This window comes from Shewanella marinintestina (assembly GCF_023283845.1).
Lineage (GTDB): Bacteria > Pseudomonadota > Gammaproteobacteria > Enterobacterales > Shewanellaceae > Shewanella > Shewanella marinintestina.
In genome coordinates this window covers 115,343-230,685 of record NZ_JAKILC010000004.1, presented here as the reverse complement: position 1 = coordinate 230,685, position 115,343 = coordinate 115,343, and the positions used below count along the sequence as shown (strand labels likewise).

Genomic DNA, 115,343 nt, shown 5'->3' with positions numbered 1-115,343 from the left:
ATAAGGCGCGGGGCCAATTAACACGCCATCTTCCATGATATTAATCTTTTTACTACGCTCTGGCGTTGCGCCGCGAAAGCCGATGTTAGGACGCAGGCCATAACCGTCTTCTTCACGAATATTAACCCCTGGTACACTGTATAACACCCGGTTAATATCATCGAATTTGAACTGCTCAAGTTCCAGTTCATCAATCAAGGTCGCTGAACCCGTTTGCTTACTTAAGCGCGCATCGTGGCCAATGATCTGCATCTTCTCTATGTAGCTGTCATTGACGCTTGTTTTGTCTGTTGTCACGTCAGTTTTAGCATCGCTATCTGCTGCAGAAACTTGGCTAACCAATGCAAACTGGATGGCGATAACAAGGCTAAGCTTTTTGCTAATGGCAAGATTATTCATTAGTCGTTATCTCCAGCTGAAGTTTGTGGCAGCTCTAATGCAAGTGAGTTAATAAACTCATTTTTAAGCTTATCGGTTACCGCTTTTACATCAGAATGAGTCGCAGTCACTTTGGCTTCATCACTGACTAGAGCATCGGATAAACTAGTTTGATAACTACGGCTATTAGCAAGAGCAGTTGCTATACGCTCACGTAACTCAGTTGCGGTATCGGCATCGTTTTCATCAATCAAATAGTCGTCAAAACCTAGACCCTCTTTACCAGAAAACAAGGCATCTAGCGCTTCAAGATTGCGAGTGATGTTTTCAATTGAATGCTTGGCAATTGGTGATTCAACATCTTCAACACAAACACTAGTGCCACAGCTATTGGCGAATAGCCCCAGTGGCGTGGCAAGCTTGCCGTCTTTAGTCACACTGTCGATATAAAACAGTGCGTCAGATAGCTTGTTCACCGCTTCGTGCACAGTTGCAAAGCTACTGCCTGTCTCACCTGCTTGTTTAAGGCTAGTGCCATAGCCATCATCGCCGCTCCACTGAATAAGTAATTGTTGGGCGTTGTGGTTGATATCTTTAGCAGCTTCGGCGGCAAATTCACAACGCGCTACGCGGCGGTCATCATCGGTGCGGTTATCCCAGCCAGCTGGAGTCACTGTGCCTGTGCAGCTATGTTCAAAGCTTGGGTTAAATAATAGGTACTCTAGCGCTACTAGCCCCTTGCGTGCAGGGGTTCGCGAAGTGATATCGTAAGGTACGCCGTTAATATCGTTATTTTCAAAAGACACCACATCCAAATCGACTCCGCAACGGCTAGTCACTGGCCATGAATAGATTTTATTGCGTAGTGCACCATCATCATTAAGTAATGGACCAAGCTGCATCATTTCAACTTGCTGCCAAACAGAAATAGTATTGCGCCAACTTTGCTGAGCGGTATCGCTTGCTTGGGTTAGTGAAGTGTTATCACTTGAGTCTTGTTCAAAAGCGATGGCCGCGGTGCAGTACGCATTAATGTCGCTAACCTGTTGGTTACTGACACTAACAAATTGCTCAAAGGTAGGGGTGATGACACCATCGACAAGATTAGCAATCAGTGCCTTTTGGTCAAAGTCAGAAGTGGTATTGTCTTGATTGCCGTAATCGGCACCAGCATCACTGCTAGTACTCTCATTACAGCCGCTAAGCAATGCAGCCGTTAGGGCGATACTTAGCAGTGAATAGCGAGGTTGGCTTAACATTATTTTCCCTTAGTACGAAATAACCGTACAAAAACAACAAAAGCTCGGCACCTTACGATGCCAAGCTTTTTGCCTTAAAAGACTTGTTTAAACGCTGGAGGATTACCAGTTAGCGACATTGTCTGCGTCTAGATCGTAGCTCGCTTGCAAGATGTCGCGGGCTTTACCCAAATCTGTAATGTATCCGTCAACATCGCCTGTCAATTCTGGCTCAACGCCCATTAGGTCGTGTAGCATTTCAAAGTCTGCATCACTAATACCTGCGTATTCACTAAATTGCAGACCCAGTGCAAAACCTTTCATCTCAGAGTAGTGCTTAGCTAGGTCGTCATAATCGAAATCTGCACTGTTACCACCTGTCGCTAATGGAGCAAGATCAGCAGTAACATCATTAATGTAATGCACAACAGTTGCGACAATTGCACGTTCCCAAGCATCAAGGCCGTCGGTTGCATGACCTTTCAGTGTCTCAAGTTGCGCATCAGATAGTGCAGCACCTACGTTGTCGTTAATCAGTTTACGGCCAGCAATAAATGCTGTTAGTGCTTGAGTTGTATAATCGGTTGCAGCAGCATTATCAGCGGTTCCCATATCACGCTTAGCAGCGTTCACTGACTGGCCAAAGTTGTACTCGCTACGCAGGTCAATTTTGCCATCGCCGTCAGTGTCGTGTGAACCATTCCAGTCGCTACGACCATTACCGTCTGATACCTTACCCGCAATCTCAACATCGCTATATTCCAGGTAGTTACGTGCAGCGCCAAAGTAACCAAAACCTTCGTCAAACTGATGCTCAAGGTTGGTGTAAGCCGCACCAGCTTTAGCTGGGTTAATGTTGTCTGTTGTTAAACCTTTACCCGGAGTATCTACGCCAAAGTAATCATCTGCCGCTTGAGCATAAGTAATAGACATCAATAGGAACTTTTGAACCATCTGCACTAAATCTACACCGTTTTCATCAACGTAAACTTTAGTGATGTCGTTACCTAATACATCTTTACGTATAGTGCCGTTAATCTTTGCAACTGCATTATCGGCTAAACGGTCAAACAGGTCTGCAATTAAGCCTGTAGGTGTGATTGAGCCTTTTGCCCCCCAACCAGCAAATGCACCATTATTCCAATCTTCATGTTGCCCGCCAGAGTCATTACCAGCAACTTTACCGTCTAAATTCTTATAACCGGTTAGATCTGAAATCAAACCGTCTTTAGAGTTATCAATAAAGGTAATCGCGATATCATCGTATTCCGTTGTTTCATCCGGATTGTAAAAATAGTTCAGCTTAGCCAGTACAGCAGCCTTATCGGCAAGCTCGTTGGCATCAATATCAGCTTCAAGTTGGTTTTTAATATAATTGTTAAGCTCTGCAATCAGGATGTGACGTGCATTTTGACCGGTGTAAGATACACTCGACTTATCATCGACTAGCTTGCTATCAAATGCGTAACGGTCCATTAGGTCATTAATGGTTACGGTCACTGTTTTAGTAAAGCTTGCGTCACTGCTATCTGTCACAATTAGCTCAACTTCAAGTTCTAAAGAGTCTACGCCATCAGCGTTTAAGATAACGCCATCAGCTAGCTTTAATGTGTTGCCATCAATCACAAACTGATCGCCAGCAACACTAAATGTATGCGTATCACCACTATCCGCGTCAACTGCCGATAACGTACCCACAACTGCATTAACTGTATTCTCATCAACTGTAACATCAGATAAAACAACATCTGTTGGTGCATTGTTTGCAGGAACAGGAGGGGGAGTAGACGAGTTATCTGAGTCTGAACCACCACAGGCTGTTAATAGCCCCATTGAAAGTGCGATTGTGGTTGCCAAGATCGTTTTCTTCAGTTGCATACAAGTACCTTTAATATTGCTAAAAACTTAGCGACTATAAATGTGAACAATTATGATTTACATTTATGTTACACGAACACAAATGATAATACATCCCATTTACAAACTTAATGGTAAGTTACTCATAGATGCCTCTTAGGCAAATGTAAATAATGTGGTCGCTCTGTGAGGTGAGAAATCGATGCTTAGCTAGCTTTGTGAACAGCTTAATTAGTAAATTCGTAATTAATTAAGCTAATAATTGAAGATTTATTAATTGTTCCTGCGCTGTTTACGCTCATATAAAGCGTATTAATCAGACAAAAAACCTTGTAAATAATCTGTAAATCAGTCGATAGTGAACCTTGTATTTGGGTAAAAACATCATCAAGTGATTAATTATCAACCGAATACTAACTGAAGAATAAAACCAACAATCACTGCCGTTTTTGCAAAAAACTGTCAAGTGGCTGAGTTGAAATTTACATTCACCTAGAGTCTTTGCCCAGCCACTCCACTTTGAGACTTGCAAAGGTGAACCTCGGTAAAATAAGTTTAGAGTCACTGATAGGTTATGATTTGTCCTAAAGTTATTAGCTGAATCTTTTGCAAGCTAAAGCAAACCGACAGAATAGAGACTGAACTTTGACTTGGCAGGCATATAAATAGAACCTCCCTCAATTCTCTTTATATTTTCAATCTTGCGAATTACTGCTCATTATTAAAGCAAAGCCTGCGTTATGGTATAAAGCTTATGTATAAAAAAATCGCTATTATCACCAACGAAAACAATGGTAAATTGGCGCTAAAGTCTGTTTTATCTCACTCAGAGTCATCGATTTATGAATACTAAACTCAAAATAATAACTATCAGTTTGTTATGCCTTAATCTTAGTGGCTGTGAATATATCGATAATATATTGCACCCTGACGACGATAATGATGAAGTGATTGTCGATGACAATTTCAGAAGCGCAGCGCAGCAATTAGGTTTATCAGACACCATTATTACCCGTTTATGCACTGCCACAGACAAGATTAGTGTTAAATGTATCAGCAAGCTAAATGACGAAACCAATCAACAAGAGGTTAGAGTTGAGTACGCATACAACAACGTGCTTCACAAAAATGATTACGCCAAAAGTACTGCTACAACTCGGGTGATCTTCAATCTACCGGCAGATGGCGCAACCGCAAGCTTAGCATTTGAGAATCGTCGAAACTTTGAGTTCAATAATGGTTACAACTACACCTGGCAAGAGCCCACTAATTTTGCTACGGCAGAGCTAGTCAATAACCAAAATAAACCTCTAGCAAGTCTGACTAATGACTCAGTGACAACGAGAGTGTCAGATTCCAAGCTATCAAATACGTCAATGGCATCAATTAGTAATGCTGATTACTCCTTAACCGAGTCACAAGACTTAGTTAATGCTGCAAGTACAATATTCTTCCCAGAGTTAATTGTCAGTGTGACGAGCAGCTCTGTCACTGTTCCAGTTGATGCATCATTTAAGGTATTTACAGCCGGCCACAGTGCAATTTTATCGAACTATTCCGTTACACTTTCAACCGCAATAGAGCAAAGTTGGTTCTAGCAACAAGACTAACATGCAAATTTTCCACTCGCGTTAAAATGAAAATAACCGTCACGGATGATGACAACACAGAAAACGTTAATGCGCTAATTGCTGGGGTGCGCCAGTTCAATGTTGAGCACATGGAAGCAGAAACCTCTCAGCCATTATCTGTGATCGCCCATGATGAAAGCGGTAAGTTAATTGCTGGAGTCGCCGGATGCACTATCTATGACAACTTTTTGATTAATGTTTTGTGGGTCGATGAGCAACAAAGAGCTTCTACTTCGGCGAGAGCTGATGCAACACGCCGAAGTAGAAGCTAAAAACCGTGGTTGCATCATGGCGCAGGTCGATACTTTATCATTTCAAGCACCGCTGTTTTACCAAAAGCTGGGCCTTGAGATCATAGCGACTGTGCCTAATACAGCCAAAAGCCCTGAGCGTTATTTTTTATTGAAGAAGTATTAATTCAGTTAGACATTACACGAACAGCCTAAACGTCCATCTGAATCCAGCCATTCATCATATTGGCCATGAGTACATTTAGCTTGCACTCCTCGGCAGCGAGCACTACCGTAGCCTACATCAGAGTCTGACGCCTTTGATAAAACATTACTTGCGACATCATTATAGATAGCTTGTTTCATGTTAGATGCAGAGCAAGCAGATAATAACAATAATGGGATAATGTACTTCATTCGGATCCTTCCGGTAAGCTTTCAAGTCAGCGGGTTAACAAAATCTAGTTCTTAAATAGTTCTAACACACCCCTAGTTCATTAGCGACATCTAATTCAACTGCTCTATCGAACACATCTAGAGCAGCCTTAACCATTTTCCAACTCTCTAGCAAATCAAAAGTTAACCCCGTTCACAAATCGCACATAATATAGACGCAGCTATCGCCTCAATTCGTAATTGGGCGTAGACTTGCCGCCCTTTCAATTTTGGATGTTCGATGCAATGAAACAACGCCTTACCACTTGGGCACCAGTATGGCTGTTAGCACTTACCGCCTTTGTCTTTGTTTCTACTGAATTTGTGCCAGTGGGTATTTTAGCTGCTCTTGGGCAAAGCTTTAATATGAGTGCCGTTGCAGTTGGTCCTATGCTTACCGTGTATGCCGCCGTTGTTGCACTGGCATCCTTACCTGCTGTGCTGCTATTTGCGCGTTTTGAACGTAAAAAACTGCTACTAGGGTTAATGTCAGTATTTATTATTAGCCATGGCCTATGTGTGTGGGCACCTAGCTACGACATCTTGCTATCTGGCCGTGTTGGTATTGCCTTAACTCATGCACTTTTCTGGGCGATCGCCCCTGCCCTAGTGGTACGCCTAGCACCTGAAGGTCAGGGAGCAAAAGCGTTAAGCATCTTTGCCACAGGCTGTGTACTGGCCTTGGTGTTAGGTATTCCCTTAGGTCGAGTCATAGGCCAATTAGTTGGCTGGCGTAGCATTTTTGGCTTAATCGCCGTGCTTACACTGATTATGATGTTATTGCTGTGGCGTGGATTACCAAACTTACCAGCGACTCATGGCGGTAGTTGGCGCAGCTTACCGGCATTAGCTCGTAATAAAGCCTTACTCTGGCTGTACGTATTAACCATGGTTTTAGTAACTGCGCATTACAGCGTGTACACCTATTTAGAGCCACTGTTGCAAGAATACTTTGGTTATACCGCCAATATTACCACTATCATTTTATTAGTATTTGGTGCTGCGGGTTTGATAGGTAGCGCACTCTTTAGCCGCTATCAAGGTAAGTACGCACAACAGCTTTTAGTCATAGCCATCGCGATTATGGGCAGCTGCATGGCAATTTTGCCTTTTATCGCAAACCATATTTGGTTGCTGTTACCTTTATGTATTTTATGGGGCACAGGCATGATGCTAATGTGCCTATCGCTGCAATCTAAAGGTCTAAAGCTAGCGCCAGATGCAACCGATGTTGCCATGGCAATTTACTCCGGTTTATTTAATGTGGGCATAGGCAGCGGCGCACTGCTTGGCAGTATTGTCGCTGCAAAATATGGCGTAATTCAAAACGGTAACTGGGCAGCGCTACTTATCGTTATCGCTATTTTACCGTTACTTTTCTTATTAAAAGCCCGGCGTGCCGAGCTATCTACTCAGCCAATCGTAAGCTAGCTAATAGATGACTAATTAACCTGAATTGAACAACACTAAGGCGACGCTCAAAAGAGGTCGCCTTTTTCATATCAGTCACACATCACATACGTAAGCTTAAGCGTTAACCACAGCAAGAGCTCGATGCACAATTGCTAGTCGATGCAACGGCTTCTGTACCGTTCATTAGGCTCGCCAAATAGGTATTTTTTAAATAAAAGTTGCTGAAGGTCTGCACAAAATCAGTTGGTACCGTTTTATCTGTAAGACCTGTTCCAATCAAGGCTGCTTGCCATTTTTGCACTTTAGGAAAACCTGCCAACATATCAAATCCAGAGCAATTACGGATCACCGCTGCGCGATGTAAAAGTGGCAACCAAGCAATATCAACATTAGAGATATAATCTCCCTTAAAGAAAGCACTTTCCCCAAGCTTATTTTCAGCTTTGGCAAACGCTTTAGCTAAGTTTGCTAAACGCGTTTCAAATGTCTGTTGGTCTTTACTGCCCATTGCACCACACTGTGGCATATAGTGTTTGCTCGCTTGATATGACCAAGCACGATCTAGAGCCTTTTGCTCAGCTGAAACTTGCTCTATCGGCGCGTATTTATCATCTAGGTATTCAACAATTGCATCTGACTCAAATAATACCGTCTTATCCTCTGTTACCAATACTGGTACTTGGCCGTTAGGTGAAATATCTAAAAACCACTGCGGTTTATTACTGAGTTCAATGTACTCAATTTCAAATGGAATGTTTTTCATCACTAGCGCTCCCATAACACGTTGTACAAATGGGCAGTTTTTAAAGCTAATTAATTTGATCATCTATGCTCTCCGAATGAGTCATCAGTATTTTTGATTACACCCATAAGACGAGGCACTTTTTAAAAAGACGAAAAAAAACTGAAGCTTTTACCATTTAAATCGAAAAGCAGTTAAAAATAATTACTTGAAGCAATAAAAAAGCCATCAATCACAGGATTAATGGCCAGATTATTTAGGCTTTAAAGTGGCTTTTATTCATAAAGGTCAGCCACCAATTAACTTCTTCCACCAAGGTAAAGGATCACCACAATTGGCAATAGGTTGATAACTCTCTCTAAGCGCAGGTACTTTTACCATTCCGCCACAGTCAGCTTCTTTCGCTATACCGGTATCACGCTCAAAATAGCCTTGCACCACACCATCTACTGGCGCCATGCGCAGGCTTAGCGGTGCACGGTTATTTAAAAAAGCTTGATAGACGGCCATGGCGCCACTACTGCCATAAAGACCTGTTTTGCCATTATCATCACGGCCAACCCAAATTGCTGCGACGTTACGTTCATCGAAGCCAGCAAACCACGAGTCACGAGAATCATTACTGGTACCGGTTTTACCCGCTAATGTCACATAAGGGAAAGCATTTCCTAAACGCTTAGCCGTACCCGACTCAACCACTTGGGTCATGGCGTATTTGGTCAAATAGTTACTCGCAGCAGGGATAGCTTGCGTGGCCAGGGGCCTCGATGCTGCTAGCGGCTGGTTTTGCGCATTCAACACCGTTGTTACTGAGTTTAAATGACGATATCGACCATCATCAGCAATCGTCTGGAACACCTGTGCAACCATCAATGGCGAGCCATTGACCGCCCCCAATAACATCGATGGGTATTCAGGAATTTTTTCGCGCCAACCCGCTTTATCAAGCGTGGTGGCTACATCGCTAACACCAATCGCCATGCCTAGGTTTACTGTAGGGACGTTCATTGACTTCTTAAAGGCCGTCAATAATGGCACTTGACCACGGAACTTTTTGTCAACGTTTTGCGGAGACCAAGTTTTACCTTGACCATTTTTAAGCGTAATAGGCTCGTCTTTTAGCGGCGATGCTAGATTGTACTTTTTACCTTGATTAAGCGCAGTGGTATAAACAAAAGGCTTAATCAAGGAGCCTATTGGGCGACGAATTTCTACCGCTCGGTTAAAGCCTCGATAGCTTGGTACCTTGTCACCGACCATAGCGGCAATACCTGCCGAGTATTTATCGGTGAGTACCATACCTACTTGCAAAGTTTCATCGTTCTTGCCTAGCTGTTTAAGAGTTTGTACCACAGCCTTTTCAGCCGCCTCTTGTGCAATAGGATCAAGCGTGGTGTATACCTTTATGCCTGACTGTTGCAATAAAGCATCGCCAAAACGGTTAGCTAGTTCATGCTTAACCACTGAGAAGAAGGCAGGCAGTTTTTGATGTACTGACTTATTTGCTTTTCGAAGCCCTAAAGGCGACTCAACTGCGGCCTGATACTGAGCGACATTTAAGTCTCCCGCTTCCATCAATAGACGCAATACTAAATCACGACGCTCTTGTGCGCGCTCAGGATAACGCCATGGATTGTAATAAGATGGGCCTTTAATAACCGCTACCAAAAATGCTTGCTGCGGTACAGTTAATTCAGCGATCGGACGTCCAAAATAAAACTGGGAGGCTAGCCCCATACCATGTACACCACGGGCTTTATCTTGACCCATGTACACTTCGTTTAGGTAAGCTTCTAAAATCTCGTCTTTTTCATAACGAAAATCGATAATTATTGCCATTAAGGCTTCGCGTAATTTACGCGTGATAGAGCGTTCACTAGACAAGAAGAAGTTCTTTGCTAACTGCTGAGTCAACGTAGAGCCACCTTGCACCGTACGTCCCGCGCTAATATTAACCATAGCAGCACGTAAAATGGCAAATGGATTAACGCCATGATGCTCATAAAAACTGCGGTCTTCCACTAAGATAAGCGCATTAACAATCGGCTTGGGGATATCTTTTGTCGCCACAAAAAGCCTGTCCTCAGCATCGCCGGTAATAATTCTATCTAGCAATACCGGTTCTAAATGGAACACGGCTAACTGACGTTTATCGCTATTACGAGCAACTGACACCACACCGTTACTATCAAAAGTGATCATCACCCGTTGTGCAGCTTGATCGCCTTGAGGATGTAAAAATGGTCGACGCCATAAATCTATTTTAGTTTTCGATGCGGAAAATTCGCCAACTTGGCGCGGATTAGCCACCTTGCGATAACCCAATAATTTAAGCTCTGCCATTAACTGACCATGACTAACGGCAGCTCCAGGGTATAACGCCATTGAACGACTAAATACTTGCGCAGGAAGGTGCCACTTTTGCCCTTCAAATTTGCGTGCAATGATTTGGTCTAAATAGATCCCGTATGATGCAATCATCACCGCGAGGATTAAGCCAAGTTTCCAGCAAATAGACCACAGCTTTTTTCCCCAACCTTTATTGCCACTTTGAGTCGCTGCTTTTTTGCTTGCCCGCGTTTTTTTAGCCGTAGGCCTTTTCTTCGCTGGTGCTTTCTTTGCGGCCGCTTTTGGTGTTGCTTTATCTGTCATTATACTTCCGTGACGTTTCCTCGCTTATTGCGAGCTAAATGTCTTTTTTTTAGTAAATTTGGTTGGTTGGGTATTGGCGGGATCATCTGGCCATAAATGCCTTGGGTAGCGTCCCTTCATCTCTTTTTTTACGTGCTCATATGGCCCTTGCCAAAAACTAGCCAGATCGGCGGTTAATGCGAGCGGTCGGTGAGCTGGAGATAATAGTTCCATCGTCACCACTAACTTTCCCTGAGCCAATAAAGGGCTTTGTTGCATTCCCAATGCTTCTTGCAACCGTACGCTTAAAAGTGCGCGACCAACAGCATCATAATCAATTTTTACGCTAGTGCCAGTTGCCATAGGCCATTTCTTAGGTAACAAGGCTTCTAATTGTTGCTGTAAATCCCAAGGCAGTAAATTTAGTAGCAGAGTATAACAATCTAATTGCTGTAATTGTGCAAGACTGCGTACCTCATCTAAATAAGGTGCTAACCAGTTATCAAGTTCATTTAACAAGGATCCGTCGTCTAAGGCTGGCCAGGCGTGCTCGGGACAATACTGTATCGCCAGCGCAACACGGCGTTGTAGCTGCATACAAGCATCATTAAAGTTGATTAATGACAATCCTTTTAGCTTAATTTGCTCCATCAAAGCCAGCTTGATAAGCCGCTTATCTACCTTAGCGATAGCCGATTTAGCAAACAAAATTTCACCAATCTTTTGCTGCTTTTCAGCAAAGAAACGCCCTCTAGCTTCATCCCATCCAGCATGTTCTTGGGTCAGCACCAACTTAGCTAATTCGTTATCAAAAAGCGCTGGATTTAGCGCTGTCGCTAAATAGACCTTACCTTGGCTTCGGCCTTCAGTTTCTTGAAAGTCAGCGACCACTAACCAAGCAGAGCCAGCTAAAGCATCCTCATTAGCCAGCTCAACACCGCTGCCGTTGGCCAGTTGATAACCACTCACTCCACGAGCTTTCGCGATTCGGTCTGGGTAAGCAAAAGCCAGCAAAGTGGCAATATCATCCTGACTGGCTTCGCGCACAGCTAACTGTAAATCAATTTTATCTAAGGACGCTAAACTTAGGTTCTTAACCCAATTGCGGATCTGCTTTTGTGGCTCCCCTTGCAGCGCCTCATTGAGATAGCGGCTAATATCCGCGCTTTGCCGGCTACGACTACGAGCTTCTAATGTTCCAGCTAACACACATGCCAATAAGCCAAAATTAATATCATTATTTTGCTGTGCATGCTGTTTTGCCATTAACAACATATGCGCAAGCCTAGGGTTACAACCTAACTTATGGGCATCGCGGCCATGGGCGGTTATTACTCTCGTTTCAGTTACCATGCCCATCGTTTGCAGTAAGTGCCAGCTAACCAGCTCATTTGCCGCTGACGGAGCGTTGAGTAACGGTAACTCATTTAGAGATTTTACCCCCCAAAATGCACCATCAAGCACCATAGATAGCAGATCAGTATGCAAAATTTCTGGCTCATCGGCTTGGGTTAAGCGACCATGCTCCTCTTGGCTCCATAGCCGAGTACAAAAGCCCGCACTTAAACGACCCGCACGCCCTGCGCGCTGAGCAGCAGAAGCCTGACTAATCCGCTTTAGCGATAAACGAGTAACACCTGTTTTAGGGTTAAAACGGGCTTGGCGCTTATAGCCTGAATCAACCACCTGAGTGATCCCCTCAATAGTCAAACTCGACTCCGCCACGTTGGTAGCCAGTACCACTTTGCGCAAGTGCTTAGGAGCAGGAGCAATGGCTTGATCTTGTGCCTTAGCGCTTAAGCTTCCAAATAACGGACAAATCATAAACTCAGTGGGATCCAAACGCGCACTTAGGATTTGCTGTAGTTTATTGATTTCACCCTGCCCCGGCAAAAATGCCAGCAAAGCACCATCAGCATGCTCATTTAGGCTGCTAACAATCACTTTTGCCATATGCTCAAGCCAGCGGCCTTGGCTAGGCACAGCACTGTATTGATGTTCAACCGGAAAACTGCGCCCTTCGCTATTAAGTAAAACAGCTTCGGGCATTAAATTTGATAATGGCAAGCCAGACAGGGTCGCTGACATAGCTAAAATCTTTAAATCTTCTCGAAAGCTTGCTTGGATCTCTAATGCCAATGCCAAGCCTAGATCCGTTGTTAGATGACGCTCATGGATCTCATCAAAAATCACCATATCAACCCCAGTTAGCTCTGGGTCTTGCTGGATCATTCGCGTTAAAATCCCTTCAGTAACGATTTCGAGTCGAGTATTTGTCGATACCCGCGAATCACCTTTAACTCGATAACCGACCTCTGTCCCTAATTCGCAGCCACGCTGCTTAGCAATAAACTGGGCCACATTGCGCGCCGCAACACGGCGAGGTTCTAACATCAGGATTTTGCCACTAAACTCGGACCAGTCCAGCATATCAAGTGGCAAAGCGGTGGACTTACCCGCGCCCGTTGGCGCTTCTAGGATAACTTGCTCCCCCCGCTTAAAGGCATCGCGAAGCGGTTGTAATAAGGCGTGTATTGGTAGAGATGTCACGAGTGGGTCTATTACCGTAGTTATCGATTCCATGTGCTTTGACATTAGCCAGAGCAAGGCAATAGCTAAGGCTTTTATATCTGTGTCTTAATAGAGCGACAGGAATATACTGGTTCTGAATATCGACTAGTGTACTCTAAAAGCTAGGGCAGACTAAACAGCTTGAATGAGCACTGCAGTAAAAGAGTAGGACTAGGTTAATGACAACTGAAATTAAACGTATTTTTTTAGGTTTTTCGCTTAATAACTCACAAACACAAACCATCATTAACATTCAAAACCAACTACCTAAGCAACTTAGATTAGTGCCCAGCGCTAATTTACATATGACTTTGGCATTTTTGGGTAGGGCGACCACGAATCAAATAGCCGATTTAATCACGCAAGTAAGTGCGCTGCACAAACCTAAATTCAGCGTACATTTAAATACGATATCCCACTGGCAAAAACCGAAGATTCTCTGTTTAAATGGTCAGGCAAAAGATCAAGGCTTGCAGCAATTAGCCGCCGACGCCCAAGAGATTGCAGCCCTGCTAAACCTACATTGCAGCGAGCATAATTACACGCCTCATATCACCCTCACTCGCAAGGCAAAAGAACAGGTGAGTGGCATTGAATATCAAGCCATTGAGCTTAGCCCTGTTGAGCTACAGCTATTTGAGTCATATCCGGGTATCAATGGGGTGGAATATCCAACACTTCATCGCTGGCCGCTCGGTTAATGGTTTGCCGAGCCACTATTCTAAGCTACTCTATAGCCAATAAGTTTGCTCAATGAAATAGTCATGGATACTGTCATGGAAATCACCGAAATTACCAAAACTCAACTAATTGCCTTACTGTCTTCTTGGAAGCAAGGTGAAATCGACGCAGAAGCATTACAAAACTGGATGGTAACTCATTACGATCCGCCAGAAGTTAAGATTGGCACAGGCGAGCCTGAATGGACTCAGGAAGCAATGAATATCGTAATGAATGAATATGAGATAGCAAAGATAGCCAAGTTCAGATTAGACAACGCGCAATACGCTATCGATTTTGTTAATTGCAGCGAAGCAAATTTCAACCAGACTAAGCATCTATTTATCCAAGATGGCTTTAACGATTAACCGAAAAAGTAGGTTGTAATTGCGCTAAAAAACGCAAAAAAAGGCCACCTATTCTTAGGTGGCTAATCGAAGAAATCGTCAACACTTAATCACTTCTCGCTCCAACTTTCACTCTCGCAGGGATTAAACCTTCTCGCTCCATGAACACACTTGTCATTTTGCTCACAGGCTTCACCACAACTTGATAATCTATAGTTACCATAGGCTGATGTGATCAGTTATTGATAAATATTGAAATGATTTGAAAAGATTTGAAATTCTGAGACTTAGTCCAAAAATACTTAAGACTCATCACTGACGAAGTGGCTTAAGACTAGTTGGTACAAGGACTCAGAATCGACAATCACAGCTTGTCCACCGCTTTCATAGATCGCATCGACCAGCCCTGCAGATTCAACGTAGGTATAAAGGTAAAAAGGTGTTGGATGACCATTTTCTCGCATTGATTGTAGTAACTTAAGCCCTGCTAAGGGGTCTCCGTGCCGACCCATATCGGAAATCACCGCTTGGTAGTTATACATGGTCAATAACATCAAGGCTTCTTCCGAAGTAACGGTATTGTAAACACCAATATTTCTTTGCTCAAAATACGCTTTTTCAACCAAATTATTTTCTGGATGATCATCGATCCATAAAATACGACCAATAGCTCCCTGCGGCTCACTATATGTCAGTTGTCGTTGAGGCTCGACATTAAGGCTTCCCCCTTGCCAAAGCTGGAACATCAACCCCAAAACCAGCACTAGAGCGATTAACACCTTAGCAAAAATCTCCCACCAAGAAGGTTGTCGAGTGACACTCATCGACCTTGCCGACTGTAGGTTATCACCCTGGTTTAATTGGTTTTCCCCTGATCTCGATGGACTATTCAATAGTTGTGATGATGTGCTCTGCGGTACACCTTGTTGCGGTGTATAAGGCGTATGAGTTGAGTGCTCAATATGAGTTTCAAACTGGTTAGCCTTCACAGCATCATATGCCTGCAACTGCTTACCTAATGCATGATCTAAACGATAACCACGGCCATGCACTGTTTGGATTAAAGGCCCACTGTAACCAGCTTGATTAAACAACTTACGAGTATCAGAAACCAACTTCGATAATGACATATCGGACACTATGGTTTCTGGCCAAATTAACGCTAAACACTCTTGTTTACTGCAATGCTCAGGATAGTGTTGTGCAAGGGTTTGCAACAAGGCTATATTGCGCTCATCAATCGCAACAACATGGTCTGCAACCTGCAATTCTAATGCTTCAGTATTTATGGAAAATTCATTAAAACTAAGCGTCATAATTGCGAGCCTTTTATGCTACCAATTGCACCTAGTAACAATAATGCAACACACTTCGACTTTTGGCAAAGGCAAATTCAGTAACACTCCCTTCCATTATTAGCAAAGATCCTATCCTAGAGTTAGTGATAATCATCTCTGAGAAGCGCAACAAATCTTGAGGTTTAAACAAAAAGCCCCGCTAATGCGAGGCCTTTTGCGTATAGTTTGCAATATTAATCTTCAAGCAAACCTGCAACGGTCAATACACCGTGAGTGGTTGCACCAGCAGACCAGAGGTGATCACCCGTATCTGAGAACGCTGAAGCTAAATCGATGTGCAGCCAGTTTGCTTCTGGCGATACAAAACGCCAAAGAAAGCCAGCAGCATTTGATGCACCACCAGCTCCACCGCCTTTCATTGGGCGACTGTTAGCAGTATCAGCATAAGGGCTTGGGCAGTTATCTTTATGCCATGGATCTAATGGTAATGGCCATACACGCTCACCAACCGCTAAGGCTTTTTGCTGAGCGAGTGCTAACACTTCTGCTTTTGGTGAGAAGATAGCATTATAATTGCTGCCGACGGCCATCACTGCCGCGCCAGTTAGCGTAGCTGCATCAATAATTAACGGCGCCCCCGTTTCAGATGCAGCTTGCAAACCATCAGCCAACACTAAACGGCCTTCGGCATCAGTGTTTACCACTTCTACCGTCACACCATTTTTGTATTTTAAGATGTCACCCAATTTATAAGCGTGACCACTAATTAAATTTTCTGCGCAGCATAAAAAGAGTTTTACTCGCTTATTAAGCCCTGATTTCATCGCCAGACCAAGCGCAGCAGTCACAGTTGCAGCACCGCCCATATCACATTTCATACCTAGCATGCCTTCAGAGCCTTTGATGCTATAACCACCAGAATCAAAAGTAATGCCTTTACCCACAAGTGCCACCGACACTTCTGCGTCGCTAGCTAACGGATTGAAATCAAGTTCTAACATAGCTGGTGGACGTTCACTACCACGGCCCACAGCGTGAATACCGATCCACTTCTCTTCCAGTAATTGTTCGCCTTCAATAATGCGGTAAGTCACTTTATCACCACCAATATTACTCAACCACTTTGCAGCTTGGGTTGCTAACACCATTGGCGAAAGGTTCTCAGGAGTTTCATTAATGAGTTGGCGAGCAAATGTGGCACTTTCTAGGCGGCTAGTTAACAATGTTTGCGCCTCAGTATCGCCGGTCCAATGAATAACAGGAGCAGTTTGCGCCGTTGCAAAACCTTGAGCAAACGCCCATTGTAAATCAACACTCCACAGCTCACCGATAAGGGCCACTTGGGTCACGCCTTGTAGTTCTAGTTTGCGCGCAGCTTGTTGTACCTGCAACAAAGTGTCGCCAGCTTGTAGGTGTATAGAGGCCACAGTCGCCTCGAAAGTAACATCAGCCTTGCCCCAATGGGCGGCGGGGGCTTCGTGAGTCAGGGTTACTTGCATCAAATCCGTCATTTTAGGTCCTTATTATATGAATCGATATGTTGATAACCTCGGCTATTCGCCGCAATTCTCAACAACCAGCCTATTTTTAATGCAGGCAGTCTACTGCATCCTCGAAGATATCTAAAGTCACTCACGCAATCGGTACGCTGTGATAGTGGCACTTTTTTGCCACAGTAAACTCTCGATGAATAATCCCGTAATTTGCACAGACAATCAGAGACTAAATAGCAAAAATTCGGACCCCAATTACGATGCTAATCTGTTACCCTAAAAGGAAAATAATATCTTTGAGTGCGGTAATGAAATTTGATCCTAGTTTTGAAAGTGGCGTATTGATTAAGCGATATAAACGCTTTTTAACCGATATAACATTGCCAAGCGGCGAAGTGGTTACCATTCATTGTCCCAATACCGGCTCGATGAAAAACTGCCTATTCGAAGGCCAGAAAGTCTGGTTCTCGGTGTCAGACAACCCTAAACGAAAATACAGTCGTACCTGGGAGTTAGCCCAAAGCGATAAAGGGCATATCATTGGTATCAATACCGGCCGTGCAAATGCTCTTGCTGAAGAGGCTATTAATAATGGCATTATTAGCGAGTTACAAGGGTATTCATCTCTGCGCAGAGAAGTTAAATATGGCAGTGAAAACAGCCGCATCGATATTCTTCTGCAAGATGAAAAAAAGCCTAATTGTTATATCGAAGTCAAAAGCTGTACCTTATTAGAAAACGGTCACGGCTACTTTCCAGATGCTGTGACCACTCGCGGCCAGAAACATTTACGAGAGTTAATGGAAATGGTCGAACAAGGGCAACGCGCAGTATTACTATTTGTTGTTCAGCATTCGGGCATAAACAGTGTCCAAGCTGCAGCACATATTGATCCTGATTACGCGCTTTTGCTAACTGAAGCACATAGTAAAGGTGTAGAGATTATCGCCTATAGTGCCAACTCATCGCCGATAGAGACACATTTGGTTAAATCCTGTCCGGTTAACCTATAAATCTGCAGATAGAGTTGAAATTGTTCTGAATAGCGGACATAGTCAAAGAATAGAGCCCAATTAACATAAATTATTTGCCTAGTGAAAAGCTTTCTGGTATAGATAGCGGCCGTTATTTAAGACGCCCAACAACGCAAATGATTAACAGGAGATGCGTTATGCCTCAAGGCACTAGAAAACTTGGCGTGCTCGCTATCGCAGGTGTAGATCCTTACCAGGAAAAACCAGGTGAGGAGTACATGAACGAGGCTCAATTGGGTCACTTTAAGAAGATTCTTGAAGCGTGGCGTAACCAATTGCGCGAAGAAGTTGATCGTACTCTTAATCACATGCAAGACGAAGCAGCAAACTTCCCAGATCCTGTCGACCGTGCAGCTCAAGAAGAAGAGTTTAGCTTAGAACTACGCGCTCGCGACAGAGAACGTAAGCTTATTAAGAAGATCGAAAAGACAATGCAGAAGATTGAAGAAGATGATTTTGGCTTCTGTGAATCTTGTGGCATCGAAATCGGTATTCGCCGATTAGAAGCGCGTCCAACAGCCGATCAGTGTATCGATTGTAAAACGCTTGCTGAGATCAAAGAAAAGCAAATGGCAGGTTAACTTCTGTCTTAAGTGCGGAGCCTAGGCTCCGCTCTTTTGTTTTGCTAGTCCTAATGATTAATACGACTTCTTATATAGGTCGCTTTGCGCCCTCCCCATCTGGTCCACTTCACTTTGGTTCACTAATCGCTGCCCTTGGCAGTTTTTTGCGTGCCCGAAAAATGGGTGGTAAGTGGTTGGTTCGTATCGAAGATATTGACCCTCCTCGTGAAGTTGCAGGCGCAAGCACTGCCATCCTCAAAACCCTCGAAGCCTATGGTTTAGAGTGGGATGACACTGTGCTCTATCAGAGCCAACGTCTTGAGGTCTATCAAGCAAAAATTGAACAGTTGTTGATTGATGATCAAGCCTATTACTGCCAATGCACTCGTAAGCAAATTCAAGCTATGGCTGGCAGTTATGATGGACGCTGTGGACAATTGGTTTCAGGTTTAACAAGCGGAGCCATTCGAGTACGTAACCCATTTGCGATAGACACATTTAACGACCTGCATATGGGTCCTGTTAGTGTTGATAAAATCTTTGCTGCTGAGGACTTTATAATTAAGCGCAGCGATGGCTTATATGCCTATCAGCTAGCGGTGGTACTTGATGATATTCACCAACAGATAACCGAAGTGGTTAGAGGTTGCGATCTACTTGAGCCGACTTGTCGACAACAAAGTCTATACCAAATTTTACAAGCACCTGCACCAGATTGGCTGCATTTGCCCTTGGCTTGTGCTGAAAAAGGCAGAAAACTATCGAAGCAAAATCATGCGCCTGCAATTGATAATTGTCAGCCTCAAGCCAGTATTAATGCAGCTTTAGCCTTTTTAGGCCAAGCTGCGGTAACCCCAGAATCTCAAGTGTCTAAGATGATTGAACAAGCGGTTGAGCAATTTGATTTGGCTAAGGTGCCAAAGCAATCGGAAATACTGCTTGATACGTGAGATCAATCGTATACTCATTAAGCTTTAATTGAGTTATCATAGCTCACTTGTTTTTACCCAAATTAAGATCCGAATCAGAGGTGTCCCATTTTTCGCCGTATTAGTCAATTCTGTAAACAGCTTTTTGAAGATACTCCAAAAGTTGAAGAAAACACGCAGACCGGTCTTAGCCTAGAAGTTGTGCCTAGAAATGCGCATGCAATTTCTCGCAGACAAATCAGCGACAATGCGATCAAAGTACTCTATAGACTGCACAAGTCAGGCTTTAAAGCTTACTTGGTTGGCGGCGGCGTACGCGATATTTTATTGGGACTGCAACCGAAAGACTTCGATGTTGTTACCAATGCTACTCCTGAAGAGATCAAACGATTATTCCGTAACTGTCGCCTAGTTGGTCGTAGATTCCGTCTTGCGCATATCGTATTTGGGCGTGATGTTATTGAAGTAGCAACGCTACGTGGCCACCACGTAGATAGTGGTGAAAAGATCTCTAAGACTAATGAGTCAGGTCGACTACTGCGCGACAACGTTTATGGCAGTATTGACGAAGATGCTGAACGCCGCGATTTTACTATCAACGCACTGTATTACGACATTAGTGATTTCTCTATTCACAGCTATGGCGGTGGATTACAAGATCTAGAAAATCGTACCATTCGTTTAATTGGCGATCCGCAAACCCGCTACCGAGAAGACCCGGTGCGTATGCTGCGTGCAGTACGTTTTGCCACTAAACTTGATATGACGATTGAAGCGAAAGCCGCTGAACCCATTAAAAACTTAGCTCGTTTACTCAAAGACATTCCTGCAGCACGTATGTACGAAGAAGTATTGAAGCTATTTTTTGCAGGAAAAGCCCTACAAAACTACGAAATGATGCGTGAGTTTGGCTTGTTTGAACCACTATTCCCGTTGGTTGAAGCACTGCTAAAAGAATATCCAAACGGCGAAACTTCTAAGCTGATGCTAGAGATGATGGCCAATACCGATGAGCGCGTAGCACAAGATAAGCCGGTAACGCCTGCTTTCTTCTATGCAGCACTGCTTTGGTATCCGCTGAGTCAGCGCGCTGATGATATCGCCTTAGAAAGCGGCCTTTCATCTTACGATGCTTACAATGCAGCTATGGGCGATGTAATGGAGCAACAATGCCGCACCATTAGCATCCCACGTCGCTTTAGCACTGTGACTAAAGATATCTGGCAACTACAGCTTAGGTTCGAACGTAATAAAGGTACTAAAGCCTTTAGATTTATCGAACATCCTAAGTTTAGAGCTGCTTACGATTTACTATTATTACGTGGCCACGCAGAAGGCGGCTTGGTCGCTAAAAACGCTGCATGGTGGAAGAGCTTTGTTGAAGGTAACGAAGATCAACGTAATGTGATTGCTCGCTCAGCCAATAAAGGCGGCCGCAACCGCAATACTAATCAACGCCGACGCCGCAAGCCTAGCGCGAAATCGGCGCCAAAACCTGCTGAATAATGGCACAGGTTTATGTCGCACTCGGTGCTAACTTGGCCGACCCGATTAGCCAGCTCGATAATGCTTGTAAAGCCTTATTGAGCCTGGCCGCTGCCGACTCATTTAGCGTTTCCCCTTATTATCGTTCAGCCCCCATGGGCGATGTTGAGCAACCAGACTATGTTAATGCCGTCGCAGGGTTTAAGACTTCACTTAGTCCCATCGACTTATTAGATGCATTACAAAGTATTGAAAACCAACAGGGCCGCCTTCGTGAGCTACGTTGGGGACCAAGAACTCTCGACTTAGATTTACTCCTTTATGATGACCAATGCATTGATAGCCCACGCTTAGTCGTACCGCATTACGGTATGCGCGAACGTAGCTTTGTGCTTGTGCCTCTAAGTGATATTGCAGCCGATCTTATCTTACCTGACGGCACTGCGCTCTCGAGCTTACTCAACGACGCATTAAGAGCTGAATTAGTCATAGCCCAAACACCATAGGCTAGCGATATCGACTTGGCAAATAACCCGTTTCTGCTTTAAAAAATTCGACATTTAAATCATTGAAGTCACGCCTTAATTGGCCTATAACGACTTTTACAAATTGGATTTTAAAATTACCATTATGTCTAAAATTACAAGTTCAACACTGCGTACCTTTAAGCAAGAAGGTAAAAAATTCACCGCATTAACCGCTTACGATGCCAGCTTCGCCGGTGCATTCGACAGCGAAGGCGTTGATGTACTCTTAGTAGGTGACTCAATGGGTATGGTCTTACAAGGTCATAGCGATACCCTGCCTGTAACTGTTGATGATATTGCATATCACACCCATTGCGTACGTCGTGGAGTAGAGCGTGCTTTGCTTATCGCCGATATGCCATTTATGAGCTATGCCACGCCAGAGCAAACCATGACTAACGCGACAACGCTAATGCAAGCTGGCGCGAACATGGTTAAAGTGGAAGGTGGTAAGTGGTTACTAGAAAGTGTCGCTATGCTAACCGAGCGCGGCATTCCAGTATGTGCGCACTTAGGCTTAACACCACAGTCAGTACACGTGTTTGGTGGCTTTAAAGTACAAGGTCGCGATGCTGATAATGCTCAGCGAATTCTAGAAGAAGCCCTTGCGCTTGAAGCTGCGGGCGCGCAGTTACTTGTGGTTGAATGTATTCCTGCAACGCTAGCCAAAGCGATTACACAAGCACTGACTATTCCTGTTATCGGCATTGGTGCAGGTAAAGATACCGACGGTCAGATCTTAGTCATGCATGACGTACTTGGGATCTCTAGCGGCTACATTCCGCGTTTTTCTAAGAACTATCTCAAGCAAACTGGCGAGATCCGTGCTGCTGTCCGCGCTTATATTGACGAAGTTGCACAAGGTATTTTCCCTGGCGACGAGCACACATTTAACTAATCAGTTGCTCTCAGCTTAACGGTTGAGAGCACTATTTCTTATCGTTCCCTGAGCAGCAAAAATCATGATCACGACTCAATCAATTGCAGATATTCGCGCCCAAGTTAACGCATGGCGCCTTAAAGGCGAAACTGTTGCCTTTGTTCCAACAATGGGTAATCTCCACTTAGGCCATATCACCTTAGTGAAGGAAGCAAAACGACGTGCAGACCATGTAGTGGCTTCTATCTTTGTTAACCCGATGCAATTTGGCCAAAATGAAGATCTCGATGCTTACCCTAGAACTTTAGCCGACGACCAAGCAGCACTTGTAGCCGCAGGTGCTGAGCTACTATTCACCCCAACGCCTGAAATTATTTATCCTAAAGGCATGGATGCGCAGACATTTGTTGAAGTGCCTAGCATTTCAGACGAGCTTTGTGGCGCAAGCCGTCCAGGACATTTTAGAGGCGTTGCTACTGTCGTATGCAAGCTATTCAACATCGTTCAGCCTGACATAGCGGTATTTGGTCAAAAAGACTTTCAACAGTTATTGGTTATTAGAACTATGGTTGAAGACTTATCCATGCCGATTGAAATCGTTGGCGTTGAAACCATACGTGAAAACTCAGGTCTTGCTATGAGTTCACGCAATGGCTATCTAACAGCAGAGCAAAAAAATCAAGCATCACAAATTAAGCGCAGCTTAGATAAGATGGCAGCATCATTGCAGACAGGGTTAGCCATTGATGCAGTGGTAACACAAGCAGAAGCAGAACTTGCTGATGCAGGATTTAAGCATGACTACCTTGATGTACGTGATGCCAAAACTTTTGCCATTGCTAACGGCCAAGAAACTGAACTCGTTATTTTAGTCGCGGCTTACATGGGCAACACTCGACTAATCGATAACTTAGTTGTCAACTTGATCACCACTTTAGCCGAGTAAGATTCTAGCGAAGCCTTAGCGAAATCATTAACGGCTCTAAACCTAGTTTAGGGCCGTTTTTTATAAGTAAAATGGAACCTCTGCATTCTTTTGCTGACGAATTTAAACCCATCTCGGCCAATATTAACCAAATAAGAAGTTGCGTCAAAATATTGAATTTACGCAACTAAATTAGTGTTTATTAGCCTATATTTGCGGGCTGCCCTCGATTTTATTGGTTAATTAATAAGTGTCAAAAAACTGGAGTTATGCGTCAAGTTACGCCATAGTATGAACTATTGTTAATTTTTTAGCGTTCTTGTTAATTCTAGCTGTAATTAGCTGTTAAACATCGCTTGAAGATATATCGAATGATATTTAGAAATTAACATTAAAATTAAGCATTTAGGTCAATAAGGATAGTTAGCCGGATGGCGAAAGTTATACTCACAATTATTTGCATTGCGCTTGCAGGATCTGCTCAGGCGGCAAATAGTATTTTTAAGTGCACTAAAGATGAAAAAATAGTCTTTAGTCAGCAATCTTGTCCGGAAGAATTTCGCCAGCATAAAATTGAATATCAGTTAGGGATCACAACTGAAACTGATTCAGATAAGAAAATCAAAACTCAAGATCCTCTGCAAGCATTGCTCAATAAAAAAACCATTTCTAAAAAACGTTTACTACAGCTACTCGATAGCGAAGTGTATCGACTTCGTCAAGAAAACAGCTATTACGAAATACTCAGAGCAAGTGAATTACAAAAGCTTGAGCGCAATCGCTATTGGCAAAAGAAAGAACCTACAGATCCTGAATACATAGAATCTATCAACGAAATGAATCAACATTTCGACCAACTTGTTAATGTTAACGCCAGCGCGATTAACTTACTCATCGACAGAAAGCTGCTGATCGAGAAAGAAACCACAGTGACGAACTAAGCCATAACAAATAAGCTGTTGCCCCTCCTCCAAGCCAGCCGTATATTGAATCATTAGTTGATTGACGGAGCTCACCTTTTGTCTAACGCATTACTCCATTGGCCTGTATTCATTAAGCAATTGCAACAAGACGAACTCCTGTACTTGAACCAATTTGAAGAACTGCATGAGCAACTACCAATGTTAGGCGATCTTACTCAAGTAATGGTTATAGACGCTCGAGGATGCAGTTATCAAATCTCTGACGATAATGCGTCAGTTAGCTTTAGTTTATCCGCACCACAAGTGTTAATGCCTACCCTTATCGATTGGGTACGCTTACACGCCAGCCAAGCAGGTCAGTGTTGCACCAGCAAATTAATGGCAACCGATATTAGCCAGCTATTTAGTGTGTTGGAGTTTATCGAACAAAACTAGCGTCCGGTCTGCTCTAATGGTGCAAACAAAAAAGCCAACAGTCGTCTGTTGACTTTTTATGATTAGCATACTCTGTAATTAGCTTCTTAAACCAATACCTCGAGAGATAAGGTAGTAAGCCACAGCCCAAAGGCCTGCACAGAAACCAACCATCACGCCAATAGATAGCGGTACACTCATATCGGCATAGCCTAAAAAGCCATAGCGAAATACGTTAATCATATACACGATAGGGTTTAGGGCCGACACGCCTTGCCAAAATTCAGGTAATAGCGATAACGAGTAAAACACGCCGCCTAAATAGGTCAACGGCGTTAACACAAACGTCGGTACGATACTAATATCATCGTAGCTTTTAGCAAATACTGCATTAATTAAACCACCAAGCGAGAACAAAATCGCCGTCAGCAATACCGTAATCGCAACAAGCCCCAGATGATGAATACTGATGTCGACAAAGAACATAGCGACTAAGGTCACAATCGTACCCACACATAGGCCACGAGCTACACCGCCGCCAACATAGCCAGCAATAATCACATAATGTGGAACTGGTGCGACAATCAACTCTTCAAGATTGCGTTGAAACTTAGCGCTGAAGAACGACGACACCACGTTAGAGTATGAACTCGTGATCACCGCCATCATGATAAGGCCTGGTGCGATAAACTCCATATACGATACGCCACCCATATCACCAATACGCTTGCCGACTAAGTTACCGAAAATCAAAAAGTACAGTGTCATACTAATTGCTGGCGGCACTAAGGTTTGCACCCAAATACGGGTAAAGCGATTTACTTCTTTGGTTAAAATACTTTTAAAAGCTGTGAAATACAGCGCTTTCATGTTCATTTCACATCTCCATTATTTTTACCTTTCTCGACCAAACCAACAAACAGTTCTTCAAGGCGGTTGGCTTTGTTACGCATAGACAATACCTGAATGCCTTGATCGTTAAGCTGCACAAACACACTATTTAGCCCCTGTTCTTTGGCGACATCCACCTCTAGAGTGTGACCGTCTAGTAAACGAGACTCTACTCCCTTAAGCTCTGGTGCTTGGGCTAAGTCATCTTTTAAGTCGAGTACGAAGGTTTCCATGTTCAGGCGGCTCAATAAAGACTTCATACTGGTGCATTCCACCAGCACGCCTTTATCGATAATGCCGATATTACGGCACAGCATTTCAGCTTCTTCTAGATAGTGGGTGGTGAGAATAATCGTCACCCCTTGCTCATTGAGATCGGTAAGGAAAGTCCACATCGAGCGACGCAGCTCAATATCAACGCCTGCTGTAGGCTCATCCAAAATTAATAGCTTTGGCTCATGCATTAATGCACGGGCAATCATTAGACGGCGCTTCATACCACCAGAAAGCTCTCTTGCAGGGCTATTGCGCTTTTCCCACAAATCTAACTGAGATAAATACTTTTCCGCTCTAGCAAGCGCTACATCGCGCTTAACACCATAATAACCAGCTTGGTTAATCACAATTTGCTGCACGGTTTCAAATTGATTGAAGTTAAACTCTTGTGGCACTAACCCAATACACAGCTTTGCCAGCTCTAACTCAGTATCAATATCATGCTCAAACACCGAGACTTTGCCTGAACTTTTTTGTACCAGTGAACTGATCACCCCTATCGTGGTTGATTTACCTGCGCCATTTGGGCCTAAAAGTGCAAAAAAATCACCTTTATTAACCGTTAAGCTAATACCTTTTACCGCTTCAACTCCGCCTTTATAGGTTTTTTTTAAAGAGTCAATAACGAGGGCCGCTTGTGAATTTGCCATGGTTATTCCAATCCATTTGAAAATATATAAAAACTCCCGCAATAGCGGGAGTCATTGTATTAGGTTAGGTACCATGCAACTAGGGTAACTTGACCCTTGGTATGGCGCCATAACTTAACTTTTGCTTAGTCTTCTAACGGCACAACTTTAGCGATGTAAGGCAGGTTACGATACTGCTCCGCATAGTCGATACCATAACCAACGATAAACTCGTCAGGGATAGTGAAGCCAATAAAGTCCACAGGTACGTCAACTTCACGGCGTTCAGGCTTATCCAGTAAAGTACAAAGCGCCAAACTCTTTGGCTCACGTAGCAACAACATATCGCGAACTTTGTACAAGGTATTGCCTGAATCAATGAGATCTTCAACGATCAGTACATCACGCCCCTGAATATCAGACTGTACGTCTTTAAGGATTTTTACATCGCGGCTGCTGCTCATTGCATTGCCATAGCTTGAAACCGACATAAAATCGATCTCAACGTGACCTTTAATACGTCTGCAAAGATCTGCCATAAAAACAACAGAACCTTTTAACAGACCTACCATTAGTAGGCGGTCGCTATCGGCATAATGTGCATTAATCTGCTCAGCCAAAATATCCAATTTTTGATCGATCTCTTCAGCAGTGATCATCACTTCAGTGGTGTGTTTCATATAACTCTCAGTTGTCGAAATCGCTTACGTTATGCTTGTCATAACCCCAGCGATTCGTTAGTGCATGGTTAACGCCCAGATGGTCAAGAATTCGAGCGACCATGAAGTCTACCAGATCTTCAACCGATTTGGGATTATGATAAAAGCCTGGTGCCGCCGGCATAATGGTCGCACCTAGCTTAGAAAGTGACAACATATGCTCTAAGTGTATGGCGCTAAAAGGAGTTTCTCGCGGAACCAAGATTAATTGGCCGCGTTCTTTTATTACGACATCTGCCGCTCTTTCTAACAAATTATTACTCATACCCGTGGCAACCGCAGCTAAAGTGCCGGTACTGCACGGACAAATCACCATTTGCTTCGGCGCAGCGGAGCCCGACGCAGGTGGTGAAAACCACTCTTCTTTGCCTAAAACGATAAGCTCACCAGCAACCTCACCAAATTGGGCGAGTAATTGCTGTTTAGCCTTGTCGGTATTAGCGCTCAGTTGTAGGCCCTGCTCAGTGGCTAACACCACGCGAGCAGCCGATGAGATCATCAGAAATACCTGATAATCACTTTTCAATAAAATCTCTAGCAATCTCAAGCCGTACGGCGCACCAGACGCACCGGTCCAAGCTAAGCTTATCGACTTTTCTGCTTTACGATATTTAACGCTCATGGCCTATTATTTACCTATGTTAATACGAAGCTCAGCGAGCAGCTTTTGGTGTAATCCACCAAAACCACCATTACTCATTACAATAATAGTCTCTCCCGGCTCAGCTTGAGCTGCGACCTTAGCCACAATCTCATCGATATCATATAAGACTTCAACCGGAACTGATGCCGATGCCATCGCTTCGCTGATATCCCAATCGATGTTACCCGCTTGATATAAAAAGGCGTTAGTCGCCAAACTCAAAGAGTTGGCTAAGGTATCTTTGTGCACGCCGCTTTTCATCGTGTTAGAACGAGGCTCTAAAATCACGGTAATTTTGCTCTTCCCAACCCGAGCACGCATGCCGCTTAACGAAGTTGTAATCGCCGTAGGGTGATGGGCAAAATCGTCATACACTTCAATACCATTTACAGTGTCCAGTAACTCCATACGGCGCTTTGGTGGTGCAAACTGAGTTAGCGCATTAATTGCCGCCTCAGGTTTAACCCCTACATGGCGCGCAGCGGCAATCGCCATTACTGCATTTTCAATATTGTGTTGGCCAATTAATTGCCAGTCTAAAGTACCTTGAGACTCTCCATCGAAGAAGACCTCAAACTTATGACCATCTTCCGCCAAGTTCACCGCATACCAACCTTGCTTATTTGCCGCTAGGTGATAGGTCTCTTGTTCGCTCCAGCAGCCCATATCAATCACTTGCTGAACACTGCTCGCATCCGCAGGCCAAATGATCTTGCCTTCACCGGGTACGGTACGTATTACGTGGTTAAACTGACGTTGGATCGCTTTTAAATCATCAAAAATATCAGCGTGATCAAATTCTAAGTTGTTAATCACTAATGTGCGCGGCTGATAATGGACGAACTTAGAACGCTTATCGAAAAATGCACTGTCGTATTCGTCCGCTTCAACCACAAAGAAAGGTGAGCCACCTAGGCGTGCAGATACGCCAAAGTTCTGTGGTACACCGCCAATCAAAAAGCCAGGCTCATAGCCACAGTCTTCTAAAATCCATGCAAGCATACTTGAGGTTGAGGTTTTGCCGTGAGTGCCCGATACAGCCAGTACCCAGCGCTGTGGCAAAATGTGCTCGGCTAAAAATTGTGGCCCTGAAGTGTATTTAATTCCACGATTCAATACCGCTTCAACACAAGGGTTACCGCGACTCATGGCATTACCAATCACCACTAAATCTGGCGCATCATCTTCATTGATGCCTAATTGTGACGGATCGAAGCCTTGAATAAGCTCGATACCCTGCTCTTCGAGTTGCGTACTCATTGGCGGATAAACATTGGCATCGCTGCCGGTGACTTTGTGCCCTTCCGCTCTAGCCAATAATGCTAAGCCACCCATAAAGGTGCCACAAATCCCTAATATATGTACGTGCATGCCAGCCACTCTAGTGAATAAAAAATCTGCCTCATTCTACCCAATTGCGACCAGCTTTGTCAGTTAACTCTTCTTTAAATACTCACTTAAAATTACCAAGCCTGAACCTGATATTGCTTGCTTGAATAACTTAGCCATGCCCCCTTTGGCACATGGCTAATAACATCATCAAGGCGTGTAGTTAACGTATGATCAATAAAGGAACTATACTTTTGGCTAGCACTTGAGTTGTGTTGCTCCCCACAAAATACTGCCGCAATCTAGTATGGCTGTAGGCTCCCATCACTATCATATCGAGCTGCTGTTGCTGTTGATAACTTAATAATGCTTCATCGACAGCGCCAGTTAACACGCTCTGAGTGATAAATAGACCTGCTTGTTTCAGTCGCTCTGCCGCGCCCTCAAAAGCTAAGCTTTTATCACCTTGATTACTGACCATCACTAAATGACACTCCAAGCTGGCCAGCAGAGGAGATTTGATGACTTTTTCAATTAACAATTCGCTGGCGTCACTAGCATCAAAAGCAATCATGTAGGCATTTGGCGGATTAAAGTATTCACTGACCACGAAGATATCTGACTTAATCGAGCGAACTACGCTTTCTAGCTGCGAGCCAATCGTACTGCTGGCACTATGCTCTTCACCTGATTTCCCCATCACCAATAAGCTCAAGTCAGCGTCAAAATCTGCTAAGGTCTCGATAAAGTTGCCATGACGCTGTAATTGGGCCACCTCATCAACCCCTCTAACCAAGGCGAGTTCTTTAGCATCTGCTAACAACTGCTTGCCATGTTTTAAGGCGACTTTACTACGCAGCTCATCCAGCTCAACTAACTCATTAAGCAGCTCTTCTTGGCTACCTAAGCCAATTTGGCCCGACAGTTCACTCACCACAGGCCGAGTTGTTTTTTCAAGTACATGCAGCAAGGTTAACGGTTGCTGAATTTTTTGAGCTGCCCAAGCACTGGCTTCACAGGTCGCTAAGGTCAATTTTGAACCATCAATACATGCAACGATATTATTCATTCTTGTCATCCTCTTAGTGTCCAGCCAGTAATTTTTCGACTTCTTCAGGTTTATCATGTACACCAAACTTATCAACAATAGTCTGCGTGGCTTGATTCATACCAATTAAACTCACATTAGTGCCTTCACGGCGAAACTTAATCACCACTTTATCTAACGCTGACACAGCTGTTACATCCCAAAAGTGCGCATCACAAAGGTTGATAGTGACCGACTCTGATACCTCTTTGAAATTAAAAGACTGTATAAACTTGTCTGCGGAGGCGAAGAATACTTGACCAATGACACGGTATTCACTGGTCCCCGTTACAACATCAAGTTGTTTAACGACCATCATGCGGCTAATCTTATTCGCAAAAAATAGTGATGCCAGTAACACACCAACAAACACACCAAGAGCAAGGTTATGTGTCAGTACAACCACCACCACCGTGGCTAACATTACGATATTGGTCGACAATGGGTGTTGCTTCATATCGGTAATCGAGCGCCAAGAGAAGGTGCCAATGGCCACCATAATCATTACAGCCACTAGCGCTGCCATTGGGATCTGTTGTAACCAAGGCCCTAGAAACACCACCATAACCAGCAGATATATACCAGCGGCAAAACTTGATAACCGGCCTCGTCCCCCGGATTTGATATTAATCATCGACTGACCAATCATGGCGCAGCCAGCCATGCCGCCAAGTAAACCACTAGAGATATTCGCTAAGCCCTGACCTTTACACTCGTGGTTTTTATCACTTTTTGTACCAGTTAGGTCGTCGACAATAGTTGCTGTCATCATCGACTCCAACAAGCCGACAATCGCCAGTGCAGCAGAATATGGCAATACGATAAATAGAGTTGCGATATTTATAGGTACGTCTGGCCAAAGGAAGATAGGTAGGGTGTCTGGCAGTTCCCCCATGTCGCCAACCGTACGCACATCAAGGTTAAATATCACCGCCACAATAGTAAGCACTAATATGCAAATTAATGGTGAAGGGATCAGTTTACCGACAAAAGGGATAAGCGGGAAAAGGTAGATAATGGCGAGACCAGCAGCGGTCATAGCATAGACATGCCAAGTTACATCGGTAAGCTCAGGCAACTGCGCCATAAAAATCAATATTGCCAACGCATTAACAAAACCTGTTACCACTGAACGCGATACAAAACGCATTAAGTTACCCAGCTTAAGGTATCCCGCTAGTACTTGCAGCACACCGGTTAAGACTGTGGCTGCAAGCAAGTATTCTAAACCGTGCTCTTTTACCAATGTCACCATTAATAAGGCCATCGCCCCTGTTGCAGCAGAGATCATACCGGGACGAGCTCCTGTAAACGCAATGACGACAGAAATACAAAACGAAGCGTACAACCCCACTTTAGGGTCAACTCCAGCAATAATAGAAAATGCGATTGCCTCAGGGATCAGAGCTAACGCAACAACCAAGCCCGCAAGCAGATCGCCACGAATATTAGACAACCAATCGTTTTTGAAATTTTTAAACATTGAACATCTCAGTTTTTTCGCACGGCAGTACGCACCAGAGATTAGGCTGGCGTATTAAGCGTGCTTTTTTGATAAAATTTGGCGCAGAAAACAGTTGTAAGAATTCGACAACGAATTGACGTACGCAAAGGATTAAGTGTGATACTTAAGTTAGCAATGAAAGCTATAAGGGGGGCAAAACGTTAGGGTGGCGTCATTAACACAGTGAGTAATATCCTCTTAGCTAAAGATTAGGTAGCGCCATTGTACACAGAAAATCCAGTCCATAAAACAACCAAGGTCACGCCAAGCAACATATACCACTACAAAATAGCTTTTCATTAAGTGTAAATCACTAACTAGTACTTTTATCTGTAAAAAGTTGCCATTATTTCAGAATCATTCCAGTTCACAGTTTTAGCAAAAAGTTGATCAAATCAATGCGCCCCATCACCTTGCTGCTTCCTCGCTATTTAAGCAATTAATGACATACGGTATAACAAGGCTATTGCTGACAATCACTGCTACACCACGACTCTTTATTTCGCCTGAACTATAAAGGAACCCCCAATGTTCTTCGTACACATGCTCTTGCTGTTAACTGTTATCTTTGTGGGGATCCGCCACGGTGGGGTAGCCTTTGGTCTACTCGGTGGTTTAGGTGTCTCGGTGTTAGCATTTGTATTTGGTATCGCACCGGGTAGCCCGCCTATCAACGTGATGCTGATTATTCTTGCTGTAGTAGCGGCGTCAGCAACCCTTGAAGCGACTGGAGGTTTAAAACTGCTAGTACGCTACGCAGAAAAACTACTGCGTAAACACCCAAGCCAGATTGTATTTCTAGGCCCCTTGTGTACGTATTCTTTAACAGTATTGGTGGGCACTGGACACTCGGTTTACCCGCTATTACCGGTTATTTACGATGTCGCCTACAAGAAAGGCATTCGTCCAGAACGCCCGCTTGCCATTGCCACCGTGGCGTCGCAAATGGGTATTACAGCTAGCCCAATAGCAGCGGCAGCAGCAGTCGTTATTGCTACCTCAATGGAAAACAACTTAGATATCAGTTTGATTGATGTGCTACTAGTGACTATCCCATCGACATTGATTGGTGTGCTTGTTGCATCAGCTTGGAGCCTTAATCGCGGTAAAGATCTCGATAAAGATCCAGAATTTCAAGCACGTCTGCAAGATGAAGACTTTAGAAACAGCTTAATTGATACCGAATCAGATACTACTGATTCGGCTAAAAATGACAACACAGCAAAGAAAGGCTTAAGCATCTTTTTACTCGGTATTTTGTCGGTCATAGCCCTAGCTATGTTCAGTGACCAATTACTGCCAGAAGGCGTTAAAATGTCGGTAGCCATTCAGTTTATGATGCTATCGGTAGGCGCGATTATTCTGCTCGCGACCAAAATTGACCCGAAGAAAATCGTGCACAGCAATGTGTTTATTGCAGGCATGACCGCGGTGATTATTATTTTTGGTATTGCATGGTTAAGTGACACCATTATTGGTCATCACAAAAGCTATTTAATCGAGTCAGTTAGCGATATTGTCCACGCTCACCCTTGGTCATTTGCCATTGCTATGTTCACCGCTTCGGTATTCTTAAAGAGTCAGGCAGCCACTTTAACTATTATGTTGCCATTGGGCTTCTCGCTAGGTATTCCTGCGCCGGTGCTTATCGGCGTGCTACCAGCTTGTTATGCGTACTTCTTCTTCCCGTTCTACCCGAGTGACTTAGCAGCCATTAGCTTTGATAGAACTGGCACCACCCATATAGGTAAATACATCGTTAATCACAGCTTTATCATGCCAGGCTTTATTGGTGTGATAACAGCAACCGTTGTAGGCTATGCGATATCGATGCTAATTAACTAACGCATATAAGTTAGCTGCGTTACCTGTAAATTACAGTTAAGCTCTAGGCGCCCGTTGAGGCGCCTTTTTATTGCTTATTGAGAGAGCCTTATGAGCCAGTCATTTTCGTTAAACGATAGCCACCTACTTATGGACATCATGCGCCTTCGCCGTGATGTACGCGGCAATCACTTTTTACCTACCCCAGTTGATGACAGTGTTTTAGATAAACTGCTTGCGGCCGCACTGCACGCACCATCGGTTGGTTACTCGCAGCCCTGGCAGTTTGTGGTGATCCGCTCAGATAAAGTAAAACAACAAGTGCAGCAATCGTTTTTACAGGCCAATATTGCCGGGCAAGCGCAATTTACTGGCGATAAAAATGCTCAGTACAGCAAGCTCAAACTAGAAGGCATATTAGAAGCCCCGGTTAACCTTGCGGTATTTTATCAACCACAATCGACTCCAGTGCTTGGGCAAACCAGTATGCCTGATATGGGGCGTTTCAGTGTGGTATGTGCCATTCAAAACCTATGGTTAATGGCTCGCTCACTAAATATCGGTGTAGGTTGGGTCAGTATTATTGACCCTAATGCAGTAAAACAAATCCTAAATGCCCCAGAGCAAAGCGAACTAATTGGCTATTTATGTATTGGCTATGTGGATGAGTTTCTTGATGAGCCAGAACTAAAAACCGCCGGTTGGGAGCAACAAAAAGTAATTGATGATGTACTGTTTAAAGACAGTTTTTAGCTAACTCTAAACTGTCGATAAAAATACTTTTAAAAACAGTTACCAAAAAAAGTTTAAAAATAAAACCCTTTTTCAAAATGGCTACGTTTATAGCTAACAAGACAAGTCATTCATACTTGAATCAGTTACTATTTTTGGAGCCATTATGAAATCATCAATTATCGCCGCCGTCGTTTCTGCAGTTATCGCTTCAAGCAGCATGATTACCACAGCTCATGCTGCTGATGTGGACTTCCCTCATTTAAATACCATAGGCAGCAGTGAAATCGCCGTCAAAGCCGATATGGCTGAAGTAAACGTTGAAGTGGTCATTAAAGCTAAAACCGCTCAAGACGCTAAAAGCGGATCAGACAAAGCTGTGGCAAGCTTCCTAGCCCGCCTTGAAAAAGCCGGCATAGATAAAGCGCTTATTCAGAGCGCCAATATCAATTTGCAGCCGCAATATCACTATGAAAAAAATAAGCCTAACCAGCTTATTGGTTACAACGCCAATCGCCGCATCAAGGTAACGGTAATGGATCTTGCCAAGCTCAATGACATCCTCGACTCAGCACTTGAGCAAGGTATTAACCGCATCAATAACATTGCGCTTAAGTCGAGTAAAGAAGCTGAGTATGTCGAGCAAGCCAGAATGGCTGCGATTAAAGATGCCCAACAAAAAGCCAAAACCTTAGCCGCGGGCTTTGGTGAAGAAATCGATGGCGTATGGGAGATCAGCTACTTCGAGCAGCGCCCAATTCAACCTGTCATGCTACGTATGAACTCAGAAGCTAAAAGCTTCGATGCAGGCCAAAGCTACCAGCAAGGGCAAGTGATGATCCAAGATAGAGTTGAAGTGACCTATCGTTTAAAAGATTAGTCGTTTGAGGAGCAAGTCACGACTAAAATTCGTGCAGCTTAAAAACAACAAAGGCTTACCCGTTAAAGGCAAGCCTTTTTGCTTACTGAACCCACGCTGTTGGTGCCATTCAACAGGCTAAATAACGGACACGCTATAAAATATAGCGAATACCAATGGCGACACCGTCATCTTCGGTAAGCTGCTGCGCCGCCTCTTTATCTGGATCGCGGCTAGAGAAATCACTAAAGTCCTTACGCGCTTCTAGATACATAACCAAGCTATTATCCCAGTAATAGTGTACGCCAGCAAAAGCAAACTGGCGCTTAAACACATCGCCTGGGTGAACTCTTTCATACTCATCGCCAGCCTCTAAAATATTGTAAGAGGCCAAAATCTTAATATTATTATCGAAGTAGTAAGACACCAAAGACTCTAACCCGACTGCATCTTGTAAAAAGCGGCCCAAATTATCTGTGTCATGGTACTCGTTAGCATTCACATTCGCAGCGGCATAAAAACCAAATTGATCCCAGCCGCCCCAACTCGCGCCAACACCATAGATATAATCTGTTTCAGAAATTACTCGGCCACTGGCTGTTATGCCCTCTGGCTCACCAATATTTCCGCCTGCTGTTAAGGTAAACATTGAAGTAACGTTATAAGTTAAGCCCACACCGTAAGTGTTATCGTATTCAGTCATCACCAAACGGTTTGGGTTACCAGAATTGTCATCAGGGATATCCGATACGCTGTTTTTCAGCTGCATCTGCACCGCCATACTAAAATCACCAAAGCTATTACGGTACTGAATGATTTTATCACCACGACCGACACCATTAATGGCACCGTCAGACTTGTTATAAGTGTAAGTTCCCGAGGCATTACCATCCCAAACCATGCCATAGTTGGTGTTGTATACGACATCGTACCAAGCACCCCATTGCTTACCAATAGAAACAGAACCGTAATCATCGTGACTCAGACCGACATAACCGAGACGATTATTGAGAAAGTCACCGCTTTTAGTTTCAAAATTACTTTCACTGCTATAAGAAATCGTGCTGTTACCGAATGGATTTACCCCCCACTCCAGTTTGACGTAGCTCTTCCAGTCATTCGACATATTGCGAGTAAAGGCGAAGTTAATCCGCGAGCTACCGTTGACCACTTCAGTGACGCCCTGAGTATCAATCACTCGAGCATCAACATAACCACCAATCTCAAATACATTCTTGTCATCTTTATAGACTTCAACGGCAAAGCAATTCGGCACAAAGGCCAAAGCCGCAAAAGGACATAGTGCTAGCACTTTTTTCATGGGATCTCCAACCTTGGGTATCAATTCATCAATCCGTTTTTCTGATTTTGCTTAAGCGTTTTAAGCAAAATAAATATTCTGTGAATTGAATGATTAAATTCAGGATTCACTAAATAAAAACATAGCAAATAAATGACTTAATACAAGTTGAAGCCAAAAGTGATAAAGGTTTTAAATGCAGGCATATGGCGCGACAAACTAGAACAAAACAGCTAACCAAATTTAGATTACAAGTTCGCTAGCCGTTTTCGAAGATATGATATCAAACAGTATTGAGGTAAGTATTAGATCTGTTCTAGCATTGTAGGTTCAAATTGCTCAACACTAATACTCAAACCTAAAGAGGCTATTTTATCGTTAAGCTGATTTAAATCTTGCTCAACGGTTGCAAGAGTTAAGGTATTGTCATCTAGGGTGTATACCTGTTTTAAGCTGACAAAATAGAAGCTTAAAATAATAAATGCGTTTGGCTCATTATTTTCGGCAGCTTGCTTTATCTTAGCGAGCTTGCGGTAAATTTGATTATGTAACTGCTTTAAACGCCACACATAATAAACTTCTTGAAAAAATGGCTTCTGCTTTTGGCTGTTTAATACCGCGCTGCAAACCGCTAATGCTAACACCACGCCAATAACATTAAGATGAAAGTTACCTGTTGATTCGCCACTTACCGCAGCTGGCGCACCAAAAAAGTGAATAAGTATTGCGCCAAATACCAAAGCTAATATCGCCAAGCTAGCGACAAAGCTCATGATCACCTTATTAGTGTTCTTACGGTAAGTTGTTTTATCAATATCCATCAATTGCATGTTATTTCTCTTTTTATCAAGTCGGTATTTACGCTGATTACATATGCCATGGTTTAGCCCAAGACTTAAACCACTCAAGCTTACCACTTATCGATAAACTCTAGATGAAATATCACTCATCAGATCCACAGAACTTTACTTAAATTGATTTGTATTTTACCCACAAACTTGGCAACTTAAGCCAAACCTTAAATAGCGACAGCTAAGCCAACCGAGTTCACAATTTTTGGCAAACCAGCTATTAGCAGTAAAAACATCTAGACGTCTAAATTGACAGACGTCTTTCAATCTCATATCCTCTCACCTATTGAGATGTACCATTCTATGATTTAGCGATAACTAATGAATAGTTTGTTCCAGCTAGGAGGGCAATGGGAACAATGGTTCAAAGACTGATAGAAGATAAGAGAGATAACATTGACGACTTCCAGTAATGCCCCAGAAGCCCAAACCGCAAAAACGGCTCCATCGTTTTTAGCCCTGACGCCACTATTTTTATTTTTAGCGCTATTTATTGGTGCTGGCGTTTACTTTCAAAGCCAAGGTGTAGACTTTGCCTTTTATCAATTACCAAGTGTAGTGGCAATTTTACCCGCCATTATCTTTGCTATTTTGATTTCAAAGCAAAAGCTTAACCAATCAATAGAAACCTTCTTAAACGGCATTGGCCACTCAAATATCATCGCAATGTGTATGATTTATTTACTGGCGGGTGCATTTGCTTCAGTAGCCAAAGCGACTGGTGGTGTTGACGCTACTGTTGCCCTAGGTTTGTCTTTAGTGCCATCAAGTTTACTACTACCTGGGTTCTTCGTGATTGCCGCGTTTATCGCAACCGCAATGGGCACCTCTATGGGTACCATCGCAGCTGTAGCACCAATTGCACTAGGCGTTGCCAACGAAGCGCAAATCGACTTGGCCATTATGGCGGGTGCGGTAATTTCAGGTGCACTTTTTGGTGATAACTTATCAATTATTTCTGACACGACCATTGCAGCCACCCGCACCCAAGGTTGTGAAATGAAAGACAAGTTCCGAGAGAACCTGATTTTCGCTATCCCAGCTTCAATCATTACCTTGGTAATTTTTACTTTAGCTGGCCAAGGTCAAGCACAAGTGGCAGCTCAGGAAATTGATTTTGTTAAAGTCATTCCTTACTTAACGATTTTGTTCTTAGCCGTTGCCGGCCTTAACGTATTTGTTGTACTGACTATCGGCATTCTGCTTGCAGGTATTACTGGCATCGCCACCATGGATTACGGTGTAATCCAATTCGGTCAAGATATCTATGCTGGTTTCGGTAGCATGCAAGAGATCTTCATCCTTTCTATGCTAGTCGGTGGTTTAGCTGCGCTAATGCAGCAACAAGGTGGTCTAGCATTTGTAAGCCAACAGATTGAAAAGCTAATTAGTCGTTTCTCTAAAGCCAAAGGCGAAGCATCGTGCCGTGCATCAGAGCTAGGTATGGCCGCTATTGTGGCAGCAACCAACACTTGTGTAGCAAATAACACAGTATCGATTGTGGTTACTGGTGACATCGCTAAAGATCTTGCTCAAAAGCATGGTGTAACACCTAAGCGCGCAGCAAGTATCTTAGATATTTTCTCTTGTATCATTCAAGGCCTTATCCCTTACGGTGCACAAGCTCTGCTGGTTGCTTCAACCTTCAGTTTATCGCCATTAACAGTTGTTACTCACGCTTGGTACTGCATGATCTTAGCGGTTGTTGCTGTTGCCATCGTTATCTTGCGTAAACGTAATTAATCAGGCAGGTTGTAGCTTTTAGGTACTAAAATCTGTTCATAAAGAACTGATTAATCCCATCAAGGAGTACATGAAAATGTACTCCTTTTTGCTGTTTATTACGCCGTGAAATCACAGCAGGATAGCTATGAGCAACACATTAGAACATCAATCTATGCAGTATGATCTGCACCGCCTAGTGGTGGTGATGATTTTTATGGGAGCATTAATTGCGGCGATAGGCGTGTCGCTATCAGTTTGGTTTGAATACCAAAATATTGGCTCAGAAGTGCTTAATCAACGCGCTGATTTTTTAGGCGACTATACCTATACCCGCTACGCATTTATCTACAACATCTCTTTGATGATAGCCGGCTTATGTATTGTGTTGTCTATGGTGGCCTTGTTTCTATTAAAGCTGGGCTACTTCAGTAATTACCTATCTTTGATTGGCGCTTGGGTTGGCTTTTGCGTGATCTTGATGGGCATTTTTCCTATCAACTATTTAGAAACCCATAGACTCGTTTCAACCTGTTTTTTAGTGGGTACAGTACTTATGTACTTTCTGTGTATTACCGATAAATTTAACCACAATTCAGCCTGCAGTTGGCCAGTATTTTTTATTAGTGTTTTGGGCTTTATTGCCGCATCAGGACTGGTTTTTCAGTTAAACTGGCACACCTTAGATTTTACTCCCTGTGACAAGCCCCATACTCAAAGCCATTACTGCTGGGTGCCTATCACTATGTGGGCACAAACCAATATAGTAATGATCTGGTGTCTAGCCCACGCATGGGGAATTCGTAAAGTGGCAATAATAAACCAGCAGTCACTGGCGCAGCATTATTTGGCTCCTGAGTAGTCCTGTTATTTACAAAGTATTGAAAGACAGTGCTAACGATGGAGCACTAACACTACAATTAACTCTACGCTCACAGTTCTATACGCTGAGCATTAAGTATTAATAAAGAGCACCAATCTCCAATGAGACTCGCAAAATACCTCGCATTAACCGGCTGCTGTTCACGCCGTGCTGCCACCCGTTTTATCAGAGATGGCTTGGTACGCATTGGTGAACGTCAAGCAAACCATGTTGATACAGTCACTATTATCGACACTGCAGACGGCCAACAATGCTTAGAGCTGATTTACGTTAACGATGAGCTCGTTGCTAATGTTGAAGCGAAGGCTTATTGGTTATTTAACAAAGCTGTAGGCACTGACAGCCGCCTACTACCAGACTTACCAAACAGTTTATTGCATCTATTGCCGACCTCTCCAAGGCTTTATCCAGTTGGCCGTCTTGATAAAGACAGTCGTGGTCTACTGATTTTAACCAACGATGGTGAGCTGACGCACAAGCTGATGCATCCAGATTTTGGTCATGCTAAGACTTACCATGTGCAAGTTGACCGTGCTTTTGATGATGCTTTTCTGTCGAGCATGGCCGCAGGGGTCAGCTATAAAGATGTCGTCACTTTACCTTGTGTGATGAGCCGTTTAGGCTCTGATAAATATCAGATAACCTTAACCCAAGGTTTAAACCGCCAGATTAGGCGTATGTCGCAAGCCTTGGGATTTAAGGTTATCGACCTTAAACGAGTGTCGATTCAGAGTTTGCAGTTGGGGGATTTGCCTGAGGGTGAGATGAGACCTTTAAGTTCCGATGAACTAAAGAAATTGTTAGCTTCTGTTGCTTAAGATTTAGGTTCGAGTTAACCATTAAACTTTGTCTTACCAATATGGCAAAACGACAACTCAACAAATCACCAAAAATCAAAAAAGCCGAAACACTTTCATGTTTCGGCTTTGGCATCCAAAAGACCTATCTAACCTTGGTCTATCAAGGTCGAAAATTAATGAACAATTTCCATTTCTTCTAGTAGGTTATCGGCATTATCAAGGTACTTCATTACCCAAAGCATATAACGGCTATCCACTTGGATAGAACGGTTAGTCTGTGGATCGTAACCCCAATCACCAATGATACTCTCGTATACACCATCAAACAGTAAGCCAACAAGCTCTGCACGGCCATTTAACGTTGGTGAACCTGAATTACCACCTGTGGTATCAAGCGTTGATAGGAAGTTAACTGGCACAGAATCCAGTGATTTCACGTAGTAATCACCATATTGCTTATTCGCAATAAGTTCTAACTGCTTAACTGGCGCGTTAAACGGCTCAACACCTGTGTCTTTGGCTAAAATACCTTCTAGGCGAGTAAACGGCACAGCTTTAAGACCATCTTCAGGTGAGTAACCTTTCACGTGACCCACTGTAACACGTAGGCTTGAGTTAGCGTCTGCGTAAACAGGCTTACCTTGCTCACGGTTATAGGCAATGATGGCATCCATGTATTGTGGACGTACCTTCATTAAATCACCCGCTAACTGCTTTTCCGCTTTTTCACGCTTCATGCGCTCGTCATAAGTCGCAATAGCATATTGAATAAATGGATCTTTCGACTTTTTAAACTCAGCGACAGATTTGTCCATCCAAGCCAGACGTGTGTCTTTGTCAGACAGCTTAGTGTTGGCGTACATCTTATCTAACGTCTTGTTAAACTTAGCCATGTCAAACTTGTTGCCAATCCCAAAGGCTTTATCAAACGCTGGTAAACGCTGATCTTTTGGTAATGCGGCATAACGGCTGATTAGATCTGCAAGTATCGCTTTATCTACACTAGCCGCATAACGGCGCTCAATACGCTCCATACCAGAGGTAAAGCGAGTCATATCGCGATCTTGATAACCAGGCTCACGTTGCATATCAGGTAACGCTTTTTCATTAGCTAGACGGTACAGGCTATTTGCCGTGCTCATCATAGTACTATAGCCCATGTAACTTAGCAGTAAATCGCGCTCTTGGCCTTGCTGCCCCTTGGCAATTAACTTATCAAGTTGCGCTAACACCTCGCCGTATTTAGCCTGGCGCTTTTTATCAGCTTTAATCCAGTTTGCTAGGTCTTGCTCTAGGCCTTTACGATCATCAAGCATGGTTGATTTACCGTAAAACTCGATCATTGAAGTGAAGTTTTTCGCGTAGTTTGCTAGACCAGCAATCGAGCTTTCATACTTAATACGCTCATCGCTGCCTTCTGGCGCAGTCTCTTTGATAATATCAATAATGCGCTCACGTAGAATTTTACCTTCTGGGTAAGCCCACTCAAATTGGTTCTCAACTTCGTTAGCGGTGCGGTAGCGATTAGTACGGCCTGGATAACCTGCGACCATCACGAAATCGCCTTCACTGACGCCTTTAGCTGAGACTTTCAAGAAGCTCTTTGGCTCAAAAGGTACGTTGTCTTTACTAAAGTCTGCTGGCTTACCATCTTTAGATACATAAGCACGATAGAAAGAGTAATCGCCTGTATGGCGTGGCCACATCCAGTTATCAACATCGCCGCCGTACTTACCCACGCTAGCTGCTGGGTTATACACTAAACGTACGTCGCGAATTTCTAGCTGCTTAACGAGGTAATATTCTAAGCCACCGTGGAAGCTATAAACTTTACAGCGGTAACCATCTTCTTTTTCACACTCAGCGACTAAGCTCTTTTCTTGTTGCTCAATGCCTTTATAAAATGCGTTACCCGTTTCACCTTCAAGGCCATTTTTCACTTTATCGGTTACATCGACTACGCTTTCGGTCACGTACACACGTGAGCCCGGAGTAGCAGGAAGCTCGTCAGCAAAGGTCTTGGCTAAAAAGCCATCGCGTAGTAAGTTATTTTCTGGAGTAGAGTTATATTGGATAGAGCCATAAGCACAGTGATGGTTAGTCACAACCAGGCCCTTTGGTGATACAAATGACGCCGTACATCCACCTAAGCTTATTACTGCGTTCATTGGGAATTCGGTCAATTTAGAAATCGAGTTAACATCGATTTCTAAGCCCTTTGCTTTCAGTTCATCAGCCATTGCTGGAAGCTGGTAAGGCTGCCACATACCTTCGTCAGCTAGAGCGCCAAAAGAGGTCGCGATAGCTGCTGTCAAAAGCCATTTTTTCATTTTTATAAGTCCATTTTTTTATTTATTAAAAATATTATTTTGATTTTTTCTGTTGATTGCTTGTTCGTCACCACAGCTTTAAGCTTGGTTTTTACTTCTCTATTATTTAAAAGTATTTAGGCCCAAAAACAAAAAAGCCGAGCCAATATTTTCATATTAGTGCTCGACTTTATCACATGATGCGCGGGTAACAACAGCCTATGAATTACTCTCTTACAAAGCAGTGTTCCTAACCATAAGCGTTATTTTCTCGCTATAAATTCAATTATAGCGCAACCCAAAGCTGGGCCAAGATAATAGTTAAACCCGCTAAGCCCGCTAAGGCTAATGCGCCATTACCACCACTCACTTGGTAACCACCTAGGTTCTGCTTACGCTGACGAATCGCCATAGCAATCGGTAGGAAGATAATCATCACTACCAATGGAATTGCTGCATAACCCAAGACCTTATAGAAACCATCTGGGTAGTACAGTGCGCACAATAGCGGTGGTATAAAAGTAAGTAACCAAGTTTGTGCGCGACCTAAAGCGTTTTCTTTAGCGCGAGTCAGTTCAGCAATGTAGTCAAATAAACTCATGGTCACACCAAGGAAAGATGTTACCAAGGCTAAGTTTGCAAACAGATCGATAAACTGCTGTAAAATTGATGACTCAGCCACACCTTGTAGCGCTGACACTAACTGAGGTAAAGAGCCATCAAAAGCATAAACGGTTTTACCACCTAAAGTGCCTAAGGTCACCATTAACCACAGGATATAGCACACGAGTGGAATGGTTGAACCGATAATCAAGACTTTACGCAGTGACATGGCGTCGCCATCTAAGTAACGCACGATTGTCGCGATACAGACATGGAAACCAAATGAGGTAAATACAATGGGGATCGCCGCTAACCAAAGGTTAGTTAGGTCTTGCCCAGCCACTAAGCCTTCTGTTGAGTCTTTCATCATTAGACTCATATCGACTTCTGGTAGTAAATACGCCACCACAATCACTAACAGCGCTATCATCGAAGTGAATAAAACCCGCGACACTTTATCAATCCAGCGTACTCCAACGGCAATCAAACCACCAAAAATGGCCGTAAAGATTAACACGGCGATTTGGTTATCCATCTCCATGCCAACAAGATCCATCTTTGATTCAAGCAGCGACGAGCCACCCATCAGATACACCATGGTTAATGCAAATAATAAACTTAAGAAAGACGCACCTTGAAAGAGTTGTCCTACACGGCCTAAAGTCTTGCCGGTAATCGAGTGCATATTAAGCCCTACACCGGTGCGCAAATTGATTTCAAGCATCAATAGCGAGGTGTAAATTGATACGCCCCAAATAGCGATAAGTAATAGCAGTGCGGGAATTGTGCCTAACGATGCGGTTGCCAATGGCAACGCCAACATACCGCCACCAATTGCCGTTCCGGCAACAATGGCAATCGAGCCAAGTATTTTTGAGTTCACAAAATTGTCCTGTTAAATTTTATAATTTATTTTTGTAGGTCAGATTTAGAACGACTTTGAGGGAGAGAATTTTGCAAGTTAACAATATCAATAACTGCCCCCAATCGAATCTGGTCATCATCGACCTTGAAGATTCCAATTGGCCCCAACGGCTAGTTAAATAAAACGTGTATTCACCTTATCAACTTAGCCACTGAGGCTGGATAAATCGTGGAAAATACAGAGTGAATTGCTTCATTACGGCTCTTTCTCTAAAAAATGACTGACACGACATTAACAGCAGTATTCCCTGTGGGCAAGCCCTCTAGGGCACTTAAAATCAACTTGGCACGACTCGTTAACATGAGCGTAAAGATTAAGCGACAGCTACGTTACTTAGTCCTAAATTACCGATTAATTTATTGCTCGCTTTCGCTTTAGCGTTGAAAAAAACAGCGCAGTCGCTATAATGCCGCCTCCGCTTCAGGGGAGTAGCTATCAGTAAACTGATGCAACTGCATGCAATGGCAGTCCGCGCCGGTTATTGAGTGTGTATCAACATAATTGGCCATATGCCATGGTACATACAGCAGTTCAAAACGTCGGTTTTGAGTCTGCCCAGCAAGACCTGAGCACCGCACCTCTTAAATTTGGGGAAGAGCTGCCGTGCTTAGTTATTGCTAATAAGTCCCCATTACAGGATCAACTCTTGGAAGCACTGCTCGCCTCAACCTTTACTGTTGCTATCGCTGAAATCGGTGATAAAACTCAGCTACTCGCGCTAATTTTAGCTGCACGCTTTAAAAATAAAACTGCAATTGTACTCGGCATTTTTCTCTCAACCTTAATCAATCACTTTGCCGCCGCTTGGCTAGGCCAATGGGCTATCTCATGGATAAGCCCTGATGTTGGCCGCTACTTAGTTGCCGCTTCATTTTTTGCTATTGCTCTGTGGGTACTTATTCCGGATAAAGTTGATGCTGAAGAAAGCCGCTTTTATGCAATGGGACCATTCTTAGCCACTTTTGTTTTGTTCTTTATTGCGGAGATGGGTGATAAAACCCAGATAGCGACTATGGTGTTATCGGCGAAATACGATGCTTTGGCTATGGTGGTGCTGGGGACAACCTTGGGGATGTTAATAGCCAATGTGCCAGTGGTTATTGCTGGTCACTTTAGTGCAGAAAAGCTACCGATGAGCTGGATCCACCGCGGCTGTGCCGTGTTATTTGCACTACTCGGTGTGGCAACCTTAATTTTTTAGATAAAACAAAGAGTTTACTCTTAAATAACTCGCCCTCTGCAACATAGAAGAAACAGCTTTATAGATCGGCATTTATGCCGTCAAATTTAGCTATGAAACCATGAACCTGATGGGCTAAAGCCCAACCTATAAAAGAAAAGGCAAAACAGTATAACTGTTTTGCCTTTTTTGTTGCTGACTGATGGCTAACGCTTACTAAAGCAAAGTTAGCGGAATCGCGTTACATGCCGATTGCGCTTTTAACACGCTGACCGTAGTCACTGTCAGCTGCAGTAAAGTGCTCTACCATCTTCAGTTTAGTCGCTTCGCTTACTACACTTAATGTACCAGCGATGTTAGCAATCAAGCGCGCTTTTTCATCTTCTGGCAGTAAACGATATAAGTCACCTGCTTGACTGAAATCATCTTGGTCGTAACGACTGTAGCGGTCAGCTTCGCCATCTAAACGCAGTGGTGGCTCAGCAAATTGCGCTTGGTCTTGCAAGCCATCAAAACTGTTTGGTCCGTAGTTTCTGCTTGCATCACCACCTGTTTGGCTACCAGAGAATGGACACTGTGTACCCGCCATTGCTCCGCCACGCTGATGATGATTAGCCGTTGTTGCATGTGGGCAGTTAACAGCTAACTGGTTGTAGTTGGCACCAATACGGTAGCGCTGAGCGTCAGCATAAGCGAACAAACGTGCTTGCAGCATCTTATCTGGCGATGCCCCTACACCTGGTACCAAGTTGCTTGGCGCTAATGCCACTTGCTCAACTTCTGCAAAGTAGTTTTGCGGTAAACGGTTTAGCTCTAGCTCACCAATTTCAATCAGCGGGTAATCAGCGTGTGGCCATACTTTAGTTAGATCAAATGGGTTGATCTTGTAAGTATTTGCCTCAGATTCTGGCATGATTTGCACTTTAACAGCCCATTTAGGGAAGTTACCATCGGTGATCGCTGCAACCATATCGCGCTGTGATGAATCAGGGTCAATACCTTTAAGAATATCAGCCTGTTCAGCCGTTAAGTTAGCGATGCCTTGCTTAGTCTTGAAGTGGAACTTCACCCAGAAACGCTCACCTTCTGCATTCCAGAAAGAGAATGTGTGTGAACCAAAGCCGTGCATTTGACGGTAGTTAGCAGGAATACCACGATCTGACATCAACACGGTAACTTGATGCATAGCTTCAGGGTTTAGTGCCCAGAAGTCCCACATTGCGTGTGGATCTTTAAGGTTAGTTTGTGGGTTACGCTTTTGCGTATGAATAAAATCAGGGAACTTAATACCGTCACGCAAGAAGAATGTTGGCGTATTATTACCTACAATATCGTGGTTACCACGAGTAGTGTAAAAACGTAGGCCAAAGCCACGTGGGTCACGCTCTGCATCTGCAGAACCCATTTCGCCACCGACTGTCGAGAAGCGAACAAAAGTTTCAGTCTCTTTACCGACACCGTTAAAGTGGTCAGCTATTGTGTATTCACTCATATCACGAGTCAGAGTGAACTTACCATAAACGCCAGTACCTTTAGCGTGCACGATACGCTCAGGAATTCGCTCACGGTTAAAATGCGCCAGCTTCTCAATAAGGTGCCAATCTTGAAGTAATAACGGGCCACGCTCACCTGCTGATAATGAGTTTTGGTCATCACTAATTGGTGCGCCGTTTTGTGCAGTAAGAACTCGATTTTGCTGACTCATAAATTACTCCTGATCTTGGCTATCTTCGAGCCAAGTTTCGATTAAATCAAATAGTGTGGCCATGGTTTATCCTCTATATGCGATACGCTATGGCGATATGGCATCAATGCCGTATGTCGATGAACTGATAATAGGCCCACAACCGAAAATAAGAAAACGATTAAAATAGATAACGCTAAACTGAATTGCAGATTAATATTTTTTTGGAAGTGGCTCTAAAAATAAAAACTAATTTAATTAGGGAGCTGGAGAATAGTCCGCAAGCACGATTCTAATCTTGATGTTAATCAATCAATGAATTGTTCAGATTTTTACACTGGTTCGGTATCGCAATTAAGGGGAGGAATGCTAAAAAAATGCTACATCTTGATGTAAGTGCGGGATTTTATTGGAAAGGAAACGTTTTAAATTCTATTTACATTTGTTAAATAGAGGCGAAATGAGCGAGTTTCGCCTCGTTAGTTACGATTTTTACACTTAAATAGCCATTGATATAGATTGTCACTTGTTAGCTGTCGTCTTTTAATTTAGCGTTAACTTGATAAAGTTTAACCAGATAATAAGCATCAATCAGTACAATGAAGAAATTGACTAGCGCTACAGGAATAGCATCAATGGCTAATCCATAGGCCACAAATAGCGCTGCACCAACAAGGTTCCACCAGCGTAACTTCTTGATATTAGACATCATCAATGAGATTGCGACGACAACTGACGCTAAGTATCCCACCCACTCCCATATTGTTGCGTTATCCATTACGCTATCCTCATATTATCAGTACTGATCTGAATAAAAGTCTGAGTTAATTTTAGGTCATATCAATAGGCTTTAGCTAAATAAAGCTGTTGTTTAACGCTTAACGACCGCTGCTGTCATTCGAGAAATACAGCAAAGTTCACCCGCACTATTATGAATAAGCACTTCCCAAACCGAACTGCGCTTCCCTAAATGAACTGGCTTAGCTGTAGCCGTTAACGTACCATTACGTGACGCTTTAAGATGGTTAGCATTAATCTCTTGTCCCACACAGTAATAGTTTTCAAAATCGACCGCGAAATTTGCTGCATAGCTCGCGACAGTTTCAGCTAGAGCCACGTTTGCACCGCCATGAACAATGCCCAGCGGATTGTGAATAGCGGGCGATGCAGGCATAGTTGCAACCATATAGTCTTCACCAATTTCGGTAATGGTGATCCCCATGGTTTGCATCAAGGTGCCTTTACCATGCATACCTGCATCCATTTTTGCACAGACTTCAAGCGTTACTGGCTTAAACCAAATCGACATCTTCTATTTCCAAAAATACTATTAGTGCAACTAGTCTACTTTGTCTGCAAAGATCTTTAAACCTATCAAAATTTTCTGGGTGGTTTTAACTGGTGAATCGATAATTTGATTCGCTGGCAGGAATGGCTGAAACCAACGACAGAATGAAAGTTTGAAGTCAGTATAAAAAAGCCCAAACAGCGGATTTGCTATTTGGGCTGAATTGGCGCGCGACTAGGCTTAATATTTTTTGTCGATGACGCAAATGCGTCCAACTTAATGTGCCTAGCCGCGGCCATAGGGTAAAGCATTGCAGTCAAACTAATTGTTACTGAGTAGCATTAATAACGCACAAAATACTCAAGTAAACTTAAGCGACCATTAATCGCGATTAAAGAAGCTCTTCCACTGCGTCTAGTGTGAGCTTAATCATGTCATTTAGCGTTTGCTGACGCTCTTCTGCAGTTAAATGCAGACCTTGGCGAATGTGGTCAGTTACCGTCATCATGGCTAATGCGTTAGCACCAAATTCAGTTGCTACGCCATAAAGGCCAGCCGCTTCCATTTCGACGCCTAAGATACCGTACTTTTCCATCAAGTCGTAACGCTCTTCATCAGCGCAGTAGAACAGATCAGACGTATATAGGTTACCTACATGGTAGCTAGCACCTAGCTTTTCAGCAGAATCGGCAGCACGCTTAAGTAAGTTAAAGTCTGCAATCATCGCAAAATCAGTGTTAGCAAAACGAGTTCTGTTTACACCTGAATCAGTGCTTGCACCCATAGCAATAACGACGTCCATCAGCTTGATTTTATCGCTGATTGCACCACATGAGCCAATACGAATGATGTTTTCAACACCGTAATCTGTGATTAACTCTTTTGCGTAAATAGAGATTGACGGCACGCCCATGCCAGACCCCATTACAGAGATCTTCTTGCCTTTGTATTCACCTGTGTAGCCCAACATATTGCGCACGTCTGTAATCAATACAGCGTTTTCTAAGAAGTTGTCGGCAATGTATTTAGCACGTAGTGGGTCACCAGGCATTAATACTGTTTTAGCGAATGCACCGTTTTCGGCATTGATATGTGGAGTCATGATACTTCCTTAAAAATTGAGCAGTTGTTTGCGCTAGTAAACGACTGCTCTATATAAAAAATATAAACATTTCAAACTAAACTTAGAGGCGTATTAACCTGCTAAGCTGTAGAGCAAACCAGCAATAGTACCGCTCATTAAGTTAGCTAGAGCTGCAGCGATTAACGCCTTCATACCTAGTGCACTTAAATCGTGACGACGTTCAGGGCATAGTGCCGCTAAGCCACCAATCACCATGGCTAATGAACCAATGTTAGCGAAACCACACAGAGCAAAACTGATAATGATTTGCGTTTTTTCAGATAGCTGATCAGCCACCTTCAAAAAATCGATATAGGCAACAAACTCGTTAATCACCATCTTTTGGCCAATAAACGATGCCGCTTGTGTCGCTTCGCTCCAAGGTACTCCCATCACCCAAGCAAGCGGTGCCAGTAGGTAACCCAAAATAGCTTGCATGGTTAGGTCTTCAATACCAAACCAGCCACCGATACCACCAAGCATGCCGTTAACCATGGCGATAAGTGCAACGAATGCTAAAAGCAATGCAGACACAGACAAAACTTGTTGCATACCCATTGCAGCGCCACCAGCGGCTGCATCGAGTACGTTTGCAGGCTTGTCATCTACATCATCCATCACTTTTTTGATGTCGTTAGTTGGCGTTTCAGTTTCTGGCCACATTAATTTAGCAAACAGCAAACCTGCAGGCGCGGTCATAAATGCAGCGGTCAGTACGTATTTAACGTCAACCCCCATCTGGATATAACCAATCATGGTGCCACCAGCAACTGACGCTAACCCCCCCGTCATTACCGCAAATAGTTCAGAGCGAGTCATGTGCTTTACGAATGGGCGCACCATTGATGGCGCTTCAATTGGGCCAACAAAGATATTAGCCGTTGCAGATAACGATTCCGCGCGGCTAGAACCGAGTAACTTAGATAAGCCGCCACCAATCAGGCCAATAACTAACTGCATAATGCCTAGGTAATAAAGTACAGCAATCAATGCGCTAATAAATACCACTACAAATAACACATTAATCACAAAGATAAAGCCAACACCAAACTTAGCTAGGTCGCCAAACAGGAAGGTTAAACCTTCGTTAGCGTAGCCAATAACGTGCATTACGCCATTTGATGCGCCATCAAGCACCACTTGCCCCATTGGCACGTACATAACAAAGGCACCAAAAGCCACTTGGAATGCGAGAGCCCCTAATACTGTTCTAAGGTTAATTGCTTTTCTATTTTCTGATAAGGCCACTGCTAGTCCCATAAGACAAAGCATACCGAACAAACTGACGAAAACTTCCATAACTTTATTACCATTTAAATCTTGATGTGTCCGCAGTGTATACAGCCGGCAATTTGCTGCAAGGATATAGCGACAATTTAGCTTAGATAAATATGATTTTTAGCGGTTAATGGCGAGAATTGATAGCTAATAAAAATGATAGAACCTAATGGCAATACTAACCAAACATCAACCAAACAAGGTGGCAACCATCCCCAAACAAAAAGCCACCTAAAGCAACATTTGAAAGAGCTAATTAAGATTTAACGAAAGGGGTTGTTGCGAGTAAAACAGAACAAAAACAGATCAACTAACAACAAAACTGAAAGTTTATAACTGGAAAAATAAACTCTAAATAATAATTTTACTGCTAAAGCCACATTTTCAGCACTTACCATGAGATACGCTATTATTCATTGCATTCAATTAAACCAAGATTAAATTCCGCTAAAACAGTCATTAATCTCTGTATCATAAATTCATCAACCTAGACGCTACATAGATAACTAGCGAATAAATAGAGCTAAGCGCCGGCGTTTTTAAAAATAGCTGGAGCTTTTAGCAAGTATAAGCCGATAAAGTGTCTTTATATGATGGTAGATAACGCCTACCGCAATTCAGCGGCAGGCCATAGGCTTATAGCAAGAACAGCACTATATAATCACTACGTTGTGATTAATGACTCAAAGCGAACAGATCTAGATGACTCTGGAACGACTGCGCCCAGCGTAATAATTCGACTCGGTTTCTGGCTTGAGTTTTGCGAAAAATAGAAGATATATGCGCTTTAACGGTATGCTCACTGATACTAAGTTTAGTAGCAATCTCTTTGTTGCGTGCACCACTCGAAACCAGTTGAATAATCGTTTTCTCACGATTTGTCAGCACTTCTAAAGTTTCAGAGCTTTCATTTGCTAGGTTGCTCGACACATCAACCTTACTCACCAGGTGCTTAAAGACCTTACTAAGCAAAGGTCTATCAAACCACAGTTCATCATCGAGCATTTTTTTCAACCCGGTTAACAGCAGATCCATACGCTCATCTAAAAATAGTAAACCGCTAATACCACTTAGCAATGCCGCCTCACCATTTAACCTATCTCGGTCCACTTGATAAAGTGCCACTGGAACATGTTTAACCAACTGAGTGGCGACTAATGGAATACCGTTGCTGTCGAGGGCTGCACCTTGCTGTGAAACCAGGTAAAAGCAGCTTTTATTACTGTTATGTTCGAGTTGCTCAACGTCTGATACTACTCGCGTTTTCAATCCGATTGAGTCTGCAAGTATGGCCAAATGACAAGGGGACGCCATTTGATGAAGGAAGACTATCTCGTCAATTTTGTTCATCACTTTTCTCCCTGAAAAGTTTTGCCTGTCCGCTAAATAGAACAAGCTCTGTGGAAGTTCTGAATAACTCAGAACCGCTAAGAGCTTGCCGACTTGAAACAGAAATGACTAAGGCATTATTTTAAACATTTACGCCGATCACATCATGTGTTCGGCTAAAAGCAACAGAAGTATACAGAGTTTACGACCCTGATGCTGCGCTAGAGTGGTTTAACCTCTTACGATTTAGACTCTGCTAGTTTTGCACTCAATTGCTTATCATGCAAACGACTTAGCAATACCATAGCAGCAATCGCCCCAATAAGTGCCATTGCCATATCTGATTGCGTGTCCCAAACATAACCTTGAGTACCTAAAAACGCTTCGGCATCTTCACCGGTAAGCTCGGCAACCCACCACTCAATTAGCTCATAAAAAGCAGAAAATGCTAATGCGAAACAGATAGCTAAGAAATTACACCAAGCGCCAACCTTAACCACACTTAGGCGAATAAACACTTCACGAGCTAACAGCGCAGGGATAAAGCCTTGAGCAAAGTGACCAACCTTATCGTAGTTATTACGATCCCCCCCCGTCCAATCGGCAATCCAGTCAAATAGAGGGACTTCGGCATAGGTATAATGCCCGCCCACCATCAGAATCACGCAATGAATTAAAATCAATACGTAGGCTAAACTGGTTAACGTAAAGCTTTTACGAGTAAAGATTAAAATCGGCAAGGCAACGATTGCCGGTGCCACTTCTAAAAACCAGGTAAATTGATCTTTCGGGTTAATCCCTGACCAAATCAATACAGCGAAGAATATCACTAGCCACACAGTGCTTTTATGCAAAATAATGCCCTCATATACCATATTGTTCTAATTTAAGAATAAACACTTTAGCCATCTAGCCCTCCACAGCACCAAAAAAAAGTGCTACTTTGTTACCTCTGTTACGCTTTTGACGTAAATATCTATTGTCGAAGCTTTGCAGTCCTTAGTACATTGATAGTCTATACCCAAACCACTCCTACAACGTAGAGTTTAGTCGTCTCTGCGGTGGCATTAAGTATACATAATACATATAAACTAAAAGGGTACATAAATCATGGCGAAACATTCGCTGGACAAGGATAAAATTAAGATCCTGCTGTTGGAAGGCGTCCACCAATCTGCGGTAGATGTATTTGAACGTGCCGGTTACACCAATATCGAATATCACAAAGCATCACTTGCTGAAGACGAGCTTCATGCTGCCGTTAAAGATGCACATTTCATTGGTATTCGATCCCGTACCCAATTGACTGAAGATGTATTATCCCGCGCTGAAAAATTAGTTGGCATTGGTTGTTTCTGTATTGGCACCAATCAAGTCAGCCTTAAGGCGGCTGAAAAACTGGGTGTACCTGTGTTTAACGCCCCGTTCTCTAACACTCGCAGCGTAGCCGAATTAGTATTAGGCGAAATAATCATGCTGCTACGTGGGATCCCTGAACGTAACGCGCTAGCTCACCGCGGCGGCTGGCTAAAAAGCGCTTCAGGCAGCTATGAAGCTCGTGGCAAAACTTTAGGTGTTATCGGTTACGGTCATATTGGTACTCAGCTAGGTATTCTGGCTGAAACCTTAGGTATGCGAGTGATTTTCTTCGATATTGAAGACAAGCTACCACTAGGAAACGCTCAACAAGTGCATTCATTACAGCAACTATTGTCTATTTCTGATGTAGTAAGTTTGCACGTACCTGAGACACCACAAACTAAAAACATGATTGGCTTTGAAGAGTTAGCCAATATGCGTAAAGGCAGTATTTTAATTAATGCTTCTCGCGGCACAGTAGTCGATATTGATGCTTTAGCTGCATCGCTAAAAGAAAATCATCTTGCTGGCGCGGCTATCGACGTATTCCCAGTTGAACCTAAGTCAAATGATGATGAGTTTATCAGTCCATTACGTGGCCTAGATAACGTGTTACTAACGCCTCATGTAGGTGGCAGCACAGCAGAAGCACAAGAAAACATCGGTATTGAAGTTGCTGGTAAACTGGCTAAGTACTCTGATAATGGCTCTACCATGACAGCAGTTAACTTCCCTGAGGTGTCTCTTGCGCAGCATACTGGTACGTCACGCTTACTGCACATTCACCACAACCGCCCAGGTATTCTAATCAAGATTAACTCGGCGTTTGCAGAGAAAGGTATCAACATTGCTGCTCAGTATCTACAAACTACCGCTGAAATTGGTTATGTAGTGATGGAAGTAGACTCAGATCAAGCTGATGAAGCCTTAGTTGAGTTGCAAGCAATTGAAGGCACGATTAGAACCCGTTTACTTCACTGATTGAAGCAGTAAACCAAATGCGTTAGCACAAACCTAATAGCGCAACATTAGGCCGTATAAATCACTTTATACGGCCTTTATTTTTATCAACCTAAGCACAAAGAGTTTGAGCTACTGCGCTTGCAGAGTAAAAAATTAGCGGTACAATCATTGTCCTTATTGGTTTACTTCTTGGACTCTCGCATGACGCTGTCAACTTCTCAGCCAACTTGGCCTCTTAACGAACAACAGCCTGTTCTCCTTTTTTCAGAGTTAACCCACCTAGGCTTAATGTCAGTAACAGGTGAGCAAGGTCGCAGCTTTATTCACGGCCAAGTCACTACCGATATTAGCTCGCTAGAAAGTGACCAATGGCGCTGGGGCGCACACTGCGACCCTAAAGGTAAAATGCTAGCGACCTTTAGAACCTTTGCTAAAGACGACACGCTATTTTTGCTGATGCCAAAAGACACCTTAGCTTTAGACTTGCCGCAACTGCAAAAGTACGCAGTATTTAGCAAAGCTGATTTAGCCGACGTCACTGACTCTTGGTTACTGCTAGGTGTTGCGGGCGAACAAGCTAAAGCTTGGTTAACCACACAGTTTGGTGAGCTTAATGCTGAACTAACCTTGATTGATAATGGCATGATTATTCATGATAACGGCCGTTATATCCTAGCTATCGATAGAACTGATAGCGATGCACTAATCGCCAAAATCGAGCAGCCAATCTTTGATGCTAGCGCATGGCAAACACTGGAAGTATTAGCTGGCTACCCAAATATTGCCGCAGCCCACCAAGGCCAGTTTGTACCGCAAATGTGTAATGTGCAGGCGGTTAATGGTATTAGCTTTAAGAAAGGCTGCTACATGGGACAAGAAACGGTAGCACGTATGAAGTATCGCGGCGGTAATAAGCGCGCACTCTATATTGTAAGCGGCAACGTATCTACGCCATTAACAAGTGACAGCCAACTTGAAATCGCCTTAGAAGATGGCGAAGGCTTCCGCCGTGCAGGTAACATTATTGAAAGCGTACAACGTGATGGCCAAATATTGCTAACAGCTGTATTGGCTAACGACACTGAACTTGATGCGAAATTAAGAATTGCTGGTGATGAAGCTTCAGAACTTAGCCTTATCGCATTGCCATACTCGCTAGAAGAACAAGACTAAGCTGCAGTTAATACCTGACTTCTGTTAGTTAATAAAAAAGGCGCTTAATGCGCCTTTTTGCTAACTCATACAAAGTTATGCCGATTCAGTAATGCCACTACGTATTTTCGCCATAGCTATCGCGGATTTTTATCGCCTCATCCACAACTTGCTTAAAATGCTCTACCAACTCGGGATCAAAATGCTTGCCTGATTCATTCTCAATTAGCGTAACGGTTTCTTCTACAGACCAGGCTTTTTTATAAGGGCGAATTGATGTTAGCGCATCAAATACATCCGCTATTGCGATAATGCGCCCCTCTATCGGAATATCGGTGCCAGCTAAACCATGTGGGTAACCACTGCCATCCCATTTTTCATGGTGACTAATTGCAATTCTACGTGCCATTTCTAGTAATGGGTCACTATGTTCACCAATGATTTCAGCGCCAATTTCTGCATGGCGTTGCATCTCTTGCCACTCTTCTTCATTAAGCTTGTCGGGCTTTTTTAAAATAGAGTCTGGCGTACCAATTTTACCTATATCATGCATAGGTGCGGCGTTATAAATCAACTCACAATATTGAGCGGGTAAGCCCGATTCAATTGCCAGTAAGCGAGCATAATGGCTCATTCTTACTACGTGTAAGCCAGTTTCATTATCTTTATATTCTGCTGCGCGACCAAGGCGACGAATAATCTCAAAGCGGGTTTCTTCCAGCTCCTTGGTACGTGCTTTAACTTCTTGCTCAAGTAATCGTTTTTGATCATACAAGGCTAAATGAGTTTTCACTCGCGCTTTTACTACAGGAGCACTCACAGGCTTAGTGATATAGTCCACCGCACCAAGCTCAAAACCTTGGGTTTCATCGGCAACATCACTAAGGGCGGTGACAAAAATCACCGGTATATGACTGGTTAATGGCTCAAGCTTAAGCCGTTTACACACTTCATAACCATTCATGCCAGGCATCATCACATCTAAAAGAATAATATCAGGCAGTGTTTTGACCGCTAATGCTAATGCCTTGGGACCATCAATCGCCACTTTCACTTTATAGTTGGGCGCTAGGATCCCTACCAAGATATCTATGTTCTCTGGTGTGTCGTCCACAACTAAAATGGTTGCTTTGTCCATTAAGCCTTATCTCCTTTAGACTTGAAGCACTATCATAAGCAAAATAAAAACATCATCTATTTAGGTCTATTGCATCCCCCTCTCGGGCGCAATGGTGTCCACCAAGTATAGCCAAGCAAATATCCTCAGTAGGTAAACCTCAAACCAGAAAGTATCGCAATCAATGTCTCAAAATGAGTCATTAAGGCGTAAGTTGCTCCCTAAAAAGGGCTTCAATTAATTCAGCAGCCTCATCAAACTGATAGCTATTAACCATACTGACTGCTGGGCTCATTTTCTGCCACAAGGACTCGGATACGTGGGCACGAATGGTGTGCATTTTATCCACAGCATCGGCATCCGCATCTTCTAACATCTGCAGTAAACTCGCTACAGCCTCAGCAAGTTCAGACTCCGACATGAGCGCTTCACTCGAAGCACTCACTGCTACGCCCATATCTTGATTTAACAAGGCACTCCAGTCTTCAATCGCTTTACAAACCGATTCAATTAGCGCTGATAACTCTGTCAGTTCGGCGCTGACATCCGCGGTTGCAGACTCTATCAATTTGCTCTCAATCTGCCTTGCAAGCTCCGCCAATTGAGCCGAGTACAAATTGCCTGACACGCCTTTTAAGGTATGCGCATAACGAATAGCATCGTCTACCTGTTCTTGACTTAAAGCGTGCTTAATTTGAGCAACAATATCTTGTTGACCTGAGTGAAAACGCTCAAAGATCCGCCTATAAAGGCGCACTGAGTTTTGCACCAGTTGCAAACCTTTATCGACATCAATTGCTTGGTGAGTTGGCCAAAAGTTAACGTCTTCAGTTGGTTCCTGCTCTGCGATTTCAAGGGTGGTTTCAGCACTCTTATCGTCTGACAAATAGTGCAATAATGTAGTATAGAGCAGCGATATCTCTATCGGCTTGGCAATATGGTCATTCATGCCTGCGCGCAAACACATCTCGCGATCGCCTGCCATGGCATTAGCCGTCATAGCGATTACCGGTAAGTCTGACAAATTAGGGATTTTTCTAAGTGCTTGTGTTGCTTGATAACCATCCATTACTGGCATTTGGCAATCCATTAATACTAGGTCGAAACTTTGTAGCGCCAGTTTTTCAAGCGCCACTTGACCATTTTCGGCAATCGACAGCACTATACCAACTTGCTCTAAAAACTCGCTGGCGACCTCTTGGTTCATGTCATTGTCCTCGACCAACAACACACGTTTACCCTTTAATTGCGCTAGCAGTTCTTGACTCACCGCCACTCCGCTACGCCTGACTGGCATAGCCCCGTTTTTACCCAAGGACGACATAATGCCGTCAAGTAATCGCGAGGCGCTAATAGGTTTAGTGATAAAGCCTGCGATATCACTATTGGCGATTTGCTCGGTAAACTCGCTATTAGCATGAGCCGAAACAATAAGAATTTTAGGCGGGTTACTGTGGTCGGATAAGATCTTTTGCGCGGCTTCAAGCCCGTCCATCTCGGGCATAAGCCAATCGATAAGTGCAACCGGATAGTCCTGAGTTTGGCAGCGTTCAACCGCTTCAAGACCACTTTTGACGACATCGACCTTAAAGCCCATGTTATCTAAAGTAGTGCGCAATATGTCTCGTGCAGTGGCATTATCATCGGCCACTAAAATACGCATGCCTTCAACTTCTTGCTTAACCTTTAATAGCTTCTTATCTGCAACCTTAAGCCCTACGGTAAAGTAAAAAGTACTGCCGTAACCAAACTGGCTCTCGACTCCGATCTCCCCCCCCATAAGCTCGACTAACTGCTTGCTTATCGCCAGCCCGAGTCCAGTACCGCCATAGCGACGTGTGGTAGATGTGTCGGCTTGGCTAAATGACTTAAACAGTTTATTACGCTGCTCCTCCATTAACCCAATACCACTATCACGCACACTAAACTTGAGCATAATATGGTTATCGACTTGCTCCAATTGGCTAATCGACAGCAAGACTTCACCTTGCTCAGTAAACTTAATCGCGTTATTCATTAAATTGATAAGCACTTGGCTTAAGCGCAGAGGATCGCCCTCGAGGTGTCTTGGGATATTCGGGGCAACAGCAAACATCAACTCTAGTTGCTTATCAGCAGCTTTGGTTGAGAACATATCGCTCAAATCTTCGAGCATGGTATCGAGTTGGAACGGCACAGACTCAATATCAAGCTTGCCTGCTTCAATCTTAGAAAAATCGAGAATATCATTAATGATCCCAAGCAGAGACTTAGAGGCGCGGTCAATTTTTTGTACGTAATTTTGCTGCTTAGAGTCCAAATCAGTCTGCAAACAAAGCTGTGACATACCAATAATGGCATTCATTGGCGTGCGGATCTCGTGGGACATATTAGCTAAGAAGTCGCTCTTAGCTTGGCTGGCAGCGTCAGCGCTATCTTTGGCTTGAGTTAACTCTTGAGAAAGGTGCTTTAATGAGGTGATGTTAGCCATGGATAACACTACCGAATTGAGTTCGCCTTGTGAATTTTGTAATCGCGTTAAGGTCAAATCCATCCAAATACACTTGGATGCATGGTTAACCAAACGCACTTCGCAAGTTAAACAATCATTACCGTTAACAGTCAGCTCTTTAAACAAGGTTCTTGTGGCATCACGGTCGGCATCAAATTGATAGTCAAAGAAAGAGCGGCCTTTTATCTCATCAGTTGTACATTGCATATATTGACTAAATTGCTCGTTGCAATCTAATACCACGCCATTCTCATCGACATTTACAATGCCGATACCTGCATTATCAAATAGCGCTCTAAAATGGGCTTCCCGTTCCTCTAAGTCCTTATCAATTTGTTTACGGTCGCTAATATCCATAAGGTAACCGTTCCAGATAATACAGCCGTCATTCTGTAGCTCACCATGAGCGCCAGCTTGTAGCCAACGAATATCCCCTATTGGGTGGCGATACCTAAACTCTTCAGTCCATTGCAGCCCTTTACTGCTTTTACCTGATAGCGCCTCTATAATATGGGATCGCTCTTCACTAACAATACACTCTGCCACTCGGTCAAAGTTATTCAGCACTTCATCACGGTGAAAGCCTAAAGTGGCAATACAGGCGCTTGATAAAAAGGTAAAAGTACGCTCTGTATCACTGCACCAATGCATTTGATACACAGTACTTGGAATGGATTCGGTAATCGTTTCGAGTTGCTGCTGAGACTGCGCGATCTCCTCTTGCGCAATTTTACTGCTGGTGATGTCATTAATACTGCCATCAAACCAAAGCGCAACGGCGTTATCATCGTAAATCGCTTTGCCTTTTTCATGCACCCAATGAATGCTGCCATCACGATGCTTTATACGATATTGCACTTCAAAACTCTTTTGCTCTAAAAGGGCTTCTTCAATAGTCTGTCGCGCGAAATCTCTATCTTGCTCCAGTATTAAGTTGGCATAGCTACGGCCGGTATTTTCGATAAAGTCAGAAGCGGGAAAACCGGTAATATCGCTAATATTATCGCTGACATATTCCATCAGCCAAGACTCATCAATTCGCGTGCGATACACCGCCCCCGGAATATTGGTCACTAGACCGCGAAAACGGTTTTCACTGTCTTTAATTCGTTGTGCTGTGGCTAGCTCTAACGTCATGTCGCGCACTGTTGCAGCAACCTGACGCTTGCCCTCTTCATCTTCTGGCAATAACCCAAGACTAATTTCTACAGGAAACTCACTGCCATCAGCCTTAATAGCCATTAAGGTTGCGCCCATACCTAGGCCCATTTTGCGGTCACGACCTTCTGCCACAAACTTGGCTCGCTGCGCTGCATGCCCGCTACGATTAGCTTCTGGCACCAATTTATCCACGGTCATGGTTTTCATCTGCGCTTCATCGTAACCAAACAGCAGCTGACAACGGCTATTAGTAAAGATTAACTGACCAGACTCATCGACAATTAACATCGCCTCTGGTGCGGATTCTAATACCGCATTTGACCAAGCAGCTGCAGAGAACTGCTCACTGACATCATTAAACAGCATCTCCACCGACAATAACTCTTGCCTGTCAGAAAGCAGTGGCTGCATAAACACATCAAGATGACGAGTAGCTCCACTGGCATCAATCATTTCTATTTGGTGAGGCGGCACATTTTCACCTTTTAGCGCCTTATCCATATATTGCCAGTTTTGCTCGTTAATTGGGTTATCAGAAAACATGCGCTGATATTTGCGCTTTAGTAGGTCAGGCGATACGCCTAGAACCTTTTCCACCCCTTCGCTAACTCGAACAATTTCACCAGAGGGCCCTAGTGAACAATAAAATGATTTATCGCTCATGCCATCAATCAACTTGGCAAAACGGTTACCGCGAGAGTCAAGCAACGCCGCTTCTCGCTCCGCCAGCACCTCAGCCATATCATTAAACTTATCGGTTAAGGTAACGATTTCACTCGCAGCCCCTTTGGGCTTTTCAATACGTTTAGCGTCACCAGCACCAAACGCCATAATCCCTGATTCAAGCTCTTCAATAGGACGAGTCAACCTGCTTGCGGTAACGTAGCCGGTTAAAAATAAAATAATCGAGAACAACAGTAAGTTAAGTACTAACGTAATAAACCCTTTTAAAAACTCATTATGCAGCTCTTCCTCAGGCGTCATTAAAATCACCCGCCAATTAAGCACTGGTACCACTGCCACGCTCGCAAGGAAGCGTTCCCCCAAACTATCTTCTATATGAGTAAAACCTGATTTACCTTGATTGGCTAGATCGAGAAAACTTTGATTATCTTTAGAGGGAGACAGCCACTTTTCACTGCTATTTTGTAATAATAAACTGCGGTTATGGTGGTAAATCAGCTGACCCCTGTCATTAATAATCACGAGGCGTTTAGCAGAAGTTTCTACCATCTTCGGCAGGTTATTTAGGCCTAAATCGACGGTCACAACGCCGTCAAAAGAGGGACTTTGACCAAAGGGCAATGAATAACTGATCATCATTACATCGCTTGCGCCCTCATCAAGGTAAGGCTCTGACCAAAAACCATTTTGGTTCACGATGGCCTTGCTCCACCAATCCCAATCTCCATTGGTGTAGTCATAACTATCGACACCGATATCGAGTAACTCTATCTGGCCATCGTTACGGTATACATAAGGAGCATAGAGCTCACGGTTTTCAATAAAAAATCGTTGGAAAGCAATAGCACTGCCGTAATAGTCTGGATGCCTGTCTAAGCGTCGAGTCAGTATGTCGTGCAGCTTGTTCTTATCAGCAAGTAATTCCTGTTTATCGGCTTGAGCCAAAAAATCAGCTATCGAGGCGGTATTGGTTTCTGCTCCTTGTAAAAAATGTTGAATACGCAAGGCAACGTTTTGTGCTTTTTGGCCGAGGTGAGCATAAATATCACGCTCTTCTGCTTGATAATTAAACCAAGCATTTACACTGAAAACTACAGCCATTATCGCAATCAATGGCAAGGCCATTTGCGCTAAAATTCGGCTACGAAAGGTACGAAGTCTGCTCATATCCATTTTCCACAGGGCTAAGTTTATTTGGGTTACTGTTGCTATTCGAGTTATATATCCACCAGCTAACCACCGGGACTCAATAGCTGTTGAAGTGTGTAAATACTGGCAAGCTTATAGCGTTATAGTTACGACCTCACTCCAATAAGAATGTGATTTCTTTTTCCAGAGCATTTTTAGTTACCTACACCTAATTGTTACCACTTAAGCTCGATTACCACAACAAAAAAACGCTTAATTATCCAGCACGAATTGAGTGTTCCACTTAGGCTAAAACCTGCTTTACCTTTTTAAGGTTAGTTCAACAAATACGCTTTAACCCTATAAAAGATCTTATTGTGAAACAGATACGTATAAGCTCAAAAGCATGATAAATTAATCTAAACCTTTTAGGGAATGCCAACGACAGGAGTTGTAATGAGCAGTGAGATTGTTAGGCTAAAGAAAGTCTCGAAAGGCTTTGATGACGGGGATAAATATCACCAAGTACTTGATGATATCTGTCTTACTATTCACCGAGCAGACACTGTGGCGCTCACCGGGCCAAGCGGCAGTGGCAAGAGCACCCTATTAAATATTATTGGTGGGTTTGAATTTATCAAACAAGGCCAGTTACTGCTCAATTCGAGTGACACAACTCATTGGCAAGATAAACAATGGAGCCAATTTCGGCGTCAACACTTAGGCGTTGTATTCCAACAATTTAATCTACTTACTCCACTCAATGTCCGCGATAATATCGCCTTTTCGCTGCGTTTAAATCAACAAAGCTGGAGCCCTTGGTGTGACTACCTTTTGAGCCAACTTGGGCTAGAGGAAGTTAAAACCCGCAACGTCGAGACCCTTTCTGGCGGTCAGCAGCAACGCGTCGCGATTGCTCGCGCACTCGCCCACAAGCCAAGTCTGTTATTAGCTGATGAACCAACCGGTAACTTGGATGAAAAAGCCGGTCAGCAGGTCATGGCGTTGTTAACTCAGCTAGCCCATGAATCACAAACTAGCATTCTAATGGTGACTCACAGTAATGAGTGTGCCGGCTTTATGCAGCGGCGCTGGCATCTTGAGCAAGGTAAGATCCATGAGTAGCCAAGCGATTGGAGATAATGGCTTAACCATACGTTTAAGCTTAGGAGTGTTCGCTCGGCACTATTTAAAGTCGCCTTTGCAAGCGGGCGCTATTTTATTAGGGATTATTCTTGCGGTTACTTTACTTATTGGTGTGCGTGCAACCAACGCCAATGCTGTTCGCAGTTACTCAGAAGCGACTGAACTATTAAGCCAACGAGCCCAATTAGTGCTCGCACCTATCACTGGTAGCAAGACTGTCGATGAATCTGTTTACTTCACGCTTAGGCAAGCAGGTGTCACTCAAGCATTAGCGGTAATAGCTGGTACAGCAATCGACGAACAAGGTCAGCATTGGGATATTCAAGCGAGCGATTTAGTTGCGGCGTTATCCATTCAGAGTCAACAAGCTAGCAGTAATGACAAAGCAGATAATAGCGATGAAGCACAGAGCTTGTCATTGTTATCAGCAGATCTACCTCTTGCTAAACTGTTGGCAGGCGCTCCGTCAATTCTACTCAGCCAAAGCTTTGCCAATCAGGTTGCTCCTAAGGGTAAAATGCTGTTAAACGGCATTAACCTAGATGTTATTGAGTTAGATGATAGCTTGGGTCTAGGCAACGCGATACTAATGGATATTTCTCTAGGGCAGCAGCTGCTCAATAAACCTAATCAACTTAGTTATATCGCCCTTTTTGGCCAGGCCGAAGCCCTTACCCAACAAGTAAATGAAGCCTTTAATCAACAAACTAGCAGTCACTTTAATTTGGCAGTTCAAGATGACGGTGAAGCCCTTACCGACTTAACTCGTAGCTTTCATTTAAATCTTACTGCCATGAGCTTGCTCGCCTTTGTGGTCGGGCTGTTTATTGCCTATAACGGCGTGCGTTATAGCTTACTCAAACGCCAAAAATTGTTAGTACAACTGCAGCAGCAAGGTGTACCGCAGCGCTGCTTATTACTGGCACTATTGATAGAGCTGTTTAGTTTGGTATTAATTGGCTCTCTAGCTGGTTTTGTTCTTGGTTTACAGCTGAGCCATTGGCTGCAGCCTATGATAGCCCTGACGCTTGAACAGCTTTATGGAGCAAGGTTAATGCCGGGGATCTGGCAGTGGAGCTGGCTGTACCAAGCGATAGCGCTAACCTTTGCAGCAGCACTGCTGGCTTGCTACCCACTGTTTAATACCTTGGCTAAGCAACCGCTAGCACGCAGTGCAAGCCGGTTTGAGCAGCAAAGCAATGCAAACAAGCAACACCGAAAACTATTCACTATCGCGGTATTGCTGCTCGCAGCGGCAATGGCTTTATTTCCATTTACTCAAAATTATCAGCAAAGCCTCGCTTTGCTTGGTGTGGTAACCATAGCAATTCCATTGCTCTTACCGCTAGTATTGCAGGTTGGATTGTCTTTAGTACAGCGCCTAACCAAAAACGGTCTTTGGCAATATGCGGTCGCAGAAAGCAAGGAGCTAATTGCACCTTTGTCACTTGCAATGATGGCGATGTTGTTAGCTTTAACAGCGAATATTTCGATGAATACTTTGGTTGGCAGCTTTGAAATCACTTTAAAACATTGGCTCGACGATCGGCTTTATGCTGATCTTTATATTCGTCCACCTAGTGACAAAGTGGAACCGACTCAAAAGTTACTCGCATCTCTGCCAAAAGTAACCGCGATTTACGGCCAGTGGCTACACAGCACTCACTACCAAAAAGCGCCTGTAAGCTTAATGACCCGGGATGATCATTCCCTTAGAAACAGTAACCAAATAAAGTCACAATCAGACAATCATTGGCAAACTTTTTTTACCGGTAGTAGCTTAATGATTAGCGAGCCGATGGCGATTAAATACCAGCTAAATATTGGGGATGCGGTAACTGTGCCTGAGTTTGACAAAGCGGTACTAGCCCCGCTGCCTGTCAGTGCTATTTTTTATGATTATGGCAATCCACTAGGCCAAATAATTGTGAGTCAACAAACCTGGCAACAACTCAACCTGTCCGTCCCCCCAACCAGCATTGCAGCGAGTTATGCCGACAACATTGAAGAACTAGAAGCCATACTGCAACAACAAGTGCCTTTATCAGCTGCGCAGATGTATAACCAAACCAAAATAAAACAGCGCGCACTGAAGATTTTTAAGCGAACTTTCTCAATTACTTTAGTGTTAAACAGCTTAACCTTACTGGTTGCCGCCATAGGCTTATTCAGCGCCTGCTTAATGCTGACTCAAGCGCGGCAAGCCCCGCTAGCTAGGCTTTATGCATTAGGAGTAAGCCGCAATCAACTACGCGCTTTAGTGTCAGGGCAGATGTTACTAATCGTGCTGTTTACCTGTTTATTGGCCTTGCCAACGGGAGCACTACTGGGTTACTTGCTGATCAATAAAGTGACCTTACAAGCCTTTGGCTGGAGTATCGCCATGGTGTGGGATTGGCAGGCTTATTTTAGAGTACTGGTTATCGCAATCATTGCCAGTGCTGTTGCTGTGATTCTGCCTTTATTGTGGCAGACCCGAAAACCACTGATAAGCAGTTTGCAGCAGGAGGCATTATGAAGCTAAAGAGCCACTATCTAGGCAAAGTAAAGCTAACACTTATCACTCGCAGCATAGCTCCCTGTATAGTACGCAGCTTTGCAGTACTCAGTTTCAGCCTGCTATTAACTGCTTGCTTCTATGAGTCTGCAGATAATAAAAATTCTAGCCATGCATCAAGTGGCATGGGGCAGCTATTAGATGGTAACACTCAAGGTTATTCGCCGGTGCTGCCAGGTAAGCAACTTAGCTTCCCAGCCGATCACCAAGCTCACGATGGCTTTCGTCAAGAGTGGTGGTATTTAACTGCTAACTTAACCACCGAAAGTGGTGAGCCGCTGGGGCTACAATGGACTCAGTTCCGCATTGCCCTTGCTCCACCATCACCGACTCAAACACAATTGACATCGGATTGGCAGACTAAGCAGCTGTATATGTCGCACACAGCTATGACCAGTAAACAGCAACATCTTGCCGCAGAAAAATGGACCCGAGGTAATGCCCATTTTGCCGGCACACAGGTGTCGCCACTGCGGATCCAACAAGACGACTGGCAGTGGCAAAGCCATAACGAGCAGTTGTTCCCTGCCACGCTGTCTGCCAACACCACAGAATTTAGCTATCAACTGCAACTCGACAGTCAGGCGCCATTTCAACTACAGGGCGACAATGGTTATAGCCGCAAAAATGCCGCAGGAACGGTAGCAAGCTATTACTACAGCCAGCCTTTTATCGAAGTCAGTGGCACTATCGAACGAGATGGCAAAACCATAAACGTCAGCGGTGATGCCTGGCTTGATAGAGAGTGGAGTTCACAGTTTTTATCGAAAACTCAACAAGGCTGGGACTGGTTTGCTTTTAGACTCGATGATGGCTCTGCATTAATGCTATTTCAGCTGCGAGATAATAGTGGTGAACAACAAGACTTTTATAGTGGTAGACGTATGTACCCTGACGGCAGTGGTCAACAGATCAATAGTGAGCAGATCTCGATGACTGCTACTGCTTGGCAACAAACAGATTCAGGTCGATACCCGATAGCTTGGGATATATCTATTCCCTCACAAACCATTGAGCTCTCAACTCAAGCGCTTAACGCTAATGCCAGCATGCCATTGTCCATTCCCTATTGGGAGGGACCGGTTAGCATAAGCGGCAGCCATAGTGGTTTAGGCTATATGGAACTGACTGGTTATTAAAATCAGCTTATTCGTGGCAATCTATTAGGTGCTGCACTCTCTATTCCTTAATTAGCAGTCGACTGTTTTTTTCGCGTTAACGATCGAGATTAACGCTTAGCTAAAGTACTGTTTATATTTCGACAAACTGCGTCACTTTCCCCAGTGATAAATATAAAAAACGCCTGAAACCAACCAGAATAAACCCGGTAAATAAGAATGGTTATCATTAACCAAGCTTTTGAATATATTTAGTTTTTAATGTAGCGCAAGCTAACATTCTGGATGGACAAAATTCCAACAACCCCCTAATATTTATTGGTCAATTTGAGAACTAGATCACCCTCAAAAAGTTGATCTTGGTCTACAAAAACTCCCAATACCCCTTGTGAGGTATACCCACAATTTTCATGAGGTCTAGACTCGATATAAACCTTGGTAAGTAACCGCAACACTATTCCAAAATGAGTGTTATTTGCCAAATCACAGAAGGTAAACAGATGAGCCAAGAATTTCATATTACCAGCCTAGTTGTGCACGCCGCACCACATGCTGTAGCTGAGATTAACAACAGGATCTCAGCACTGTCAGGCACCGAAATCCATGCCGTTACTGACGAAGGTAAGTTTGTTGTCACCGTTGAAGGTGACACCCAACGCGCCATCCTCGATAGCGTAGAAGCAATTAACGCCCTTGAAGGCGTGCTTAATAGCAGTCTTATTTATCATCAAGTCGATCCAGTAGAAAAAAAGAGTGAGGAACACCATGAGCATTAGCCGTCGCGAGTTTCTAAAAGCCAACGCCGCCGTTGCCGCTGCAACAGCCGTAGGCGCGACTCTGCCAGTTAAGATAGTTGAAGCTGCAGAGCAAAAAGATAGCATCAAGTGGGACAAAGCACCTTGTCGTTTTTGTGGCGTAGGTTGTAGTGTTCTAGTGGGCACTGACAATGGCAAAGTGGTTGCCACTAAAGGTGACCCAGAAAGCCCAGTGAACAAAGGTCTTAACTGTATTAAAGGCTACTTCCTTTCTAAAATCATGTACGGTAAAGATCGCCTCACTACACCGCTTCTACGTATGAAAGACGGTCAATATGATAAAGAAGGCGAGTTCACCCCAATCAGCTGGGATAGCGCTTTCGACATCATGGCTGACAAGTGGAAAAACACCCTTAAAACCAAAGGCCCAACAGCCGTTGGTATGTTTGGTTCTGGTCAGTGGACAGTTTGGGAAGGCTACGCTGCTTCTAAACTGCACAAAGCCGGTTTCTTAACTAACAACATCGACCCGAATGCGCGCCATTGTATGGCTTCTGCGGTTGTTGGCTTTATGCGTACCTTTGGTATTGATGAGCCAATGGGTTGTTACGATGACTTAGAAGCGGCAGACCAATTCGTGCTTTGGGGCGCCAACATGGCTGAGATGCACCCAATCCTTTGGGCACGTCTATCAGATCGCCGTCTAAGCAGCCCAACAAGCCGCGTACATGTACTTTCGACTTTCGAAAACCGTAGCTTCGACTTAGCTGACAACGCGATGGTATTCCGTCCACAGTCTGACTTGGTGATCCTTAACTACATTGCTAACTACATCATTCAAAACGATGCAGTAAACAAAGACTTCGTTAACAAGCACACCACCTTTGCATTGGGTACTGACGATATCGGTTACGGTCTGCGTCCAGACCATCCGCTTGAAAAGAAAGCCAAGAACCCTGGTAACGGTAAGTTCGCACCAATCAGCTTTGACGAGTACGCTAAATTCGTAAGCACTTACACGCTTGAATACGCTGCAGAAATGAGTGGTGTTGAACCAGAAAAGCTAGAGCTTATGGCGAAAGCGTATGCTGATCCAAACGTTAAGATGATGAGCTTGTGGACCATGGGCATTAACCAACACACCCGTGGTGTGTGGGCCAACAACATGCTTTACAACATCCACTTGCTAACCGGTAAGATCGCGACTCCAGGTAACAGCCCATTCTCGCTAACAGGTCAGCCTTCAGCTTGTGGTACTGCACGTGAAGTGGGTACATTCGCCCACCGTCTGCCAGCAGACATGGTGGTGATGAATCCTAAGCACCGTGAAATTACTGAGAAGCTATGGCAAGTACCACAAGGCACGATTCCGCCAAAGCCTGGTTTCCACGCGGTACTTCAGAGCCGCATGCTTAAAGATGGCAAGCTGAACTGTTACTGGACTATGTGTACCAACAACATGCAAGCCGGCCCGAACATTAACGACGAAATGTACCCAGGTTTCCGTAACCCAGAAAACTTCATCGTAGTGTCTGATCCATACCCAACAGTGACTGCAATGGCTGCCGACTTGATTCTACCAACCGCTATGTGGGTAGAAAAAGAAGGGGCTTACGGTAACGCAGAGCGTCGTACCCATATGTGGCACCAGCAAGTTAAAGCACCAGAAGGCGCTAAGTCTGACTTGTGGCAGCTAATGGAGTTCTCTAAGCGCTTTAAAGTGTCTGAAGTATGGCCTGCTGAGCTGATTGCTAAGCAACCTGAACTGGCTGATAAAACTCTATTTGACGTGCTTTATGCCAACGGCGTCGTCAACAAGTTCCCAGCAAGCGAATGTAAAGGCGAGTACAACGACGAGTCTGAAGCATTTGGTTTCTACGTGCAAAAAGGCCTATTCGAAGAATATGCCCAGTTTGGTCGCGGCCACGCTCACGATTTAGCTAACTTCGATGCTTACCATGAGTCTCGCGGTCTACGCTGGCCAGTAGTTGATGGTAAAGAAACCTTACGCCGCTTCTCTAAGGGTGATCCTTATGTGAAAGGCGACAAGGAGTTCGACTTCTACGGTAAGCCAGACGGTAAAGCGGTTATTTTCGCCCTACCATATGAGCCTGCAGCTGAAGAGCCAAACGAAGAATACGATATCTGGTTATCAACTGGCCGTGTTCTTGAACATTGGCACACTGGCTCAATGACAGCACGTGTACCAGAGCTTTATCGCGCCTACCCAGATGCACAGATCTTTATGCACCCAGAAGACGCTAAAGCACGTGGTCTAAAACGTGGTGATGAAGTCATCGTAGCTTCACCTCGCGGTGAAGTGAAAACCCGTGTTGAAACTAAAGGCCGTAACAAGCCGCCAAGAGGCGTGGCGTTTATGCCATTCTTCGATGCGCGCCAGCTGGTCAACAAGTTAATACTTGATGCAACTGATCCTCTGTCAAAAGAGACAGACTTCAAGAAGTGTCCAGTTAAAGTGATGAAAGCGTAAGCTTTTCACTAATAAATTTAACTTTAATCGCTTGAGCAAAAGCGGAGAAAACTAACGCAAATGAGTACGGTCAATCACAGTAAGTTCGCATCTAAAGGCGTCAATCGCCGCCAGTTTTTAGCCACATCGGCAAAAGCAGGCTGTGCGATGGGCTTGCTAGGAATGGGATTAACGGCAGTTGCTAAGCAATCTAGTCAGTTAGACCCGCTCGCGATTCGACCGCCAGGCGCATTAAGTGAAAACGATTTTCTCTCGGCCTGTGTACGTTGTGGTTTATGTGTAGATGCTTGCCCTTACGACACCCTAAAACTGGCTCGCTGGTTTGAAGGTGTTCCAACGGGCACCCCCTACTTTACTGCGCGCACTATCCCTTGTGAGATGTGCGAAGATATCCCTTGTGTTAAAGCCTGCCCATCGGGCTCGCTTAACCATGAACTAACGGATATCGAAGACTCAAAGATGGGTGTTGCGGTATTAATAGACGAGAAAAATTGCCTTAACTTTAAAGGGCTACGTTGCGATGTTTGTTACCGGGTTTGCCCGCTAATCGACGACGCTATCACCCTTGAAATGCAGCACAATGAACGCAGTGGTCATCATGCTATGTTTTTACCCACAGTCAACAGCGATAGCTGCACGGGCTGCGGTAAATGTGAACATGCTTGCGTGCTTGAACAAGCTGCGATCAAAGTGCTACAGCCTCATATTGCTGTTGGTAAAGCTGCTGCACACGATACTTATATCAACACCGAAGAGACCACGCTTGAGATGTTAAACAAGGGGCTTGAGCTATGAGCCAAACACTAAAGCAAAAACCGACAACACATGGCTTTGCTAATGCGGCAGTGAAAGAACTAGGCTGGTGGCGCGCCCACAAGTTCTTGTTCTTACGCCGTGTAAGCCAAGTCAGTGTCTTTGCCATGTTTGCCCTTAGCCCCTTCATCGCAACGTGGGCTGGCGTTTGGTTACTTAAAGGTAATCTTTCTGCCAGCGAACTCTTCGGCGTTGTGCCTTTGTCAGATCCTCTTGCCACATTGCAAGTGTTGATGACAGGCCATTTACCCGAGTTAAGCCTAATACTAGGTGCCGTTATTATTGCGCTGTTTTACGCAGTATTAGGTGGCCGAGTATTTTGTAGCTGGGTCTGCCCCGTGAACATGGTGACAGACTTAGCGAGTTGGTTACGCCGTAAGATGAACTTGCCTCGCACCTCAGAGATGCCAAGAAACTTACGTTATTACCTACTTGCGCTCGTACTGCTATTGCCTGTAGTTACCGGCCTAACGGTATGGGAGTGGGTTAACCCCGTTCCTGTACTGTACCGCGCGGCACTATTTGGCGCTGGCAGCGGTTTATGGATTTTGGCCGCTATCTTCTTACTGGACTTATTTATCAGTGAGCGAGCATGGTGTGGGCATTTATGCCCAACAGGTGCACTCTTTGGCCTACTCGGCAAAGTGAGTCCGGTAAAAGTATCTGCTGTAAACGCAAAAGATTGCGACAACTGTATGGATTGCTTTGTTGTATGCCCTGAAAGACAGGTATTAAAGCCTGCACTCAAAGGTAAGCAGCCTATGATCACCAACAGTGATTGCACTCAATGCGGCCGTTGTATCGACGTTTGCGCCCAACGCGTTTTCCAGTTTCAGAATCGAAAGAATCAAAATCGAATTGCCCTAAAGGCGGAGAACAACCAATGAAAAAAGTACTCACCTTAGCTGCGCTAGTAATGGCGCTTAGTGCTTGCTCTGGTCAGCAAGCAAATACTCAAGCCGAGCCAGTGAACATTAGCTCACTGGGTAAGTCTGAGATCACCGATATTCGCGCTGCCGATCCGGCGCCGCTTTATCCTAAACGTGGTAAATCTATTGAACGTACTTTTGTACATCAACCACCGATGATCCCGCACAAAGCAGACTACCCAATTACGCTTAAGCGTAATGGTTGTATCAGCTGTCACAGCCCAGCAAAAGCAAAGCGTATGAAGGCAACTGCGGTTGATCCATCGCATATGTTGGCCGACGGCAAGTTAAACAACGAGTACTACAACTGTACTCAGTGCCACACGCCTCAAGCTGAAAATAAGCAAGAATTAGTCGAGAACGACTTTTCAGCTCAGTAAGCGCTAGCGGGTTTTAAAGCACAAAAAACCACCTCATTTGAGGTGGTTTTTTGTTTGTTATCTGATTGGCTGCTCACTCTATCGGTAGCAGTTGCCCTTCTCTTGCTGGCACGATTAATACATTGCTGCGAGTGCGGCTCAAAATAGACTCTGCCATATTACCCACCACATAAGCATAAACGCCTTGACGTTGCACAGCACCAAGCACCAGATATTGCACTTTATGCTCGCAAGCTAACTGATACAAACATAAGTCTGCCTCGCCGACCGTAATATGCACACAGTCATCAGTTAAGTTAAGCTCATCGAATAATGGCTGATGCCTTTGCTTAGCTTCTCGCACTAATGCATGGGTATCGACAATTTCCATATCATGGATAATCTGTGGCAAGCGGATCACGTAGGCCAAATGCAATTGGCTGCCTGTAGCTTGTGCCAGCGCGGTTGCTTGGCGGATCACCGCTTGGTTAAGCTGTTGCTTTAAGGTTTTTTTACTGTCTAGATCCAGCGCCATCATCACAGTGTTGTTCTGTTTGAGCGGATTATCTGTTAGCAACATCAATGGCACACGAGTGTGGCGAATAAGACTCCAGTCTACAGGCAGATAATGGTCGGCGTGATGTATCGCTTTCACGATAAGATCAAAGCCATGACGCTTTGAATGATGACAAGCATGTTCAAATAAATCTTTACTCCACACGCTGTGGATCGGTGTGTCTTGTTCATCAATATCCTGCAGCATTTGCTCTATTTTTGCCTCACGCTGCTTCATCACGTGCTTTTGTGCTACCGCGACAAACTTAGGATTATAAAACTCTGCATCGCCAAAGTATTCAAAACTATATGCAAATACCTCGGCGCGTTTACCAAGTAACTTAGCTAATTCAACGCCTTTTACCACGGCATTAATATGTGCTTCTTGCCGCTGCGAAATCACTAACACTTTACCCATGAAGTCACCTCTGCTGATTATCCTTATCCTAATTTTAGCTTAGCTAAAACGCGTCTTTAAGGAAGCTAAACTGAGAACAATCATGATCAGGATCAAACTAAATTTTGCACAAAAAAACCGCCTTGCGGCGGCCTTTTAGCAATTATAGCAACCGCAGGATTAGATGTTACAGCCCAAAGACTCAAAGTCTGCACGACTCATATATTCAGTTGTTGGCAAATACTCCCCCATAATCACGTACTCATCACCTGGAGTGCTGGTATTTTGAATCGCTTGCGCAAACCCTTCTTGTGGAAGCATATTACGTACGATTAGCATTGCTTCATTGAGCTTATTATTGCCACCTTCAACAGCTCGACCAAAGCCATCGCCTTGCTCGGTCCAAGGTAAAAAGTTGTAACCGCAATCAGGATTAGCATTATTCGGTTTAAAAGAGTCTCGACTCGTTACCACAGTGTAATAACCCTCTTCATCGGTAACGAGTTGTTCATCAAACAGACAATCGGTTACCACTTGCGAATAGTACTCGTTCTGGCAAATTGACCAATACCTTATCTGCGAGTCCGATTCATCAAACACGGTATTGCCTTTAAAGGTTTGCGGCACACGCGGTAATTTCCCTCGAGTCACAGCCACTTCACCAAAATTTGAGTCTAAGAAAGTACTGATATATTGGTTATCTGCATTAGCGTAAAAGTTCACGCTACGCTCAGGCTCTCCAGCACATTGCCCTAGAAAGTTACATTGAAACCCATACGTACCATTATAAGCTGCACGCCAAATAGCGGGGGTTTTAGCTGGGTCAAAAGCGGGATTTGAACGAACTTTAGCATAGGTTTCTTTAGGCACTAGTGGGATGGCAAGATCTTCAGTATCTGCTTGCAGAATATCACAAGCTTGCTGGCCATAAAGTTGCTCCCCCGTAGCTAGCGTTAACTCTAGCGCTGGCAGCTCAAAACCTGCTTGCTCATCTTGCCCCTCATCACCGACATATATCCGATAGATCAATACCGCTTTATCTCCCTGTTTAGCATAATCAAACAAGGTATTAGCGGGTAAATCGCCAGAGGGCTCTCCTTGAGCAACTGTTAAGGTAAATTCTCGTCGTTGCTTTTGTCGCTCAGCATCTTGAATAAAGGGATTATAAGACCCGTCATCTGCCACTATTTGATTATCAGTAATCGCTGTCGCTGGCGTAGTATCGGCACGATAGCTATTAAGTGAAATATAACGTGCATAAGGATATTCACCGTGAAGAGTCAAGCTTGCCCCTTCAGGTAAAGTGTACCCAGCATGCCAATAATTAGCCCCTGTGTCAGGGTAGGCAAAGTTACGCTCAGGATGGTCAATGTTATACGGGCCAACCCAAAAGCAAGCACTAGACTCAATTTGCTTACCTTGAGACCCGCCATCCGAGTCACTGTCGCAACCCGCTATTATGAACGATAAGCAAGCAGCCAATATTGCAGAGCCTTTTTTCAAACCTGATTTAGATATAAACGAGTAATGATTCATTATTATTCCTTATAGTTACTCGGCAAAAGTGCCACTCCCTCAATGCGTTGCAGCAAGCCTTATCCTACGTGTCACCTCCTCTGAATAAAGATTGAGCTTAAGCCGCTTTATTTGTAACCTAAACCATGATGCAGTGGATTAATGGTCGGCGAGAGACAGGTTTATGACTTTGAAGGACAAGAATATAACTAAAGTTGAATCTACAACTATCGCATCTTGGGCGTTAGCAGTGTGTCGCACCATTGATGCCTCTGGCGCTAGCAGTCAAAAAATTCTAGATGAACTTGCCATTGACCCCTCTGTATTAATTGATCCTAATGCCCGCTTACCAGTAAGCCAAATGACACTGTTATGGCGTAAAGCAGTGACGCTAACAGGGGATGAAGCAATAGGTTTAAAGGTCGCTAATTTTGTGCAGCCTACTAGCTTTAATGCATTGAGTTTCTCATTGCTAGTAAGTGAATCCCTCAACGATGCCTGGGTAAGAGTAAAGCGCTATTACAGCATTATTAGTAATGTATTAGAGATGGATATAGAGCATGGCGAACATGAATCCGCATTATGTTTTAATAAAATAGCCGGAAGGCATTATGCAGATGAAGCCATAGATGCATTTATGGCCACTAGTTATTTAATGGCATTTCAGGTCAGCCACGGACAAATAATTCCCTATCGATTAGAACTGGAACGTCGACAGCCTTTCGACTCGAAACCCTTTAATGATCTGTTTAATTGTCCGATCAAATATGCGGCCAACAGCAATAAAATTTACTACTCAAACACTGCTTTACAACGACCTTTTCCGTCTGCAAATAGACAACTAGCATTGAGTAACGATGAAGCTATTCAGGCTTATTTTCAAACGATTAGCCAGCAAGCCTTCAGTAAAAAAGTGACAGAAGCAATTACTTTCTCTATGACGTTAGGCAATCCTTTACGGGATACGGTAGCCCAGTCATTTCATATGAGCAGCCGCAACCTACAACGTAAGTTACGCCAAGAAGGTACAAGTTTCAGTGAGTTAGTTGAAAACGTTCGTAAAGAATTAGCTATCAAATACTTAGCCAATAATCAGTTGGCAGTGATTGATATTTCATTTCGTTTAGGCTTTAAAGATCCCAGTAACTTTACTCGCGCATTTAAACGCTGGCATGGACTTTCACCACTTCAATACAAGCAGCGACATAAAGTTAAATAATAGGCTGTATCTAAGTGGGATTTTAACGATTTTATAAACATAATCTCACTTGCTATCATTTGATATTCAGGTAACGTTAGGGCTACATCAATCGACATAAGAAGCGTCTATATGAAGTCAGGTAAGCACGATGCACAACTACTGAAGCTCGCGTTAGAAATTGGTGTTGGCTACGCCAAAAAAAGAGGCTTTGCTGATTTTGGCCAAGGGATCTCTCCCAAAGATAAAGTCGAATGTATTTACCGCTTATTAGTACAAGACAACCTAATTCAAGCACTACCAAAAGACAAAGAAGATGGTCCCAATATGAAGCACAAATTAGTACTTTGGATAAGCCGCCAGTTACCACCTGAACATGAGCTACTGAACTAAACATCGAGGAACCCAATTGGCTAATGAACATAGCAATATTCATTAGCCAAGTTTATTTTCACTCACATTTTAGCCATACAAACTAGCTGCTATAGAGGTTTATACCAACACTAGTCGCCACAATACAATCCAAACCACTTTGCTTCATGCTAGTACACGCTGACAATGCTTGTTGACGCTGAGTAAACTCGCCAACTTTAATTCGGTAATATGTTTTTCCGTTAACTAAAACACGCTCATACCTCGGCACATAACGAGCTAACTGAGTGCCAAAACGACTATTTAACTCAAACCAAGTAGGCTCGATACGAGAGAATTTATCCACTGATGATAACTGCAATGCAAAACCACTTTTCTTCCGAGCGGCTTTAGCTTCTGCTTGCGTCTTATTTGCATAGTTCAAAACCTTTGGATTAGACTCGATAGGTTGCTCAGGCCCACCCGGATATGCTGATGCGTAACTTCTAATAGCTAAAGCTTCTGGCACATTAACTTCTGTTTTCGTGCTCTCAGCTGCAGCCATGTGGTCAACTTGTACTCCGTCAACTTTATTGTCACTGCTTTGGCTCGAAATTTGGTGTTTAACCTCCATCGTTGAACTTGCTACTGCTATTGAATCTGACGAAACGGACGTTGGCATTTGTTTAGTCGCTTTAGGCGTTATTGGAGCTGGCCTAACAGGTGCTTGGCCTCCTGCCGCCAACATAGTGAGTTGCTCAACCAATAACTTCAAGTCGCCCTCAATAACAATCAAACGGGATAGACCAGCCTTCATTTGATGCCACTCAGCAAGCTCTTGCTCTAATTGTTCTATTTTGTCTTTTAGTTGCTTTTGCTCTGCAACTCGTTGCTTTTCAAGCGCGATATCAGCCTGATTAGCACAGCCAGTTAAGCTCATTATGGCAACAAGCAAAGCCGCTGCTTTACGGCAAGCTCGATAGTTCACTAGATTCATTCTAAAACTCATTTCCACAAGACTGTCTCTGAAAAGTAATATGATTTAAATAGAAAAAGCCTAAATTTATTATGATTCAAATTCGAACTCAAAAGGCTCGACACTGCACTTTAGACCTTGTTTTGTAATTTGAGAGCAACCGTTTTCAGCTTGTTGTTTACGAGCCAAAAAGGCTACATTTAACGCATAACGCTTGGTTTGTTTATCTTCGATATAAAATACTTGTTGGCTCATGGCATCGTCATAATTATGCTTCACCAACTGCCAGTAGGTTTTGAGCATGGCGAGTGAATTAAATTTACCGAGGTTCATTACATAGCCTTTGCTCGTCATGATCTCTGCAAACGTAAAGTCAGCACCATTCATTACATCGCCATTATTTTGCAAGGTAATCGCCATTTGTGACTCACCACGTAACTTCTTACGTTCAAGGTAATTAGCATCAATAGATAATTGGTAATCGCCCGGAATTAAATCAGTAAACAAGTAATATCCATCAAATTCTGTTTCTGTAGTGGCGACAATATCACCTGCCGCATTGACTAAGTTGACTGTGGCATAAGGTGCGATAGATTCAGTACCATCGACTTCGCGCACATACACAGTACCTTCAACTTCTGCTGCGTTAACGACAGGAAAATCTAAAGTCTGTATATGACCACGCCTTGGGGTGATAGAGACCCCAGGAATAGCGGGAATTAAGAAAGGATCACCTAGGCTTTTTTGATCAAGCACAATATCGGTTTTCTTCTGGCTAGACATTGAGGTTAACATCGCCACGCCATCTTGATTACTAGTGCCATAGCGGTACTGTTGCACGCCTTTTACTCTTGCGCCTTCAATAACAGCCTCACCAGCATCAAACCGTCCATTAAGGTTATCATCCTCGAACACCCGCACCATTAAGGCTCCCGCACCAGATAAGCTACGCGATGACATAAACACTTGCTCAGTTTCTGGCTCATAACCAAAGCTAAAGCGGCCATACAAACCTAATGACCAGTCGCCTGTATTATCATAAGAAACAGTAGAATTAAGACTAAATGCATTATGCTGCCAGCTTAAGCTAGCACTACTACTTAACAGATCAGTTATAGGGTAGTAATCAAGCTCAAGTTCAGATTGTAGATGAGTGTTAATTGGGATGGATAGCTCGGTAGAAAATCGAGAAATTTCAGCTTCTGGCTGAATAAAATAATCTAGTTTCACCCTGCTAAAAGCCCAACCAAAACTCTTTTGTAGCTGTAATTGGCCTGTAAGCGAGTCATCTAAAGCTGCGTCACTTGAAGAGTGGCCCGTATACCAAGTTAATTGGTTATTAATGTTTGCCCAACCAGTACTTATCGCGAGCAAGTTGCCGAACTCATCGTGCTTTGCGCCATTACTCGTTTGAGTTTGTCGCCAATGATTTCGATAATTTAAACGATAGGGAGAGCCTTGAAAAATATATCCACTGTGGTCAAAATTATATTCTGTATGTTGTTGCTGACTTAAATCTTCTAAGGTCTTTTCTGATGCCTGATAACGCAAGCTTAAAGATTGGTTACCAATTTGGGTTCGCCCAGAAACAGCAAATGTGCTGTCTTGATGACCTTTAATTTGATAATCAGCATCAACAAGAAAACGTTCAAACAGATTAAAATTACCACCAATGGCATAAGTATCGACAGAAGTGCCCTGTTCTGATAACTGCTCTTGCACACCTAAATTAATCGATGCCCAATCAGTTAAACCGCGCTCATAGGTCGAGCTTAGCACCCAACCCGTTTCATTATCGTCAGGTGTACTAGAGATACCAGATAAACCTTTACCAATTTCAGCAAGCGAAACACTATAGCTGCTCTCGTTAGCTTTGAGTTTATTACTATCAACATAAACTTGTTTAGTTTCGGTTTTAACCTGTCCTTGCGGGCCATAAGCGATCATCTCAAATTGGTTATCACCATACAGCAATTCGATGTCGTTAAACTCATAGCGACCATTTTGCAAACTAAGTGCCTGCCTGATCAGTAAACCGTTTTGATATAGCTCGATATCCCAGCCAGGTTGAATATCACCACTGAGATTGATGGTTCTATTGTTGGCTGATACACCTGTTTTATCATTAGTTACTGAAATACCGCGACTTTGACCGAGCGTGCCATCAACTCCAACGCTCACAGGAGTAATATCACCCAATCTAAATTCTGTCGCCTTTAATGGGCCTAGTAAGTCCCCAGCAGCCGATTCTTTTGATAAGGTTAAACGTAAGTCCGTCAATGCATCGTTACTATTGCCGCTGGCATAAAACTCACTACTTAAGAATGCGAAATCATGACCGCCAATTATCGAGTAACTTTGATAATTGTTGTGTTCTGTCACTGCAGCGTTAACCTGCACATCGACTAAAGGAGAGGATATCGCTTGATAATTAGATTCTTTCCAAGGCAACACAGCCTCTCTATTGCGACTTACAGCTTGATTTAGTTGACGCTTTTTTCGTGCTAACCTTTGTTGTACAGGTAACGGCGAGGAGCTGCTAATATCTACCTTTAAATCTGAAAAACTATAGTCAAAAGTGATACCAAACCACTGTTCAATCTCATCGCCGGCAATATAAATATCATCAGCCATAAGGGTGTAATGACTAGGTTCTAATTCGAAATCCTGCTGGTTAACCGAGACATTAACGACTTCCTCTCCCGCTTCAGGTAGGCGCATTAAAAATTGACGAGTCTCATCTAAATACCAGCCTTTAACCATGCGATTATCAAAGTCGCCTTCAATTGGAAAATCAATTAACTCAAATAGCCCAATTAAACTAAATTGCGCATTTTGCTTACTTTTGATAGCAAACACATCTGACAAATAATGATTATCGACATAAAGAGATAGCAGTAATTCCTCCCCTTCGGGAATACCCAACTGCTCAGTAGAGAGTTCTACGTTTACACTAGCGTCATCAGTTGTAGATGCTAAAACTGCAGCTTGGGATTGTAGCTCCTGCAATGACAAGCTGTAACTTTGCTTCAGCCTCGCTAAAGTGCGCGCAACGTCGGCATTATTTAAACTTGCAAGCTGAACGTTTTGCTCTGATTGAATAACTACAGGTAAGGCGTGTTGAGACGATATAAAAGCAATAAAAGCAGGCTGCGCACTTGCGGAGCCTGCATAGCTGAGAAGTAGAGATAAAAGTAATGCGTAACTTAGACGATAGCGCACTACTTTCCCTTAAATTCGAATAACAGCAAAGTATTCACCAACTCTGGTCAACATCCACCACAAAAATAGCTAGTTGTTAGTAAATGCTTCTGCGGTTACAGCAAACTCTTTCTCTGCAAAAACTTGCCCGTTAAATTCTTGCTGTCCTTCATAAACAATACGCAGCTTGCCGTTAGACGGCGTGAAATCTTTGGCAATCCAAGCCATAGACTTAATAGCTTGATTGACCTCTGGATATATATTGACGTTATTTAAGCGCGCAACAACTTGCTCATCCCCTTGTTCACCTAGCCAATACGCAACTAAATTCCCAGCAGTAGAATATTCACCAGTTCGAGTTAAATTAACGTTCAACATGGTTTTGCCACTATGTTGATCAAAGCGTAACACCTTTGACGTAATCTCAACTTTAGGGTTAGCTTTTCCTTGCCTAACGATTACTGGCAGGCTGTAACTTAACAAAACGTCCAAATTAATCGACATTTCACCATCTGACTTTTTAGCTCGTTTTGGCGGTAACGCTTCTAACTTTAAATGCGAGCGATACTCTCCATCAGCAAGATCTTTAGGGCGCCTTAGACCCAACCTAACAATCTGACGCTCATTAGGTTTCAAAGTCACCTGCCTCGGACTAAAGCGCAGCATTTTGCTAGCTGAGGGATAGCCAATTGCCTCTTCTGATGTTAGGTCTTTATAGCCACCACTTGGTAAAGCTAACTTTTCTTGCCACGCAAGACGGTATGTTTTGACTTCAGAGCTGCTGTTTATAAGTACAATCTCATGGGATCTTTCGCGTCCCTCAAAAGCAACCCGGATAGGAGACACCAATAAGCTAGCTTGAGCTGAATTGATAAATGAAAATAAGCATATTGACCCAAAAAATGTAGCTTTTAATAAGCGCTTAAACATAGAAAATACTCAAAACAAATGGAATATAATTCACTCTAGTGATGGGATCTAGGCCCTATAAAATTACAGAGTTACTCTGTAGTTGTTGACTGAACTAATAACTAATATCTAAATAAAAAACGGCTTGATAGGAAGTATTCAGATAATGCTTACCATTACCTGAGGTCATCAGCTTGCCACCCATTTGAGCGATAGCCATACCTGCACTGTCTGTACGAATACTCTGCTCAATATAGATCTCACTTAAGGTGAATTGTTCAGTATCTCCTGATGCAACAGTCGTTATAACAGGCAACATGGGAGTAATTGAAAGATCGACATAAGGTGGGTAATCAGTAATGACCATTTCAGCTGCTTCTCCGGGCTTAATGATCAACAGCTGTCCTGAAGAAGTGCTATGGCCAAAGGTAGGCACTATCACACTGCTTTGAATGCTGTTATCACGTATCACTATAGTGCCAAACGATAGCGGCTGTTCAAAATACACATCTGCACTTACGTCAAAAATGACCGTTGTTAAAACCAAAAATAAAATGGATTTCAAAGCTAGCCTTTTATATAAGGTGGCTAAACATATGTTTCGCCACCTAAGTCTATTTTTACTTAGTAGCTAACAGTAATTGGAAAAGTACCGGTAAACTCACCATCTTGATATTGTCTATCAATAACATTGGAATCAGCAACGTACACATCTGTCGTTAACGTGCCACCAAAGTTAAAGCTCGCATTACCTTGACCGTCTGCAGTCAACTTATTTGTATCATTAACATAAAGCGTGCCGTCATTATCGCCTGATGTAATAAATGCCGTAATAGTACTTAATACAAACTTAGGTGATCCTGGAGGTGCTGAAGCTGCTACAACATTGGTTGGAGTTGTCGGTAAAGTCACACTTAACTCTGAATATGGTGCAACACCAGCAACGGTAACTTCACCAGGTTCACCCGGTACTAGTGATCTAATAGTTGCCGCATTTCCAGCACCATTAACTACAGTTGCCTGCTCAGTTGGGTTTGGCGACATTGTAATACTGGCACTTACGCCATCAGTATCTGTCAGGTCGACTACTGCAGTGATTTCACCAAAGTTTAATGGCTTAGCCACAACCATTTCAAAAGCATTTTTAACAGTAACAGATGCTGTAGCATTCTCTGTTTCAGCAGCCATAACTGGTGCAGATACAACCATAACTAATGCTAAGCCAACAGCTTTTGCCACCATAGAAATATTTTTCATTTAAAACTCCATTTTACACATTATTGTATTTAATAAATAACGCCAAGACACACTTTGATTAAATAAAAACCAAAGGTGACAACAAACCAAGTTAAACTTAGGCTAAAAATAGAAAAGATAAAGCTAGATAACTAATCGGCATTATAAAATTTAACTTTAATTAAATTTACAACTAAGTTCTTTTTCCATAATACTTCATAAAATCCTTTTATATTCTCTCACCCTTATATTCAACTACGGCACAGTACTGCCCTTCGACTTTTAATAGGCGGCATATTGATAATGCCGATTTTTTACTCGAGTATGGCCCATAGACCAACCGAGAGAAACTCTTACCTTTACTAACAAAATCGACCTGCATTGGTTGACCATCAACCAATAAATCATGAAACCTTTTTTTATAACTAACCCAACCTGCCTTTAGGTTATTACTATTAGAGTAGGAAGATAGATGAATGCCATAAGCATTATGACCATTTTTTATTTCGGTCACCTTATTATTGTTTGCAGTATTTTCTACTTTATTAATAACTGGTGATGGCAATACCACTTCTTGAGGCGTTACGACTTTCAAAGGTTTATGCTGCAACATTGATATTTTACTTAACTCAGAGATCAGCAGTGCTAAGTCCTCCTCATTATGAACCAGTCTTTCAATAGCAGGCTTAAGCTTATCCCAGTCTGCTAGTTGTTGCTTTATTTCTAATAGCTCTGCAGCGAGTTCAAAAGGTATGACTTGTTCTTGCTCATTAGCGAAAGTTATCGATGAAAAAAAATAAGACAAACCAATTAATGAAAATATGATATTCCGCCGATAAAATATACACATGGCTCTAACTCTATTTTCACTTAAACTCATTAATAGTATTCACTTATCTAAAACCCGCATTAATCCGAAATAGCTTAACTAATAGTTCATCGCTAAAGGACCTATATATCACCAAATTAAGCAGAGTGACAAAATAAAAACACCTAATAATCGTTATAGCCAGAAACGAGCCAATAATTGCAAACTAAAAAATAAATTGTTATTTAAAACTTAATGTGTGACACATATCACCAACCAGCGATTACCACCTATCGGTTGCAAAAACTAAAACCGCAGCAAAAGACGACATTAACATTCAGAACGATATACATTTAAGATTTTAATCTCTACCAATTAAATTTACTTAGTTAAAAATATAGAAGCCCGAACACCATTATTTAAAAATTAATATTCACGGGAATAAAAACAAAAAACATATTAATAATATAAAAAACAAACAGAATGATGAAATTGACAGAATAATGACTATTAATTAAAGCCTCATTGTAATAAAGCTATTCAAAATTGAGATATTTACTTAATAGATAAATGATCTATTTTTTACGCTAATCGTATTCAAGCCTATGAATAAAATTAACCCGAAAAAACTACTACAGAGCAAATGGACTGCGGTTAATACGCAGAAAAAGCAGAAACACTTTATGGTGACTAAAGTGAAATTTGATGAGCAAGGAGAAGTGAGCTTATGTTTGATAGAAGCTGTGCTGACTCGCGCTGAGTTTTCAATTAATTGGCGCGAGTTAACACAAGAGACGGACTGGCTTATGGGCTGGAAATAACAATATACAAGCAGGCTATATTAAGCCTGCTTTGTGCTTGCTTGCCCTGAGTCACTACGCTGGGCTGAAGCCGCTGCTAATTTTTGCTTCTGCTCTTTGTCTAATGGTTTAGCTGCGAGATACAGAGCTTGAGCAAATAAACCTTGATATGACTTCATTTTAGATCCCATTAATGTATTAAAAACAAACAAAACTGCTTAATTGGTGCTAAAGTAACCGCCTCCAAGTTATTAGTAAAATGAATAGTTATTATTAAATGGATTCCAAATAGGCATGAACATACAGATCAAAAGTTTGCACTGTTTCATTACCTTACTTGAAGTCGGTAATTACACCCGTGCGGCAGAAAGATTACACCTTACTCAACCCACTTTAACCAAGATGATCCAACGATTAGAAGAGCATTTAGAACAGCCGTTACTCATACGTAATAATCAAAAAGTCATTGCAACCGAGGCTGGACGTTTACTCGAAAGTAGTGCGAAACAGATCGTTGGGCAATGGCATCGTTTGCAAGAAGAAATGAACAGCTTAAACGGATTGCAAACTGGACAACTGCGACTAGGGGTATGCCCTATGATGGGAGAAATGGTTATTGATTTGCTATCACAATATCGCAAGCGCTTCCCACGAATAGACGTGAGTATTGTTGAACTCGGTGGTTTTGCAGCAGAGCAAGCTTTGCTAAATGACACGCTTGACCTAACATTTACGGCTTTGCCAACCACTCATACTCAGGATTTCTGTAGCCATAACCTTGGCGGCTATCCGCTATTTGCTTGCTTACCCGAAGACCATATTCTCACTAAAAAAGCATCGATTTCTTGGTCAGACTTAGCTCATTATCCTTTCATCCTTTATAACGATGACTTCTCACTCGCTAAACTTATTCGCCGACTGACCCATAAGGCCAATATCGAATTGAATATTGCCGCACAAAGTGGCCAATGGGATTTTATTGCCGCAATGGTTGAGTCAAAAATGGGACTCGCGATCTTACCAGAGCCTATTTGTCATAAAGTGAATTCGACTCGCTTAACGTATCGACCGCTATCACCGCAACTGACCTGGGATTTAGCATTAATTTGGCGTAAAAATTTACCATTAACCCCAGCAGCAGAAAGCTTTATCCGCTTAAGCCAAGAGTTGAGCCCTGCAAGATTAGCCATTACCAAATAACTCGGGGTTAGTCGTGTAGCTGATTTTGCCGTGTAGTATTATCTATCGCTTTTAGCCTTAATTACTGGTGAAATAGATAACTATTTTTACCTTGACGCTTTACTTCATACATGGCGTGATCAGCTTGTTCACAGATCTCGGCAAAAGATTGAACAGTGAATAAGCTAATCCCGATACTCATACCGATATTAATACTTTTATTCTCTACTAAAACGCTCAAACCAAAAGCGCTTAATATCCTGTCAGCAATTTCTGAAAGCAGTGCACGATCATTTGACTCAAACAGGAGCACAAACTCATCCCCCCCCATTCTTGCAATTGCCTTGGAATCTGGAACCTGTAATTGCAATATCTCAGCAATTTTAATCAGTAAACTATCACCAAATTTATGGCCATAGCGGTCATTATTCGACTTAAAGTCATCGAGATCGATAAACATTAATGCTCCGCATGCAGTTTGCTCTCTTTGCGAGTTAAATGCTTCAATTAATGCTTTACGGTTAAGTAGATCAGTTAATGGATCGCGATGGGCAAGCTTGGCTAACTCTAACTCGTAGCGTTTTTCTTTAGTGATATCGACATGTGTCCCCATGATACGAATTGGCTCACCATTGTCGCCAAACTCAATCACTCGTCCTCGGTCTGACACCCAACTAACAGTACCGTCTTTATGGACCATTCTATGGGTCACATCGTAAGAATCTGTTTTGCCGCTAACATGGTCTTCAAAATTAGCGATAACCCATTCTCTGTCATCAGGGTGAAGATTGCCTTTCCAGCTATCGACATGCGCAGCGAGCTCATCAATGGTATAACCTAAGAGTGAGCCCCACTCCATATTGAACATGGTTAAATTGCCAGTTGGAATATGTTGCTCCCAAAGACAAAGTCCCGTGCCATCAAGTGCAGCATTAAGTTTTTGTTCTAAGGTTTTATTTTGTTTGCTCAACGCATCGATTTTTTCACGTAATACATTATTCTCATCCACCAGCCGCGCTAACAATTCATCCTTTTTAGCTGTAAAAGTAATAAATAACTCCTTTGAAATAATCTAGCTAGGGCAGATTAAAATAGCGTATAAATAACAAGCAAAGATAACACACAAACTACTTGCAACATGCCTAACCCCGTAAAAACACAATTCACCAACAAGAATGCTAACTAAACTCAATTTAATACGCTTAACATGATAATAATTACTCATAATAAATACTCGCAATGTAAACTATAAGGCCTATAACTCAATCGATAACACTGAAAGAATGACTCTTAAGATTGGAATTGCAGGCGCAGGTTTTTCAGGTGCTGTCATTGCCAATGAACTTGCAAAAGCCGGCCATAAAATTACCGTTTACGAACCGCGCAATCATGTTGCTGGTAATTGCTACTCTTCGAGAGATGTTGATAGCAAGATAATGCTGCACCATTTTGGCCCACATATTTTCCACACTGATAAAGCTCACGTGTGGAACTATGTCTGTCAATTAGGTCAATTTATGCCTTTTACCAATAGGGTAAAAGCGAGGACTCAAGGCCAGATCTATTCGCTGCCAATTAACCTACACACCATCAATCAATTTTTTAACGCGCAAATGTCGCCAATTGAAGCTAAAAACTTCATAGCGAACCAAGCTGATAGTAGGATTAAAGAGCCTAAAAACTTTGAAGACCAAGCAAAGAAAATGATTGGAGAATCGCTCTATCAAGCCTTTTTTAAAGATTACACTATCAAGCAATGGGGTCGCTCACCCGATAGCTTACCTGCGAGTATTTTAAAGCGACTACCAGTTAGGTTTAATTACGACGACAACTACTTTAGTCATCCATTTCAGGGGATGCCGCTTGAAGGATACACGCCACTTATCGAAAAGCTACTGGCTCACCCAAATATACAAGTAAAGCTAAATTCAACGTTCAGTGCAGCCATGAAGAGCAATTATGATCATGTTTTTTTCTCTGGGCCGTTAGATGCTTATTTCGATTACCAGCTTGGTAGACTGCCATATAGAACCCTAGATTTTGTCAAAGAAACCCATCAGGGCGACTACCAAGGTAACGCTGTAATTAACTATTGCGATAATAGCCAAGCTTACACTCGTATTAGCGAACATAAACACTTTACCCCTTGGGAAGAGCACGCTAGCACTGTAATTTTCAAAGAATATAGCCGTGAAGCAACGCCTGATGATACGCCATACTATCCAGTCAGGTTAAGTGATGACAACGCGTTATTAGAGCGCTATATCGCACTCGCTAAACAGCAAGAGAACATTACTTTTGTTGGTCGTCTAGGTACATATCGTTACTTAGATATGGACGTCACTATCGATGAGGCATTAACCGTCAGTAAGTGCTTCCAAGAATCGATAATTAGCAAGCAAACTATGCCGGCTTTCATTGAGCAATAACCAGATATTCAGAGCTATTGATATGAAAAAATACTTAGTCATTGCCCGGGTCGGTGACAACTCACTGCATTCGCATTGGTTAAAAAATGCGACTGCCAACTTCGACTTATTCCTGAGCTACTTCGGTGACAAACCTAAGCACTTTCAAGAAGAGGCGAATTACTATGAACAAGTCAAAGGCGGGAAATGGCCTGTCGTTCATAAACTAATTGAAGCGAATTGGGATGTGATCTCGCAATATGATGCAGTATGGATCCCAGATGACGACATTCTTGCAGATGCTAAGACCATCAATAATATGTTCAGTTTATTTGAGGGGTTTAATCTTGCGTTAGCTCAACCAGCGCTCACGATGAACTCCTATTTTTCGCACTCAAGCTTACTACGTCAACCAAACTCAATTTTACGCTACAGCAATTTTGTTGAAGTGATGGTGCCTATTTTCTCAAGTGACGCGTTAACCCATTTAAAACATAGCTTGGGCCAGAGCCCATCAGGTTGGGGCTTAGATGCTCTTTGGCCACACTTAATTGAAAATCCAGAGCGTAATAAGATTGCAGTCATCGATGCTGCCACCGTTGTCCATACGCGTCCTGTAGGAGGCGAGCTATATAAACTCAACCCTGAATTATCACCAGAAAAAGATGCACTCAAACTGCAACAGCTGTATCCACAATTCAATATTAGCCGTCGCCATGGCCCAAATAAATTTAAGGTCTTTAGCCAAATAACAGAATCTAGAGTGCATTCCCCTTTACTTGCTAGCCTCAAAGGAAAATGGCAACGAGTAATCGCTAAACAAAAAGCTAAATCTCAACCTAAATACCCTAAAAATTAAACGCTAAAAACAAAAAGCCCACTCATACCAATTGGTATGAGTGGGCTTTTTAGTGAGCTGTAAACTAGCTCCATAAAGCAGAGCCGCTAATACGGCCCCACTTTAGCAAACGGTTATTTAGTCACTGGCGATACTACAAATAGTAATTCGCCTTGCGATACTTGTTGACCGTTACTGTTAAGAATACGCTCAATACGATACTGCTGATCTTCTGGGTATAACACCGCATCCTTACGGTTAAAGCCAGCTAATGTTACCTGCGAGAACATCTTCATTGCTTCTGTAAGCGCTAAAGTCTGATCCACAGTAACAATATCACCTTCCTTAACAAAGTCTGCTTCACCAGGTGCTGGAGAGGTATAGAAGATACCTGCGCCCTGCGCCATCACTTTAAGCTCGTTACTCTCGCCCACACGCAGTGATGCTGTATCTACGCCAACCGTTTCTGCAGCGGCTTCCATTTCTGCAATCATCTCAGGCACATCTAGCTCTGCCATAAAGCGCGGTAGGTAATTAGTATCGTATACGCCTTCGTTAAACGTGCCATCTTTAAGAATGCGCGTTAACAACGGAATGTTAGTTGCGATGCCTTTAATCACTACTTGATTCGCTAGGTAATCATGTAGCTTTATAATCACATCTTCACGGCTTTCACCACGGCAAATAATCTGTGCAATCAAGCTATCGTAGTAAGGAGAAACCTCTTTACCTTCACCGGCAATTGAGATGATTTCGATGTCATCACGCTCAGGCATTTGGTACTCAGTGATGAGACCTGGGTAAGGCAATAATTGCAGTACGCCATTGCTATCAAGAGCCGCTTTCTCAGCCGTTACACGTACTTCCATCGCGTAGCCAATATCTTGAGGTTCAAGTTCTGCAATTGAACGACCCGCTGCGATATCAAAACCTGCGCTTACGATATCAATGCCAGAAGTGGCTTCTGTTACTGGATGCTCAACCTGTAGACGCGTGTTCATCTCCATAAAGTAGACTTCGTTCGCGTCTAAGTTATAGATAAATTCAACCGTACCTGCGCCCATGTAGTCAGTCGCATCACCAAGTGCACGAGTGTATTCCATCACGCGCTGCTTAAGCTCATCAGGCAACATAGTTGAGCCAGACTCTTCAACCACTTTCTGGTTGTTACGCTGCACAGAACAGTCACGTAGACCCAGTACTTTAGTGTTACCAAACTGGTCACGTAGCAACTGAACTTCGATGTGACGCAGTGAAGTTACATACTTCTCTAGGTAAAGGTCGCCATTACCAAATGCTGCTGCCGCTTCGGTAGAAGTCTTTTGGAATAACGAGATCATGTCGCCAGGACGTTCAACAACCTGAATGCCCTTACCGCCACCACCTTGTACCGCTTTAAGTAATACAGGGTAGCCGATTTCGCTCGCAACGTTTACCGCTTGCTCTGCGTTATTCAAAATACCGTGGCTACCTGGAACTACTGGTACGTTTTGCGCTTGCGAAGTCTTAATCGCGTTCGACTTGTTACCCATAGTGGTCATGCTGTGCACACTTGGGCCAACGAAGTTAACGCCATTGTTTACACAAAGTGCTGCAAACTGTGGGCTTTCAGATAGGAAGCCAATACCTGGGTGCAATGCATCAACGTTTTCATATTCAGCCACTTTCAGCACTGAGTATGCATTTAGGTAACTTTCATCAGAGGTGTTACCACCGATACAAACTAGCTTATCGTCACCTTTAAGCATGTCTGCTGGCACTGAAGTCATATCAGGATCTGATGCTACCAGTACCACATTGATGTTGTTGTCGTGCGCCTTGCGGATAAGCTTAACCGCTGTACAACCACGAGCGTGAACCAGTACTTTTTCAATTGGCTTCATTAGCTGACGCGGATCGTCCTGAACAATTTCTTCTTCAGTAATCAGTCTTTCAGGGACTAGAGTCGATACAGCACTACCAATCACATCCACAATTTTAGCTGTTGGTTTAGGCATTAACGGGTCAATGCTTTGTAGCTGTGCATCAATCGTGTCGCTGAATGGATTAGTCACCAATGCATCCATCGCGCCCGGTACTTTAGACAAGTAGTTAGACAAGGTAGAGGTTGATGGCAAGTACGCAGGTACAACCATTTGGCCAGCAAATGGCATGTTTGTGCCAGATAGATAGTAAGTTTGTACTAATGGGTGAGTTACAAAACTCGCCTGTGCACCACCAGTACAGTCACCGTAACCAAACATTAATACTGGCAATTCGTTATCACGAATAAAACGAGTAATACGGTCGTTCACGACAGCCATTGAGAATAGTGCCGCAGCACCTTCTTTTGTCTGCATACCACCAGAGCTAATGAAACAGATAACCGGTAGTTTACGCTTAGCACATTCGATCAATAGTGCGCTGAATTTCTCAGCTGCCGCCATATCAAATGCACCCGCTTGGAATGCTGTGTTTGATACCGCTACACCAACACGCATTGCTTGACCATTATGATCAAAATCAGCAAGACCAGTGATTAAACCACATGGGCGAATACCCTTGTCTAGCGCATCTTCAATTGATAAACGGAAACCAGGGAAGTTAAGCAAATTAGCTGAAATCTTGTCGCCGTTGATCTCTTCAAACTCAGTGAAGAACTTTGCAACAATCGCGTCCCAACCCATTTTGCCTGCGCGCTTTTCATCGCGAAGCACTTTTTGGATAAGCAAATCTTGATAACCCATGGTCAGACGGTTCCAGAAGTCTTTACGACGACCGATACGTACAGGGTTAATCGCGCCAGTGTATTCACCGCTTTCTTCTTCACTGTCAAAGTACTCAGGCAATAGACGCTCGAAGAAGTAAGTTAGGATAACGAATAAACTGTCGTTTAATTGTGGGAAACCAACACTTTTCCACTGCTCAGTACGAGTCAGCAGCTCAGCGCGGTTTGACTGAGTCATAAAGTACTTCAGCCACTTGTAGAACTTGTTTTTATCGTTAGCTACGTCTTGGGTTGATAATGCGCGGTCAATTGACTCATGCAATAGGTTATCAACTGAGTTACGTGACAAGCTCTTAGACATCATAGCTTCTTTAGCGATTGACGCTAAGTTACCGACTACGTTGTCGTAAAGTGCGTTGAAAACAAGAATGTTATGACACTGCCAAATAAAGTCTTCACGTAGCTCGTCGTGAATGATCACGTCAAGTACCGTCAGTTTGTTTAGCTCAGGCCAATCAGCTTGAGTCACTTCTGATGGAAGCGTTTCTAGGTAGTTGATTAGACCTTTAAAGTTGTTTTCTGCGTTACCTTTCCAGCGGTGGTATAGCGACCAGCTGATGTTAAAGATAAGTGCTTTACGTGCTTTCTTATAGTTCTCTTTTGGCTCACCCAAAATCAAACGCGTTAGCATGTTTCGCTCAGTCGATACATCATCACGCTTAGCGATGAAGTTACCCCAAAGCTTGTTTAGGTCTTCGTCGTAAACCAATTTATCAGGGCTTGATAACCAAGATTGGAATACACGATCTTGCTCTTGCTGGATACGTGCTAGCAAGTCACCTTCAGGTACGCTGACCTTGGATAGACGACCATACTGCTCTTGCGAGATAGAATGGATACGACTACGTAGCGTTAGGTAACGTAAGTAGCGGTATGTGCTACCAAATAGGTTCAAGTGCATAGTTGGGTTGTTAGCAACCGCAAGCTCTGCATTTAACTCTAACGCTTCAAGATTCTTAGATGGGCTAAGGAAACGCGCCAAACTGCGGTCATAATGCTCACGTAAATCTTCTGATTCACGAACAAAGTTAACCGCCGCTTTTTCTACGGCTTCAATGCTGCTGATAATCGCACGGCGCAGATTGTGCTGACGCTCATCTTTATCTGATGGTGAGAAATCAACAATACCGTCAATGCAACCTGAGGTATAAAGTTCTTCAGGTGATACACCCACTGATTTAGCACATTCCTGCCAAGACAAGTTGTACTTACGCGCGATGCTTTGCAAACCTTGTGGCTGAATGGTGTTAAAAATACCATCACGTAGCGACAATAAAATGTTCGCAGCAGCAAGTGGAATAGCGCCACCAGAGTAACCCGCACCGATAACGATACCTACAGTTGGTACGTCAACGTTCGCGCTCTCGGCAATCGCTTTAGAAATTGAGTGTGCTTGGTTCTGGCTGTTTGCCACTTCACCCGCATCGGCACCAGGAGTGTCGATAAGGTAAACGATAGGCATAGACAATTCAGCAAAATGACGAATCGCTTTACAGCATGCAATGTGATGCTCAGGCATCCATGCACCGTTAGCTGTAGTACGCTCTTGCGCGACAAAACCGATACGGCGAGTACGAGATCCAAAATTCAGTTCGATCTCTGCACTATAAAAAGGGCCAATATGGGTTTCGGTAACAAGCTTACCTTTTAAGTCCGCGATGATGCGCTTGGCACCTGGGCGGTTCTTATCTTGAGTGGGTTGAATCACCTTAGTGACATAACCGTCGACGTCTAGCTGCGCCAAATCTTTTAGGTTGGCTTGAATCGCATCGTCGTCTAAAAGACCTTTAACTTCATCAGAAAGCGACTGCTTACTGTGTTCAGGGAACAGTGAAAAGTCTTTTGCCAACTGCTCTGCTTTTAGAAAAAGCGGATCGGCAGTTTGCACTTGAGTCATGTTAGCGGGCTGATTTTTGCTGGTCATCGAAAGATCCTCTGCTTTTAGCCTCTGAAATTTTTAGCCCGTAAATATAACTTTGTTATCCTGTCAATTGCTATTAAACTGCGCTAGACGCTTTGTTCCATATTTGAGACAGTGGAGATAACATGCCAGATTTAAACGGTATGATGCTCTTTGCGGCGGTAGTTAGAGCCAAAGGTTTCTCTCAAGCTGCCCGTGAAATAGGCATGCCTAAATCAACCATAAGTCGTAAAGTTGCCCAGCTAGAAGAACAGCTTGGCGTGCGACTTTTGCAACGAGATACCCGTAACCTTAGCTTGACTCAAGTCGGCGCGCTATTTTATCAGCACTGCTCCAGTATAAACGATGAGATTGAAGCTGCAAAAGCGACGGTTGAGAATACCCACAATGACGTATCCGGCTTGCTACGTATCGCTATTCCAGTGTCTTTCAGCCAAGAGTTAATCGCTACCCTTTGTAGCGGTTTTCTACGCCTGTATCCCAATGTTGAGCTCGATGTGCAGTTTACCGACAGCGAAGTAGGCTTGGTTGGTGAAGGCTACGACATTGCGATAAAATATGGCCCTTTGCAATCATCAGACTTAGTCGCGCGTTTGTTATTCGAGCGTCAGCCTATTTTGGTTGCCAGCCCCGGATACTTAAAAGTCCACGGCACCCCTGCAACCCCGCAAGACCTAGCTGAACACAGCGGTATTTTGCTTGGTACCTCGCGCTCAGCGCCCATTTGGCCCCTTGGTAAAGGCGCTAGAAAAACCATGGTTAACTTTCAGCGTAAAGTCAGGGTCAACAGTGCGGTCATGGTAAAGCAGTTAGTGATGGATGATTTTGGCATTGCCATGCTATCCAACTCAGTTTGTAAAAATGAGCTAGCTAGCGGCTCGCTAGTGCCTATTTTACAAGAGTGGCCGATGGAAGCTTTTAAGGTTTATGGTGTTTACTCTAGCCGTCGTCAATTAGCGACTAACATCAGCGTGTTTCTAGACTTCTTCCATAAACGCTTTACTAGCCAAGAGTCGTTACAGTCACTAATGATGTAAACCTGCTGATGTAAATCTGCTTATATAAACCTGCTTATGTAAAAAAGCGCCTATCAAGGCGCTTAATTTATATGGTCAATCCATACAGCTTTAGCCGATTAAAAACGATAAGGGAAGCGTAAGCTGATCTGATAATCGGGCGAATCTTCCGTTAAACCAGCACCGATACTGGTGACCATAGAAAAGTTTTCAGTTAACGCGAGCGTTGCACCTAAACCTAGATTAGCCGTGTTAGTATCAGTACGTGCAATATCTTGCCATTGCCCGCCTAATGGCTTTTGGCGGGTTTTAGTAAAGAAACGCTGATTAAAGCTCATGCCGATACTCATTCGCTCTGACACGGCAAACGCTAACCCCAAGCTGTAATCAATATAGTCGCCTAAGTCGATTTCTCCTGGAGATAATCCTGGAAGGCCCGATAAATCACCATATTCTTCCGAAAGAAAAGTACCGTAATTTAGGTTAAAAAATACAATTGCTGGGTCATAGGTTTTCGCTAAGCTAAAGCCGGTTGAAATGCCCCAAACACCTGCGCCCGTGGCGATTTGATCTGGATAAGTTAAATTACCCGACTCGGATGACTCTAAATTAATACCAAAAGGGTCCTCGCCAGTAGGCATTCGCACTCTTACGTTCCACACCCAATCAGGCCAACCGTCACCTTCTGTCATTATTCGATAGTAAGCAGCAACACTCATGTCACCAATTTGCGCGCCTTCTACATCTGCCGACTCATAAAGCTGACTCGAATTACCTTCACCAACAGACTCGTATTTGTTCATGCGATAGACAAATGGCATTGCCATTTCAAATTGCCAACTGTCGTTTAAGGTATAACGCGTGGTGAGATCCAGCTGTACTGTATTAGAGCGAATTCTATCTAAATTTAGGTTACCGAGAAAAATCGCATCCAAGGCTAAAAAACCACGTAACACTAAATCCTTACGCCCGTAGTAGCTGTAGGTTAAAGAGGGCTCGATAGTCAGTTTACGGTCAAATACATTGTGCGCTTCTTGCAACACATCTTCTGTACTGCGTGAACGTTCAGGCTCTTTCTTTACACTTGGCTGTGCTGCTGTCTGAGCTGATGCATTAGAACTAGCAATTTTAGTTGATTGTTGAGGCGCTCTTTCAATTGATTGTTGCTGGGACTGACTTGCTTGTGGTTGCTTGGCGACCGTGGTTACAGCAGTACCTTGCTTAAGTTGAGCTTCTTTAGATAGCACCTTTTGCGCCATTTGGTTAATGGCTCGTTGCTGCATCTGCAATTGTTGATTAAGTAAAATAAGCTGCTTTTTTAATAATTGCAGCTCTTCCGCTTCTGTCATAGTTGCTTTAGGTTTTTGTGCAGCATCCGCCCCAAAACTTGAAAATGGCATACACGAAATTGACACTAGCAAAGCGACTTTAGTCCATGAAAAATCCATTTATTTATCCTTAATTATGCTTTCAAAAACTATAGTCCATTACCAATAATGTCGCGTACCTGCATACCTAATATTTGTCTTTGCTTTATGCCAAGATCAATACCGTTATAACGGATCAAAGAGTGATTACTAACTTGATGGAACGCACCATCGACTCGAATAGACTGAATGAGTTGACCATTACCACCTTGAGAAGCCACCCCTTGAGAAAAAGAGGCTGATGACATTGCAACTTCATAGCCAAGTTGGCCACTTGCTGTAGAATAGACAACATCACCACGACTATTCACCAATGTTTGCCCAAACACCACTTCGACCCCATTTGTCAAAGGGGTTAGGTTACCTTGCTCAAAGTCAAATTGATTATTAACATGGTTAAAGTCACCCGCGATTTGAATTGATTGCTGTAAACCTCGCTGCTGACCAGATGCCGATAAATTAATGTTATCATTGGCGAGTAAAACATCATCCGCGACAGTGATACGCATAGCGGGTCCGCTATTCGCGTTCGCCAACTCTACTTGCATATGTACCTGCTGCGACACACCTTGCTCATTGATATAATGGGTTTGCATGTGTAGGCCAAAATAGAAATCTTGACCATTTTCGGTATATTTACCTCTTAACTCTGCCAATTCACCATCCAACAACGGCTCTTTTCCTTTAAAAACATCTAAAGGAGCGTCTGCGGCAAAAACTGAATTAACTAATAATATCCCTGTTACTAAGCAAAATTTCATTTTGCCTCCTAGAGCATGTCTGCATACTCAAAACCGAACTCCAATAGTTCAGCATCAGACAAGGGTTGCATCGGACTCAGCATGTTGTAGGTTAATTGTGCTCGAGGATAAAGTAGTGGGTTGTCTTTGATGTATTGATTACCAATAACTACAAACACAATACCGTTCCACTTATCGGTAAATTCATCATAACTTAATATACGATTACCAAGAGCAGGATCACCAAGGTAAACCTGATGTTCAGAAAATCTTCTCATTACAACAAAATGGCTATAACCACCATCGTTTAATAATACGATTGCAGGTATTTTTAACTGCTGAAGTTCTTCGACTCCAACTCGGTATCCCCGTCCTCGCATGCTTTGTGAATTCAAATAGCGTTTCATATCCAGCAAAGAAAACCCTTGTTGCTGAACCACTTCTACATCAGACACTTTTAACATGCCCAAAAGCACCTGTTCTTCGGTTATTGATTCATTGCCATAACCATATTTAAGAATGCTCGCCAAACTCGCCGCACCGCAGGAAAAGTCTGTTTTTTGTTGCACTACAAACTCAAACTTTCGCTCTCTAATACTTTGGATATTTTTACTGTAATTGCCCATTCCCGGGATCATTCCAGTTAGCATCATGTCAGCAGCAGTTACTTGCGAAGATAGCAAAGTCATTACGAAAATAAGCTGATATTTCATAAATAACGTCCTTGTATGTAATAGCCTGAGCAAAGCCCAGGCCATTATTCACACTAAGTTAATAGTATTAATTAAGGAGCTTCTGAAACGATGGCTCCACCTGTCATACTCGTTAGTGATAGGTTGTTTGATTGCAAATTACCGTGTCCCGATGCCATGTTCACGCCAATGTTACCCGACGCACCGTTAAATGCATTACCCGCTAAGGTTGCTGTATTGCTGGTGCCTTGCATAACTTGCATGTATGGAAGCTCAATAGATAATTCAACATCTAGATCTAGCTCGCCGACCTCATCAAACGCCATTTCACCTCCACTTGGATTGTTGCCATCAAAATCTAAGTGACCGACTAAAGTCGCGTCATCACCATTAGCGTGCTCACCATCGTCCATCCAAATTTCTGGATAGAAATCCTCTTGCAATGTGCTAGTCCCTGTATAATCGCCGGTACTCGTCACTGATGCAGAAGCGGTAAAGGTTTCATCTGATGCACCTACAGCGCTGGTATTCCAAATACCGTTATGAGCCGATACTTGGTTATTAGAAACACTCGCTTCACCAAGTCGACCTTGAAAAGCTGAAGCGGCCATATTATTAGCCTGAACATTGTTACCGCCTGCCGCGATATTCACGCCGATATTACCTGAGGCGCCTTTGAAAGCATCACCATCAATGGTTGCGGTATTAGTTGAAGCGTAATTATCCGTTCCAGTAAATGTGCCTCGCTGAGAACTAAAAATTTCCGCATCACCAGAACCAAAAGCAAAACTGGCATCAATAGACGCTAAGGCTGCAGAGTTACCTTGTACATTAAAGTCACCAGCAGCTTGGTTAACGCCTATATTACCGCTGGCATTACCAAAGGCGGCATCACCGATAGAGGCATCATTTTCCAAATAATCATTGCCAATTAAGTTACCGCCAGACGCCTGAACATTATCGACCACAGCCATGCCCAAACCGTCAGCTCGAATATTGCCATCAATTTTGACTGTTCCTTTGTATTCAAGATCTTTTTTAACGTTGACCTCTTTCGTTAGCGATACACTACTGTCTGATTCTGAGTTTGAAGTTGAATCATTATTACCACCAGCAAAAGCAGGAGCACTAATTGCCGCACCGATACACATTACTAGGGTTAATTTTTTCATTTCCATTTTCATATCTCCATTTTGAGCAATTTAATTCCCACTAGGTAACTGCAGCGAGAACTGATTTATGGCGCTGTTACCATCGCCAGAAACTTGGTTGATCTGAACTATGCCTTGAGCATTTTCAAAGCTGTCTGGAGCAATAACGGCGTGGTTTGTATCGTTACGTTCAAGAGGCAAAGCGGTAGGGCTTACTATGTTATTAAGTGCGCTATCATCAAGACCTAAACCAATTACAGATTGCAGAGCAATCGCACCAAGATTAGCCTGTATGTTTCCTTGACCACTCACTTGGTTAACACTAATCAGTCCTTGAGCATTTTCAAAAGCGAGATCTTCAATATGCGTAAGGTTATATGCCGTGTTACTACCTAACTGTTTGAGGTAAGGGTTTTGTTGGTCCGATAAAATGATGACTTGATCAGCAATAGCGTGACTATTGGATTGTAGATTGCGATCACCTGCTGCCTGGTTAATTGCGATACGTCCACTGTTGTTGCTAAAAGACTTTGTGCCTACGGTCGCATGATTATCAACATGTTGGATAAGCTGGCTATCATCGTTGTTTGAGTAAACAACAAATGAAAAACCCGCCAAAGACATGCATAAGCATTTTTGAAAAAAACTTAATTGCATCCAACACCCGATATAAAGTTAAACCGTGCCAACCTTGTAGCAAGTGCTAAGCCAATAATTTTTAGTCTTACAATACATAACGTTAAATAAAACAAAAAAAAATCGGTCTCATTTTTGAGACCGATTTTTTTGTAAATGATTGATTTAACGAGACTCGAACTAAGTTGTCATATTCTCATTATTGAGAAAATAACAAGAGATCTACTCTGTCGCATATATTTCATGCTTATCAATGAGCCTATACAAGGTTGCCCTAGATATTTGTAAGTCATTAGCAACGATATCCATTTTTCCATCATGCTTTTGAATCGCAGAGACAAGCGCATGCTTCTCAACTTGATTCTTAATTGTTTTTAGCCCCAGAGGAACCAGCGGCTTAGCTTGAATAGGCTCAAGCTCCAAATCTCTAGTTTGAATCAGTCCGTTTTCACACAAGATCACAGCTCTGCGGATCCTATTTATAAGTTCTCTTACATTTCCGGTCCATTCATGTCGCATCATTGCGACACATGCATCTTTACTCAGCTTACAGCTCCCAACATTATATTCTTCGGCATAACGCTCACAAAAATGATTGGCCAACTGAATAATATCTTCTGTACGTTCTCTCAATGGGGGTAATTCAATGGTTATTCCATTTAATCGGTAAAATAGATCTAGCCTAAACTCGCCTCTCTCAATTGCAGCCTCCAAGTTTATATGGGTCGCAGCAACCACGCGGACATCTGAGGTTTGCGCACAGACGCCGCCCACGGTATCAAAAGTGCCCTCTTGCAAGAAGCGTAATAAATTGACTTGCTGGTCTAACGGTAAATCACCCACTTCATCTAAAAAGAGTGTGCCGCCATCAGCTTGAGATATTTTACCTTTATGGCAATTAACCGCGCCAGTGAATGCCCCCTTTTCATGGCCAAATAACTCAGATTGAACAACGCCGGAAATAAGCGAACCACAATTGACAGCAATAAAAGGCGCTTTTGAACGCGATGATTGGTTATGAATTTTTCTGGCAATGAGCTCTTTACCTGTACCACTTTCACCACGGATAAGGATAGGGATATTGGTTGGCGCGGCTCTAGCAACATTTTTAGCAAGCATTTGCATTGCACTCGATTGCATCACTGGCGTAACAGCTTTTATAGATGGCGTCTCAACCCCTTGGTTAATGCAGCTGCTATCAGACATGCACTGCTGACGAATGCGAATAACACCCAGTGCATGCCCCATTAAGCGAATAAGTCTATCGATTTCAAACGGTGCAGTATGGTAATCCCAAGCATGTTGTCCAATAATCTTCTGAATTTGTTTACTCTTTAGTTGAGTTCGCTCTATCAGTACTAATAACAAAGTATTTTGATGTCTCTGCCTTACTAGCGACTCAACCCAAGCAAATTGTTCAAGCCCTCTTAAGTCCAAAAATAACAGTTGGCAATCGAAGCTAAACTTAGCTATATCTGAAACGGCACAAAAATCGGCATATATTTCCTTCCTTTTGAGCTGTTCACATAAAAAATCATCATGATTTTTCCCTATGATGCTGATACGTTTCATCATCTACTCCCTAGACTTAAATACCTTAATCAGTCCAAGTGAATGCCAGCCACTATATTTTCAAAGCACAGAAATGCAGCTATATCTCGTCTCCAATTCGAGTGAGTACTTGCAGGCCATCACTTGTGATGATGTAAGACAGTATAGTAACGATCTACCATCTAGGAGCGCCCAAGCCCCAATAAATCTGCGGTCTCAGGGATATTTTAGATACTCTTACAGCGAACATTTTCACTATTGAACAACTTTTCATCACTACTTTTGTAGTGCATACTGGCTTGAATTATTGTTAGAAAATATAAAAAATCGATGATTTGGAAAACTCAAAATCAGCGATAAAAACAACACTTATAATTGCAAAGGATTTAGTAATGGCTTCTCTTAATATGGCATTATTTGCTGTAGCCCTCACAACAGCCACCAACATTCTGCCTGTTTCAGCAAAACTCAATATAGAAGAAAGCCGACTAACAACAGCAACTCAAGCGATCCCAGAGGTTGTTAGTCGTTACCAAGTCTTTGCAACACAATTGGGCGATAAATACAGTCGCCACTCAGATGAACTAAAAGTCACCCAAATGGTGGCTCATCAGGGCCAAAGACTGTGGCAGCAAGCTGTGCGGGATGTTCAATCTGGCCACCTAGATGACCGTTCTTTATATTGGAATCGTTTGGCAATGCGTGAGTTACTGAAAACTCAAAAACCAGGTTTTGCGATTGCCGGCTGGCAACAAGAAATCTTGCTAGATGCAGTAGAGAAGTCATCTCGCGGCTTTAGCGACATCGACTTTAAACAAGATGCAGAAGTAAAAATTCTTCTCACTGGATTCGACCCTTTCTTTCTCGATCGCAATATAGACCAAAGTAATCCATCTGGTCTTGCGGCTCTAGCACTTGATGGTTACCGATTTAAAGTCAATGGCAAACAAGCCCAAATTGAAACCGTGATGATCCCGGTACGTTTTGCTGACTTTGATGAAGGAATGATTGAGTCACTATTTACACCTTTCTATCGTGACAACAGTATTGATATGATTTTTACCGTTAGTATGGGGCGCGATGATTTTGATATTGAACGTTTTCCAGGCTTAAACCGCAGCGCAGCGGCACCTGATAACCTTAATGTGTTGACTGGTGCCAATAAACAAAAGCCGATTGCGCCAAAGTTCAATGGAGGCATACTCAATGGCCCTGAATTTGTTGAGTTTTCATTACCTATTAAAGCGATGCAAACTGTAAAAGGACCTTGGAAAGTTAATGATAATCACACCGTATCAACCTTAAAAGGCGGTGAGTTTCAAGCGACATCATTGGCGCAGCTGCAAAACGCAATATCAGTTGAAGGTTCTGGCGGTGGTTATTTATCAAATGAAATTTCTTACCGAGCTATTTTACTCCAACAACAGTTCAATAGTCAGATCCCCGTTGGTCATATTCATACACCACGTATTAGCGCTTATGATGTAAAAGTTGAAGCTGATATCGTCAATCAAGTCAAAGGGATGGTTAAAGCAGCAGCGGCAACCTTGTAGCCACAGCGGCGATTACAAGTTCATTTAACCCTGTTTATGATAGTGGGCCAGCAGTACAACGCTGGCCTGAATATTCAGCCTCAGTTAAAATACCTCAATTAGATTAGCTCCGCATTTGCAGTCCCATTTGAGAAACCGCCGCCATGCTTAAAATTCGCAATCCATTTAAGTCAGTTATCAAGACTAAACAGGCGGTAAATAACGCTCCAGCTAGCCACTTTAGCGACCCACTACAGCAACAAATCGCAGAACAAGTTGAGCATTGCTACCAAGTCGCAGAGACGTATCTAGGGCAAACCTTTCCACGACCAGAAATAAGCTTTGCACTACGCGGAAAAAGCGCAGGTACAGCACATCTGCAACTCAATAAACTGCGTTTTAATGCGGCGCTACTTCAAGATAATCTTCAAGCATTTTTAAATGATGTCGTTCCCCATGAGATCAGCCACTTATTAGCATCGCAGCTTTATGGCAGAGTAAAACCTCATGGACGAGAATGGCAAAGCATTATGTTGAGCGTGTTTAAGGTTTCCCCGCGCACTACTCATAGTTTCGATACTCGCGCCGTGGAGGGCAAAACTTTCGAGTATTTCTGCCAATGCGGTCCTATAGAGCTTAGTATTCGCCGTCATAACAAGGTGCTGCGCGGTGAAACCCAATATCGTTGTCGAAAGTGTGGTAGTACGCTGCAATCAAGCTAATTTAATCAAATCCTTGCTTAAGCTTGCCGGTATTCAGCGCATTCGTTTTAATGTGCTCCTATTGAAACCAATACGACAAGTTAAAATATTTTCCACATAACCTACTTACAATGAGCACATAGTGCATCATGCATAGTTAGCAATTAGCCACAGACTTTCTGCTGAAAAGACCTTTATAAGCCACTTACAGTACTTTTGTTGTGGTTGGCAAGCATCTCTATCATTGCGACAAACCGCCCCCTCACTTACAATCCCCGCAAACGAACATACGTTTCGTAATTGCGATATTTTTAGGGATTTTTTAGATGTCATTTATTAAAGTGCTCACAGTAGCACTCGGCCTTTTGTGGCTGTTACCTCAAACAACTTATGCTTCCAACGGTCATGCAAAAAGCTTCAATCAAGCAAAAAAAAATGTTCGTAAGATCTATCTCAACCATCTGCCACAAACCAGCTTTTATTGTGGTTGTGATATCACTGTGAAAGGTAAGAAGTGGATCCCCGAACTTAATACTTGCGGCTATGAAATACGTAAGCAAAAAGTGCGTGCATCACGCATAGAATGGGAACATGTTGTACCTGCGTGGGAGTTTGGCCACCAGCTATTATGTTGGCAAGAAGGTGGGCGCAAAAATTGCGGTCGTAAAGACCGCACCTTTAAAAAGATGGAATCCGATCTGCACAACTTAGTACCGGCTATTGGGGAAGTTAACGGTGATCGCAGTAACTATCGTTTTAGTCAATGGAACGCTAAGCCGAATCAATATGGTCAATGCCAAGTTAGCGTAGATTTTAAAGGCCGCAAAGTACAACCACCAGCGCAAACTCGTGGCCAAATTGCACGCACTTATTTTTATATGCAAAAAACCTATGGTTTGAAAATATCCGGCAGCCAATTAAAGTTATTTAAAGCATGGGATAAAACCTACCCAGTTGATACTATTGAATGTCGACGTGATAGCGAAATAGCTAAAGTGCAAGGCAACCATAATGAGTTTGTACAAGCTCAATGCCAAGGCTTAACCGACTCCAAAACATACGCAGAATAAGGCGAGCAACATCATGAGAGTGCCAAGAATCTATCAACAATCAACATTAGTTGTCGGCCAATCGGTCGCATTAGATGATGAAGCCGCAGGTCATGTTGGCCGCGTATTAAGAATGTCTTCAGGTGAGCAGGTTAGCTTGTTCAATGGTGACGGTCATGACTATCTTGCTGAAATTATTAGTGCCAGTAAGAAAAACGTCGAAGTTAAGGTCCTCTCTAGTGAGGAAAATAATAGTGAATCACCGCTTAACTTACATTTAGGCCAAGTCATTTCTCGCGGCGACAGAATGGATTTCACCATCCAAAAATCGGTTGAGCTCGGTGTGAATACGATTACACCATTGTTTTCTGAGCGCTGTGGCGTCAAGTTAACAGGTGAGCGTTTAGAGAAAAAAATTCAGCAGTGGCAAAAGATTGTCATTAGCGCCTGTGAGCAGTCTGGCCGCAGTGTGGTGCCTGTTATCCGCCCTGCTATGCAGTTAGCTGACTGGTGTGCAGAGCCTTCAGATGCCGTTAAGCTTAACTTACATCCGCGAGCATCCCACGGCGTTAACGGCTTAACGCTACCAAATAATCGCGTTAGATTAGTAATTGGTCCTGAAGGCGGACTATCTGCGCCTGAAATCGTCATGACAGAAGAGCACCAATTTACCGATGTATTGCTTGGCCCACGAGTACTGCGCACCGAAACCGCAGCACTGACCACCATTAGCGCATTGCAGCTAAAGTTTGGTGATATCGGCTAAAACCGTTATATGGCAAACACAGCCAGATAGAAGATTTATTAGTAGCACGCTAGAAAACGGGGGCTGATGCCCCCATATTTATCGTTGAAACGAATATAAGATAAGGAAACCGCTCCATGATCAAACTCGGCATCGTGATGGATCCCATCAGCGACATTAATATCAAAAAAGATTCTAGCTTTGCCATGTTAATGGCAGCGCAGTCTCGTGGTTATCAGCTGTTCTACATGGAGATGAACGATCTGGCGATGGTTAACGGCCAAGCAATGGCAACCATGCGCGCATTAACCGTTAAGAATGATCCACTCGAGTGGTACCAATTAGAAGAAGCAGTCGATACTCCGCTTGCTGACTTAGACGTGATCTTAATGCGTAAAGATCCGCCGTTCGACACTGAATTTGTTTATTCAACCTACATGCTTGAGCGCGCTGAAGAGCAAGGCGTGTTAATTGTAAACAAGCCACAAAGTCTGCGTGACGCGAACGAGAAACTGTTTACCGCTTGGTTCTCTGAATTTACCCCCGAAACTATTGTTACTCGTGACGAACAGCGTATTCGCGCTTTCCATCAAGCTAAAGGTGATATTATTCTTAAACCGCTCGATGGCATGGGTGGCAGCTCTATTTTCAGAGTGAAAAAAGACGATCCTAACCTAGGGGTTATCATCGAAACTTTAACCGCTGAAGGTTCACAATATGCGATGGCGCAGGCATTTATCCCTGATATCACTGCCGGTGACAAACGTATCTTAGTGGTTGATGGTGAGCCTGTGCCTTACTCACTTGCCCGTATTCCACAAAAAGGTGAAACCCGTGGCAACTTAGCCGCTGGTGGTCGTGGTGTAGCTCAGCCGCTATCAGAGTCTGACTGGCACATTGCCCGTACTATTGGCCCAGAGCTTAAAAAGCGTGGTCTTATCTTTGTAGGTCTAGATGTTATTGGTGACAAGCTGACCGAAATCAACGTGACGAGCCCAACTTGTATTAAAGAGATTGAAGCGGCATTTGATGTCGACATTACAGGCATGCTAATGGATGCCATAGAAGCACGAATTAACAAAACTGCTTAGCCAAAGGATTCGGCATGAACTTGAGAAAAACATGCACATGGGCCATTAGTGCCCTTGTTCTGTTACCACTATTTGCATCGGCCAATATCGATATTCATGAGGCACCATCGCGCCCAAAAAACATGATTATCATGGTGGGGGATGGTATGGGCCCTGCGTATACCAGTGCTTATCGCTATTACCAAAACAACCCAGACACAGAAGAGATTGAGCAAACAGTATTTGACCGCTTGTTAGTGGGTATGGCGTCAACTTACCCTGCAAGACAAAGTGGCTATGTAACAGACTCGGCAGCATCTGCAACCGCATTAGCGACCGGCGTTAAAAGCTACAACGGTGCTATTAGTGTCGATGTAAATAAGCGCCCGCTCACTAGCATTATGCAGATGGCAAAAGCTCGTGGCATGGCAATTGGCGTTGCCGTCACCTCTCAAGTTAATCATGCCACGCCAGCGGCTTTTCTCGCGCATAATGAAAGTCGTCGTAACTACGATGAAATAGCCCAAAGCTACTTAAGCTCTGATGCTGATGTAATTCTAGGTGGTGGCCAAAAGTACTTCTCTGAAGATCTTCTTGCACAATTTAAAGCTAAAGGTTATCAGCACATTGACGACTTTAGCCAACTAGAAAACCTTAACCAAGGTAAAGTACTCGGCTTGTTTGCCGATGTGCAACTTCCTTGGGTTATCGACCAACAAGATTCTACTCAACTCAGTCTATTAACCCAAAAAGCACTCGATTTATTATCGCAAAATGATAAAGGCTTCGTGCTGTTGGTCGAGGGCAGCTTAATTGACTGGGCCGGTCACAACAATGACATCGCAACAGCTATGAGCGAAATGCATGGTTTTGCAAATGCTATTGAAGTGGTTGAGCAATTTGTGCGCGCGAATCCTGATACCTTAATGGTTGTTACAGCTGACCATAATACCGGTGGATTATCGATTGGTGCTAATGGCGAATACGCTTGGGACACTGCTTTGCTGCAAGGCATTAAAGCCAGTCCCGCAAGCATTGCCGAACAAGCCATTGCCATAGATAACTGGCAAACTCAGCTTAAACAAACCTTAGGGTTTGAGGTCAACAAGGATGAGTTACAACGCCTTAGTAATGCTCGCATGCAGGGCAAAGCAGCTTTTGAAACAAGCTTAAAGCAAGTTATTGATAGCCGCAGCTTTACCGGCTGGACTACCAGTGGCCATACTGGTGGAGACGTACAAGTCTTTGCCGCTGGTCCGGCCGCAGACCTATTTAAGGGTAATCAAGATAATACCGATATTGCTGAAAAAATGATGAGTTTATTGCCACGAGTTAAATAAACTTAGATTGATAGCAACATCAAAAGGTCGCTAAACTTAGCGGCCTTTTTTATTTCTGTTGCGCCCCTCTTCCAACTCGCATTCCAAGGTTGTTACGGTATAATTACCTACAATTGAACTCCGACCTTGAAAACTCATGCTAACCAACGCTTCGCAAGTCCTTCTTAGAAATAGTGAATTAGTCAAAGACCACTCAGTATTGGTCATTAACTATGAAAGCGATCACCTACCAAAAGAGCTACTCAGCACTGCAAGTCGTGTTTGCGGGTTAGCATTAGATTACCATCACCACTTGATGATGCAGCCTTATGCTGCTGCAAATCTAACACTGCATTTTGGTCACCAGCTTCCTAATGAAGATATCTTCGACAGTGTGATTGTTTATTTTCCAAAGGCTAAAGCGCTTGCACCATACCTATTTAATTTAGCTGCAAAGCATTTAAAACCACAAGGTCAGTTAATAGTGGTTGGTGAAAACAAGGGCGGCATAAAATCACTACCGAAACAGCTACCTAGCTATTTTGACAAGCCATTTAAAGCCGACAATGCCCGTCACTGTATCGTATTTTTGAGCGAACTAAATGCAGATGCGCCAAAGTTAACTCTAACCGATTGGCAGAGTAAATATCAGCTAGAGACCCCACAAGGGCAAATTACCATCTGTAATTTAGTCGGTGTATTTAGCGAGAAAAAACTCGATGAAGGTACGCAACTATTACTTGAGAACCTGCCAAAAATGAAAGGTAAGGTGCTTGATTTCGGTTGTGGTGCAGGTGTGATTGCAGCGGCACTACTCAAAGTACAACCTGAGCTGAAAATAGACTGCGTCGATATTAATGCAATGGCACTAGCGTCATGCCAATTAACATTAGCAGCAAACGGCTTTGATGCAAAAGTATTTGCATCAGACGGCCTAGCGCAAACCAATAATCGCTACGATGGTATTATCTCAAACCCGCCATTCCATGATGGCCTTGCCAGCACAACTCAAATCGTCAATAGCTTCGTCAAAGATGGCGCTAACAACTTAACCACTGGTGGCTTATTCCATATCGTTGCCAACCGTCACTTGCCTTATTCAGATATCATTGCTGAAAATTTCGGAACAGTTAATGTTGCTGCAGAAAACAACAAATACAAGATTTACTCTAACGTAAAACCTTAACTCGCCATCATTACGACCAACAAGCCCAGAGTGCTCCTAGATGACACTCTAGGCTTGAAATATTTGGTTAATCATTTGATTCACACTATTTGCCTCTGCTACTTTTTTCCCCATCTTTTCTATGGTTATATTCTCTCATCACTTTGCATAACGCTGCAGCTTACTCGTCATTTAGAGGTTTTAAAATTGACTAAAACCTGTACGATAAGTTGGTATAAAACAACGATAAAAAAACAGATAGCACGGCAATAAACGGACTAAGCATTGCTACATTAAGCCTAAAGCAGGAATGGATTTTTAGCTGTATATTCGCCCAATACTATAGAACTACTTTAGCCAGAAAGCTCAATTAGACACGGTAATAACTATTAGAAAATAACCGCGCAATCAATCAAATTGATAGGGATTTTTATGCTTCATCCAGAGCTCATAGAATTAAGCCAAGATCAGCAAAAAGCCGAATTAAAAATCGTCCCCAGTACCCACGGGCCGATCAGTGAAAACGATCTACTGCAGCTATTGGGCTTACCAGGATTTTCTAGCCTTTGCCCATCACAGAGCCAAATATCTCAAGCCGTTATAAAGGTGAACCAACTACACCCTCAAGATAAAGGTAATGTTGAACTATTTTTTGAAATTGCTGATAGACGCGATGCAAGCATTAGCTTTGAAGTCTCAGACGATAAAATGCAGGCCACTATGATGCTTACGGCAGCTTATGGCGGTAAAAGTCTCGATATTAAAGACATACTCAAAAACTTAAAACTACAACGAATAAGCATGGGGCTGAGTAAGCCTAAAATAGATAGCCTACTTACCGAGTTTTCACAACTCGCACCTGGAGCAAGCTGCTATGGCACCATAGCCAGAGGTCGCCCCCCCGTAAATGGTGTAGCAGCGCAATTAAGCCGTAAAGTATCCCTAGCCAGAGAGCGCTTGTTGCAGCCACAGAAAAATAGTGATGGCAGTGTTGATATGCGTAACCTTGGTGCCATGATAATGGTAAAGCCAGGTAATTTGCTGATCGAGAAAACCCCTGCAACATCAGGTGTAAATGGCTACAACGTTTATGGCGAAAACATTATCGCTAAGCCAGGTAAAGACCTAAGGTTGATTGTGGGTAACGGCACAGAGCTTAACCCTAATAATCCGAATCAACTACTTGCCAGCGTTGCAGGGCAACCCGTCGAAGCGAAGTCAGGCATGCAAGTTGATGATGTTTTGCAAATCAAAAATGTCGATGTCAGTTACGGCCATGTTGACTTTAAAGGCAGCATTCTCATTACGGGGGATGTCGGAGAGGGGATGATAGTAAAAAGTAGCGGCGACATTACCGTTATGGGATTTGTAGACTCCGCAACCTTGGAAGCAAAAGGCGATATTACCGTAAGTAAAGGTATCATAGGTCGGCAATTAAAAGATCTCAGCTTATCGACAAAGCTTACCGCCCAAGGGCAGATTAGCGCTCAGTTTGTGCAGTACTCTAATTTAAACGCGCAAGGTAATATCCTTGTGACTAAACAGCTATTACATAGCCATACTCATACTAAACAACAACTTATCGTTAGCGATGCAACAGGGCGTCGTGGTGACCTTGTGGGCGGCAAAGCTGAGGCTAATGGTGGTGTGAAAGCCGTAGCCATTGGCGCAACAGCTGACACCAAAACTGAAGTTTACTGCGCGATGGAGCTTAGTGACCTTAAGCAGCAACTTAAACAACTCGATCACAGCATTAAGTCCATGGTTGTCGCAACACTCAATATTGAAGCGCAGTTAAGAAAGCTGCCGCCAAAAGAGCAATGGCAAGATGACGCGATGATGGTCGAGCAAGTTACAGTGATGCTCGATGAAAAGCGCCGTATGAATGTAATAAGAGCACAAGAAGAGCTTGAATATGACACGCTAAAGCACACCATAGAAAATTACTATAAGCAAAACTGCGTTCATGCTTTAAAGCACGTGTTTTCTAATGTCGAACTGCATATAGGCCCTGCATTTCATCGAACCCAAAGAGAGCACGGCCCTTGTCGTGTTCAAAACGAAAACCAAGAGATAAGTATTAATTACAGCAATTAACGCTTAATAAATATCTAGATAGGAAATTCAAGTCGTATTCGACTTTCCTTAGGCTGGTTATTCACGGCATAATTAGGTCACATTTGTCCTTTGAGTTATGACGTGGAATTATTGAAAATCGATTGCCTTGGAAAACCACTGCGCCTAGAAGGGTCGCTAGCAGGTTGGCAACAACTGTTTTGGGGTGACACTTTAGTCTCTGTTATTCAAGCAAGCCCTGATAATGAAGGTCTTAAAAACCATAACTTTGAATTAGCAACTCAAGGGAGCGCCTCTGTACAAACCGCAGAGGGTGAGCAAGTGCCAACTCAGAGTATAAAGATCACCCTTGAGACCGACCTACAATGGCAGCCCTTTGTCATTGATTATCGTTTGCTTAAAGACGATGAAGTGATCACCAGCGGTCAACGCAACGCCAAAGATATTGAGCGTCAAATCCCAACGACACCTATTACCGAAAAACGCCAATTTAGTCTTGTCGGCCTAGCGTCACTTGGTTTTAAATTACTAAAAAGCGCCAAAGTCATTAAAGTGCTTTTGGCTGGCGCCAGTGTGGCGGCATATTCTTGGTTATTCTCGTTTCAGTTTGCACTTGCTCTTATCGCTTGCCTTGTATTTCACGAATACGGTCATATCCGTGCAATGAAATACTTTGGCATGAAAACCAAAGGTATTTACCTGATCCCATTTATGGGTGGCTTGGCACTCAGCGACGAAAAGATAAATACTCGCTGGCAAGATGTAGTGATCTCAATAATGGGCCCAACTTTTGGCCTGTTGATGTCAATTGCATCATTGATTGCTTATTGGGTAACAGGCAATATTTTCTTTGCTGGTTTAGCAACTTTTAATGCCCTACTCAACCTATTCAATCTACTCCCGATATTGCCACTAGATGGCGGTCATATCTTAAAAAGCATCAGCTTTTCAATGAACAGTATGATGGGCTTGGTGGCCTGTATTCTTGGTGCTGCGGTTGGGGTTTATATCAGTTATTCATTAGGGTTAGCCTTACTAGGCTTTTTACTACTGATTGGTAGCGCTGAGATTGTATTTGAGTGGAAAACGCGTCACCAAAGCCATCTATTGCCACTTGATAGATATGGACAGATTTTTTCTGCAGTTTGGTACTTCTTAACCGTTGGCGCACTAGTGGGCATTATCTGGTACTTTGCGGCAAGTGGTGATGAAATGCTGGCACTACCACTTGAGATCTTGAAAAGCTAAAAACATCTCATTTAATGACTCGAGCCCATAAAGCGCCTTTGTAGGCTCGAGCAATAACGTAAACGAACACGTTAACCATTACTCACACACGAAACGTAACAATGGCGCTCATCATTATCACTGTCGCAACTCGCGTTAAAAAGTAATACCGAACAATGCGCCCCAGTGTTAGAGACCGTCGATGACCAAAGAGCATTGGCACCTATCGGCCAACTTCTATCTGGATTTCTTGTTAACCATACGTGTAATTCATGTAGCTCTGTAGAGGTTGGTAAGCGCTTGCCTAGCTTTTTAGCCAAACAATTAGCACTACTAAAGCTCAAATCAGCATAACCTTGCCACTCTTCTGACTCGACTTCAAATTGCTCAGCAAGTGCTTTAGATATTAGGGGAGAAAAGCGTAACTTAGTCCCCCAGCTAGTTTTAAACGTGATCTCATTCATAGCCTTACCTCTACCCTTTCTTATGAATCAAAAACACAAGACACAAACCCGTAGTAGTCATCATTCACACTATAAGACTTGCCATTTTTTAAACGTACAGAGTAATGTTCGCCATCAGTAATACTGGTAGAAGAGCGATATATATTATGAGGCGGCCACTCATGGTTAACTTGTTGATTAATCCATAGGTGAAGCTCAAATAATTCAGCGGATGTAGGCAAACGCATAGCACACTTCTGCGCTAGTTGTGTGGCTGCACTATGATCTAAATCTGCGTAACCTTGCCATTCTTGGCACTCAATCCCTAACGAACGCACAGCGTTAACTGTCATCGGTGGCGTAAAAGTTAACAATGCACCCCAACTGGTTATAAAACTAATATTATTCATATCAACCTACTTATTATTAACCGCAATAGCGTCTAAATTAGTCACGGGCAAGGGTTATATAAATACCATATTTGGTAGTCAATAATTAATGCAACAACAGACCTTTATAAAGAAGGTCAGTTAAAAATACAAAAATTAAATTTCAACCAAGACATTTAATAAAAACAACATTAATAAACCAAATAAAACAATGCTGTGAACGAAGTCAACAAAATAGAATAAACACAAGATAGAGAAATTCAAAACGAATTAATTAAAGATACATAATCAAGCTTTAAGTAAATAAGAATAACGGAAATAAATTAGCCACATCATTTCTGAATTTCAGAAATACCAACATTACATCTGTGACTAAATACCTATAGTTTAAATATAAATACCAACAAATGGGTAATTGTGACCACAATCAATTTGTTTCTTTATTCGTTAGTAAATACTCCAAATTAGAAATTGCACCACTAATTAAAATTTTAATTCAATATTACTGAGAGGAAATCAAAATGATTACAAGGAGAGCGCTGCTTGCCAATGGAGCTAAAGTTGCAGTCGGAACTGTATATTGTGGATCATTAGTTAGCTTCCTTACTGGCTGTAGTAGCGATGATGACGATGATAAGACTATTGAGGTTTTACCTGGCGGTTTAATGGTCGTTGATCCTGTGCTATGCGTGGGCTGTAGACGCTGTGAAATAGCTTGTAGCTGGAGCCATGGCAAATCTGCTGTAAGCCCAAATACAGCAAGGATTAAAGTAGCCAAAAACCTCAACTTTGGCCCTCATGGTGTACAAGACAACTACCATCAACAGCGTGGTGAAGAAGGCGATGGTACGGTTGTTCCTGAGACATGCCGACAATGTAATGTGTGCATGTCCGCCTGCCCTCAACAAGCTATTTATATCGATGAAACAACCGGCGCACGCCTTGTTGATGAAGAGCTTTGTATAGGCTGTGGTTACTGCGCAGAAAACTGCCCCCAACAGGTCATTACAATCGATAAGAATACTGAAAAAGCGTTGAAGTGCGATCTTTGCCAAGGAAAACCTAACTGTGCAGAAGTCTGCCCAACAGGTGCAATTAAGTTCTATACATGGGAAGAAGCCATCGCTGAAGTTGAACACCATGAGAAATATTTAAAACTAATTTAATTAATTTTATTTTTATAATTTTATAATTTCATAGGAACTTATATATGAATACCGAATTTGGCGGATGGGCCGGACATGTACTACGTGTAGATCTCACAAACAACATAATTAAAAAGGAACCAACAAGCACCTACCATAACTATATTGGAGGGATGGGGATAGGTTATAAAGTATTATGGGATAATCATAAAGATGGAATAACAGCAACAGATGAAGAAAACAGACTTGTTATTTCAGCAGGACCACTAAGTGGTTCTGGTGCAATATGTTCAGCAAGAACAACTATTACATCAAGAAGCCCTGTAATTAAGAAACACTTAATCACTGATGGTCATTTTGGCGGCCATTTCTCTCCAGAAATGAAATATGCAGGTTATGATGCCATCATTATTGAAGGTAAATCTCCTACTCCTGTTTGGTTAAAAATTGTTGATGACGAAGTTAGCTTAGAACCCGCCAATACATTATGGGGTAAAGGTATGTTCGATACCTTTGCAGCTATAAGTAAAATGATGGGGCAGCAAGCTCAAGTTGCCGCGATTGGCCCTGCAGGCGAGAACCTTGTATCTCAATCAACCATCCAAACTCAAGGCGGCCATTCAGCTGGCGGCCACGGTGCAGTACTCGGATCAAAACAATTAAAAGCGATTGGCATTATAGGTAATGGGGTCGTCGATGTTGTAGCTAACAATGAGCAATTAAGAAAGTTAGACGACCATATTCTCGGTATTATTGGCGCCAACAACCAGGGGGTTGTTCCGCATCAACCGCAAACATGGGCAGAATACAGCTCAAGCATTAGCCGCTGGCGTGGTGGTCCTGGGGTAAAATGGGGAGCCGCAGACAACCCTGTAGATGTGGGTGAAACTCCTTGGGACGATCGTCAAAAAGTTGGTATGCGTACCTCAATGGCTGAAATGTATTTCGGTCGTGAAGAAGCGAATAGAGTATTTAAGCGTCCAGGCGGCTGTCACTCTTGCCCAATCCGCTGCTTCTGTGAGGTCAAAAACCCTAAAATGAAGACAGAATACAAACTGCCCACCGATAATATTTCCAATACTTGTATGGGTTTCCTTGACCCTTGGTATGTTATGGGACTACCTGCCAACTCAGAAAAACGCACAGACATCCAAACAGTAGGCGCGTATTACATGGATAACTATGGCGTCTGGAGTGCATATGGCCAGCTATCCCATATCATGCGCGAATTTATTACCCGCAACTTTTGGCAGCAATTGCTACCGGAAGCTGAGTTTGCAGCGATAAATTGGCAGCAACAGAAAGATCTTGATGCTCATTTCATGGAAGATTTCTATACGCGCCTAGCTTTGGGCACGCAATATAAAGGTTCAAACGTACTAGGTCGGTTCTTAGGCAAAGGCTTACATGAATTTATTAATGAAGAAGGTGAGCTCTATAACATCCAAGATATCCTTGATGGCATAGAAAACCCACGTATGGCTGATCTAGTGTTTAACCTAGAAGGTGACGCAGCCTACGGCCTAACGGGTAAAACTTACAGTGTATTCCTCGA

The 115,343-nt window shown here is 43.2% G+C and carries 98 protein-coding genes (2 of these 98 running past the window's edge); 50 read left to right on the top strand and 48 right to left on the bottom strand.

The genetic code is table 11. The features are described 5' to 3' along the window. The 3 genes from L2747_RS06375 to L2747_RS06365 form a co-directional block, all read right to left on the bottom strand. Window positions 1-399, bottom strand: partial view of a TonB-dependent receptor family protein gene (locus L2747_RS06375; protein WP_248998247.1) — the start only. The gene continues 1,845 nt to the left of window position 1, outside the view; 399 of the gene's 2,244 nt are visible here — the first part of the coding sequence; its start codon is at window positions 397-399; its stop codon lies off the left edge, out of view. Continuing rightward, the gene (locus L2747_RS06370) at window positions 399-1,637 is read right to left on the bottom strand and encodes an imelysin family protein (RefSeq protein WP_248998246.1); all 1,239 of its coding nucleotides are present in this window, start codon (window positions 1,635-1,637) and stop codon (window positions 399-401) included. Before L2747_RS06370 ends, L2747_RS06375 begins: the two co-directional genes overlap by 1 nt. Window positions 1,638-1,739: 102 nt before the next feature. Continuing rightward, window positions 1,740-3,494 (bottom strand): DUF4856 domain-containing protein, encoded by a 1,755-nt coding sequence (locus L2747_RS06365; RefSeq protein ID WP_248998245.1) that lies wholly within the window; start codon window positions 3,492-3,494, stop codon window positions 1,740-1,742. Between the two features lie 821 nt (window positions 3,495-4,315). Between L2747_RS06365 and L2747_RS06360 the strand changes: the two genes are divergently transcribed. From L2747_RS06360 to L2747_RS21525, 3 genes are read left to right on the top strand one after another with little or no spacing between them, the layout of a single operon-like run. Next, window positions 4,316-5,071 (top strand): hypothetical protein, encoded by a 756-nt coding sequence (locus tag L2747_RS06360; RefSeq protein ID WP_248998244.1) that lies wholly within the window; start codon window positions 4,316-4,318, stop codon window positions 5,069-5,071. Between the two features lie 38 nt (window positions 5,072-5,109). Then, a complete protein-coding gene (locus L2747_RS21530; RefSeq protein ID WP_428848509.1) occupies window positions 5,110-5,376 on the top strand; it encodes a hypothetical protein in 267 nt (88 codons plus the stop codon). Further along, a complete protein-coding gene (locus tag L2747_RS21525; protein ID WP_371986597.1) occupies window positions 5,351-5,521 on the top strand; it encodes an N-acetyltransferase in 171 nt (56 codons plus the stop codon). The genes L2747_RS21530 and L2747_RS21525 overlap by 26 nt, the downstream gene beginning before the upstream one ends. A gap of 5 nt (window positions 5,522-5,526) precedes the next feature. Here the strand turns inward: L2747_RS21525 and L2747_RS06350 are convergent, their stop codons facing one another. Continuing rightward, a complete protein-coding gene (locus tag L2747_RS06350; RefSeq protein ID WP_248998243.1) occupies window positions 5,527-5,751 on the bottom strand; it encodes a hypothetical protein in 225 nt (74 codons plus the stop codon). Between the two features lie 264 nt (window positions 5,752-6,015). On the opposite strand from L2747_RS06350, the gene L2747_RS06345 reads away from it, so the two are divergent. Next, window positions 6,016-7,200 (top strand): sugar transporter, encoded by a 1,185-nt coding sequence (locus tag L2747_RS06345; RefSeq protein ID WP_248998242.1) that lies wholly within the window; start codon window positions 6,016-6,018, stop codon window positions 7,198-7,200. A gap of 103 nt (window positions 7,201-7,303) precedes the next feature. On the opposite strand, the gene L2747_RS06340 is transcribed toward L2747_RS06345, so the two are convergent. The 3 genes from L2747_RS06340 to hrpB all read right to left on the bottom strand — a co-directional run bounded on the left by L2747_RS06340 (window position 7,304) and on the right by hrpB (window position 13,138). Continuing rightward, entirely contained in the window at window positions 7,304-8,008 is a 705-nt protein-coding gene (locus tag L2747_RS06340) for a glutathione S-transferase family protein (RefSeq protein WP_248998241.1), read from the bottom strand. A 204-nt stretch (window positions 8,009-8,212) separates the two neighbouring features. After that, complete coding sequence (mrcB, locus tag L2747_RS06335) at window positions 8,213-10,576, bottom strand: penicillin-binding protein 1B (RefSeq protein WP_248998240.1); 2,364 nt, start codon at window positions 10,574-10,576, stop codon at window positions 8,213-8,215. A gap of 24 nt (window positions 10,577-10,600) precedes the next feature. Next, entirely contained in the window at window positions 10,601-13,138 is a 2,538-nt protein-coding gene (gene hrpB, locus L2747_RS06330) for an ATP-dependent helicase HrpB (protein ID WP_248998239.1), read from the bottom strand. 167 nt (window positions 13,139-13,305) lie between these two features. Between hrpB and thpR the strand changes: the two genes are divergently transcribed. Further along, window positions 13,306-13,827, top strand: a complete 522-nt coding sequence (gene thpR / locus L2747_RS06325) for an RNA 2',3'-cyclic phosphodiesterase (RefSeq protein ID WP_248998238.1) — start codon at window positions 13,306-13,308, stop codon at window positions 13,825-13,827. Between the two features lie 75 nt (window positions 13,828-13,902). Then, window positions 13,903-14,214, top strand: coding sequence for a hypothetical protein (locus L2747_RS06320; protein WP_248998237.1), 312 nt, complete (start codon window positions 13,903-13,905; stop codon window positions 14,212-14,214). A 281-nt stretch (window positions 14,215-14,495) separates the two neighbouring features. On the opposite strand, the gene L2747_RS06315 is transcribed toward L2747_RS06320, so the two are convergent. Continuing rightward, complete coding sequence (locus L2747_RS06315) at window positions 14,496-15,509, bottom strand: winged helix-turn-helix domain-containing protein (protein ID WP_248998236.1); 1,014 nt, start codon at window positions 15,507-15,509, stop codon at window positions 14,496-14,498. 215 nt (window positions 15,510-15,724) lie between these two features. After that, window positions 15,725-17,002, bottom strand: coding sequence for an aminopeptidase PepB (gene pepB / locus L2747_RS06310; protein WP_248998235.1), 1,278 nt, complete (start codon window positions 17,000-17,002; stop codon window positions 15,725-15,727). A gap of 290 nt (window positions 17,003-17,292) precedes the next feature. Between pepB and sfsA the strand changes: the two genes are divergently transcribed. The 9 genes from sfsA to L2747_RS06265 all read left to right on the top strand — a co-directional run bounded on the left by sfsA (window position 17,293) and on the right by L2747_RS06265 (window position 24,685). Then, the gene (gene sfsA, locus L2747_RS06305) at window positions 17,293-17,997 is read left to right on the top strand and encodes a DNA/RNA nuclease SfsA (RefSeq protein WP_248998234.1); all 705 of its coding nucleotides are present in this window, start codon (window positions 17,293-17,295) and stop codon (window positions 17,995-17,997) included. A gap of 158 nt (window positions 17,998-18,155) precedes the next feature. After that, window positions 18,156-18,599 (top strand): RNA polymerase-binding protein DksA, encoded by a 444-nt coding sequence (gene dksA, locus L2747_RS06300; RefSeq protein ID WP_248998233.1) that lies wholly within the window; start codon window positions 18,156-18,158, stop codon window positions 18,597-18,599. Between the two features lie 53 nt (window positions 18,600-18,652). Then, entirely contained in the window at window positions 18,653-19,531 is an 879-nt protein-coding gene (gluQRS, locus tag L2747_RS06295) for a tRNA glutamyl-Q(34) synthetase GluQRS (RefSeq protein ID WP_248998232.1), read from the top strand. A 180-nt stretch (window positions 19,532-19,711) separates the two neighbouring features. Further along, on the top strand, window positions 19,712-21,016 hold the full coding sequence (gene pcnB / locus L2747_RS06290; RefSeq protein ID WP_248998231.1) for a polynucleotide adenylyltransferase PcnB: 1,305 nt from the start codon (window positions 19,712-19,714) through the stop codon (window positions 21,014-21,016). Further along, window positions 21,016-21,501, top strand: a complete 486-nt coding sequence (gene folK / locus L2747_RS06285; protein WP_248998230.1) for a 2-amino-4-hydroxy-6-hydroxymethyldihydropteridine diphosphokinase — start codon at window positions 21,016-21,018, stop codon at window positions 21,499-21,501. Before pcnB ends, folK begins: the two co-directional genes overlap by 1 nt. Window positions 21,502-21,625: 124 nt before the next feature. After that, on the top strand, window positions 21,626-22,420 hold the full coding sequence (gene panB / locus L2747_RS06280; RefSeq protein WP_248998229.1) for a 3-methyl-2-oxobutanoate hydroxymethyltransferase: 795 nt from the start codon (window positions 21,626-21,628) through the stop codon (window positions 22,418-22,420). Between the two features lie 64 nt (window positions 22,421-22,484). Then, window positions 22,485-23,348: a pantoate--beta-alanine ligase gene (gene panC, locus L2747_RS06275; protein WP_248998228.1), complete on the top strand. Its 864-nt coding sequence runs from the start codon at window positions 22,485-22,487 to the stop codon at window positions 23,346-23,348. A gap of 410 nt (window positions 23,349-23,758) precedes the next feature. Further along, a complete protein-coding gene (locus L2747_RS06270; RefSeq protein WP_248998227.1) occupies window positions 23,759-24,268 on the top strand; it encodes a DUF4124 domain-containing protein in 510 nt (169 codons plus the stop codon). A gap of 78 nt (window positions 24,269-24,346) precedes the next feature. Beyond that, window positions 24,347-24,685, top strand: a complete 339-nt coding sequence (locus tag L2747_RS06265) for a DUF4144 domain-containing protein (RefSeq protein WP_248998226.1) — start codon at window positions 24,347-24,349, stop codon at window positions 24,683-24,685. 78 nt (window positions 24,686-24,763) lie between these two features. On the opposite strand, the gene L2747_RS06260 is transcribed toward L2747_RS06265, so the two are convergent. The 7 genes from L2747_RS06260 to L2747_RS06230 all read right to left on the bottom strand — a co-directional run bounded on the left by L2747_RS06260 (window position 24,764) and on the right by L2747_RS06230 (window position 31,721). After that, window positions 24,764-25,534 (bottom strand): ABC transporter permease, encoded by a 771-nt coding sequence (locus L2747_RS06260; RefSeq protein ID WP_248998313.1) that lies wholly within the window; start codon window positions 25,532-25,534, stop codon window positions 24,764-24,766. A gap of 2 nt (window positions 25,535-25,536) precedes the next feature. Next, entirely contained in the window at window positions 25,537-26,481 is a 945-nt protein-coding gene (locus tag L2747_RS06255; RefSeq protein ID WP_248998225.1) for an ABC transporter ATP-binding protein, read from the bottom strand. A gap of 125 nt (window positions 26,482-26,606) precedes the next feature. Further along, a complete protein-coding gene (gene hpt / locus L2747_RS06250) occupies window positions 26,607-27,140 on the bottom strand; it encodes a hypoxanthine phosphoribosyltransferase (protein WP_220781670.1) in 534 nt (177 codons plus the stop codon). Window positions 27,141-27,147: 7 nt separating this feature from the next. Further along, entirely contained in the window at window positions 27,148-27,801 is a 654-nt protein-coding gene (locus tag L2747_RS06245) for a flavin prenyltransferase UbiX (protein WP_248998224.1), read from the bottom strand. A 6-nt stretch (window positions 27,802-27,807) separates the two neighbouring features. Then, window positions 27,808-29,193 carry a UDP-N-acetylmuramate:L-alanyl-gamma-D-glutamyl-meso-diaminopimelate ligase gene (gene mpl / locus L2747_RS06240; protein WP_220781668.1) on the bottom strand — a complete coding sequence of 462 codons (1,386 nt, stop codon included), beginning with the start codon at window positions 29,191-29,193 and terminating at the stop codon, window positions 27,808-27,810. Between the two features lie 181 nt (window positions 29,194-29,374). Next, window positions 29,375-30,220 carry a universal stress protein gene (locus tag L2747_RS06235; RefSeq protein ID WP_248998223.1) on the bottom strand — a complete coding sequence of 282 codons (846 nt, stop codon included), beginning with the start codon at window positions 30,218-30,220 and terminating at the stop codon, window positions 29,375-29,377. A gap of 13 nt (window positions 30,221-30,233) precedes the next feature. Then, complete coding sequence (locus tag L2747_RS06230) at window positions 30,234-31,721, bottom strand: SulP family inorganic anion transporter (protein WP_248998222.1); 1,488 nt, start codon at window positions 31,719-31,721, stop codon at window positions 30,234-30,236. Between the two features lie 549 nt (window positions 31,722-32,270). Between L2747_RS06230 and L2747_RS06225 the strand changes: the two genes are divergently transcribed. From L2747_RS06225 to L2747_RS06215, 3 genes are all read left to right on the top strand, one after another. Further along, complete coding sequence (locus L2747_RS06225) at window positions 32,271-33,587, top strand: anaerobic C4-dicarboxylate transporter (RefSeq protein ID WP_248998221.1); 1,317 nt, start codon at window positions 32,271-32,273, stop codon at window positions 33,585-33,587. Window positions 33,588-33,677: 90 nt separating this feature from the next. Beyond that, complete coding sequence (gene bluB, locus L2747_RS06220) at window positions 33,678-34,319, top strand: 5,6-dimethylbenzimidazole synthase (protein ID WP_248998220.1); 642 nt, start codon at window positions 33,678-33,680, stop codon at window positions 34,317-34,319. A 145-nt stretch (window positions 34,320-34,464) separates the two neighbouring features. Then, window positions 34,465-35,178, top strand: coding sequence for an oxidative stress defense protein (locus tag L2747_RS06215; RefSeq protein ID WP_248998219.1), 714 nt, complete (start codon window positions 34,465-34,467; stop codon window positions 35,176-35,178). A 133-nt stretch (window positions 35,179-35,311) separates the two neighbouring features. On the opposite strand, the gene L2747_RS06210 is transcribed toward L2747_RS06215, so the two are convergent. Continuing rightward, a complete protein-coding gene (locus L2747_RS06210) occupies window positions 35,312-36,478 on the bottom strand; it encodes a porin (RefSeq protein ID WP_248998218.1) in 1,167 nt (388 codons plus the stop codon). 284 nt (window positions 36,479-36,762) lie between these two features. Continuing rightward, complete coding sequence (locus tag L2747_RS06205; protein WP_248998217.1) at window positions 36,763-37,287, bottom strand: DUF3087 domain-containing protein; 525 nt, start codon at window positions 37,285-37,287, stop codon at window positions 36,763-36,765. 417 nt (window positions 37,288-37,704) lie between these two features. Between L2747_RS06205 and L2747_RS06200 the strand changes: the two genes are divergently transcribed. The 3 genes from L2747_RS06200 (at window position 37,705) to L2747_RS06190 (ending at window position 40,731) form a co-directional block, all read left to right on the top strand. Beyond that, complete coding sequence (locus tag L2747_RS06200; protein WP_248998216.1) at window positions 37,705-39,051, top strand: Na+/H+ antiporter NhaC family protein; 1,347 nt, start codon at window positions 37,705-37,707, stop codon at window positions 39,049-39,051. Window positions 39,052-39,178: 127 nt separating this feature from the next. Then, window positions 39,179-39,892 (top strand): hypothetical protein, encoded by a 714-nt coding sequence (locus L2747_RS06195; RefSeq protein ID WP_248998215.1) that lies wholly within the window; start codon window positions 39,179-39,181, stop codon window positions 39,890-39,892. Between the two features lie 122 nt (window positions 39,893-40,014). Further along, window positions 40,015-40,731 carry a pseudouridine synthase gene (locus L2747_RS06190; protein WP_248998214.1) on the top strand — a complete coding sequence of 239 codons (717 nt, stop codon included), beginning with the start codon at window positions 40,015-40,017 and terminating at the stop codon, window positions 40,729-40,731. A 155-nt stretch (window positions 40,732-40,886) separates the two neighbouring features. Here the strand turns inward: L2747_RS06190 and L2747_RS06185 are convergent, their stop codons facing one another. Further along, complete coding sequence (locus L2747_RS06185; protein ID WP_248998213.1) at window positions 40,887-43,043, bottom strand: S46 family peptidase; 2,157 nt, start codon at window positions 43,041-43,043, stop codon at window positions 40,887-40,889. 265 nt (window positions 43,044-43,308) lie between these two features. Further along, entirely contained in the window at window positions 43,309-44,508 is a 1,200-nt protein-coding gene (locus L2747_RS06180; RefSeq protein WP_248998212.1) for an amino acid permease, read from the bottom strand. Between the two features lie 688 nt (window positions 44,509-45,196). On the opposite strand from L2747_RS06180, the gene L2747_RS06175 reads away from it, so the two are divergent. After that, window positions 45,197-45,751 (top strand): TMEM165/GDT1 family protein, encoded by a 555-nt coding sequence (locus tag L2747_RS06175; protein WP_248998312.1) that lies wholly within the window; start codon window positions 45,197-45,199, stop codon window positions 45,749-45,751. 220 nt (window positions 45,752-45,971) lie between these two features. On the opposite strand, the gene katB is transcribed toward L2747_RS06175, so the two are convergent. The 7 genes from katB to L2747_RS06140 form a co-directional block, all read right to left on the bottom strand. Beyond that, window positions 45,972-47,435 carry a catalase KatB gene (katB, locus tag L2747_RS06170; protein WP_248998211.1) on the bottom strand — a complete coding sequence of 488 codons (1,464 nt, stop codon included), beginning with the start codon at window positions 47,433-47,435 and terminating at the stop codon, window positions 45,972-45,974. A 508-nt stretch (window positions 47,436-47,943) separates the two neighbouring features. After that, window positions 47,944-48,192: a hypothetical protein gene (locus L2747_RS06165; protein ID WP_248998210.1), complete on the bottom strand. Its 249-nt coding sequence runs from the start codon at window positions 48,190-48,192 to the stop codon at window positions 47,944-47,946. Between the two features lie 93 nt (window positions 48,193-48,285). Beyond that, the gene (locus L2747_RS06160) at window positions 48,286-48,723 is read right to left on the bottom strand and encodes a PaaI family thioesterase (protein WP_248998209.1); all 438 of its coding nucleotides are present in this window, start codon (window positions 48,721-48,723) and stop codon (window positions 48,286-48,288) included. A 370-nt stretch (window positions 48,724-49,093) separates the two neighbouring features. Further along, window positions 49,094-49,807, bottom strand: a complete 714-nt coding sequence (deoD, locus tag L2747_RS06155; RefSeq protein ID WP_248998311.1) for a purine-nucleoside phosphorylase — start codon at window positions 49,805-49,807, stop codon at window positions 49,094-49,096. Between the two features lie 90 nt (window positions 49,808-49,897). Next, a complete protein-coding gene (locus tag L2747_RS06150; RefSeq protein WP_248998208.1) occupies window positions 49,898-51,124 on the bottom strand; it encodes a NupC/NupG family nucleoside CNT transporter in 1,227 nt (408 codons plus the stop codon). Window positions 51,125-51,778: 654 nt separating this feature from the next. Further along, window positions 51,779-52,453, bottom strand: a complete 675-nt coding sequence (locus L2747_RS06145; RefSeq protein ID WP_248998207.1) for a helix-turn-helix transcriptional regulator — start codon at window positions 52,451-52,453, stop codon at window positions 51,779-51,781. A gap of 218 nt (window positions 52,454-52,671) precedes the next feature. Then, a complete protein-coding gene (locus L2747_RS06140; protein WP_248998206.1) occupies window positions 52,672-53,307 on the bottom strand; it encodes a DUF2238 domain-containing protein in 636 nt (211 codons plus the stop codon). Window positions 53,308-53,542: 235 nt separating this feature from the next. Between L2747_RS06140 and serA the strand changes: the two genes are divergently transcribed. After that, window positions 53,543-54,772 (top strand): phosphoglycerate dehydrogenase, encoded by a 1,230-nt coding sequence (serA, locus tag L2747_RS06135; RefSeq protein WP_248998205.1) that lies wholly within the window; start codon window positions 53,543-53,545, stop codon window positions 54,770-54,772. 183 nt (window positions 54,773-54,955) lie between these two features. After that, window positions 54,956-55,927 (top strand): tRNA-modifying protein YgfZ, encoded by a 972-nt coding sequence (gene ygfZ, locus L2747_RS06130; protein WP_248998204.1) that lies wholly within the window; start codon window positions 54,956-54,958, stop codon window positions 55,925-55,927. A 97-nt stretch (window positions 55,928-56,024) separates the two neighbouring features. Here the strand turns inward: ygfZ and L2747_RS06125 are convergent, their stop codons facing one another. Both L2747_RS06125 and L2747_RS06120 read right to left on the bottom strand, forming a co-directional pair. Continuing rightward, window positions 56,025-57,044, bottom strand: a complete 1,020-nt coding sequence (locus L2747_RS06125; RefSeq protein ID WP_248998203.1) for a response regulator — start codon at window positions 57,042-57,044, stop codon at window positions 56,025-56,027. A gap of 181 nt (window positions 57,045-57,225) precedes the next feature. Beyond that, window positions 57,226-62,532, bottom strand: a complete 5,307-nt coding sequence (locus L2747_RS06120; protein WP_248998202.1) for a PAS domain S-box protein — start codon at window positions 62,530-62,532, stop codon at window positions 57,226-57,228. A gap of 411 nt (window positions 62,533-62,943) precedes the next feature. On the opposite strand from L2747_RS06120, the gene L2747_RS06115 reads away from it, so the two are divergent. From L2747_RS06115 to L2747_RS06080, 8 genes are all read left to right on the top strand, one after another. Then, window positions 62,944-63,612, top strand: coding sequence for an ABC transporter ATP-binding protein (locus tag L2747_RS06115; protein WP_248998201.1), 669 nt, complete (start codon window positions 62,944-62,946; stop codon window positions 63,610-63,612). Next, window positions 63,605-66,151, top strand: a complete 2,547-nt coding sequence (locus L2747_RS06110) for an ABC transporter permease (RefSeq protein WP_248998200.1) — start codon at window positions 63,605-63,607, stop codon at window positions 66,149-66,151. Before L2747_RS06115 ends, L2747_RS06110 begins: the two co-directional genes overlap by 8 nt. Beyond that, window positions 66,148-67,329: a lipocalin-like domain-containing protein gene (locus tag L2747_RS06105; protein WP_248998199.1), complete on the top strand. Its 1,182-nt coding sequence runs from the start codon at window positions 66,148-66,150 to the stop codon at window positions 67,327-67,329. Before L2747_RS06110 ends, L2747_RS06105 begins: the two co-directional genes overlap by 4 nt. 479 nt (window positions 67,330-67,808) lie before the next feature. Then, window positions 67,809-68,084 (top strand): chaperone NapD, encoded by a 276-nt coding sequence (locus L2747_RS06100; RefSeq protein WP_220759036.1) that lies wholly within the window; start codon window positions 67,809-67,811, stop codon window positions 68,082-68,084. After that, the gene (gene napA, locus L2747_RS06095) at window positions 68,074-70,554 is read left to right on the top strand and encodes a nitrate reductase catalytic subunit NapA (RefSeq protein WP_248998198.1); all 2,481 of its coding nucleotides are present in this window, start codon (window positions 68,074-68,076) and stop codon (window positions 70,552-70,554) included. Before L2747_RS06100 ends, napA begins: the two co-directional genes overlap by 11 nt. A 60-nt stretch (window positions 70,555-70,614) precedes the next feature. Continuing rightward, window positions 70,615-71,349 carry a ferredoxin-type protein NapG gene (napG, locus tag L2747_RS06090; protein ID WP_248998197.1) on the top strand — a complete coding sequence of 245 codons (735 nt, stop codon included), beginning with the start codon at window positions 70,615-70,617 and terminating at the stop codon, window positions 71,347-71,349. Next, window positions 71,346-72,254 carry a quinol dehydrogenase ferredoxin subunit NapH gene (gene napH, locus L2747_RS06085; protein ID WP_248998196.1) on the top strand — a complete coding sequence of 303 codons (909 nt, stop codon included), beginning with the start codon at window positions 71,346-71,348 and terminating at the stop codon, window positions 72,252-72,254. The genes napG and napH overlap by 4 nt, the downstream gene beginning before the upstream one ends. Beyond that, on the top strand, window positions 72,251-72,676 hold the full coding sequence (locus L2747_RS06080; protein WP_220759032.1) for a nitrate reductase cytochrome c-type subunit: 426 nt from the start codon (window positions 72,251-72,253) through the stop codon (window positions 72,674-72,676). The genes napH and L2747_RS06080 overlap by 4 nt, the downstream gene beginning before the upstream one ends. A 73-nt stretch (window positions 72,677-72,749) precedes the next feature. On the opposite strand, the gene L2747_RS06075 is transcribed toward L2747_RS06080, so the two are convergent. Both L2747_RS06075 and L2747_RS06070 read right to left on the bottom strand, forming a co-directional pair. Beyond that, complete coding sequence (locus L2747_RS06075) at window positions 72,750-73,628, bottom strand: universal stress protein (protein ID WP_248998195.1); 879 nt, start codon at window positions 73,626-73,628, stop codon at window positions 72,750-72,752. 159 nt (window positions 73,629-73,787) lie between these two features. Continuing rightward, a complete protein-coding gene (locus L2747_RS06070; RefSeq protein ID WP_248998194.1) occupies window positions 73,788-75,143 on the bottom strand; it encodes a hypothetical protein in 1,356 nt (451 codons plus the stop codon). Between the two features lie 163 nt (window positions 75,144-75,306). On the opposite strand from L2747_RS06070, the gene L2747_RS06065 reads away from it, so the two are divergent. Next, entirely contained in the window at window positions 75,307-76,341 is a 1,035-nt protein-coding gene (locus L2747_RS06065) for an AraC family transcriptional regulator (RefSeq protein WP_248998193.1), read from the top strand. A gap of 111 nt (window positions 76,342-76,452) precedes the next feature. Next, window positions 76,453-76,713, top strand: coding sequence for a DUF5062 family protein (locus tag L2747_RS06060; RefSeq protein WP_248998192.1), 261 nt, complete (start codon window positions 76,453-76,455; stop codon window positions 76,711-76,713). Window positions 76,714-76,795: 82 nt separating this feature from the next. Here the strand turns inward: L2747_RS06060 and L2747_RS06055 are convergent, their stop codons facing one another. The 6 genes from L2747_RS06055 to L2747_RS06030 form a co-directional block, all read right to left on the bottom strand. After that, entirely contained in the window at window positions 76,796-77,668 is an 873-nt protein-coding gene (locus L2747_RS06055) for an SPOR domain-containing protein (protein WP_248998191.1), read from the bottom strand. 69 nt (window positions 77,669-77,737) lie between these two features. After that, a complete protein-coding gene (locus L2747_RS06050) occupies window positions 77,738-80,869 on the bottom strand; it encodes a sporulation protein (RefSeq protein ID WP_248998190.1) in 3,132 nt (1,043 codons plus the stop codon). 69 nt (window positions 80,870-80,938) lie between these two features. Further along, entirely contained in the window at window positions 80,939-81,694 is a 756-nt protein-coding gene (locus L2747_RS06045) for a fimbrial biogenesis chaperone (protein ID WP_248998189.1), read from the bottom strand. Between the two features lie 178 nt (window positions 81,695-81,872). Then, window positions 81,873-82,322, bottom strand: coding sequence for a DUF4402 domain-containing protein (locus L2747_RS06040; RefSeq protein WP_248998188.1), 450 nt, complete (start codon window positions 82,320-82,322; stop codon window positions 81,873-81,875). A gap of 59 nt (window positions 82,323-82,381) precedes the next feature. Continuing rightward, a complete protein-coding gene (locus L2747_RS06035; RefSeq protein WP_248998187.1) occupies window positions 82,382-83,014 on the bottom strand; it encodes a hypothetical protein in 633 nt (210 codons plus the stop codon). 208 nt (window positions 83,015-83,222) lie between these two features. Further along, window positions 83,223-83,873: an SPOR domain-containing protein gene (locus L2747_RS06030; RefSeq protein ID WP_248998186.1), complete on the bottom strand. Its 651-nt coding sequence runs from the start codon at window positions 83,871-83,873 to the stop codon at window positions 83,223-83,225. Between the two features lie 533 nt (window positions 83,874-84,406). Here L2747_RS06030 and L2747_RS06025 point away from each other — a divergent pair. Next, entirely contained in the window at window positions 84,407-84,622 is a 216-nt protein-coding gene (locus L2747_RS06025; protein ID WP_248998185.1) for a TIGR02450 family Trp-rich protein, read from the top strand. A gap of 20 nt (window positions 84,623-84,642) precedes the next feature. Here L2747_RS06025 and L2747_RS06020 read toward each other — a convergent pair whose 3' ends face one another. Continuing rightward, window positions 84,643-84,780, bottom strand: a complete 138-nt coding sequence (locus L2747_RS06020; RefSeq protein WP_248998184.1) for a hypothetical protein — start codon at window positions 84,778-84,780, stop codon at window positions 84,643-84,645. A gap of 115 nt (window positions 84,781-84,895) precedes the next feature. On the opposite strand from L2747_RS06020, the gene L2747_RS06015 reads away from it, so the two are divergent. Beyond that, window positions 84,896-85,801: a LysR family transcriptional regulator gene (locus tag L2747_RS06015; RefSeq protein WP_248998183.1), complete on the top strand. Its 906-nt coding sequence runs from the start codon at window positions 84,896-84,898 to the stop codon at window positions 85,799-85,801. Between the two features lie 61 nt (window positions 85,802-85,862). Here the strand turns inward: L2747_RS06015 and L2747_RS06010 are convergent, their stop codons facing one another. Then, window positions 85,863-86,789 (bottom strand): diguanylate cyclase domain-containing protein, encoded by a 927-nt coding sequence (locus tag L2747_RS06010; RefSeq protein WP_248998182.1) that lies wholly within the window; start codon window positions 86,787-86,789, stop codon window positions 85,863-85,865. Window positions 86,790-87,063: 274 nt separating this feature from the next. Here L2747_RS06010 and glf point away from each other — a divergent pair, with 274 nt between their 5' ends. Together glf and L2747_RS06000 are read left to right on the top strand one after the other, a co-directional pair. Next, entirely contained in the window at window positions 87,064-88,209 is a 1,146-nt protein-coding gene (glf, locus tag L2747_RS06005) for a UDP-galactopyranose mutase (protein ID WP_248998181.1), read from the top strand. Window positions 88,210-88,231: 22 nt separating this feature from the next. Next, on the top strand, window positions 88,232-89,047 hold the full coding sequence (locus L2747_RS06000) for a DUF707 domain-containing protein (RefSeq protein WP_248998180.1): 816 nt from the start codon (window positions 88,232-88,234) through the stop codon (window positions 89,045-89,047). 113 nt (window positions 89,048-89,160) lie between these two features. On the opposite strand, the gene L2747_RS05995 is transcribed toward L2747_RS06000, so the two are convergent. Continuing rightward, entirely contained in the window at window positions 89,161-93,717 is a 4,557-nt protein-coding gene (locus L2747_RS05995; protein WP_248998179.1) for an ATP-binding protein, read from the bottom strand. 122 nt (window positions 93,718-93,839) lie between these two features. On the opposite strand from L2747_RS05995, the gene L2747_RS05990 reads away from it, so the two are divergent. Then, a complete protein-coding gene (locus tag L2747_RS05990) occupies window positions 93,840-94,751 on the top strand; it encodes a LysR family transcriptional regulator (protein WP_248998178.1) in 912 nt (303 codons plus the stop codon). 98 nt (window positions 94,752-94,849) lie between these two features. Here L2747_RS05990 and L2747_RS05985 read toward each other — a convergent pair whose 3' ends face one another. From L2747_RS05985 to L2747_RS05960, 6 genes are all read right to left on the bottom strand, one after another. Then, window positions 94,850-96,178 (bottom strand): transporter, encoded by a 1,329-nt coding sequence (locus L2747_RS05985; protein ID WP_248998177.1) that lies wholly within the window; start codon window positions 96,176-96,178, stop codon window positions 94,850-94,852. 29 nt (window positions 96,179-96,207) lie between these two features. Next, window positions 96,208-96,918: a hypothetical protein gene (locus tag L2747_RS05980; protein WP_248998176.1), complete on the bottom strand. Its 711-nt coding sequence runs from the start codon at window positions 96,916-96,918 to the stop codon at window positions 96,208-96,210. A gap of 8 nt (window positions 96,919-96,926) precedes the next feature. Next, window positions 96,927-97,610, bottom strand: a complete 684-nt coding sequence (locus L2747_RS05975; RefSeq protein ID WP_248998175.1) for a C39 family peptidase — start codon at window positions 97,608-97,610, stop codon at window positions 96,927-96,929. Window positions 97,611-97,681: 71 nt separating this feature from the next. Further along, a complete protein-coding gene (locus L2747_RS05970; RefSeq protein ID WP_248998174.1) occupies window positions 97,682-98,767 on the bottom strand; it encodes a hypothetical protein in 1,086 nt (361 codons plus the stop codon). A gap of 24 nt (window positions 98,768-98,791) precedes the next feature. After that, window positions 98,792-99,397: a hypothetical protein gene (locus tag L2747_RS05965; RefSeq protein WP_248998173.1), complete on the bottom strand. Its 606-nt coding sequence runs from the start codon at window positions 99,395-99,397 to the stop codon at window positions 98,792-98,794. 201 nt (window positions 99,398-99,598) lie between these two features. After that, a complete protein-coding gene (locus L2747_RS05960) occupies window positions 99,599-100,948 on the bottom strand; it encodes a sigma-54-dependent transcriptional regulator (protein ID WP_248998172.1) in 1,350 nt (449 codons plus the stop codon). Between the two features lie 371 nt (window positions 100,949-101,319). On the opposite strand from L2747_RS05960, the gene L2747_RS05955 reads away from it, so the two are divergent. From L2747_RS05955 to L2747_RS05915, 9 genes are all read left to right on the top strand, one after another. Next, a complete protein-coding gene (locus tag L2747_RS05955) occupies window positions 101,320-102,480 on the top strand; it encodes a pyroglutamyl-peptidase I (RefSeq protein WP_428848508.1) in 1,161 nt (386 codons plus the stop codon). Between the two features lie 143 nt (window positions 102,481-102,623). Next, entirely contained in the window at window positions 102,624-103,181 is a 558-nt protein-coding gene (locus tag L2747_RS05950) for a SprT family zinc-dependent metalloprotease (protein WP_248998171.1), read from the top strand. 305 nt (window positions 103,182-103,486) lie between these two features. Beyond that, the gene (locus tag L2747_RS05945) at window positions 103,487-104,230 is read left to right on the top strand and encodes an endonuclease (RefSeq protein ID WP_248998170.1); all 744 of its coding nucleotides are present in this window, start codon (window positions 103,487-103,489) and stop codon (window positions 104,228-104,230) included. Window positions 104,231-104,243: 13 nt separating this feature from the next. Continuing rightward, entirely contained in the window at window positions 104,244-104,975 is a 732-nt protein-coding gene (gene rsmE, locus L2747_RS05940; RefSeq protein WP_248998169.1) for a 16S rRNA (uracil(1498)-N(3))-methyltransferase, read from the top strand. 116 nt (window positions 104,976-105,091) lie between these two features. After that, window positions 105,092-106,045: a glutathione synthase gene (gene gshB, locus L2747_RS05935; RefSeq protein ID WP_248998168.1), complete on the top strand. Its 954-nt coding sequence runs from the start codon at window positions 105,092-105,094 to the stop codon at window positions 106,043-106,045. 14 nt (window positions 106,046-106,059) lie between these two features. Next, window positions 106,060-107,364, top strand: a complete 1,305-nt coding sequence (locus tag L2747_RS05930; RefSeq protein ID WP_248998167.1) for an alkaline phosphatase — start codon at window positions 106,060-106,062, stop codon at window positions 107,362-107,364. A gap of 136 nt (window positions 107,365-107,500) precedes the next feature. Then, entirely contained in the window at window positions 107,501-108,529 is a 1,029-nt protein-coding gene (locus tag L2747_RS05925) for a methyltransferase (protein WP_248998166.1), read from the top strand. Between the two features lie 411 nt (window positions 108,530-108,940). Further along, window positions 108,941-110,605 (top strand): flagellar assembly protein A, encoded by a 1,665-nt coding sequence (locus L2747_RS05920; protein WP_248998165.1) that lies wholly within the window; start codon window positions 108,941-108,943, stop codon window positions 110,603-110,605. 90 nt (window positions 110,606-110,695) lie between these two features. Continuing rightward, on the top strand, window positions 110,696-111,832 hold the full coding sequence (locus tag L2747_RS05915; RefSeq protein WP_248998164.1) for a site-2 protease family protein: 1,137 nt from the start codon (window positions 110,696-110,698) through the stop codon (window positions 111,830-111,832). 71 nt (window positions 111,833-111,903) lie between these two features. Here the strand turns inward: L2747_RS05915 and L2747_RS05910 are convergent, their stop codons facing one another. Beyond that, complete coding sequence (locus L2747_RS05910; RefSeq protein ID WP_248998163.1) at window positions 111,904-112,275, bottom strand: adhesion domain-containing protein; 372 nt, start codon at window positions 112,273-112,275, stop codon at window positions 111,904-111,906. Between the two features lie 20 nt (window positions 112,276-112,295). Continuing rightward, complete coding sequence (locus L2747_RS05905) at window positions 112,296-112,664, bottom strand: adhesion domain-containing protein (protein ID WP_248998162.1); 369 nt, start codon at window positions 112,662-112,664, stop codon at window positions 112,296-112,298. A gap of 500 nt (window positions 112,665-113,164) precedes the next feature. On the opposite strand from L2747_RS05905, the gene L2747_RS05900 reads away from it, so the two are divergent. Both L2747_RS05900 and L2747_RS05895 read left to right on the top strand, forming a co-directional pair. Continuing rightward, the gene (locus tag L2747_RS05900; RefSeq protein ID WP_248998161.1) at window positions 113,165-113,809 is read left to right on the top strand and encodes a 4Fe-4S dicluster domain-containing protein; all 645 of its coding nucleotides are present in this window, start codon (window positions 113,165-113,167) and stop codon (window positions 113,807-113,809) included. 44 nt (window positions 113,810-113,853) lie between these two features. Beyond that, window positions 113,854-115,343, top strand: partial view of an aldehyde ferredoxin oxidoreductase gene (locus tag L2747_RS05895; RefSeq protein ID WP_248998160.1) — the 5' portion only. The gene runs 730 nt beyond the window's last position; the window shows 1,490 of its 2,220 coding nt (coding positions 1-1,490); its start codon is at window positions 113,854-113,856; its stop codon lies off the right edge, out of view.

Coding starts and splice junctions, on each gene's coding strand:
- L2747_RS06370 (WP_248998246.1), bottom strand. CDS start 1,637: ATGTTAAGCCAACCTCGCTATTCACTGCTAAGTATCGCCCTAACGGCT.
- L2747_RS06365 (WP_248998245.1), bottom strand. CDS start 3,494: ATGCAACTGAAGAAAACGATCTTGGCAACCACAATCGCACTTTCAATG.
- L2747_RS06360 (WP_248998244.1), top strand. CDS start 4,316: ATGAATACTAAACTCAAAATAATAACTATCAGTTTGTTATGCCTTAAT.
- L2747_RS21530 (WP_428848509.1), top strand. CDS start 5,110: ATGAAAATAACCGTCACGGATGATGACAACACAGAAAACGTTAATGCG.
- L2747_RS21525 (WP_371986597.1), top strand. CDS start 5,351: ATGCAACACGCCGAAGTAGAAGCTAAAAACCGTGGTTGCATCATGGCG.
- L2747_RS06350 (WP_248998243.1), bottom strand. CDS start 5,751: ATGAAGTACATTATCCCATTATTGTTATTATCTGCTTGCTCTGCATCT.
- L2747_RS06345 (WP_248998242.1), top strand. CDS start 6,016: ATGAAACAACGCCTTACCACTTGGGCACCAGTATGGCTGTTAGCACTT.
- L2747_RS06340 (WP_248998241.1), bottom strand. CDS start 8,008: ATGATCAAATTAATTAGCTTTAAAAACTGCCCATTTGTACAACGTGTT.
- mrcB (WP_248998240.1), bottom strand. CDS start 10,576: ATGACAGATAAAGCAACACCAAAAGCGGCCGCAAAGAAAGCACCAGCG.
- hrpB (WP_248998239.1), bottom strand. CDS start 13,138: ATGGAATCGATAACTACGGTAATAGACCCACTCGTGACATCTCTACCA.
- thpR (WP_248998238.1), top strand. CDS start 13,306: ATGACAACTGAAATTAAACGTATTTTTTTAGGTTTTTCGCTTAATAAC.
- L2747_RS06320 (WP_248998237.1), top strand. CDS start 13,903: ATGGAAATCACCGAAATTACCAAAACTCAACTAATTGCCTTACTGTCT.
- L2747_RS06315 (WP_248998236.1), bottom strand. CDS start 15,509: ATGACGCTTAGTTTTAATGAATTTTCCATAAATACTGAAGCATTAGAA.
- pepB (WP_248998235.1), bottom strand. CDS start 17,002: ATGACGGATTTGATGCAAGTAACCCTGACTCACGAAGCCCCCGCCGCC.
- sfsA (WP_248998234.1), top strand. CDS start 17,293: ATGAAATTTGATCCTAGTTTTGAAAGTGGCGTATTGATTAAGCGATAT.
- dksA (WP_248998233.1), top strand. CDS start 18,156: ATGCCTCAAGGCACTAGAAAACTTGGCGTGCTCGCTATCGCAGGTGTA.
- gluQRS (WP_248998232.1), top strand. CDS start 18,653: ATGATTAATACGACTTCTTATATAGGTCGCTTTGCGCCCTCCCCATCT.
- folK (WP_248998230.1), top strand. CDS start 21,016: ATGGCACAGGTTTATGTCGCACTCGGTGCTAACTTGGCCGACCCGATT.
- panB (WP_248998229.1), top strand. CDS start 21,626: ATGTCTAAAATTACAAGTTCAACACTGCGTACCTTTAAGCAAGAAGGT.
- panC (WP_248998228.1), top strand. CDS start 22,485: ATGATCACGACTCAATCAATTGCAGATATTCGCGCCCAAGTTAACGCA.
- L2747_RS06270 (WP_248998227.1), top strand. CDS start 23,759: ATGGCGAAAGTTATACTCACAATTATTTGCATTGCGCTTGCAGGATCT.
- L2747_RS06260 (WP_248998313.1), bottom strand. CDS start 25,534: ATGAAAGCGCTGTATTTCACAGCTTTTAAAAGTATTTTAACCAAAGAA.
- L2747_RS06255 (WP_248998225.1), bottom strand. CDS start 26,481: ATGGCAAATTCACAAGCGGCCCTCGTTATTGACTCTTTAAAAAAAACC.
- hpt (WP_220781670.1), bottom strand. CDS start 27,140: ATGAAACACACCACTGAAGTGATGATCACTGCTGAAGAGATCGATCAA.
- L2747_RS06245 (WP_248998224.1), bottom strand. CDS start 27,801: ATGAGCGTTAAATATCGTAAAGCAGAAAAGTCGATAAGCTTAGCTTGG.
- mpl (WP_220781668.1), bottom strand. CDS start 29,193: ATGCACGTACATATATTAGGGATTTGTGGCACCTTTATGGGTGGCTTA.
- L2747_RS06235 (WP_248998223.1), bottom strand. CDS start 30,220: ATGAATAATATCGTTGCATGTATTGATGGTTCAAAATTGACCTTAGCG.
- L2747_RS06230 (WP_248998222.1), bottom strand. CDS start 31,721: ATGTTTAAAAATTTCAAAAACGATTGGTTGTCTAATATTCGTGGCGAT.
- L2747_RS06225 (WP_248998221.1), top strand. CDS start 32,271: ATGTTCTTCGTACACATGCTCTTGCTGTTAACTGTTATCTTTGTGGGG.
- bluB (WP_248998220.1), top strand. CDS start 33,678: ATGAGCCAGTCATTTTCGTTAAACGATAGCCACCTACTTATGGACATC.
- L2747_RS06215 (WP_248998219.1), top strand. CDS start 34,465: ATGAAATCATCAATTATCGCCGCCGTCGTTTCTGCAGTTATCGCTTCA.
- L2747_RS06210 (WP_248998218.1), bottom strand. CDS start 36,478: ATGAAAAAAGTGCTAGCACTATGTCCTTTTGCGGCTTTGGCCTTTGTG.
- L2747_RS06205 (WP_248998217.1), bottom strand. CDS start 37,287: ATGCAATTGATGGATATTGATAAAACAACTTACCGTAAGAACACTAAT.
- L2747_RS06195 (WP_248998215.1), top strand. CDS start 39,179: ATGAGCAACACATTAGAACATCAATCTATGCAGTATGATCTGCACCGC.
- L2747_RS06190 (WP_248998214.1), top strand. CDS start 40,015: ATGAGACTCGCAAAATACCTCGCATTAACCGGCTGCTGTTCACGCCGT.
- L2747_RS06185 (WP_248998213.1), bottom strand. CDS start 43,043: ATGAAAAAATGGCTTTTGACAGCAGCTATCGCGACCTCTTTTGGCGCT.
- katB (WP_248998211.1), bottom strand. CDS start 47,435: ATGAGTCAGCAAAATCGAGTTCTTACTGCACAAAACGGCGCACCAATT.
- L2747_RS06165 (WP_248998210.1), bottom strand. CDS start 48,192: ATGGATAACGCAACAATATGGGAGTGGGTGGGATACTTAGCGTCAGTT.
- L2747_RS06160 (WP_248998209.1), bottom strand. CDS start 48,723: ATGTCGATTTGGTTTAAGCCAGTAACGCTTGAAGTCTGTGCAAAAATG.
- L2747_RS06150 (WP_248998208.1), bottom strand. CDS start 51,124: ATGGAAGTTTTCGTCAGTTTGTTCGGTATGCTTTGTCTTATGGGACTA.
- L2747_RS06145 (WP_248998207.1), bottom strand. CDS start 52,453: ATGAACAAAATTGACGAGATAGTCTTCCTTCATCAAATGGCGTCCCCT.
- L2747_RS06140 (WP_248998206.1), bottom strand. CDS start 53,307: ATGGTATATGAGGGCATTATTTTGCATAAAAGCACTGTGTGGCTAGTG.
- serA (WP_248998205.1), top strand. CDS start 53,543: ATGGCGAAACATTCGCTGGACAAGGATAAAATTAAGATCCTGCTGTTG.
- ygfZ (WP_248998204.1), top strand. CDS start 54,956: ATGACGCTGTCAACTTCTCAGCCAACTTGGCCTCTTAACGAACAACAG.
- L2747_RS06125 (WP_248998203.1), bottom strand. CDS start 57,044: ATGGACAAAGCAACCATTTTAGTTGTGGACGACACACCAGAGAACATA.
- L2747_RS06120 (WP_248998202.1), bottom strand. CDS start 62,532: ATGGATATGAGCAGACTTCGTACCTTTCGTAGCCGAATTTTAGCGCAA.
- L2747_RS06115 (WP_248998201.1), top strand. CDS start 62,944: ATGAGCAGTGAGATTGTTAGGCTAAAGAAAGTCTCGAAAGGCTTTGAT.
- L2747_RS06110 (WP_248998200.1), top strand. CDS start 63,605: ATGAGTAGCCAAGCGATTGGAGATAATGGCTTAACCATACGTTTAAGC.
- L2747_RS06105 (WP_248998199.1), top strand. CDS start 66,148: ATGAAGCTAAAGAGCCACTATCTAGGCAAAGTAAAGCTAACACTTATC.
- L2747_RS06100 (WP_220759036.1), top strand. CDS start 67,809: ATGAGCCAAGAATTTCATATTACCAGCCTAGTTGTGCACGCCGCACCA.
- napA (WP_248998198.1), top strand. CDS start 68,074: ATGAGCATTAGCCGTCGCGAGTTTCTAAAAGCCAACGCCGCCGTTGCC.
- napG (WP_248998197.1), top strand. CDS start 70,615: ATGAGTACGGTCAATCACAGTAAGTTCGCATCTAAAGGCGTCAATCGC.
- napH (WP_248998196.1), top strand. CDS start 71,346: ATGAGCCAAACACTAAAGCAAAAACCGACAACACATGGCTTTGCTAAT.
- L2747_RS06080 (WP_220759032.1), top strand. CDS start 72,251: ATGAAAAAAGTACTCACCTTAGCTGCGCTAGTAATGGCGCTTAGTGCT.
- L2747_RS06075 (WP_248998195.1), bottom strand. CDS start 73,628: ATGGGTAAAGTGTTAGTGATTTCGCAGCGGCAAGAAGCACATATTAAT.
- L2747_RS06070 (WP_248998194.1), bottom strand. CDS start 75,143: ATGAATCATTACTCGTTTATATCTAAATCAGGTTTGAAAAAAGGCTCT.
- L2747_RS06065 (WP_248998193.1), top strand. CDS start 75,307: ATGACTTTGAAGGACAAGAATATAACTAAAGTTGAATCTACAACTATC.
- L2747_RS06060 (WP_248998192.1), top strand. CDS start 76,453: ATGAAGTCAGGTAAGCACGATGCACAACTACTGAAGCTCGCGTTAGAA.
- L2747_RS06055 (WP_248998191.1), bottom strand. CDS start 77,668: ATGAATCTAGTGAACTATCGAGCTTGCCGTAAAGCAGCGGCTTTGCTT.
- L2747_RS06035 (WP_248998187.1), bottom strand. CDS start 83,014: ATGAAAAATATTTCTATGGTGGCAAAAGCTGTTGGCTTAGCATTAGTT.
- L2747_RS06030 (WP_248998186.1), bottom strand. CDS start 83,873: ATGAGTTTAAGTGAAAATAGAGTTAGAGCCATGTGTATATTTTATCGG.
- L2747_RS06025 (WP_248998185.1), top strand. CDS start 84,407: ATGAATAAAATTAACCCGAAAAAACTACTACAGAGCAAATGGACTGCG.
- L2747_RS06020 (WP_248998184.1), bottom strand. CDS start 84,780: ATGAAGTCATATCAAGGTTTATTTGCTCAAGCTCTGTATCTCGCAGCT.
- L2747_RS06015 (WP_248998183.1), top strand. CDS start 84,896: ATGAACATACAGATCAAAAGTTTGCACTGTTTCATTACCTTACTTGAA.
- glf (WP_248998181.1), top strand. CDS start 87,064: ATGACTCTTAAGATTGGAATTGCAGGCGCAGGTTTTTCAGGTGCTGTC.
- L2747_RS06000 (WP_248998180.1), top strand. CDS start 88,232: ATGAAAAAATACTTAGTCATTGCCCGGGTCGGTGACAACTCACTGCAT.
- L2747_RS05995 (WP_248998179.1), bottom strand. CDS start 93,717: ATGACCAGCAAAAATCAGCCCGCTAACATGACTCAAGTGCAAACTGCC.
- L2747_RS05990 (WP_248998178.1), top strand. CDS start 93,840: ATGCCAGATTTAAACGGTATGATGCTCTTTGCGGCGGTAGTTAGAGCC.
- L2747_RS05985 (WP_248998177.1), bottom strand. CDS start 96,178: ATGGATTTTTCATGGACTAAAGTCGCTTTGCTAGTGTCAATTTCGTGT.
- L2747_RS05980 (WP_248998176.1), bottom strand. CDS start 96,918: ATGAAATTTTGCTTAGTAACAGGGATATTATTAGTTAATTCAGTTTTT.
- L2747_RS05975 (WP_248998175.1), bottom strand. CDS start 97,610: ATGAAATATCAGCTTATTTTCGTAATGACTTTGCTATCTTCGCAAGTA.
- L2747_RS05970 (WP_248998174.1), bottom strand. CDS start 98,767: ATGGAAATGAAAAAATTAACCCTAGTAATGTGTATCGGTGCGGCAATT.
- L2747_RS05965 (WP_248998173.1), bottom strand. CDS start 99,397: ATGCAATTAAGTTTTTTTCAAAAATGCTTATGCATGTCTTTGGCGGGT.
- L2747_RS05960 (WP_248998172.1), bottom strand. CDS start 100,948: ATGAAACGTATCAGCATCATAGGGAAAAATCATGATGATTTTTTATGT.
- L2747_RS05955 (WP_428848508.1), top strand. CDS start 101,320: ATGGCTTCTCTTAATATGGCATTATTTGCTGTAGCCCTCACAACAGCC.
- L2747_RS05950 (WP_248998171.1), top strand. CDS start 102,624: ATGCTTAAAATTCGCAATCCATTTAAGTCAGTTATCAAGACTAAACAG.
- L2747_RS05945 (WP_248998170.1), top strand. CDS start 103,487: ATGTCATTTATTAAAGTGCTCACAGTAGCACTCGGCCTTTTGTGGCTG.
- rsmE (WP_248998169.1), top strand. CDS start 104,244: ATGAGAGTGCCAAGAATCTATCAACAATCAACATTAGTTGTCGGCCAA.
- gshB (WP_248998168.1), top strand. CDS start 105,092: ATGATCAAACTCGGCATCGTGATGGATCCCATCAGCGACATTAATATC.
- L2747_RS05930 (WP_248998167.1), top strand. CDS start 106,060: ATGAACTTGAGAAAAACATGCACATGGGCCATTAGTGCCCTTGTTCTG.
- L2747_RS05925 (WP_248998166.1), top strand. CDS start 107,501: ATGCTAACCAACGCTTCGCAAGTCCTTCTTAGAAATAGTGAATTAGTC.
- L2747_RS05920 (WP_248998165.1), top strand. CDS start 108,941: ATGCTTCATCCAGAGCTCATAGAATTAAGCCAAGATCAGCAAAAAGCC.
- L2747_RS05910 (WP_248998163.1), bottom strand. CDS start 112,275: ATGAATGAGATCACGTTTAAAACTAGCTGGGGGACTAAGTTACGCTTT.
- L2747_RS05905 (WP_248998162.1), bottom strand. CDS start 112,664: ATGAATAATATTAGTTTTATAACCAGTTGGGGTGCATTGTTAACTTTT.
- L2747_RS05900 (WP_248998161.1), top strand. CDS start 113,165: ATGATTACAAGGAGAGCGCTGCTTGCCAATGGAGCTAAAGTTGCAGTC.